The 112,905-nt window shown below is 69.4% G+C and carries 108 protein-coding genes (2 of these 108 running past the window's edge); 54 read left to right on the top strand and 54 right to left on the bottom strand.

From position 1 onward, the window contains the following. From ACQW02_RS16900 to ACQW02_RS16880, 5 genes are all read right to left on the bottom strand, one after another. Positions 1–274: the start of a hemolysin family protein gene (locus tag ACQW02_RS16900; RefSeq protein WP_431281087.1), read on the bottom strand. The gene continues 614 nt to the left of window position 1, outside the view; 274 of the gene's 888 nt are visible here — the first part of the coding sequence; its start codon is at positions 272–274; its stop codon lies beyond the left edge, outside the window. Next, entirely contained in the window at positions 271–705 is a 435-nt protein-coding gene (ybeY, locus tag ACQW02_RS16895; protein WP_431281086.1) for an rRNA maturation RNase YbeY, read from the bottom strand. Before ybeY ends, ACQW02_RS16900 begins: the two co-directional genes overlap by 4 nt. Positions 706–751: 46 nt before the next feature. After that, a complete protein-coding gene (locus ACQW02_RS16890) occupies positions 752–1,792 on the bottom strand; it encodes a PhoH family protein (protein ID WP_431285915.1) in 1,041 nt (346 codons plus the stop codon). A 38-nt stretch (positions 1,793–1,830) separates the two neighbouring features. Next, positions 1,831–3,216: a tRNA (N6-isopentenyl adenosine(37)-C2)-methylthiotransferase MiaB gene (miaB, locus tag ACQW02_RS16885; protein WP_431281085.1), complete on the bottom strand. Its 1,386-nt coding sequence runs from the start codon at positions 3,214–3,216 to the stop codon at positions 1,831–1,833. 211 nt (positions 3,217–3,427) lie between these two features. After that, a complete protein-coding gene (locus tag ACQW02_RS16880) occupies positions 3,428–4,381 on the bottom strand; it encodes a lysophospholipid acyltransferase family protein (protein ID WP_431281084.1) in 954 nt (317 codons plus the stop codon). A gap of 169 nt (positions 4,382–4,550) precedes the next feature. Between ACQW02_RS16880 and ACQW02_RS16875 the strand changes: the two genes are divergently transcribed. The 4 genes from ACQW02_RS16875 to ACQW02_RS16860 all read left to right on the top strand — a co-directional run bounded on the left by ACQW02_RS16875 (position 4,551) and on the right by ACQW02_RS16860 (position 8,915). Then, a complete protein-coding gene (locus tag ACQW02_RS16875) occupies positions 4,551–5,534 on the top strand; it encodes a Bug family tripartite tricarboxylate transporter substrate binding protein (RefSeq protein WP_431281083.1) in 984 nt (327 codons plus the stop codon). A 98-nt stretch (positions 5,535–5,632) separates the two neighbouring features. Continuing rightward, the gene (locus tag ACQW02_RS16870) at positions 5,633–6,526 is read left to right on the top strand and encodes an FkbM family methyltransferase (protein ID WP_431281082.1); all 894 of its coding nucleotides are present in this window, start codon (positions 5,633–5,635) and stop codon (positions 6,524–6,526) included. A gap of 117 nt (positions 6,527–6,643) precedes the next feature. Next, entirely contained in the window at positions 6,644–7,852 is a 1,209-nt protein-coding gene (locus ACQW02_RS16865; RefSeq protein ID WP_431281081.1) for an MFS transporter, read from the top strand. A gap of 67 nt (positions 7,853–7,919) precedes the next feature. Then, the gene (locus ACQW02_RS16860; protein ID WP_431281080.1) at positions 7,920–8,915 is read left to right on the top strand and encodes a Bug family tripartite tricarboxylate transporter substrate binding protein; all 996 of its coding nucleotides are present in this window, start codon (positions 7,920–7,922) and stop codon (positions 8,913–8,915) included. Here ACQW02_RS16860 and ACQW02_RS16855 read toward each other — a convergent pair whose 3' ends face one another. The 4 genes from ACQW02_RS16855 to ACQW02_RS16840 are packed head-to-tail and all read right to left on the bottom strand — an operon-like array spanning position 8,916 to position 14,344. After that, positions 8,916–9,590 carry a TSUP family transporter gene (locus tag ACQW02_RS16855; RefSeq protein ID WP_431281079.1) on the bottom strand — a complete coding sequence of 225 codons (675 nt, stop codon included), beginning with the start codon at positions 9,588–9,590 and terminating at the stop codon, positions 8,916–8,918. A 22-nt stretch (positions 9,591–9,612) separates the two neighbouring features. Beyond that, positions 9,613–11,043, bottom strand: coding sequence for a metalloprotease TldD (tldD, locus tag ACQW02_RS16850; RefSeq protein WP_431281078.1), 1,431 nt, complete (start codon positions 11,041–11,043; stop codon positions 9,613–9,615). Then, entirely contained in the window at positions 11,040–13,340 is a 2,301-nt protein-coding gene (locus ACQW02_RS16845) for a PAS-domain containing protein (protein WP_431281077.1), read from the bottom strand. The genes tldD and ACQW02_RS16845 overlap by 4 nt, the downstream gene beginning before the upstream one ends. After that, positions 13,337–14,344: a COX15/CtaA family protein gene (locus ACQW02_RS16840; protein WP_431281076.1), complete on the bottom strand. Its 1,008-nt coding sequence runs from the start codon at positions 14,342–14,344 to the stop codon at positions 13,337–13,339. The genes ACQW02_RS16845 and ACQW02_RS16840 overlap by 4 nt, the downstream gene beginning before the upstream one ends. Before the next feature lie 255 nt (positions 14,345–14,599). Between ACQW02_RS16840 and ACQW02_RS16835 the strand changes: the two genes are divergently transcribed. Beyond that, on the top strand, positions 14,600–15,379 hold the full coding sequence (locus ACQW02_RS16835) for a glycosyltransferase family 2 protein (protein ID WP_431281075.1): 780 nt from the start codon (positions 14,600–14,602) through the stop codon (positions 15,377–15,379). Next, positions 15,376–16,065: a TVP38/TMEM64 family protein gene (locus ACQW02_RS16830; protein WP_431281074.1), complete on the top strand. Its 690-nt coding sequence runs from the start codon at positions 15,376–15,378 to the stop codon at positions 16,063–16,065. Before ACQW02_RS16835 ends, ACQW02_RS16830 begins: the two co-directional genes overlap by 4 nt. Positions 16,066–16,067: 2 nt before the next feature. Here ACQW02_RS16830 and ACQW02_RS16825 read toward each other — a convergent pair whose 3' ends face one another. Together ACQW02_RS16825 and ACQW02_RS16820 are read right to left on the bottom strand one after the other, a co-directional pair. Continuing rightward, on the bottom strand, positions 16,068–16,841 hold the full coding sequence (locus tag ACQW02_RS16825) for an SDR family NAD(P)-dependent oxidoreductase (RefSeq protein WP_431281073.1): 774 nt from the start codon (positions 16,839–16,841) through the stop codon (positions 16,068–16,070). Continuing rightward, positions 16,838–18,586 carry a capsule biosynthesis protein gene (locus ACQW02_RS16820; protein ID WP_431281072.1) on the bottom strand — a complete coding sequence of 583 codons (1,749 nt, stop codon included), beginning with the start codon at positions 18,584–18,586 and terminating at the stop codon, positions 16,838–16,840. The genes ACQW02_RS16825 and ACQW02_RS16820 overlap by 4 nt, the downstream gene beginning before the upstream one ends. A 144-nt stretch (positions 18,587–18,730) precedes the next feature. On the opposite strand from ACQW02_RS16820, the gene ACQW02_RS16815 reads away from it, so the two are divergent. The 6 genes from ACQW02_RS16815 (at position 18,731) to ACQW02_RS16790 (ending at position 24,433) form a co-directional block, all read left to right on the top strand. Beyond that, entirely contained in the window at positions 18,731–19,159 is a 429-nt protein-coding gene (locus ACQW02_RS16815; protein ID WP_431281071.1) for a hypothetical protein, read from the top strand. Further along, complete coding sequence (locus ACQW02_RS16810) at positions 19,087–19,983, top strand: ABC transporter permease (protein WP_431281070.1); 897 nt, start codon at positions 19,087–19,089, stop codon at positions 19,981–19,983. Before ACQW02_RS16815 ends, ACQW02_RS16810 begins: the two co-directional genes overlap by 73 nt. Positions 19,984–19,995: 12 nt before the next feature. After that, the gene (locus ACQW02_RS16805; protein WP_431281069.1) at positions 19,996–20,643 is read left to right on the top strand and encodes an ABC transporter ATP-binding protein; all 648 of its coding nucleotides are present in this window, start codon (positions 19,996–19,998) and stop codon (positions 20,641–20,643) included. A gap of 43 nt (positions 20,644–20,686) precedes the next feature. Beyond that, a complete protein-coding gene (locus tag ACQW02_RS16800) occupies positions 20,687–21,970 on the top strand; it encodes a capsule biosynthesis protein (RefSeq protein WP_431281068.1) in 1,284 nt (427 codons plus the stop codon). 55 nt (positions 21,971–22,025) lie between these two features. After that, the gene (locus tag ACQW02_RS16795) at positions 22,026–23,861 is read left to right on the top strand and encodes a polysaccharide biosynthesis/export family protein (RefSeq protein WP_431281067.1); all 1,836 of its coding nucleotides are present in this window, start codon (positions 22,026–22,028) and stop codon (positions 23,859–23,861) included. 86 nt (positions 23,862–23,947) lie between these two features. Beyond that, the gene (locus ACQW02_RS16790; protein WP_431281066.1) at positions 23,948–24,433 is read left to right on the top strand and encodes a hypothetical protein; all 486 of its coding nucleotides are present in this window, start codon (positions 23,948–23,950) and stop codon (positions 24,431–24,433) included. Here the strand turns inward: ACQW02_RS16790 and ptsP are convergent. From ptsP to ACQW02_RS16765, 5 genes are all read right to left on the bottom strand, one after another. Beyond that, on the bottom strand, positions 24,430–26,247 hold the full coding sequence (gene ptsP, locus ACQW02_RS16785; RefSeq protein ID WP_431281065.1) for a phosphoenolpyruvate--protein phosphotransferase: 1,818 nt from the start codon (positions 26,245–26,247) through the stop codon (positions 24,430–24,432). The genes ACQW02_RS16790 and ptsP overlap by 4 nt on opposite strands. Beyond that, on the bottom strand, positions 26,237–26,530 hold the full coding sequence (locus ACQW02_RS16780) for an HPr family phosphocarrier protein (protein ID WP_431281064.1): 294 nt from the start codon (positions 26,528–26,530) through the stop codon (positions 26,237–26,239). Before ACQW02_RS16780 ends, ptsP begins: the two co-directional genes overlap by 11 nt. Before the next feature lie 103 nt (positions 26,531–26,633). Further along, complete coding sequence (locus ACQW02_RS16775) at positions 26,634–27,092, bottom strand: PTS sugar transporter subunit IIA (RefSeq protein WP_431281063.1); 459 nt, start codon at positions 27,090–27,092, stop codon at positions 26,634–26,636. Between the two features lie 5 nt (positions 27,093–27,097). Continuing rightward, positions 27,098–28,063: an RNase adapter RapZ gene (rapZ, locus tag ACQW02_RS16770; RefSeq protein WP_431281062.1), complete on the bottom strand. Its 966-nt coding sequence runs from the start codon at positions 28,061–28,063 to the stop codon at positions 27,098–27,100. Continuing rightward, positions 28,060–28,554, bottom strand: coding sequence for an HPr kinase/phosphorylase (locus ACQW02_RS16765; RefSeq protein WP_431281061.1), 495 nt, complete (start codon positions 28,552–28,554; stop codon positions 28,060–28,062). The genes rapZ and ACQW02_RS16765 overlap by 4 nt, the downstream gene beginning before the upstream one ends. A 109-nt stretch (positions 28,555–28,663) precedes the next feature. On the opposite strand from ACQW02_RS16765, the gene ACQW02_RS16760 reads away from it, so the two are divergent. Further along, entirely contained in the window at positions 28,664–29,620 is a 957-nt protein-coding gene (locus tag ACQW02_RS16760) for a serine/threonine dehydratase (protein ID WP_431281060.1), read from the top strand. 9 nt (positions 29,621–29,629) lie between these two features. Here the strand turns inward: ACQW02_RS16760 and ACQW02_RS16755 are convergent, their stop codons facing one another. Genes ACQW02_RS16755 through phnC form a run of 5 tightly spaced genes read right to left on the bottom strand, consistent with a single transcriptional unit; the run spans position 29,630 to position 33,547 of the window. Continuing rightward, complete coding sequence (locus tag ACQW02_RS16755; protein WP_431281059.1) at positions 29,630–29,869, bottom strand: hypothetical protein; 240 nt, start codon at positions 29,867–29,869, stop codon at positions 29,630–29,632. A 60-nt stretch (positions 29,870–29,929) separates the two neighbouring features. Then, complete coding sequence (phnE, locus tag ACQW02_RS16750) at positions 29,930–30,775, bottom strand: phosphonate ABC transporter, permease protein PhnE (protein ID WP_431281058.1); 846 nt, start codon at positions 30,773–30,775, stop codon at positions 29,930–29,932. Then, complete coding sequence (gene phnE, locus ACQW02_RS16745) at positions 30,772–31,713, bottom strand: phosphonate ABC transporter, permease protein PhnE (RefSeq protein ID WP_431281057.1); 942 nt, start codon at positions 31,711–31,713, stop codon at positions 30,772–30,774. The genes phnE (ACQW02_RS16750) and phnE (ACQW02_RS16745) overlap by 4 nt, the downstream gene beginning before the upstream one ends. Further along, positions 31,682–32,680: a phosphate/phosphite/phosphonate ABC transporter substrate-binding protein gene (gene phnD / locus ACQW02_RS16740; RefSeq protein WP_431281056.1), complete on the bottom strand. Its 999-nt coding sequence runs from the start codon at positions 32,678–32,680 to the stop codon at positions 31,682–31,684. Before phnD ends, phnE (ACQW02_RS16745) begins: the two co-directional genes overlap by 32 nt. A 54-nt stretch (positions 32,681–32,734) precedes the next feature. Next, positions 32,735–33,547 (bottom strand): phosphonate ABC transporter ATP-binding protein, encoded by an 813-nt coding sequence (gene phnC / locus ACQW02_RS16735; protein WP_431281055.1) that lies wholly within the window; start codon positions 33,545–33,547, stop codon positions 32,735–32,737. 139 nt (positions 33,548–33,686) lie between these two features. Between phnC and ACQW02_RS16730 the strand changes: the two genes are divergently transcribed. Further along, positions 33,687–34,661, top strand: a complete 975-nt coding sequence (locus ACQW02_RS16730) for a Bug family tripartite tricarboxylate transporter substrate binding protein (RefSeq protein ID WP_431281054.1) — start codon at positions 33,687–33,689, stop codon at positions 34,659–34,661. Position 34,662: 1 nt separating this feature from the next. On the opposite strand, the gene ACQW02_RS16725 is transcribed toward ACQW02_RS16730, so the two are convergent. Then, on the bottom strand, positions 34,663–35,580 hold the full coding sequence (locus ACQW02_RS16725) for a GNAT family N-acetyltransferase (protein ID WP_431281053.1): 918 nt from the start codon (positions 35,578–35,580) through the stop codon (positions 34,663–34,665). 129 nt (positions 35,581–35,709) lie between these two features. On the opposite strand from ACQW02_RS16725, the gene ACQW02_RS16720 reads away from it, so the two are divergent. Continuing rightward, a complete protein-coding gene (locus ACQW02_RS16720) occupies positions 35,710–36,282 on the top strand; it encodes a DUF2889 domain-containing protein (protein ID WP_431281052.1) in 573 nt (190 codons plus the stop codon). A gap of 1 nt (position 36,283) precedes the next feature. Here ACQW02_RS16720 and ACQW02_RS16715 read toward each other — a convergent pair whose 3' ends face one another. Beyond that, on the bottom strand, positions 36,284–36,586 hold the full coding sequence (locus ACQW02_RS16715; protein ID WP_431281051.1) for a BolA family protein: 303 nt from the start codon (positions 36,584–36,586) through the stop codon (positions 36,284–36,286). A gap of 311 nt (positions 36,587–36,897) precedes the next feature. Between ACQW02_RS16715 and ACQW02_RS16710 the strand changes: the two genes are divergently transcribed. From ACQW02_RS16710 to ACQW02_RS16690, 5 genes are all read left to right on the top strand, one after another. Beyond that, positions 36,898–37,443 (top strand): J domain-containing protein, encoded by a 546-nt coding sequence (locus ACQW02_RS16710; protein ID WP_431281050.1) that lies wholly within the window; start codon positions 36,898–36,900, stop codon positions 37,441–37,443. Positions 37,444–37,516: 73 nt separating this feature from the next. Further along, positions 37,517–38,521, top strand: a complete 1,005-nt coding sequence (gene cobS, locus ACQW02_RS16705) for a cobaltochelatase subunit CobS (protein ID WP_431281049.1) — start codon at positions 37,517–37,519, stop codon at positions 38,519–38,521. 28 nt (positions 38,522–38,549) lie between these two features. Beyond that, positions 38,550–39,188: a glutathione S-transferase family protein gene (locus ACQW02_RS16700; protein ID WP_431281048.1), complete on the top strand. Its 639-nt coding sequence runs from the start codon at positions 38,550–38,552 to the stop codon at positions 39,186–39,188. Next, positions 39,185–41,056, top strand: a complete 1,872-nt coding sequence (gene cobT / locus ACQW02_RS16695; RefSeq protein WP_431281047.1) for a cobaltochelatase subunit CobT — start codon at positions 39,185–39,187, stop codon at positions 41,054–41,056. Before ACQW02_RS16700 ends, cobT begins: the two co-directional genes overlap by 4 nt. 1 nt (position 41,057) lies before the next feature. Further along, the gene (locus ACQW02_RS16690; protein WP_431281046.1) at positions 41,058–42,017 is read left to right on the top strand and encodes an esterase-like activity of phytase family protein; all 960 of its coding nucleotides are present in this window, start codon (positions 41,058–41,060) and stop codon (positions 42,015–42,017) included. Here ACQW02_RS16690 and ACQW02_RS16685 read toward each other — a convergent pair. The 4 genes from ACQW02_RS16685 to ACQW02_RS16670 form a co-directional block, all read right to left on the bottom strand. Further along, the gene (locus tag ACQW02_RS16685) at positions 42,014–42,736 is read right to left on the bottom strand and encodes a sensor histidine kinase (protein WP_431281045.1); all 723 of its coding nucleotides are present in this window, start codon (positions 42,734–42,736) and stop codon (positions 42,014–42,016) included. The two genes, ACQW02_RS16690 and ACQW02_RS16685, sit on opposite strands and share 4 nt — an antisense overlap. Positions 42,737–42,788: 52 nt before the next feature. Continuing rightward, positions 42,789–43,091, bottom strand: coding sequence for a 50S ribosomal protein L28 (rpmB, locus tag ACQW02_RS16680; RefSeq protein WP_431281044.1), 303 nt, complete (start codon positions 43,089–43,091; stop codon positions 42,789–42,791). 115 nt (positions 43,092–43,206) lie between these two features. Beyond that, positions 43,207–43,470 carry a hypothetical protein gene (locus ACQW02_RS16675; RefSeq protein WP_431281043.1) on the bottom strand — a complete coding sequence of 88 codons (264 nt, stop codon included), beginning with the start codon at positions 43,468–43,470 and terminating at the stop codon, positions 43,207–43,209. 80 nt (positions 43,471–43,550) lie between these two features. After that, positions 43,551–45,440, bottom strand: coding sequence for an ABCB family ABC transporter ATP-binding protein/permease (locus ACQW02_RS16670; RefSeq protein WP_431281042.1), 1,890 nt, complete (start codon positions 45,438–45,440; stop codon positions 43,551–43,553). A gap of 182 nt (positions 45,441–45,622) precedes the next feature. Here ACQW02_RS16670 and ACQW02_RS16665 point away from each other — a divergent pair, with 182 nt between their 5' ends. Next, positions 45,623–45,970, top strand: coding sequence for an Hpt domain-containing protein (locus ACQW02_RS16665; protein WP_431281041.1), 348 nt, complete (start codon positions 45,623–45,625; stop codon positions 45,968–45,970). Between the two features lie 307 nt (positions 45,971–46,277). After that, positions 46,278–47,930, top strand: a complete 1,653-nt coding sequence (locus tag ACQW02_RS16660; protein ID WP_431281040.1) for a sensor histidine kinase — start codon at positions 46,278–46,280, stop codon at positions 47,928–47,930. Between the two features lie 7 nt (positions 47,931–47,937). Here the strand turns inward: ACQW02_RS16660 and tyrS are convergent, their stop codons facing one another. After that, entirely contained in the window at positions 47,938–49,152 is a 1,215-nt protein-coding gene (gene tyrS, locus ACQW02_RS16655; RefSeq protein ID WP_431281039.1) for a tyrosine--tRNA ligase, read from the bottom strand. Between the two features lie 183 nt (positions 49,153–49,335). On the opposite strand from tyrS, the gene ACQW02_RS16650 reads away from it, so the two are divergent. The 8 genes from ACQW02_RS16650 to ACQW02_RS16615 all read left to right on the top strand — a co-directional run bounded on the left by ACQW02_RS16650 (position 49,336) and on the right by ACQW02_RS16615 (position 56,249). Next, complete coding sequence (locus ACQW02_RS16650) at positions 49,336–49,632, top strand: acyl carrier protein (RefSeq protein ID WP_431281038.1); 297 nt, start codon at positions 49,336–49,338, stop codon at positions 49,630–49,632. A gap of 15 nt (positions 49,633–49,647) precedes the next feature. Continuing rightward, positions 49,648–50,109, top strand: a complete 462-nt coding sequence (locus tag ACQW02_RS16645) for a 3-hydroxyacyl-ACP dehydratase FabZ family protein (protein WP_431281037.1) — start codon at positions 49,648–49,650, stop codon at positions 50,107–50,109. Next, positions 50,106–51,293: a beta-ketoacyl-ACP synthase gene (locus tag ACQW02_RS16640; RefSeq protein ID WP_431281036.1), complete on the top strand. Its 1,188-nt coding sequence runs from the start codon at positions 50,106–50,108 to the stop codon at positions 51,291–51,293. Before ACQW02_RS16645 ends, ACQW02_RS16640 begins: the two co-directional genes overlap by 4 nt. Continuing rightward, on the top strand, positions 51,290–52,549 hold the full coding sequence (locus ACQW02_RS16635; RefSeq protein WP_431281035.1) for a beta-ketoacyl-ACP synthase: 1,260 nt from the start codon (positions 51,290–51,292) through the stop codon (positions 52,547–52,549). The genes ACQW02_RS16640 and ACQW02_RS16635 overlap by 4 nt, the downstream gene beginning before the upstream one ends. Then, a complete protein-coding gene (locus ACQW02_RS16630) occupies positions 52,549–53,571 on the top strand; it encodes a zinc-binding dehydrogenase (protein ID WP_431281034.1) in 1,023 nt (340 codons plus the stop codon). The genes ACQW02_RS16635 and ACQW02_RS16630 overlap by 1 nt, the downstream gene beginning before the upstream one ends. Positions 53,572–53,575: 4 nt before the next feature. Then, positions 53,576–54,457, top strand: a complete 882-nt coding sequence (locus tag ACQW02_RS16625) for a lipid A biosynthesis lauroyl acyltransferase (protein ID WP_431281033.1) — start codon at positions 53,576–53,578, stop codon at positions 54,455–54,457. Positions 54,458–54,523: 66 nt separating this feature from the next. Beyond that, a complete protein-coding gene (locus tag ACQW02_RS16620) occupies positions 54,524–54,961 on the top strand; it encodes a MarR family winged helix-turn-helix transcriptional regulator (RefSeq protein WP_431281032.1) in 438 nt (145 codons plus the stop codon). A gap of 13 nt (positions 54,962–54,974) precedes the next feature. Further along, the gene (locus tag ACQW02_RS16615; protein WP_431281031.1) at positions 54,975–56,249 is read left to right on the top strand and encodes an MFS transporter; all 1,275 of its coding nucleotides are present in this window, start codon (positions 54,975–54,977) and stop codon (positions 56,247–56,249) included. A 7-nt stretch (positions 56,250–56,256) separates the two neighbouring features. On the opposite strand, the gene ACQW02_RS16610 is transcribed toward ACQW02_RS16615, so the two are convergent. From ACQW02_RS16610 to ACQW02_RS16590, 5 genes are read right to left on the bottom strand one after another with little or no spacing between them, the layout of a single operon-like run. After that, the gene (locus tag ACQW02_RS16610) at positions 56,257–56,817 is read right to left on the bottom strand and encodes a cob(I)yrinic acid a,c-diamide adenosyltransferase (RefSeq protein ID WP_431281030.1); all 561 of its coding nucleotides are present in this window, start codon (positions 56,815–56,817) and stop codon (positions 56,257–56,259) included. Positions 56,818–56,843: 26 nt separating this feature from the next. After that, entirely contained in the window at positions 56,844–57,962 is a 1,119-nt protein-coding gene (locus ACQW02_RS16605) for an energy transducer TonB (protein ID WP_431281029.1), read from the bottom strand. Next, entirely contained in the window at positions 57,959–58,873 is a 915-nt protein-coding gene (locus tag ACQW02_RS16600) for a cation diffusion facilitator family transporter (protein WP_431281028.1), read from the bottom strand. Before ACQW02_RS16600 ends, ACQW02_RS16605 begins: the two co-directional genes overlap by 4 nt. 25 nt (positions 58,874–58,898) lie before the next feature. Further along, positions 58,899–62,387, bottom strand: coding sequence for a methionine synthase (gene metH / locus ACQW02_RS16595; protein ID WP_431281027.1), 3,489 nt, complete (start codon positions 62,385–62,387; stop codon positions 58,899–58,901). Positions 62,388–62,396: 9 nt separating this feature from the next. Continuing rightward, positions 62,397–63,335 (bottom strand): ArsR/SmtB family transcription factor, encoded by a 939-nt coding sequence (locus ACQW02_RS16590; protein WP_431281026.1) that lies wholly within the window; start codon positions 63,333–63,335, stop codon positions 62,397–62,399. A 38-nt stretch (positions 63,336–63,373) separates the two neighbouring features. Here ACQW02_RS16590 and ACQW02_RS16585 point away from each other — a divergent pair, with 38 nt between their 5' ends. Further along, on the top strand, positions 63,374–63,712 hold the full coding sequence (locus ACQW02_RS16585) for a hypothetical protein (protein ID WP_431281025.1): 339 nt from the start codon (positions 63,374–63,376) through the stop codon (positions 63,710–63,712). Here ACQW02_RS16585 and phaR read toward each other — a convergent pair. Next, the gene (phaR, locus tag ACQW02_RS16580; protein WP_431285914.1) at positions 63,709–64,260 is read right to left on the bottom strand and encodes a polyhydroxyalkanoate synthesis repressor PhaR; all 552 of its coding nucleotides are present in this window, start codon (positions 64,258–64,260) and stop codon (positions 63,709–63,711) included. The two genes, ACQW02_RS16585 and phaR, sit on opposite strands and share 4 nt — an antisense overlap. A gap of 557 nt (positions 64,261–64,817) precedes the next feature. Between phaR and ACQW02_RS16575 the strand changes: the two genes are divergently transcribed. The 3 genes from ACQW02_RS16575 to ACQW02_RS16565 all read left to right on the top strand — a co-directional run bounded on the left by ACQW02_RS16575 (position 64,818) and on the right by ACQW02_RS16565 (position 68,550). Next, a complete protein-coding gene (locus ACQW02_RS16575; RefSeq protein WP_431281024.1) occupies positions 64,818–66,095 on the top strand; it encodes an alpha/beta fold hydrolase in 1,278 nt (425 codons plus the stop codon). Positions 66,096–66,241: 146 nt separating this feature from the next. Next, positions 66,242–67,417: an acetyl-CoA C-acetyltransferase gene (locus ACQW02_RS16570; protein WP_431281023.1), complete on the top strand. Its 1,176-nt coding sequence runs from the start codon at positions 66,242–66,244 to the stop codon at positions 67,415–67,417. A gap of 101 nt (positions 67,418–67,518) precedes the next feature. Further along, the gene (locus tag ACQW02_RS16565; protein WP_431281022.1) at positions 67,519–68,550 is read left to right on the top strand and encodes an amidohydrolase family protein; all 1,032 of its coding nucleotides are present in this window, start codon (positions 67,519–67,521) and stop codon (positions 68,548–68,550) included. Here the strand turns inward: ACQW02_RS16565 and ACQW02_RS16560 are convergent, their stop codons facing one another. Beyond that, entirely contained in the window at positions 68,551–69,645 is a 1,095-nt protein-coding gene (locus ACQW02_RS16560) for a TRAP transporter substrate-binding protein (protein WP_431281021.1), read from the bottom strand. Positions 69,646–69,800: 155 nt separating this feature from the next. On the opposite strand from ACQW02_RS16560, the gene ACQW02_RS16555 reads away from it, so the two are divergent. From ACQW02_RS16555 to ACQW02_RS16525, 7 genes are all read left to right on the top strand, one after another. Next, positions 69,801–70,286 (top strand): MOSC domain-containing protein, encoded by a 486-nt coding sequence (locus ACQW02_RS16555; RefSeq protein WP_431281020.1) that lies wholly within the window; start codon positions 69,801–69,803, stop codon positions 70,284–70,286. Between the two features lie 252 nt (positions 70,287–70,538). Next, positions 70,539–71,480 carry a PDR/VanB family oxidoreductase gene (locus ACQW02_RS16550; RefSeq protein WP_431281019.1) on the top strand — a complete coding sequence of 314 codons (942 nt, stop codon included), beginning with the start codon at positions 70,539–70,541 and terminating at the stop codon, positions 71,478–71,480. Between the two features lie 21 nt (positions 71,481–71,501). Beyond that, a complete protein-coding gene (locus tag ACQW02_RS16545) occupies positions 71,502–72,077 on the top strand; it encodes a helix-turn-helix domain-containing protein (protein ID WP_431281018.1) in 576 nt (191 codons plus the stop codon). Further along, entirely contained in the window at positions 72,074–72,922 is an 849-nt protein-coding gene (locus ACQW02_RS16540; RefSeq protein WP_431281017.1) for an alpha/beta fold hydrolase, read from the top strand. The genes ACQW02_RS16545 and ACQW02_RS16540 overlap by 4 nt, the downstream gene beginning before the upstream one ends. Continuing rightward, positions 72,922–75,321 carry a hypothetical protein gene (locus tag ACQW02_RS16535; RefSeq protein ID WP_431281016.1) on the top strand — a complete coding sequence of 800 codons (2,400 nt, stop codon included), beginning with the start codon at positions 72,922–72,924 and terminating at the stop codon, positions 75,319–75,321. The genes ACQW02_RS16540 and ACQW02_RS16535 overlap by 1 nt, the downstream gene beginning before the upstream one ends. Beyond that, positions 75,318–76,232 (top strand): protein-L-isoaspartate O-methyltransferase family protein, encoded by a 915-nt coding sequence (locus ACQW02_RS16530; RefSeq protein WP_431281015.1) that lies wholly within the window; start codon positions 75,318–75,320, stop codon positions 76,230–76,232. Before ACQW02_RS16535 ends, ACQW02_RS16530 begins: the two co-directional genes overlap by 4 nt. Before the next feature lie 264 nt (positions 76,233–76,496). Further along, on the top strand, positions 76,497–78,110 hold the full coding sequence (locus ACQW02_RS16525; protein WP_431281014.1) for a peptide chain release factor 3: 1,614 nt from the start codon (positions 76,497–76,499) through the stop codon (positions 78,108–78,110). A 3-nt stretch (positions 78,111–78,113) separates the two neighbouring features. Here ACQW02_RS16525 and ACQW02_RS16520 read toward each other — a convergent pair whose 3' ends face one another. Further along, complete coding sequence (locus tag ACQW02_RS16520; RefSeq protein ID WP_431281013.1) at positions 78,114–79,430, bottom strand: NtaA/DmoA family FMN-dependent monooxygenase; 1,317 nt, start codon at positions 79,428–79,430, stop codon at positions 78,114–78,116. Between the two features lie 149 nt (positions 79,431–79,579). Here ACQW02_RS16520 and ACQW02_RS16515 point away from each other — a divergent pair, with 149 nt between their 5' ends. Further along, the gene (locus ACQW02_RS16515) at positions 79,580–80,548 is read left to right on the top strand and encodes a TRAP transporter substrate-binding protein (protein ID WP_431281012.1); all 969 of its coding nucleotides are present in this window, start codon (positions 79,580–79,582) and stop codon (positions 80,546–80,548) included. A 2-nt stretch (positions 80,549–80,550) separates the two neighbouring features. Here the strand turns inward: ACQW02_RS16515 and ACQW02_RS16510 are convergent, their stop codons facing one another. The 6 genes from ACQW02_RS16510 to ACQW02_RS16485 form a co-directional block, all read right to left on the bottom strand. After that, the gene (locus ACQW02_RS16510; RefSeq protein WP_431281011.1) at positions 80,551–80,871 is read right to left on the bottom strand and encodes a YkvA family protein; all 321 of its coding nucleotides are present in this window, start codon (positions 80,869–80,871) and stop codon (positions 80,551–80,553) included. A gap of 62 nt (positions 80,872–80,933) precedes the next feature. After that, the gene (locus tag ACQW02_RS16505) at positions 80,934–82,727 is read right to left on the bottom strand and encodes an ABC-F family ATP-binding cassette domain-containing protein (RefSeq protein ID WP_431281010.1); all 1,794 of its coding nucleotides are present in this window, start codon (positions 82,725–82,727) and stop codon (positions 80,934–80,936) included. Between the two features lie 52 nt (positions 82,728–82,779). Beyond that, positions 82,780–83,220, bottom strand: coding sequence for a hypothetical protein (locus ACQW02_RS16500; protein WP_431281009.1), 441 nt, complete (start codon positions 83,218–83,220; stop codon positions 82,780–82,782). Positions 83,221–83,254: 34 nt separating this feature from the next. After that, positions 83,255–83,602 carry a Rieske (2Fe-2S) protein gene (locus tag ACQW02_RS16495; protein WP_431281008.1) on the bottom strand — a complete coding sequence of 116 codons (348 nt, stop codon included), beginning with the start codon at positions 83,600–83,602 and terminating at the stop codon, positions 83,255–83,257. Beyond that, entirely contained in the window at positions 83,599–84,012 is a 414-nt protein-coding gene (locus ACQW02_RS16490; protein WP_431281007.1) for an EVE domain-containing protein, read from the bottom strand. Before ACQW02_RS16490 ends, ACQW02_RS16495 begins: the two co-directional genes overlap by 4 nt. 49 nt (positions 84,013–84,061) lie before the next feature. Next, the gene (locus ACQW02_RS16485; protein ID WP_431281006.1) at positions 84,062–84,352 is read right to left on the bottom strand and encodes a YciI family protein; all 291 of its coding nucleotides are present in this window, start codon (positions 84,350–84,352) and stop codon (positions 84,062–84,064) included. 71 nt (positions 84,353–84,423) lie between these two features. Here ACQW02_RS16485 and ACQW02_RS16480 point away from each other — a divergent pair, with 71 nt between their 5' ends. Genes ACQW02_RS16480 through ACQW02_RS16445 form a run of 8 tightly spaced genes read left to right on the top strand, consistent with a single transcriptional unit; the run spans position 84,424 to position 90,888 of the window. Continuing rightward, positions 84,424–85,224 (top strand): heme ABC transporter permease, encoded by an 801-nt coding sequence (locus ACQW02_RS16480; RefSeq protein WP_431281005.1) that lies wholly within the window; start codon positions 84,424–84,426, stop codon positions 85,222–85,224. Next, positions 85,221–85,361, top strand: coding sequence for a heme exporter protein CcmD (ccmD, locus tag ACQW02_RS16475; protein ID WP_431281004.1), 141 nt, complete (start codon positions 85,221–85,223; stop codon positions 85,359–85,361). Before ACQW02_RS16480 ends, ccmD begins: the two co-directional genes overlap by 4 nt. Continuing rightward, a complete protein-coding gene (gene ccmE / locus ACQW02_RS16470; protein WP_431281003.1) occupies positions 85,361–85,903 on the top strand; it encodes a cytochrome c maturation protein CcmE in 543 nt (180 codons plus the stop codon). The genes ccmD and ccmE overlap by 1 nt, the downstream gene beginning before the upstream one ends. After that, positions 85,900–87,867, top strand: a complete 1,968-nt coding sequence (locus ACQW02_RS16465) for a heme lyase CcmF/NrfE family subunit (RefSeq protein WP_431281002.1) — start codon at positions 85,900–85,902, stop codon at positions 87,865–87,867. Before ccmE ends, ACQW02_RS16465 begins: the two co-directional genes overlap by 4 nt. After that, the gene (locus ACQW02_RS16460; RefSeq protein WP_431281001.1) at positions 87,864–88,430 is read left to right on the top strand and encodes a DsbE family thiol:disulfide interchange protein; all 567 of its coding nucleotides are present in this window, start codon (positions 87,864–87,866) and stop codon (positions 88,428–88,430) included. Before ACQW02_RS16465 ends, ACQW02_RS16460 begins: the two co-directional genes overlap by 4 nt. Continuing rightward, the gene (locus ACQW02_RS16455) at positions 88,423–88,881 is read left to right on the top strand and encodes a cytochrome c-type biogenesis protein (protein WP_431281000.1); all 459 of its coding nucleotides are present in this window, start codon (positions 88,423–88,425) and stop codon (positions 88,879–88,881) included. Before ACQW02_RS16460 ends, ACQW02_RS16455 begins: the two co-directional genes overlap by 8 nt. Then, positions 88,881–89,678, top strand: coding sequence for a c-type cytochrome biogenesis protein CcmI (gene ccmI / locus ACQW02_RS16450; protein ID WP_431280999.1), 798 nt, complete (start codon positions 88,881–88,883; stop codon positions 89,676–89,678). Before ACQW02_RS16455 ends, ccmI begins: the two co-directional genes overlap by 1 nt. A gap of 10 nt (positions 89,679–89,688) precedes the next feature. Then, positions 89,689–90,888, top strand: a complete 1,200-nt coding sequence (locus ACQW02_RS16445; RefSeq protein WP_431280998.1) for a cation:proton antiporter — start codon at positions 89,689–89,691, stop codon at positions 90,886–90,888. On the opposite strand, the gene ACQW02_RS16440 is transcribed toward ACQW02_RS16445, so the two are convergent. The 11 genes from ACQW02_RS16440 to ACQW02_RS16390 all read right to left on the bottom strand — a co-directional run bounded on the left by ACQW02_RS16440 (position 90,889) and on the right by ACQW02_RS16390 (position 107,141). After that, positions 90,889–93,321 carry an AsmA family protein gene (locus tag ACQW02_RS16440; protein ID WP_431280997.1) on the bottom strand — a complete coding sequence of 811 codons (2,433 nt, stop codon included), beginning with the start codon at positions 93,319–93,321 and terminating at the stop codon, positions 90,889–90,891. It lies immediately after the preceding gene. Positions 93,322–93,368: 47 nt separating this feature from the next. Continuing rightward, a complete protein-coding gene (locus ACQW02_RS16435; RefSeq protein ID WP_431280996.1) occupies positions 93,369–95,474 on the bottom strand; it encodes an alkyl/aryl-sulfatase in 2,106 nt (701 codons plus the stop codon). An 85-nt stretch (positions 95,475–95,559) separates the two neighbouring features. Beyond that, entirely contained in the window at positions 95,560–97,227 is a 1,668-nt protein-coding gene (locus ACQW02_RS16430; RefSeq protein WP_431280995.1) for a M3 family oligoendopeptidase, read from the bottom strand. Then, the gene (locus tag ACQW02_RS16425; RefSeq protein ID WP_431280994.1) at positions 97,224–97,679 is read right to left on the bottom strand and encodes a M23 family metallopeptidase; all 456 of its coding nucleotides are present in this window, start codon (positions 97,677–97,679) and stop codon (positions 97,224–97,226) included. The genes ACQW02_RS16430 and ACQW02_RS16425 overlap by 4 nt, the downstream gene beginning before the upstream one ends. Continuing rightward, positions 97,676–98,887, bottom strand: a complete 1,212-nt coding sequence (locus ACQW02_RS16420) for an Hsp70 family protein (protein WP_431280993.1) — start codon at positions 98,885–98,887, stop codon at positions 97,676–97,678. The genes ACQW02_RS16425 and ACQW02_RS16420 overlap by 4 nt, the downstream gene beginning before the upstream one ends. Continuing rightward, the gene (locus tag ACQW02_RS16415; RefSeq protein WP_431280992.1) at positions 98,884–99,852 is read right to left on the bottom strand and encodes a Bug family tripartite tricarboxylate transporter substrate binding protein; all 969 of its coding nucleotides are present in this window, start codon (positions 99,850–99,852) and stop codon (positions 98,884–98,886) included. The genes ACQW02_RS16420 and ACQW02_RS16415 overlap by 4 nt, the downstream gene beginning before the upstream one ends. Next, positions 99,849–103,007 (bottom strand): efflux RND transporter permease subunit, encoded by a 3,159-nt coding sequence (locus ACQW02_RS16410; protein WP_431280991.1) that lies wholly within the window; start codon positions 103,005–103,007, stop codon positions 99,849–99,851. The genes ACQW02_RS16415 and ACQW02_RS16410 overlap by 4 nt, the downstream gene beginning before the upstream one ends. A 22-nt stretch (positions 103,008–103,029) precedes the next feature. After that, the gene (locus ACQW02_RS16405; protein ID WP_431280990.1) at positions 103,030–104,313 is read right to left on the bottom strand and encodes an efflux RND transporter periplasmic adaptor subunit; all 1,284 of its coding nucleotides are present in this window, start codon (positions 104,311–104,313) and stop codon (positions 103,030–103,032) included. Positions 104,314–104,399: 86 nt separating this feature from the next. Continuing rightward, on the bottom strand, positions 104,400–105,179 hold the full coding sequence (locus ACQW02_RS16400) for a 3-hydroxybutyrate dehydrogenase (protein WP_431280989.1): 780 nt from the start codon (positions 105,177–105,179) through the stop codon (positions 104,400–104,402). 28 nt (positions 105,180–105,207) lie between these two features. Then, positions 105,208–105,909, bottom strand: a complete 702-nt coding sequence (locus ACQW02_RS16395) for an acetoacetate decarboxylase (RefSeq protein ID WP_431285913.1) — start codon at positions 105,907–105,909, stop codon at positions 105,208–105,210. Between the two features lie 59 nt (positions 105,910–105,968). After that, positions 105,969–107,141 (bottom strand): DUF3734 domain-containing protein, encoded by a 1,173-nt coding sequence (locus tag ACQW02_RS16390; RefSeq protein ID WP_431280988.1) that lies wholly within the window; start codon positions 107,139–107,141, stop codon positions 105,969–105,971. Positions 107,142–107,264: 123 nt separating this feature from the next. Here ACQW02_RS16390 and ACQW02_RS16385 point away from each other — a divergent pair, with 123 nt between their 5' ends. The 4 genes from ACQW02_RS16385 (at position 107,265) to ACQW02_RS16370 (ending at position 112,142) form a co-directional block, all read left to right on the top strand. Next, positions 107,265–108,662 carry an amidohydrolase family protein gene (locus ACQW02_RS16385; RefSeq protein WP_431280987.1) on the top strand — a complete coding sequence of 466 codons (1,398 nt, stop codon included), beginning with the start codon at positions 107,265–107,267 and terminating at the stop codon, positions 108,660–108,662. Between the two features lie 11 nt (positions 108,663–108,673). Next, the gene (locus ACQW02_RS16380; RefSeq protein WP_431280986.1) at positions 108,674–109,657 is read left to right on the top strand and encodes a Bug family tripartite tricarboxylate transporter substrate binding protein; all 984 of its coding nucleotides are present in this window, start codon (positions 108,674–108,676) and stop codon (positions 109,655–109,657) included. Positions 109,658–109,708: 51 nt separating this feature from the next. Beyond that, positions 109,709–111,031 (top strand): NAD(P)/FAD-dependent oxidoreductase, encoded by a 1,323-nt coding sequence (locus ACQW02_RS16375; protein WP_431280985.1) that lies wholly within the window; start codon positions 109,709–109,711, stop codon positions 111,029–111,031. Between the two features lie 127 nt (positions 111,032–111,158). Next, entirely contained in the window at positions 111,159–112,142 is a 984-nt protein-coding gene (locus ACQW02_RS16370) for a Bug family tripartite tricarboxylate transporter substrate binding protein (protein WP_431280984.1), read from the top strand. A 96-nt stretch (positions 112,143–112,238) separates the two neighbouring features. Here the strand turns inward: ACQW02_RS16370 and ACQW02_RS16365 are convergent, their stop codons facing one another. Beyond that, positions 112,239–112,905, bottom strand: partial view of an ABC transporter substrate-binding protein gene (locus ACQW02_RS16365; RefSeq protein WP_431280983.1) — the end only. The gene runs 734 nt beyond the window's last position; only the last 667 of its 1,401 coding nucleotides appear in the window; its start codon lies beyond the right edge, outside the window; it ends in the stop codon at positions 112,239–112,241.

The raw sequence follows: 112,905 nt of genomic DNA, 5'->3' as shown, positions 1-112,905 counted from the left end.
CCTGTTCCAGGGTCACGTCTTCCTGGATGGCGATGATGTCCGCGCGCGGGACCATGACGTCATAGGCCGTGGTGCCGCGCAGTTTCAGCACATTGGTCAGCAGGGCGCGTTCGGCCGCGTCCAGCGCGGGGCCTTCGCCTTCCTGGCCGGGGACTTCCTGCGATTCGACCAGGGCTTCCACCCGGTCGCGCACGCTTTCCTTGGGCCGCCGTGCCATCAGCCCGGTCAGCCGGCGCAGGAAGACGTGGCGGGGGTCATTCTCCATCCCGCTCATGACACGCCCCGCCACGGGTTCGGCCGGCCGAGGCGGCGCATCACGCGGGCCTCCGCCTGCTCCATCCGTCGCGCCTCGCCGGCGTGGATGTGGTCGTGGCCCGCCAGATGCAGCACACCATGGGCGACCAGATGCGCCAGATGATCGGCGACGCGGCGTTTTGCCGCACGCGCTTCGCGCCGCACGGTGCCGAGCCCGACCGCCACATCGCCCAGCATCCCCGGCACACCGGCCGGGAATGACAGCACGTTGGTCGGTTTGACCTTCCCGCGGTGATCGCTGTTCAGCCGTTTCAGCGCGTGGTCGTCGGCCAGCAGCACGGACACGAGGCCGGTCATCCCGGCCTCTGCCATGGCCGCTGTCGCTGCGTCCCGCACGATGCGCTCGGGGTGCTGCACGGCGCCACGCCAACCGGCGGTCTCCAGCAGCACCTCGATTTCCAATGGCCCGGCGAGGTGGTTTCCCTCGCCGGGCAGTCTACTTCCCGGTTCCATCACGTTCCTTTGTGCGGCGGCGCCCATCGCCGCCGGCGGCTTCATCCGCGCGTGCATAGGCCGCGACGATGCGCGCGACCAGCGGATGCCTTACCACATCGCCCTCGGCAAAGCGGCAGACTCCGATACCCGCGACGCCTTCGAGGATCGAAAGCCCCTCGACCAGCCCACTGCGGGTGCCGGCGGGCAGGTCGACCTGGGTCGGATCGCCCGTGACCACCATGCGGCTGCCTTCGCCCATGCGGGTCAAGAACATCTTCATCTGGGCGGCGGTGGTGTTCTGGGCTTCGTCCAGGATGCAGTAGGAATGGTGCAGGGTCCGGCCGCGCATAAAAGCCAGCGGCGCGATCTCGATTTCCCCGCTGGCGATACGGCGGGCCACCTGGTCGGCGGGCAGCATGTCATGCAGTGCGTCGTAAAGAGGGCGGAGGTAGGGGTCCACCTTCTCCTTCATGTCGCCGGGCAGGAAGCCGAGGCGTTCCCCGGCCTCGACCGCAGGCCGCGACAGCACGATCCGGTCCACTTTCTGGGCCAGCAGCAGTGCCACGCCCTGTGCCACGGCCAGATAGGTCTTGCCGGTGCCGGCCGGGCCGACGCCAAACACCATCTCATGCCGGGCGAGCAGGTCGATGTAGCCTGCCTGGGCCGGGGTGCGCGGTTCGATCGCGCCCTTGCGGGTGCGGATCGCCGGCAGGTCGCCCATCGGCAAGCGGGGCAGGGTGGTGTCCGCCACCTCGGCCAGCGCCAGCGCCGCGTCCACTTCGCCCATGCCGAGCGGTTGCCCACGTTCCAGCCGCTGCCACATCCGCTTGAGCGCCGACTCCGCCTGGTCCACGCCCGCCGCCGGGCCGTTCATCGCGATGCGATTGCCGCGCGCCGCGATTCGGACCCCGCATCGCTGCTCGATCCGCGCCAAGTGGCGGTCGTGTTCACCGACCAGCAGCGGAAGCAGCGCGTTATCCGCGAACTCCAGGGTCGCATGGCGTTCCGAGGACAGCCTTGCGTTGGGCGGGGCGGCACCGATGGCTGAACGGCCAGTCGTGCGGATGAGGGCGGTGTTGCTCAAGCGGCGCTTAGCTCCTCTTGCTCCAGTGTTGCACAAAGCGTGGCGGTCAGGCTGTTCGTGAGGGCGGTGACCAGCCTGACACGCACGACCTGACCGATCAGGGACGGCGATCCCTGGAAATGCACCGCCTGCAGCCAGGGGGAGCGAGCGGAAAGCTGGCCTGGATCGCGGCCGGTGCCAATGACCAGCACCTCCGCCTCACGCCCCACGCAATCGGCGTTGAACGCATCCTGCTGGCGCCGCAGCAAGGCTTGCAGCGCCTGCAACCGCGCGTCGCGATCTGCCTGCGGCACCTGGCCGGGCAGGGCGGCGGCGGGGGTGCCGGGGCGCTGGGAATAGGTGAAGGAATAGGCCATGGCGAAGCCGGTTTCCTCGACCAGCCGCATCGTTGCCTGGAAATCGGCATCGGATTCACCGGGATGGCCGACGATGAAATCCGACGTCAGGGCGATATCCGGCCGCGCCACCCGCAACTTGTCCACGACCCGGCGGAAGTCATCGGCCGTGTGACCGCGGTTCATCGCCCGCAGCACGCGGTCGGACCCGGCCTGCACCGGAAGGTGCAGGTAGGGCATCAGCGCCGGCAGGTCGCCGTGGGCCGCGATCAGCGCCTCACCCGACGGACCCTGGAAATCGCGGGGGTGGCTGGTCGCGTAGCGCAGCCGGGCGAGGCCGGGGATCTCGGCCAGCGCGCGCAGCAGACGCGCCAGATCCCAGCCATCGCCGTGATAGGCGTTCACATTCTGCCCCAGCAGCGCGATTTCCCGCGCCCCCGCCGCGACCAGGCGACGCGCCTCGGCGAGCACGGCGGCCGGTGGGCGAGAGGCTTCGGCGCCGCGCGTATAGGGAACGACGCAGAAGGAACAGAACTTGTCGCAGCCTTCCTGCACCGTCAGGAAGGCGATCGCGCCCTGCTTGCCGCGGGCTTCGGGCAGGGTGTCGAACTTGGTTTCGGCCGGGAAATCGGTGTCGATCTGCACCCCGGCGGCGCGATGCGCACGGGCCACCATTTCCGGCAGGCGATGGTAGGATTGCGGCCCCACGACCAAGTCGACCCAGGGCGCGCGGGCGGCGATTTCGGCACCCTCGGCCTGGGCGACGCAGCCCGCCACGGCGATCAGCATCTTCTGGCCATCGGCGGCGCGGGCATTCTTGATGTCGCGCAGCCGCCCGAGGTCGGAAAACACCTTCTCCGTCGCCCGTTCACGGATGTGACAGGTATTGAGCAGCACCATGTCGGCGGCATCGGGCGTATCGACCGGCGCGTAGCCGAGCGGGGCCAGAAGCTCCGTCATCCGTTCGCTGTCATACACGTTCATCTGGCAGCCCCAGGTCCGCACATGCAAACGCCGCGGGGGCGCCACGGTTGTGGGGGCGGTCATCGCCCTGTGGCGCCATGAAAAGCAAACGGGCCGCGAAAAGCACACATGAAGATTTTGACCCCGATCTGCCGCCGGTCCGGGCGGTCCTTGGGGCAGATGCGGTTGGTGGGCCGCTGGGTCAAGCGACTCGGCTGGTTGGGGTCGTTGCCATGAACGGTATGGGAGCGGATCGGATGGCCCGAGGTCAAGAAAAGAGACGCATCCAGGGGTCTCAATCCGCGACCGCGACCTGGGCAACCGGGGCCAGCACCCCATCCGGCCCGACCGCGAGGGGGCGCGGCGGCCGGTTCTGCCGCAGCGACGACGCGCCCTCGGCCACCACATCGGCCACCGCGGCGGTCAGTGCCTTGCGGTTGCGATAGTCGGCGGGGTCGATCGGCGCATGCAGCAGGATGGTCGCCCGCGCGCCCGGCCGGCGCATCAGGCGCCAGAAATGGCTCGCCAGGTCCATGTCGCCATACCAGGCGAACAGCGGGCGGTCGCGCCGGCAGGCCGGCAACCCGCCCAGGCGGTCATAGACCAGCGACACGGGCTGGACCGCATGCGCCGCATCGGCAACCGACAGGAAGGACGACCGGAAGGCCAGCACCCGCGTGCCGTCGTTGCTGGTGCCCTCGGGGAAGAGCACGAGGCTCTCGCCGCCCTCCAGTCGGGCGCGCATGGCCCGTGCCTCATCCCCGGTGCGGCCACGGGTGCGGCTGACGAAGACGCTGCCGCCCAGGCGCGAACACCAGCCGACAATCGGCCAATTGGCGATTTCGCCCTTGGACACGAAGCGCGCATCCAGCACCGCCCCCAGCACCAGGATATCGAGCCAGGAGGTATGGTTGGCGGCATAGAGCACCGCACCGCCTTCAGGCGGCACGCCCACGACCTGGACCCGCAGCCCGATCAGGTAGCACAGCACCCGCAGGTAGGTGCGGGCGAAGCGATGGTTGGCGCGGCCGGGCAGGGCGACCAGCACCGCCTGGACCGGGACCGAAACCAGCGTCCACAGCGCCACGAAGATGATCCGCCGGACCGCGCGGAACCGGCCACCCAGGGGCCGCGGCTCCATCACGTCGCGGAACAGCGAACCGGGCAGCACCGGCTTGAAGCGCAACGGGCCCTTGCGCTTTCGGCGGGGGCGAAGGGCGTCGATGGTGGGGGCTGCGGCTGCGTCCATGAACCACGCAGGTAGCGGTCCGACAGCGACGCCGCAATGAAGACTCTGTGGCAAAGCCGTGATGCCTCGGGCGGGACGCCATGTTGCGGCGCGGCGCGGCTCGGCCCAGGGTAATGCCAGGGCGGCCGCCGCGATCGGGCGGGGCCGGCCTGGCCGGAGACCGACCCCCATGCTGCTGCCGACCCGCCGTGCCGCCCTGGCCGCGCTCGCGGCCCCCGTCCTGTTGCCACGCGCGGCCGTGGCCCAGACCGGTGCCTGGTCGCCGGACCATCCGGTGCGGCTGATCGTGCCCTTCGCCCCGGGCGGCAGCCAGGATGTGCTGGGGCGGCTCTTCGCCCAGGCCCTGGGGCCCATTGTCGGGCAGCAGGTGGTGATCGAGAATCGCGCCGGCGCCGGCGGCATCCTGGGGGCCGAAACCGTCGCCCGCACCGCGCCCGACGGCCATACGCTGCTGCTGGCGACGGCCGGGCAATTGACCATCGCCAAGGCCATCGGCCGCCGCCTGTCCTACGACCCCATCGCCGATTTCACCCCGGTCGCGCATCTGACCGACAGCCCGGTCGCACTTCTGGCCGCGACCCAACTGGGCGTGGACACGCTGCCGGACCTGCTGGCTCGGGCGAAGGCGGCCAATCCGCCGCTGCCCTATGCCTCCACCGGCATCGGCACCAATACCCACCTGATCATGGAAGACCTGAAGGCACGCGAGGGCTTGCAGGTCGAACACATCCCCTATCGCGGCGCCGCGGCGGCGTTCAACGACCTGCTCGCGGGGCGGATCGCGCTGATGTTCGTCTCGGTGCCATCGGTGCTGGGCTTTGGCGGCGGCACGCTGAAGGTGCTGGGCGTCACCTCCTCCACGCGATTCCCCGCGCTGCCCGACGTGCCGACCATGACCGAATCGGCGGTGCCGGGGTTCGAGGCCAGCATCTGGACCGGCGTCAGCCTGCCCGCCGGCGCCCCCGCGCCGATCGTCGCGCGTTGGCACGCCGCCTTCCAGGCCGCGCTGGCGACCGATCTGGTGAAGACCCGGCTGGACGGGCTGGGCTCCATCCCCGCCAGCGGCGGCCCGGCCGAATTCGGCGCGCTGCTGCGGGAGGATTTGGCACGCTGGCAGCGCGTGGCGGCGCCGCTGCGGATCGAAGTGGACTGACGGGGGAGGGCAGGCGGCAGGATTCGCTTCGCCTGGTGCTATCGACACCCCGCCCGTCCATGTGGCAGTTGTCATTCCGGTAGGAGAATATGGCGCAGATGTCAGAAAAACAGGGCCTTTTCGTCTGGCTCCGGCAGAAATTTGGCCGGAGCACCCCAGCGACATCCTCGGCGGCGCGTCAATTGCTCACTCAATTAGAGGCGGCGCATAAGAATACGGATATAGATTGGGAGGCCGTACTTGAATCGGATTACCTGGTGCTTCTTGCCGATCGGAATGATCTGGGAATAATTGATATTGGTGGCCATGCTGGGCGTCACTCTCGCGTTTTTTTGGAAAAACTGAAGCCTTCAAATCTTATGATTTTCGAGCCTTTGCCGGAGAAAAGAAATTTACTCATAGAAATGTTTTCTTCGAATAAAAATGTTGATATTCGAGAATTCGCCCTGGGTAATCGTCGTGGAGAATCCACGTTCATCATAAAGACGACAGCACCTGAAGAATCTGGATTGAAGCAGCGATCGTTTTATAACGATGGCACAAATGAAAATCTCGAAAAAATTACTGTAAAAGTCGAAACTTTGGACGCCATGGATGTCCCTTTTACCGTGAATTTTATTAAAATCGACACCGAAGGCGGTGAGATGGATATCTTGGAAGGTGGGCTGAATTTATTGCGTCGGGACTCCCCGATCATATCAGTTGAATACGGCCCGGGCGGCTACGATGCCTATGGCTATACGTCGGATGCGCTTTTTAATTTTGCATCAAAAGTGGGGTATTCCGTCTTTGATCTTTTTGGAAATAAATTCACATCTATCGAAGATTGGAAATCGTGCGTCAGTCGATTTTACTGGGATTATTTGCTTATACCAAATAGTTTGATTGATAAAATGAGCGGCCGGATTGATGTGATGCGTGTGGCCGCACTGAAATTGCTTCCTCCCCCGCGAGGTGAGTCTCGATCTTCCGAGGGTGAGCACTCCGCGTGACGGCGCTCTCCATCAAATGGATGGCGTGCCCTGCGACATTTCGGTCCAGTGCCGGGCCACTCTGACCCGCGCTGACCGCCATTGCGCCGGGCGAGACCGAACGCCAGCAGTGCCGGCGTGACCGAAACCACCCGGCCCCCCAATACCTTCCGCCATTACGTCGCCGCCAATACCCTGATGATCGCGGGGCAGGAGGTGATTGTCGTCGCGGTCGGCTGGATGGTCTACGCGCGCACCGGCAGCGCCTTCGCACTCGGGATGATCGGGCTGGCCGGCTTCCTGCCGGTGCTGTCCTTGTCGCTGGTCACGGGGCTGGTCGCCGACCGCTCCGACCGGCGCGGCATCATGGTCGGCTGCGGTGCCGCGCTGACGGCGGGGGCGGTCGCCTTGTGCGTGATCGCCCAGGCCAGCGCCGTCTGGCCCATCTTCCTGGCCGTGGTGCTGATCGCCTCGGCCAAGGCCTTCCGCAACCCGGCCGCCAAGGCGCTGTTGCCGAGCCTGGTCCCGCCGGGCGGGCTGTCGCGGGCGCTGGCGATGACCACCTCGGCCAGCCAGGTCGCCCGGCTGTCGGCGCCGGTGGCGGGTGGGTTGCTCTATGCGGTCGATCCGCTGCTGCCCTTCGTGACGGCGGCCCTGCTGTTCTGCGCCGCGACCGGCTTTTCCATCGCCATCGGCGCGCGCCCGGCGGCAGCCCGGCAGCCCCGCGCATCCCTGGCGAACCTGGTCGAGGGCTACCGCTTCATCTGGTCGCAACCCGTGCTGCTGGGCGCGCTGAGCCTGGACCTGGTCGCGGTGCTGCTGGGCGGTGCCACGGCGCTGTTGCCGATCTTTGTCGATGAGGTGTTTCGCGCCGGCCCCTGGGCCCTGGGGCTGCTGCGCGCGGCCCCGGCCGTGGGGGCGCTTGGCATGGCGACGGTGCTGTCATGGCGCCCGCTGGGCGCGCGGGTCGGGCGCAGCCTGTTCGTCTCGGTCGGTGTGTTTGGCGTCGCGATGACGGGCTTTGGCCTGGCTTCCAACCTGTGGCTGGCGCTGGGCCTGCTGATGGTGGCGGGGGCGGCGGATACGGTCAGCCAGATCATCCGCAACGCGCTGATGCAGTTGCGCACGCCCGACCACATGCGCGGGCGGGTCAGTGCCGCGCAATCGGTGATGGTGGGCGCGTCCAACGAATTGGGCGAATTCGAATCCGGCCTGATGGCAGCGGCGTTCGGCGCGGTGCCGGCCGTCGTGATCGGCGGCGTGGGCGCGGTGGCGGCGGCCTTTGCCTGGGCGCGGATGTTCCCGGCCTTGCGTGACGCGGACCGGCTGGAGGCGCCGCGTCGATAGAACCTTTCGCCGCACGGCGGGCGCGGTCATGCTGGCAACAACAAGACCAAAAACGGAGGTTCCGCCCATGCCCCTTTCGCCGCGCCGCGCCGTGCTGCTGTCCAGCCTTGGCTTGCCTGCCCTGATCCGCAGCGCCGCGGCGCAAGCCCCCGCCTGGCGCCCGGCCGGGCCGGTCCGGATCGTGACGCCGGCCGCCCCGGGCGGCACCACCGACATCATGTCGCGCATGCTGGCGGCCCATCTGTCGCCCCGCTGGGGGGTGAATGTGGTGGCGGAAAACCGCTCCGGCGCCGGCGGGGTGATCGGCACGATGGACGTCGTGCGCGCCGCGCCGGATGGGCTGACCATCCTGTCGGGCAATATCGGGCCGCAGGCGATCGCCTATTCGCTGTTCCGCAACCTGCCGTATCGGCCGGATCAACTGGCCCCCGTGTCCTGCATGATCCGCGGGCCGAATGTGCTGGTGGTGCATCCGTCGGTGCCGGCGAATACGGTGCCGGAATTCGTCGCCTGGTTGAAGGCGAACCCGGGGACCAAATCCTATGGCTCGCCCGGCGTCGGCCAGTCGCCGCATCTGTCGGCCGTGTGGTTCACCCAGTTGACGGGGACCGAGGCGATCCACGTGCCCTTCCGTGGCGCGGGGCCGGCGGCGATCGAACTCGTCGCGGGCAATATCCAGTTCATGTTCGACAACCTGACCACCGCGATCGAACAGATCCGCGCGGGGCGCGTGCGGGCGCTGGCGGTGACCAGTGCGGAGCGCAACAGCCAGTTGCCGGACGTGCCGGCGGCGCGGGAGACGATGCCGGACCTCGCACCCTATGACGTCTCGACCTGGTTCGGGATGTTCCTGCCGGGTGCCACGCCGGCGCCGGTCATCCGGGCGCTGAACAGCGAGATCCAGGCCCTGGTCAACGACCCCGCCACCCAGGCGCGCTTCGTGACCATGGGCGGCGTGGCGGCGGCGACCGACCCGGACACCTTCGCGACCTTTGTGCGGGCGGAAATCGACAAATGGGCGACGGTGATCCGGCGCGAGGGTCTGCAGATGGACGTCGGCTGATCAGCCGAGGCCCACCAGCAGCAGCCCCGACACGGCGCTGATCGCCAGGATGACCGGGCGCAGCCGCGGCCCGGTCAGCCAGGCCCGCGCCGGTCGTGCCAGCAGCACGCCCAGCGCCAGCCCCGGCAGCAGGGCCAGGGTCATCCAGGCCTCGGCCGCGCCGAACCGGCCGGCGATAGCGCCGACCGGCACGATCATCGCGTAGGCGATCAGCCAGAACAGCCCAAGAATCCCACGCACCGCCTGCGCCGGCAGATGCACCAGGGTCAGCGCGATCAGCGGCCCATGCACGCCGGAAAACCCGCCCATGGCGCCGGAGATGAACCCCGCCGCCAGCAGGATCGGCGGCGTCGGACGCAGCCGTGGCACGGTGACGGCCAGCGCCACGGCCAGCAGGATCACGACCCCAAAACCCCGCCGGCTGGCCAGATGCGGGGCCACGGTCGCCAAGCCCATGCCGAGCGCGGTGCCAACCGCCAGCCCCGCCACGGCCCAGCCCAGGATGCCCTTGGGCACGGACCGCGCATCGGCGCGCCATTGCCCGAACATCAGCAACGCGCCCGCCGCCAGCAGCGGCCCTGGCACGAAGCGCGGATCCAGCGCCACCAGCGGCGGCACGGCCACCATCGACAGCCCCAGCCCCGCCGCCAATTGCACCACCGTCGCCGCCGCCATGGCGACGGTGGCGATCAGGAACTCAACGAACAGCGGTGCCGCCGACCGTCAGCCCATCCATCCGCATCGTCGGCTGGCCCACACCCACCGGCACGCCCTGGCCGTTCTTGCCGCAGGTGCCGACACCCGCATCCAGCGCCATGTCGTGACCCACCATCGACACCTTGGTCAGCGCCGAGGGACCATCGCCGATCAGCGTCGCGCCCTTGACCGGGGCGGTCACCTTCCCATCCTCGATCAGATAGGCTTCCGACGCGCTGAACACGAATTTTCCGCTGGTGATATCCACCGAGCCGCCACCGAAGTTCACCGCGTACAGGCCGTTCTTGACCGAGGCGATGATCTCCGCCGGGTCGTGCTGGCCGTTCATCATCACCGTGTTGGTCATGCGCGGCATGGGGATATGCGCATGGCTCTGGCGCCGGCCGTTGCCGGTGGGGGCCACGCCCATCAGCCGCGCGTTCTGCCGGTCCTGGATGAAGCCGACCAGGATGCCGTCCTCGATCATCACGGTGCGGCCGGATGGCGTGCCTTCGTCATCCACGGTCAGGCTGCCGCGCCGGTCGGGGATGGTGCCGTCATCGACCACGGTCACGCCGGGGGCGGCGATGCGCTGGCCCAGCAGCCCGGCGAAGGCGGAGGTCTTCTTGCGGTTGAAGTCGCCCTCCAACCCATGGCCGATGGCTTCGTGCAGCAGGATGCCGGGCCAGCCGGAGCCGAGCACGACGGTCATCTCGCCCGCCGGCGCCGGCACGGCATCCAGGTTCAGCACCGCCTGGCGCAGCGCCTCGTCCACCGCCGCGCGCCACACGTCGGGCGTGGTCACCCGCGCATAGGTGAAGCGTCCGCCGGTGCCGTAGGAACCAGTTTCGCGCCGGCCGTTCTGTTCCACCACGACCGAAACGTTCAGCCGCACCAGCGGCCGCAGGTCCGCGACATCGGCCTCGGTGCGGATGATCCGCACCGCCTGCCATTCGCCGGTCAGGTTGGCCATCACCTGCGTCACGCGGGAATCGCGGGCGCGGGCATAGGCGTCCATCTCGGCCAGCAGCGCGGCCTTGGCCGGGAAATCCATCGCCGACAGCGGATTGGCGGGGTCGTAGAGCTGGGCATTGGTGGCCCGCGGCCCGACCGCGACGGCCCCGGCCTGGCCCGGCCGCGCCGCGCGCACCGTTTCGGCGGCGCGCGCCAGGGCGGCCTCGCTGATCTCCCCGGCATGGGCATAGGCCGCCGTTTCGCCCGACACGCCGCGCAGGCCAAACCCGCGCGAGGTATCGAAGGACGCACTGCGGATGCGGCCATCTTCCAGCGAGGTGCTCTCGCTCTGCCGGTATTCCAGGAAGAGTTCGCCATCCTCCTGCCCCTCCAGCGCGTGGCGCGTCAGGCGGCGCGCGGCGTCGGGGTCCATGTCGGCGAAGAACAGGCGGTCGGTCGCGGCGATCGCATCGGTCATGACGTCGTCTCCTGGACCACCAGATGGGTGGCCGGAATGGTGAGCGCGACGGTGGTGCCGCGCCCGATTTCGCTGTCCAGCGTAAGGTCGAAGCCCATCGCGCGCGCCAGGGTGCGCGACAGGTGCAGCCCGAGGCCCGAACCGCTGAAGCGCCGCGACAAAGCGGTTTCCAACTGCACGAAGGGTTCGAAGGCGCGCGGGATGTCGTCGGCCGCGATGCCGATGCCGGTGTCACGCACGGCCATGATCAGGTCCTGCGCGCCGGGCGCATCGGGCCGCTGCACCAGGATGCGCACCTGGCCGCCGCGTTCGGTGAACTTCACCGCATTGCTCACCAGGTTCAGCAGCACCTGGCGCAACCGCTTCTCATCGGCCAGCACCCGCGGCAGGTCCGGCGGCAGTTCGACCGATAGAGCGAGGCCGGCCGCGACCGCCTGGGCCCGCATGACCCGTGCGACCCCCTGCACGAGCGATGGCAGGTCGAGCGGCACGGCATTGGCCGCCATGCCGCTGCCCTCGGCCCGCGCGACATCCAGGATGTCGTCGATCAGCGACAGCAGGTGCCGCCCCGCGTCGTTGATCGCGCGGGAAAACTCCAGCGCGTCGGCGCGATCGACCGTGCCGGCGCTGGCCTGGGACAGCAGCGCGTCGGAAAAGCCGATCACCGCGTTCAGCGGCGTGCGCAATTCATGCGTCATCGTCGTCAGGAAACGGGATTTCGCGCGATTGGCTTCCTCGGCCGCTTCCTTGGCGCTTTCCAACTCGGCCCGCACCCGGCGTTCCTCGGTGACGTCGGTGAAGGTGCGGACGAAGCCGCCATCCGGCGTCGGGTCCGTGGTGATTTCCAGGATCGTGCCGTTCGGCCGGACGCGGCTGTAGCGGTCCGCGCCGAAGGCCTTGGTGCGCGTGCGGACGAAGGCCTCGGTCTCGGCGACCTCGCCGAATTCACCGAGGGCCGCCTGCTTGGCCCGAACATCCTCGATCCGGATGCCGGGCGGCAGATCGGCCAGGGTCAGGCCACAGAGCTGCGCTGCCAGGGCATTGGCCGAGATCAGCCGGCCCCTGGCGTCGAACAGCGTCACGCCATGGCGGATATTCGCCAGCATGATGTCGTTGCGCACCGCCTGCACGCGGGCTTCTTCCTGCGCCCTCGTCAGCGCGGTGATGTCGGTGGCGACGGACAGATGCCCGCCATCCGGCAGCCTGGCCATGCGAATGACCAGCACGGTGCCATTCGGTCGCTGGCGCACCCATTCGGCCTGGCCCGAACTCTGCCAGGCGTAGCGATGGCGCAGCACCTCTTCGAGCGGCGTGTCGCCGTACTCGCCCTGGGCGTGGCGGGCCGCCAGCAGGTCCTCCATATGCTTGCCGACGGCCGACGCATCCTCGCCCTGCAACCTTGCATGGGCGTCGTTCATCATCGTCATGCGGTGATCGGCGCCGAAGACGCAGACCCCATGCGGCAGCGTCGCCAGCACGCCATGCAGCAGGGCGGCGCGATGGCGCGCCTGATCCTCGGCCCGCTTCAGGTCGGTCAGGTCATCGATCTCGATGACAAAGCCGCCATCGGGCGTGGGTGTGGAGGATGAGCGCAGGACCCGGCCATTCGGCCGCTCCCGCACCATCGTCAGCGGTAAGCTCCGGTCGAGCGCAAGCCGGTGCTGCACGAAATCGGGGTTGTCGGTGTTGCTGTATTCCCCGCGCGCGGAAAGGATCTCGTAGATGCGCCGCAAGGTCATGCCGGTGTGCAGCGACCCCGGCGGCGCGCCCAGCAACGCCTCATAGGCGTGGTTGTGCAGGCTGAGTTCCCGGTTCGGCCCGAACATCGCGACGCCGGCGCGCAACCCCTCAAGCACGCCCTGCACCTGGCGGGCGATGAGCATCGCCTCGGCCTCGGCGGTCGCGAAGGCCGTGACATTGGTGGCGAGGCTGATGAAACCGCCATCGGCCAGCGGTTCGCTGACGAGTTCGAAGACGCGGCCGTCCGTGGTGCGCGTGATGCGGCGCATCGGCTTGCGGCGGTCCAGCCGCATCGCCGCATCCGCGCGCTCCTGCGGGTCGCCGGGACCGAACATGCCGCGGAAGGCGAACAAGCGGCTGACATCGGCCAGCGGCATGCCGGCCGGCAGGCTCTGCGGGGCGAGGCCGGCGGACACCAGGATCGAGTCGGAGGCAAAGACCAGGCGATGCGCCGCATCGAACAGCAGGATGCCGGCCGGCAACCTGTGCAGCGCTTCGCCCAGCCCGATCGGGCGCGCGGCGGCTGGCGTGTCTGCTGTCCCGGGCTGGTCGTTCACGTCGCCACCCGTCCCCGCCGCAATCCGTGCATCGCGGCAAGGACCGCCGCCAGCACCGCCACCGCGACGGCCTGGTGCAAGGTGCCCAGGCCGACCGGCACCGCATGCAGCAAGGTCGCGATGCCAAGCGCGTATTGCACCGTGACCGCGACACCCAGCGCCAGCAAGGCCGTGCGGGCGAAACCAGGGGCCAGGGTGCGAAGGCCGGTCCAGGTCGCGGCCAATGCGGCGAAGCCCGCCAGCGTCGCCAGCAGGCGGTGGTGGAACTGCACCGTCGCGATGTCGTGCGTCATGCTGTGCCAGCCATCGGCCAGATAGCCCGGCGGCACCAGCCGCCCCTCCATCAACGGCCAGGTGTTGAAGTCGAGCCCGGCCCGAAGCCCCGCGACGAACCCGCCGGCCAGCATGGTCAGCACCACGAGCCCGGCCGTGGCATGCACCAGCCGGCGCAACGGCGCGGCAGTCGCGGGCGCGGTGCGTTCGGGCCGCAACAAATCCAGGGCGGTCCAGAAGACAAAGGCGAACAGCACCAGCGCCAGCCCCAGGTGCAGCACGAGGCGATAGGGCGACACGCTGGTGCGATCGGCCTGGAATCCGCTGGCCACCATGAACCAGCCGACACCCCCCTGCAGCCCGCCCAGCACCAGCAGCAGCAGCAATCGCGGCAAAAGCCCCCGCGGCAGGTGCCCCCGCACCCAGAAGACCAGCATCGGCACGGCGAAGGCGAAGCCCAGCATCCGCCCCCAGAAGCGATGAATCCATTCCAGCCAGAAAATCCGCTGGAACCCCTCCATCCCGAACCCGGCATTGACCAGCGCGTATTGAGGTACCGTACGATACAGGTCGTAGAGCCGTTGCCATTCGGCGTCGGACATCGGCGGCAGGATGCCCGACAGTGGCGCCCATTCCATGATCGACAGGCCGGAGCCGGTGAGCCGCGTCGCCCCGCCGATCGCGACCATGGCCCAGATCAGGCCGCAGACGGTCAAAAGCCAGATGGCCACGGCCCTGGGACGGCCGTTCGTGGCACGTTGCGGCTGGGCGGCGGTCGGGGGTTGGGCGTCGAAGGGCATTTCAACAAGCAATATAGGGCGCCTTTCCCTAACCGCACATGCCGGGTTTGGCACGACGCCGCGGGACGACGCCTCCTGGAGGGGCGCCCATGCTTGCCGCGATGGGCCGCCCCCTGCTACCGGCAGGCGCGGGCCGGGGCGGGCCCGGACCTTCCCTGCCCGATGCGCGCGAAAAGCCAGATCCCCGTGACCGACGTCCCTGCCGACCGCCGCCCCGAACCGGGGGACCCCGCGCCGCTGGTGTCGGTGGTCATCCCGATGAAGAACGAGGCCACCAACGCGGGCCCCCTGCTGGCCGAGATCGCGGCGGCCCTGGGCGACACGCCGCATGAGGTGATCTGCGTCGATGACGGTGGCAGCGACGGCACCGATGCGGTCCTGGCCGCCGCCGCCGCCGCCGACCCGCGGGTCCGGGCCTGGCGCCATGCGACATCCTGCGGCCAGTCGGCGGCGATCGTTTCGGGCGTGCGGGCGGCCCGCGGCACCTGGATCGCGACCCTGGACGGCGACGGGCAGAACGATCCTGCCGACATCCCCAGCCTACTGGCACGCGCCCAGGCCGAAGCCGGCACGACCGGCGGCGACGTGCTGGTCGCGGGCCATCGGGTCAACCGCCGCGACACGCAGGTCAAGCGCATCACCAGCCGCCTCGCCAACCGTTTCCGCGCCTGGCTGCTGGGCGATGCGACCCCGGATACCGGCTGCGGGCTGAAGGTGTTTCCGCGCCGGCTGTTCCTGGAATTGCCGGCCTTCGACCACATGCACCGCTATCTGCCGGCGCTGGCGCTGCGCGCCGGGGCACGGGTCGTCAGCGAACCGGTCAACCACCGGCCCCGGCTGCGCGGCACCAGCAACTACGGCACGCTGGATCGGCTGCTGGTCGCCTTCATGGATCTGGTCGGCGTGATCTGGCTGCAACGGCGCTGGCGCCGGCCGGTCGCGACGGCTCTGCCGCCCGCGCCGTGACCAGGCCTGCCGCCGCGTCCCGGCGGCGCGATTCCCTGCTCAAATTGTTGGTGCTGGCGCTGGGGCTGGCGGCGGCGGGATGGCTGTTGCGGACCCTGGGGGTCGCACCCGGCACCGCCTGGGCCGACCAATACCTGGCCGGCGGCGGCGTGCTGGCGGAAATCCTGTTCGTCGCGGTGGGCACCCTGGCCTCGGCCGTCGGCGTGCCGCGCCAGGCGGTGGCCTTTGTCGGCGGCTATGCCTTTGGGGCGGTGGCCGGGTCGGCGCTGGCGCTGGCGGCCCAGGTGGTTGGCGCGGCCCTGGCCTTTGGCTGGGCCCGGCTGATCGGAAAGGCCTGGGCCGAACGCCGGCTGGCCGGGCGGTTCGGGCCGCGCATCCGGCCGTTGCGGGACACGCTGGTGAACAACCCGTTTGGCGCGACCCTGGCACTGCGGCTGTTGCCGATCGGGAACAACCTGGCGCTGAACCTGCTGGCCGGGATGGCGGGGATCGCGGCGGGGCCGTTCCTGGTCGCCTCGGCCATCGGCTACCTGCCGCAGACGGTGATCTTTGCCTTGTTGGGCAAGGGGGTCCGGGTGGACGGCGTCTGGCAGATGGCGCTGGCCGCGGCGCTCTTCGTCATCGCGGCCGTGATCGGGTTCTGGCTGCTGCAACGCCATCGCGCCGGGCGCGTGATGGAGGACTGACCCTATTCCGGCGCGATCCGGAACCGCACCCGCCGCGCCACCAGGTCCGACACCCCGGCCGGCAACAGGTCCAGCAGCCGCAGCCCCACCGCCAGATGCCAGGGAAAGGTCAGCCGCCCCCGGCCGCGCAGGATCGCGGCGTGGCAGCGCGCCGCTGCCTCCTCCAGCGCCACCGTCCCGGGCTTGCCCCCCAAAAACCGCCGGCTCATGTCGCTTTCGAAAAACCCCGGGCACAGCACCGTCACCGTCACCCCACGCGGCCGCAACCGCGCGCGCAGCGCCTCGCCATAGGCGCGCAACCCGGCCTTGCTGGCGCAATAGGCGGGGATGTCCGGCAGGCCGCGCAGGGCGGAGATGGAAGACACCACCGCGATTCGCCCGACCCGCGCCGCCGCCATGGCCGGCCAGAGCGGTTCGATCAGGTTCAGTGCCCCTTGCAGGTTCACGCCGATCTGGCGGGTGGCGCTGTCCAGGCCCTCCGGCGCGCCATCGGGGCGGGTGCCGCCCGACACGCCGGCATTGGCGATGGCGCAATCGATCGGGGCCAGCGCCTGCCACGCCGCCAGCACCGCCCCCAGCCCCGCCGCATCCCGCACATCCAGCGCGGCGGTGGCGACCAAGGCCCCGCGCGCGGTGCATGCGGCGGCGGTTGCCGCCAGGCCCTCGGCCGACCGCGCGACCAGCCCCAGCCGCACGCCCGGTGCGGCGAAACGCAGCGCCAGGGCGGCACCCAGCCCGCGCGAGGCACCCGTGATGACGACATGGGCGATGGTCATGACAGTCGCCGAAGTCGGGCAAAGAATCGCGTGACAAAACCCTGCACTTCGCGATGGACCGCCCAGGGCGAGCCGCGCCACAGCGACGCATCGCCCAGCCGGTCCAGCAGGATTTCCGGCCCGCAGGGCAGCCGCGTCACCGGATCCAGGTAGCGCGGGTAGAGGATCAGCATCCCCGCGACCAACTCATCCAGGGTCAGCCGGCGGGTGCGACGCGGGATGGGGTCGCGATCCTCCGTCAGGCCCCAGCCGGCATAGGCGGGCTGGCCCCAGCAAATGACGGGTACGCCGCGCAACAGCGCCTCGAACCCCGACAGCGAGGTGATGGTGTGCAGCGCATGCACATGCGGCAGCAGGCCGGGCAGGGGGGTTGCGGTCTCCACGGCATCGGCCAGGCCCACCAGATCGGCTTGGGCGATGCGGCCGTGGCGATAGCCCGCGACCAGGTCGGGATGCGGCTTGTAAAGGATATAGCCGTCCGGTTCGGCCGCCCGCACCGCGCGCAGCAGGGCCAGGTTGCTGCGCACGGCGCCGGTCACCGCGCGCATCGAGGCATCATCCTCCACCTGGCCCGTGACCAGCACGATGCGGCGGCCGGCGGGCAGGGCGGGGGCGGGGTGCGGCGCGAGATTATACTTGCTGACCCCGCGCCGGACGATGGTGTCGCGCAGGGCCGCCGCCCGGGCCAGGACCGCCGCCGGGACGCCGCCCGCCTGCAACAGCGCCTCCAGGTCCGATGGCGCGGCGGGGTCGTAATGCACGCCCTGGCTGTCCAGGCACCATGACGCCCCGGGCAGGAAACGCGCGCCGAGGCCGGCGCCACGGACAAACCCATCCTCCAGCCGCAGCAGGGGCACGCCGGCGGCGGCGGCGGCCGCGGGCAGGGCGGGCGGCATGGCGCTGGCCCAGGCAACCAGCGCGCCATGGCGCTTTTCCGCGCGCTTCAACGCCGCCCCCGGCGCCGCGCGGAACGCCGGCGTGCCACGGGCATGGGCGAACAACGGCGCCAGCGAGGCCCGCTTCCACACCGGAATGCCAGTGATGGCGGCGACCCGACGATTCTGCGCCGCGACCATGCGCCATTGGGCCAGCAGGGCCAGGCCGTCGGCGGGGGCGATCGGCGTGCCGTGGAACGGGCAGGTCCAGACCGTCGCCGCCAGGGCCGCAATCCAGGCGGCGGTGGCGTCGCGCGCCTGGCCGTCCATGAACAGCGGGATGGCGGCCGCACCCGCCAGGGCGGCGATGGGGTCGTGTTCGCCAGGGGCGGGCGCCACCAGATGGATTTCCGCCGCCGCATCCAACAGGGTCCAGGAAGCGAGCCGATGCGGCAATACGCGCGCGCCAGGCCAGGCGACCAGGGCCGGGCGGGCGCGATGGGGCGCGGAGGGATGCGGCAATACCAGCACGGGGCGGCCAGCGGCACGGGCGACCGCCTGGGTCAGCACGATGCCAAGCCTGGCCGCGACCGCCGCGCGCGCCGCGGCATCGGGGCGCGGGGTGCAGGGGTCAAGGACCAGGATCGCACCATGGCGCGCGACAGCCAGGGCGGCATGCCCCGGGTCGGGCAGGTCGGGCGGACCGCCAAGGCGATGAGCGTGGACCATGGCCGCAAATGTCGCGGCGTCGGTGCCGGCGGGGGTATCGCCCGTGCCGGTCGTCGCGACCACGCCCCACCGGCGCGCGAACCGCTGCGGCGGGAACAGAGTCCAGGTCGGGCCGCCGCCGCTGGCGGCCGCGCGCGTCATGCCGGCATCGCGGTTTGGCGGGTGGAGTCCAGCATGTCCGGGCGGTAGCACGTCCCGTCGCGCGGCGTCACGGCGGCCGGGCCGCCGTTTGCATGGTCACGGAGGTTTTTTGCGGTGCGAAGAAATTTATCGTATTAGACGACGATGATGGTGTTCCACTCCAGCTTCGCCGTGCCCGCCGGCCTCGCCGCGCCCCTTCGTGCGATTGCCCTGCTCGGGGTGATGCTCACGGCAGGCTGCAGCGGCGGGGTGTCAAATCTTTTCGGCAGCAGTACGGATGTCGAGGCTTCGGCCGTCGCCCCCGCACCGATGGGGCCTGTCGCGGCCTTCGTCTCGCGCGCGGTGCCCGGCGACCAGGAACGCATGGTGCTGCCTGACAGCGGCATTTCCGGCGGCGGCGCGGTGACGGTCCGCCTCGCGCGCGCCTGGAACGCGGCCAGCGGCCGTGAATGCCGTGAAGTGCAGATCGGCGGATCGCGTGACCGCAGCACCCAGGTCTATTGCCAGCAGGGGGCAAGCTGGGTGCAGGCGCGGCCGCTTCTGCTCGGTGGTGTGGCGGCAGGGCGCCCGTGAGCGAAAGGGCTGCCACGCAGTTTTCACGCGAAGGCACCCTTGCCGCGGTCATGGCGACGCGGGAGCGGGTCGTTCACGCGCTGTTGATGCGCGAATTGCAGACCCGTTTTGGCCGCAGCAACTTCGGGTTTCTGTGGCTGTTCTTTGAACCGATGATGCTGGGCGGGCTGGTCGGCGGCCTGCATGCCATCCAGGCTGGCGGCGACCATGACATGGCCGGCATGCCCGGCGTTTCGATTATCTTCTTCTTCATGGTCGGTTACGTGCCGTACTTCATGTTCCGGTCGATGATCGGGCGGGCGGCCTCGGCGATCCATTCCAACCTTTCGTTGTTGTACCATCGCGACGTGTTGCTGGTGGACATCATGATCGCGCGCAACCTGATCGAATACTTCGCGATCTGCGGCGTGATGGTGACGATGGTGACATTCGGTGCCTGGGCCACCGGCAGGCTCCCGGACGGCCCATTGAAACTGGCGGTGGCGCTCATGCTGATGGCGCTGCTGTCGCACGGCATTTCGATGATCATCGCGGCCGGCGCCGCGGTGAGCGATTTCGTCGAACGCATCGTGCATCCCATGACCTACATCATGATGCCGCTGTCGGGCGCCTTCTTCATGGTCCATACGCTGCCGCCGCAGGTGCAGGACTTCATGTTGTGGATCCCGCTGGTCAATATCCACGAGTTGGCGCGTGAGGGGCAGTTCGGCGCCGTGGTCCGGGCGCAATATGACTTGGTTTACGTCGGCCAATGGATACTTGGCAGCAATTTCCTGGGCCTGATGGCGCTGCGGGTCGCGCGCCCGCGGCTCCATATGTATTGATGGCGGCTGATCATGCTTCTGCTGGAGAATGTCTGGAAGGCGCATCCGATCCGCGGCGGCAAGCGGGACGTTCTGAAGGGCATCAACATCAAGATCGAGCGCGGCGACGCGCTCGGCATCCTCGGGCGGAACGGCGCCGGCAAATCGACCCTGTTGCGTTTGCTGGGCGGCGTGGACATGCCGAGCAGCGGCCGCATCACCCGCACCATGACCGTCTCCTGGCCCATGGGCTTCGGCATCGGGGTGCAGGCCAGCATGACGGGGGCGGACAATGCCCGCTTCATCGCCCGGCTCTACGGCCTCGGCATCCCCGAAACCCTGACCAAGGTCGAGGAATTCGCCGAACTCGGCCCGTATTTCTACGAACCGGCCCGCAACTATTCGTCCGGCATGATGGGGCGGCTGCTGCTTGGCCTTTCTTTTGCAATGGAATTCGAATGCTACCTGGTGGACGAGATCGTGGGGGCCGGCGATGCCCGCTTCACCGAGAAATGCACCCGCGCCTTCGAGGAGCGTCGCGATCGCGCGGCACTCATCATGGTCACCCACAGCATGGACCTGGTGAAGCAATATTGCCGCCGCGCCGCCGTGCTCCACGACGGAAAGCTGAGGTTTTACGATGACCTCGATGAAGCTATCGCCACCTATAACGGACTCTGAGAAGACGACCTCCGGGCCGTCGCGCACGCAGGCGGCGCCTGCGGTGGCGGCGCCCCTTGTCTTCGAGGATGCCTCCGCCGATGCGCCGCAGGCGCGGGCGCCGCTTGCGGTCCCGCCGGCCCCGGCCCCACCTGTCCTCGAGCCGCAGGTGATCGTGGCCGCGCCGCCGCGCCCCGCAGCGGCCCCAGCGCCGGCCCCGGTGCGGCGCCGGCCGTCCTGGATCCGGCGCTTCGTCGCGCGCCGCAAGGGGCTGGTCATCTTCGTGATCCTGCCCTTGCTGGTGGTGTCGGCCTACCTCTATGGCATCGCCACGCCGCAATACCTGTCCGAGAGCAAGTTCCAGGTCCGCGGACGGACCCCCATGCCATCGCTGGGCGGTGGCGGCGGTGCCATGGGGGCGCTGATGGGCGGCAGCAGTTTCTCCTCGATGCCGACCGAAGCCCTCGCGGTGCGCGATTTCCTGATGTCGCATGACGCGGTGACCAGCCTGGCCGATGCGCCGGGCATCGTCAGCATCTGGCGCAGGCCGGAGGCCGATGTGATCGCCCGCCTCTGGAGCGACGCCCCCACCACCGAAATGCTTGTCTGGTATTTCGGCAGCATGGTCACCGTCGCCTCCGACCAGTTGACCGGCATCACGACGATCCGGACCCGCAGCTTCCGCCCCGAGGATTCGCGTGCCTTGAACGCGGCCATGCTGACCCTGGCCGAGGGCATGGTGAACCGCCTGTCCGAACGCGTGCGCGAGGACAGCGTGCAGGTCGCCCGGAACGAAGTGGCCGTCGCCGAACGCCGGGTTTCGGCGGCACGGGAGCAACTGCTTTCCTTCCGTGAGCGCGAACGCTCGCTCGACCCGAGCGCCACGGCCTCCGCGGCACTGGTGTCCGTGGCGACCCTGGAACAGGCGCTGCTGCAGACACGCGCGGAGTTGCAGGAAAAATCCGCCTATATGCGCCGGGACAATCCGTTGCTGGGCGTACTCCGCAATCGCATCCAGGCGCTGGAAACCGAAATCGCCCAGGAACGCCGCCGCACGACCGCCGGCGACCTGGCCCTGCCGCAGCAGATCGCCGGTTATGAACGGCTGCTGATGGAACGCGAATTCGCCGATCGGCAACTGGCTTCGGCCACCGCCTCGCTGGAACAGGCGCGGGTGGAAGCCGATCGCCAGCAGTTGTTCCTGGCGCGCGTGGTCCAGCCCAATCTGGCGGAATTTCCGCTTTACCCCCGGGCCGCCTATATCCTGATCTCGATGGGCGCAGTTCTACTTGTTCTCTATGGTATTGGTTGGCTTATTTACGCTGGGATTCGTGAACATGCGTCTTGAAGACTTGCGTCGTCTGGCCCCGAGTCGTTTGGCATCGACGGGGCACGGCCCCAGCGTGAATCGTTTTACCCGAGGGGTTGTCACGGCACTGGTCGGCGGATCGCTGCTGACAGGTCCCGCGTATGCACAGGCGCCGCAGCAGAACCCCAATACGGCGTCGCAGCCGGCGGGCCAGGGCTATACCCCCATGCAGGGCGGCGCTTCGGCCGGCGCGCCCGGTGGGATGGGGCAAAGCTTCGGAACCACGCCCGGTTTCGGCGGTGCGGGCAGTGCCGCCCAGGCGCCGATCATGCCGAACCTGCTGTCCGGCAGCGATCGCCAGACGGTGCGCCAGGGCTCCACGACCGAGGCCGAGGGCGGCCCCTCCGCCGTCGCCCCCTTGGGTGAGGTCGACCGCCGCATGGGCCCCCCGACCGCGGTCTTCGGCGCATCGCTGTTTACCCGCCCGGTCGGCGTGTCCTCCGACGCGCCGAACCCGTCCTATGTGATCACCCCCGGCGACCGCATCAGCGTCCGCATCTGGGGCGCGACCGAGGCCGAGGTCGCGGGTTTCGTCGACCCCGAAGGCAATGTCTTCATCCCGACCATCGGCCCGGTCATGGTCGCCGGCACCCGCGCGGGCGACCTGCAGCGCGTGATCGAACAGCAGGTGCAGCGCATCTACACCCAGCAGGTGCAGGTCTATGCCGTGCTGGTCAGCGTGAACCGCATCGGCGTCTTCGTGACCGGCATGGTCCGCGCGCCGGGCCGGCACATCGGCCAGGCCTCCGACTCGGTGCTGGACTTCCTGTCCCGCGCCGGCGGCGTCGATCCGTCGCGCGGCTCGTTCCGGGATATCGAGGTCAAGCGCAACAACGGCCAGACCATTCGCATCGACCTCTACGCCTTCCTCACGCGGGGCACGCTGCCGGCGCTCCGCTTGCAGGAAGGCGACACCATCGTGGTGTCGCGCCAGCGCGCGATGGTCAGCGTCGATGGCGCGATCCGCAACAACTACCTGTTCGAGATGGCCGGCCGCACTATGCCGGGGCGCGAGTTGATCGAACTCGCCGGTCCGCTGCCCTCGGCCACCAACGTCGTCGTGCGCGGCACCCGCAATGCGCAGCCCTGGTCGCGCTATGCGACCATGACGGAACTCGCGGCCCTGCAGTTGCAGGACCAGGACGCGGTGACCTTCATCGCCGACGTGCCGGCGCCGACCATCCGCGTCTCGATCGAAGGCAGCCGCATCGGCCCCTCCGTGCTGATCGCCGACCGCGACATCACGCTGTGCCAGATGCTGGACCATGTCGCGGTGAACCCGACCCTGGCCAATACCGCGGCCGTCTTCCTGCTGCGGCCCCGCCTGGCCGCCGCACAGCAGCGGTCGATCAACGAGGCGCTGGACCGGCTGGAACGCCAGTTGTTCACCGCGACCTCCACCACCACCGGTGTGTCCACGATCCGCGCGTCGGAAGCCCAGTTGGTCTACCAATGGATCAGCCGCGGTCGCCGCATCCAGCCCGAAGGCCGGCTTGTCGCCGCACGCGGCGGTCGCTGTTCCGACATCCGGCTGGAGGATGGCGACACCGTCGTGATCCCCGACCGCGTCGATACGGTCATGGTCGCCGGTGAGGTGGGCGCCCCGCAGGCGGTGGTCTGGCGCCGCGACCGCCGCATCCAGGACTATATCCAGGCGGCGGGCGGCTACAGCCTGCGTGGCGACGACTCCCGCGTGATCATCCGCCGCGCGAGCGGCGAGGTGGACCTGGAGCCGACGGTCGGCCCGGCCCCGGGCGATGAACTCATCGTCCTGCCGCGCCTGGACCCGAAGAACTTCCAGATCGCGAGCGATTTCCTGAACGCGATCTTCCAGTCGGCGGTCATCGTTCGGACCTTCTCGAACAACTGACCGACCTGACCGCCGGGCGTCAAACGCCTTGCCCTGTGCCGCTGCGATGGCCATCCTTGACCGGATGCCCACGCGCGGAGGGGGCTATGTCTGAAGCGAACGAAAGCTGGTTCCCGTTATTCGAATTCAAGACGTTCTTGTATCGAAGCTTTCTTGTCGCCCCGTCGGAAACCTTTCCGGCCGGTCCCGTGATCCTGACCGACTGGATGAAGGCCGAGTTCATCTGCGAACAGGCGACCCGGGAGGGGGACCTCTACCAGGTGAACGCAAGGCTGGTCCTGCGGCCTGGCAGCGAAGTCCTGGTGGATGTCCGGAGCAGGAATGGAATTGGTGACCGTCCCGCCACCTTTGAGGCAACCGGCCATGGGATGACCGGGGATACGGCCGGCGCAGTCTACCGCTTTTCCGGTCTCGTCCATCCGGCGCTGCCGACTGCGTTCGACTCCGCGGTGATCGACTGTATTCGCGGCGCCGTCACCTCGGTTCAGGGCCCCGCCAGCACCCCCTTGGTGGAACTCGGTGGATGCCCCGTCGGCACGGCCGGGGCTTTTGTTATCGTTCCGAGCGGCTAATTCCGCGCCCCAGGCACAAAACCCTCGACCAATTCGGCGATCCGTCGCGGCTCCACCTGTTCCATCACGCGCCGTGCCAGGCGCGCGCAATCGCCGATGTCCAGCCCACGCACGACCTGCTTCACACGCGGGATGGCGGAGGCGTTCATCGACAGCGTCCGCAGCCCGAGCCCCAGCAGCAGCGGCGTCAGCCGCGCATTGCCGGCCATCTCACCGCACAGGCTGACCGGCAGCCGCAGCCGCAGGGCGGCCTCGGTCGCGAATTGCACCAGGCGCAGCACGGCGGGGTGCAGCGGGTCGTACAGATGCGCGACCTCGACCTCCGCCCGGTCCACCGCCAGCGTGTACATGGCCAGGTCATTGGTGCCGATGGCGAAGAAATCGGCCTCCAGCGCGATGGCATCGGCGGCCAGGGCGGCGCCCGGTGTTTCGATCATCGCGCCCAGCGGCGGCAGTTTTTCAGGCAGGGTCACGCCGCGCCGGCGCAGGCGGCGGGCGACGCGCTCCATGATCTCGCGCGCCTGGGCGACTTCATCCGGCACGGTCACCATGGGCAGCAGGATGCGGACCGGGCCGACCTCGGCGCCGACGCGCAGGATGGCGGCGAATTGCACCTCCAGCAGTTCCGGGCGCTTCAGCAGCATGCGGATGCCGCGCAGGCCAAGCGCGGGGTTCGGTCCGGTGTGCAGGGGGGCGACGCCGTCGGCCAGGGCCTGGATGTCCTTCTCCCCACCCCAGTCCAGCACGCGGATGGTGACCGAATCCCCGGCCATGGCGGCGACGACCTGGGCGTAGGACACGTATTGCGCGTCCTCGTCCGGCAAATCCTCGCGGTTCATGAACAGGAACTCGGTGCGCAGCAGCCCGATCCCCTGGGCGCCGGCCTGGGCGATCAGCGGCAGTTCGGCCGGGATCTCCAGGTTGGCCTGCAATTCCACCAACTCGCCATCGGTGGTTTCGGACGGCAGGCGGCGCAGCTTGCCAAGCTTGACCCTTTCCCGTGCGAAGGCCGCCAAGGCCGCCTTGCCGACGACCAGCGCTTCCGGGCCAGGACGCAGCACGACGGTCCCGGCGGTGCCATCCAGCACCACATGGTCGCCAGGCTGTGCCGCCTCGGTCAGCCCGTGGCAGCCAAGCACCGACGGGATGCCAAGCGCCCGCAGCATGATGGCGGTATGGCCGTCGGCGCCACCTTCCTCGGTCGCGACCCCGGCGATGCGGGACGGGTCGAGAAGCGCGGCATCGGCGGGGGTCAGTTCATCGGCCAGCAGGATCGCGCCTTCCGGCACGTCCTTGAACGACCGGAAGGGATTCTGGGTCAGGTTGCGGGTCAGGCGGCGGCCGATCTCGCGCACTTCCGATGCGCGGCGGCGCAGCCCGGCCTTGTCGTCGTCCTTGGCCGTCAGGATGATGGCGGCGATCGCCTCCGCCTCATCATGCACGGCGGTCTCGGCGGCGAGCAGTTCGGTTTCGATCCGTTTGCGCGCCCCGCGCAGCAACCGGCTGTCGGCCAGCATCATCAGGTAGGCGTCGAGCAGCGGCGCCAATTCCTCCTGCGCTTCCTCCGGCAGGATCGACAGGCGGTTGCGCAGCTTGCCGACCTGCTTGCGGCTGATCGCGACGGCGCGGGCCAGGGACTGGCGTTCGGCCTCGACCTCGGGGGGCGAAATGTTGCGGCGGGGGGCTTCGGCCGGCGCTTCGGTGGTGTCGAAGACGGTGCCGATGGCGACGCCGGCCCCGATCGGGATGCCACGGAAGACGGCTTCCTGGGCGCGCTTGGCGGCGCTGGTGCGGCGGGTTGGCTCAGTCTTCATGGAAGCCTGCCTCGATCAGCCCGGCGATGGCGTCCATCGCCTCGCGTGCGTCGAATCCCTCGACCTCCAACTCGATCTCGCTGCCCTTGCCGGCGCCCAGCATCATCAGCCCCATGATCGACCCCGCCAGCACCGACTGCCCGTGGCGCGAAACGGTGATGACGGCGGAAAAGCGTTCGGCCAGGGCCACCAGTTTGGCAGCGGCCCGGGCATGCAGGCCGCGCGTATTGCGGATCATCAGCGTGCGATGCAGCGCCGTGCCCCCGCCATTTGCGTCCTTCATACTTGCACCCCCAGCCCGGCATATGAACAGATCGGCGGCGTATGCGGAACCAGGGTCGCGGCGGGAATATGCGCGGCGCATGCCTGAATGGGCCGGACCCGCGTCAGGCGGCGCCCCGGTGCAGCAGCGCCGTGGCGGTGGCGGGCAGGGCGGCGGCCTCCGGCTTCGGCGCGCCTTCGGCCTTGGAGATGCGGGCGCTGGTCATGTACTTGCGCCCGGCGGCCACCGCCTGGTCCACCAGGTCGGCCAGCGGCACGCTGCCGCGCAGCTTGGCGACCTTGACCAGCAGCGGCAGGTTCACGCCGGCGATCACCTCCACATCCCGCCGGTCCAGCACCGAACAGGCGAGGTTGGAGGGTGTGCCCCCCAGCATATCGGTCAGCACCACGACGCCATCGCCGGAATCGACATCCGCGACCGCTTCGCGCATGTCGCCGCAACGCACGTCGATCCCGTCCTCCGGGCCGATGCACAGGGTCATCAACTGCGCCTGCGGTCCCACCACATGCTCCAACGCCGCCCGCAGTTCGAGCGCGAGGCGCCCGTGCGTCACCAGGATCATGCCAATCATGCGGCGCGGACCGACGTATCGGCGGGGGGTGGTTCGTCCACGTTTCGGGACATGTCGGTGGCCTCCTTCGGGGCCGGGGCGGCGGATGGAGGCGGCAGCGCGGACCAGGCCGCGCTTTCCCGGTGGACACATTCCACCCTCCAACCTTGCAATGCGAGATGGGTCGTCAGTCGTTCCGCGGTCAGCACGCTACGGTGCTTACCGCCGGTGCAGCCGAAAGCGACCGTAAGGTATGATTTCCCCTCTGCGGCGTATCGGGGCAAGAGCGAGTCCAGCAGCGCCGTCATGCCCTGCCAGAATGACGGCCAGGCTTGATCCGCCGTAACGAATGCAGCGACCGCCGGATCGCGCCCCGTCAGTGGCCGCAGGGCGGGATCGTAATGCGGGTTACGCAAAAACCGTGTGTCCAGCACAAGATCGGCGTCCCGCGGCAGGCCGTGCGGATAGCCGAAGGACATGACGGTGATGCCCATGCCATGTCCGGCCGTGGGGCCGAAGCGGGCGGCGATCTGCCGGCGCAGTTCCGGCAGCGGCAGGTCGGAGGTGTCGATCACGAGGTCCGCGGCCTCCCGCAAGGGCGCCAGCAGGATGGCCTCGGCCGCGATCCCCTCGGCCACCCGGCCGCCGAGCGCCATCGGGTGGCGCCGGCGGGTTTCGGAATAGCGCCGTTGCAGCACGGCCTCGTCGGCGGTGGCGAAGACCAGCGTGACATCCAGTTCCGGCCGCGCCTTCAGCCCGGCCGCGAGCACCAGCAGCGCCGTGGGGGTGAAGCCCCGGGTGCGCGTATCCATCCCGGCGGCGAGCGGGACGTGGCGGTGTTCCAGCGCCGTGGCCTCCACCGCCGGCAGGGGTGGGTTGTCCACCGCCTCGAACCCCTGGTCCTCCAGCACCCGCAGGATACTGGCCTTGCCGGCGCCCGACAGGCCGGTGACCAACACGACCCGGCGCCGGTCACCGCTCATGCGGCAAAGGCCCCGACGACCATGCTACGCCGGCCGGCCAGGCAATCCATCGCGGCCATGACTTTTTGCGGGGCGGAGGAATCGATTGCATGCAACGCCACGCGCGGGACGCGGGCGCTGCCATGGGTCCAGTCCCTGGGTTCCGGCAGCCGTGGTTCCTCGGCGCGTTCGACGCAATCCACCACCAGGCGGATCGCGGCGGGGCCATGCGCCAGGCCGGTCAGCAGCCCCAGGCCGCGCACTTCCAGCATGCCGGCCAGGGCGTCCGGCGCATCGGCCGTGGCGATGCCATCCCGGTCGGACAGCACGACCTGGTCATCGGCGACGAGGCGAAAGCCATGGTCCAGCAGGCGCAACACAAGGTCGCTCTTGCCCGCACCCGGGCGCCCGAGCAGCAGAACGCCCTCGGCGTTCCACGCTGCCGCGGAGCCGTGGAGACGTGTCGCGCCAGAGCATGCAGCGGGGCACGCAGCAGAGCCGTGCAGGGACATGAAGAACGGGGACTCCCAGTAACAGGTGGAAATATGGCAGGACTCGGGCAGGACGCAAAGCGCGACGGCAGGGTTGCGTCGGCGGGGGCGGGCGGGGCATCTGCCGGATATGCCCGGACCCCTGCCTGACCCCGACCTGAACCGTGACCTGATCCGGGCGGCCGCCAGCCGCATAGCACCGCATGTCCGCCGCACGCCGGTGCTGCGGGTGGCTGGGGCGGCGCTGGGGTTGGCGGGCGACATCGTGCTGAAACTGGAATTGGTGCAGGCCACCGGATCGTTCAAGCCGCGCGGGGCCTTCAACCGGATGCTGTCGGTGCCGGTGCCGGCGTCGGGGGTGATCGCGGCATCCGGCGGCAACCACGGGGCGGCGGTCGCCTATGCGGCGCGGGTCCTGGGCCATCGGGCGGAGATTTTTGTCCCCGCCATCTCGGCCGCCGCCAAGCGGGCGCGGATCGCGGCCGAGGGCGCGGTGCTGACCGTCGGCGGCGAGACCTATGACGCGGCCCGCCTGGCCAGCATGGCAAGGGCGGACGAAACCGGCGCGCTGGTGGTGCATGCCTACGACCAGCCGGAGGTCCTGGCCGGGCAGGGCACCGTCGCCCTGGAATGGGCCGAACAATCCCCCGACCTGACCCATGCGCTGGTCGCGGTCGGCGGCGGCGGGCTCTTGGGCGGCATGGCCGCCTGGTGGGGGCGGGGTGTCGGACTGGTCGCGGTGGAACCGGAAGCCTGCCCGAAATTCAGCGCCGCGCTGGCCGCAGGCCGCCCGGTGCCCGCCCCGGTCAGCGGATTGGCGGCCGATAGCCTGGGCGCCAGTCAGGTCGGCCAGTTGATGTTCGGCATCGCCGCCCCGGTCATCGCCGCCAACGTGCTGGTGCCCGATGCGGCGATCCGGGAGGCGCAGCGGCGGCTGTGGGATGCGGTGCGGATCGTCGCCGAACCGGGCGGCGCCGCGGCGCTGGCGGCACTGATCTGCGGCGCCTGGGTGCCGCCCCCCGGGGCGGTGGTGGGGGTGCTGGTCTGCGGCGGGAACTGCGATCCGGGAAGCGTGGTCAGCGGGTAAGGCGGCGCCTCACTCCACCTCGCCGGCCGTGGGCGGCAAAAGCTCGGTCATCGGCCGTTTCGGCGGCGGGAAGGGCGGGGCCGGAAGCGCGTCGCCCATGAATGTCATCGGCTGCCAGGCAAGGCCCGCGGCGTGCCAACTGCGCCCCGTCACGGTATCCAGAAGCACCGCGACCAGCGCGTTTCCGGTTCCCGCGACCGTCACCTGAAACCGGCCGTTTTCCGGGACCGGCGGCGTGCTGCCTGACATGGATCGCTCCCGCTTTCTTGGTGGCGGCGATACGGTATCAGGGCACTGTCCGGCGGCAATTCAATTCTGCCGCCTGTCCCGCCCGCCGATCAGCCGCCCGCGCACCTTCGACGACAACCAGTCGATCGCCGACACCAGCAGCACCATCAGGATGATGATGAAGGCGACCTCATCCCAATGGCGCACGCGGATGCGTTCGGCGATCTGCAACCCGATGCCCCCCGCGCCGACGACGCCCAGGATGGAGGCGGAGCGCACGTTGCTCTCGAAGAAATACAGCGCCTGCGACAGCATGATCGGCAGGACCTGCGGCAGCAGCCCGAAGCGGATGGCGAGCAGACGTGATCCCCCGGCGGCGGTGATGCCCTCGGCCTGTTTTTTCTCCGCGTTCTCGATCGCCTCCGCATAAAGCTTTGCCAGCACCGCGATATCGGCGGTCGCGATGGCCATGACCCCGGCCAGCGGCCCAAGGCCGACGGCGCGGACGAAGGCCAGCGCCCAGATCAACTGATCCACGCCGCGGAACCCATCGAAGACCCGCCGCACCGAAAACCGCAGCAGGGTCGCGGTGACCACGTTGTTGGCCCCCAAAAACCCCAGCGGCACCGCGATCAGCGCCGCCACGAAGGTGCCCAGGAAGGCCATCGCCAGGCTTTCCGCCAGGCCCTTGAGGATTTCGACCCATTGTTCACCCGGCGAGGGCGGGATCATCAGCCGCACGATGACGCCCAGGCCCGACAAGCCGTTCCAGATGCGCTGGGGCGTCACGTCGAACCAGATCAGCGTGCCGAGCAGCCAGATAACAAAGGCGGTCCAGCCCAGCGCCCGCTTCATCTGCGCCGCCGGGCCGCCGCCAAAGGCGGCCGGGTTGCGCTGCCGCCAGCGGGCGATCTCCGTCTCGCTCATGCGGCACCTTCGATCACGCGCCGCCGCAGCCGTTCGGAGACCAGGTCGATGCTGCACACCGCCAGGATCACGAGCACGATGATGGCGCTGATCTCGTCATAATAGTTGAAGGAGATGACGTGGTAGAGTTCCTCGCCGATGCCGCCCGCGCCGACGAAGCCGATCACGCTGGCTGAACGCACGTTCACCTCGAACCGCAGCAGCGCGTAGGAGATGAAGTTCGGCAAGACCTGCGGCAGGATCGCGAAGCGGCAGGCCTGGGCCCAGGTGCCGCCGGCGCTGCGCACGCCCTCCCACGGCCCCATCTCCGCATTCTCGACCACTTCGTAGAATTGCTTGCCGAGCGCGCCGCTGCTGTGCAGCGCGATGGCCAGGATTCCCGCCAGCGCGCCGATCCCAAAGGCCCAGACGAAGATCAGCGCATAGACGATTTCCGGCACCGTCCGCGTCGCTTCCAGCAGGCGCCGGGTGAATTGGAACGACAGCACGCCGCGTTGCAGGTTGCGCGACGCCGGGAAGCACAGCAGCAGCGCCACCACCAGCCCCATCAGCGTGGCCAGCGCCGCCATCTGCGCGGTTTCGAACAGCAGCAGCAGCCATTTGTCGGCGCGGTAGAACCAGGCGGCCAGGCTGCCCTCGGTCTCCCAGTTGGAAAAAAGATGCTGCCATTCGAGGTGCGGCGCGATGCGCACAAAATATTCGCCGGCGCGCGGGATGCCGGCCAGGAGGGCGCCGGGCGACACCTCCGACACCCAGCCCGACAGGACCAGGCAGAATGCCAGCACCACGACGGCGCCGATGGTCGCGGCGCGCCGTTGCCGGCGCGCCTGCTGGAATGACGCCTCGCCATTGGCGACAACGGCGTCGAGGGCGGTCGCGATCAGGAAACGGCCCTCCTGTGGTGTGTTACGAACGGCGGCGGCGCTGGGCCGCTTCATCGACCCGCAGATCGACGATCAATTGGTAGTCCGCGTGCGTCACTTCACGATAGCCCGTGCCGCCGCCGCGCTCGATGTCGCGATAGATGGACGGATGCGCCTTCGGCAGCGCCAGGTGGAACACCTTCAGGTCTTCCTTGAACGACGCCGGCAGCGCGCTGCGCACGGTCAGCGGGCCGTTCGGGATGGGGGCCGAGCGCCAGATCACGCGCAGGTCGCGCATGTTCAGCATGCCCTTCTGCACCATCGCCTGCAGGTTGCCGCGCGAAAAACCCTGCGCCTCGTCGCCCTGGCCCGAGGCCCAGGTCACCGCCGCGTCATACTGGCGCTGCAACACGGCCACGACCGCCTGCTCATGCCCGCCACCGAAGCCGGTGCGGGAGAAATACTGGCCGCTCTCGACGCCGATGCCACCCTGGCGCAGCGCGAAACGCGGGATCAGGTAGCCGGAGGTGGAATTGGGATCGGCCCAGGCGAGGCTCTTGCCGCGCATCTGTTCCATCGTGGTGATGCCGCTATCGGCGCGGACCACCATGACGGCGATATAGGCGATCGTGCCGTCCAACTCCTCGGCCGTCACGATGGGTTCGACGCCGTGGTTGGTGTCCAGCCAGGCGCCGGCATAGCCGGAGGCGCCCATGCTCGACGCCTCGATCTGGCCGGCCGAGAAGGCCTGGAGCACGCCGGCGTAGTCCGACGCCGGGAACAGGCGCACCGGCACCTTGAACGTGTCTTCCAGCAACTGGCGATAGGCGCCGTAGCGGCCCATGCGGTCGGCTTCATTCTCGCCACCCAGCAGGCCGATGCGGATCTGCGGCACCTGGGCGGCCCAGGCGCGCGGCCCGGCGGCCGGCATGGTCACGGCGGCATCCAATGTGCGGCGCATCGGCGCGGCGGGGGCGGTTTGGGCAAAGGCGGTCGCGGGCAGCGCCGCGCCAGCGGCGAGCAGAAGACGACGGGTCAGCATATTGGATGGGCTCCGTGTGGTCGTGGTGGCCGCCAGGCGCGAAGCCCGGCGGGGTCAGGCGGGAAGGGCGGCCGCGGCGCGGGAGGCGCGCGACGGGGTGATGGAGGCCAGGGCCTCTTCCTCGAACTCGGCTTCGCTGACGCCGTAGATGTCGCGCACGGCATCGGCGGTCAGGGCGGCGGGCACGCCGTCGAAGACCACGCGCCCGGCCTGCATCGCGACGATGCGGTCGCAATAGGCGCGTGCGGTGTCCAGGTGATGCAGGTTGCACAGCACCGTCAGCCCATCGCGGCGGTTCACGTCGCGCAACGCATCCATCACCACCTGGGCGTTGCGCGGGTCCAGGCTGGCGATGGGTTCGTCGGCCAGGATGATGCGCGGTTCCTGCAACAGCGCGCGGGCGATCGCGACCCGCTGCTGCTGGCCGCCCGACAGGGTGTCGGCGCGCTGCAACGCCTGTTCGGCCAGGTCGAAACGGTCCAGCGCGGTCAGCGCCATCGCCCGTTCGGCGGCGGTGAAGCGCCCGAGCAGGGAGGAGATCACCGGGCGGTGGTTCAGCCGCCCGACCAGCACATTGGTCAGCACCGGCAGGCGCTGCACCAGGTTGAACTGCTGGAAGATCATCGCGCAGCGGGTGCGCCAGTCGCGCAGCGCCTGGCCCTTCAGCGCCGTCACATCGACGCCGTCATGCAGGATGCGGCCCGATGTCGGCTCGGTCAGGCGGTTGATCATGCGCAGCAAGGTGGACTTGCCGGCCCCCGAACGGCCGATCACGCCCACCATCTGCCCGGCCGGGAAGGCGAGGGAGACATTGTCCACGGCAGTTCTTTCGCCAAAGCGGCGGGTGAGCGACTGGAGTTCCAGCATGGGGGCGTCCTTGTGCGGCGCGGTGGATACTGGCCCAACACGACAGGCGAATGATGGAAATGTGACAAACCTATTGCGCCTTGCCGGCGTGTCACCCTGCCGTCAGGTTGGGGACGGGGCTCAATAGGGAAACGCCGCAATGAAACATGATCTGCCGCGCCGCGCGGTTTTGGCGGCTGTCCTGGCCGCGCCGGCGCTGACCGCACAGGCGCAGGACGCCTGGCCCAGCCGCCCGATCACCCTGATCAACGGCTATGCCCCCGGCGGGCTGACCGACATCAGCACCCGCGCCATCGCCGAACGCCTGTCGCGCGAATTGGGCCAGACCATCGTGGTGGACAGTCGCCCGGGCGGCGGCACCAGCGTCAGCGCCACGGCCGTCGCCGCGGCCCGCCCCGATGGCTACACCCTGCTGATGGGGGCGACGTCGCTGGCGATCAATCCGGCGCTGCAGCCCAGCCTGACGCCGCGCGACCCGATGACGGCGCTGGTGCCCGTGGGCCTGGGCTACCGCAGCGCCTTCGTGCTGCATGTTCACCCGTCGCTGCCGGCGCGCAACGCGGCCGAATTCATCGCCTATGCCAAGGCCAACCCCGGCAAGATCGACTTCGGCAGCAGCGGTGTCGGCGCGGTGAACCACCTGGCGCTGGAACTGCTGCGCGTGGCGGGTGGGATCGAGGTGAACCACATCCCCTATCGCGGCGGCGCTCCCGCGCTGATCGACCTGCGCACCGGGCGCATCCAGGCGATGTGGCAAGCGGCGCTGGAAGCGATCCCGGCGATTCGCGACGGCGCGACCCGCCCCATCGCGGTCAGCGGCTTGGACCGCCTGGCGCTGCTGCCCGATGTACCGCCGATGGCCGACACGCTGCCCGGCTTCGACGCGACCTTCTGGCAGGGTGTGTTTGCCCCGGTCGGCACGCCGCCGGCGGTGCTGGCGCGGCTGGAGTCGGGGCTGCGCGTCACCACCACCGACCCCGTCCTGGCCGCCAGGCTGGGGGAACAGGGCGTGGCGCTGGCGCCAGGCTCGGCGGAAGACTTGCGCGCGCTGCTGGCGCGGGAGACGGCGAGCTGGGGCCGGCTGATCCGCGAACAGGGGATCCGGGCGGAATAGGCTACAGCGCCGCGGCCCATTCCTCGGCCACCAGCGCCTGGCCCCAGTCGTGCGTGGGCGTCGCGCGGACCAGCGCGAAACCCTGGGCCGCATACAGCGCCCGCGCCGCGACCAGGCTGGCATAGGTGGACAGGGTCATCTGGCGATAGCCGGCGGCGCGGGCGAACCCCATCGCCTCGGCCAGCAGCGCGCGGCCGAGGCCCCGGCCCCGCGCGGCGGGGTCCAGGATCAGCAGCCGCAGCCGGGCCGTGCCGCCGCCGTCATCCATCACGGCGACGGATCCGACCGGGGCATCGTCGATCGTGGCGATCCACATCCCCCGTCCGGCCGGGTCGGCGGCGGCAAACGCCGCGATGATGCCGCCGACGTAGCCCTCGAACGCCATCGCATCCCATCCGTGCTCGGCGGCGTAGAGCGCGCCGTGCCGGGCGACGATCCAGCCCAGATCCCCCGGCCGGGGCGGGCGCAGCACGGCGGGGGCCTGGCTCGGGCACAGCAGGCCGCGCGCGCGGCCGAGGGCCACGACCAGCTCAGCCCCGGCCGCGGGGGGCAGTTCGTCGAGCAGACCCGCCGCGCCCTGGCGGGAGGCGTCTTCCAGCGCCGCCAGGGCGGCCTCACCCGCGGGGGTCAGCCGCAGCGCCACCCGGCGCCCGGCGGCGGGGCCGCGCGCCACCAGTCCGCGCGCCGCCAGGCCCTGCAACAGCCGCGACACCTGGCCACGGTCCATCGCCAGTGCCCGGGCCAGGTCGGCGGCGGCGGGCGGCGCGCCGGCGTCCGGATGGCCGATGTCGAACAGCAGCCGCGCTTCGGCCAGGCCCAGCCCGGCGCCATAGGGGTGGCGGGCGAAAAGCCCGGTGCGGCGGGTCCAGGCGCGGGTAAAGCCACGCAGAGTTTCGATGGCGTTGTCCATGCGGCGCATGGCGGCATGCCTATGATGATAAAGTCAACATAGAATGCACACGACGGGCTGCCCCGCGTGGCAGGCACGCTGTTCCTCGGGCGGCCGCCTGCCTATGTTGCAATGCCGCAGTTGCCCGGACCCTGACCCATGCCGCTAAGCCCACCCGTCCCCCGCCAACCGATGCATCGCCGCGCATTGGTCATGCATGGCTACAAGCGCGAGGACGGGTTGTTCGACATCGAGGGGCACCTGGAGGACACCAAGGCCTACGCCTTTGAAAACGATGACCGCGGCCGGATCGAGCCAGGCGAAGCACTGCACGGCATGTGGATCCGGCTGACGGTCACCGCGGAGATGGAGATCGTCACCGCCGAGGCGGTCTCGGATTTCACCCCCTATGCTATCTGCCCCGTGGCGGCGCCCAATTTCGCCGTGCTGGCGGGGCTGACGATCGGGCCGGGTTTCAATCGCGCGGTGAATGAACGGGTCGGCGGCATCAAGGGCTGCACGCATCTGCGGGAGATGCTCGGCCAGATGGCCACCGTCGCCTACCAGACCCTGGTCGGGCAGCGCCGGGCCAAGACAGCGGCCCTGGTCGCCCAGAACAAGCGCCCGCCGCAGATCGGCACCTGCCTGGCCTATGCCGCGACCAGCCCCGTGGTGCGGAGCCGCTGGCCGGACTGGGCGGAAGCCCCGGCCTCCGAACCAGCCGCCGAATAGGTCAGGCGGAGGCTTCCTCCGGCGTCTTCAGCACCAGGGCCAGGGCATGCAGCCCCCCGGCCAGTTCGGTGGCCAGCGCCTCGTGCACCGCGCGCGACCGCGCCAGGCGCGACAGGCCGCCAAAGGCGGGGCTGACGATCCGCACCGTATAATGTGTCTCCCCACCCGGGGCGGCGCCGGCGTGGCCGGCGTGCTGCTGGCTGTCGTCCTGCACCTCGATCAGTGCGGGCACGAAGCGCGCGGCCAGGGTTTCGCGGATACGCTCGGCGCGGCGCGACGATGTGGGGGGCGGGGAATTGGCCATGGCAAAGCCGCTACGCCCTGCCGCCCCGGATGCCAAGGGTCCTGTCTTGGTGCGGCTCGGCCGGAGCGCAACCCATGCGCCGAGAATGGGGCATGCAGGCCAGCCATGTTATTTGCGCAGCCTCGATCAGCAACTTCATTGCGTTTCTTCGCCTTGCGGTAGCATGAAACGCCGCTCATAAGGCGCCCATGGCTCGTCGCGCGAGTACCCTGAGGGCCTCGAGCCCGTCCCCCTCCCTCAACGCCAAGCGCTGTGATGCGCCCGGTTGCGAGAATCCTGGCGAATTCCGTGCACCACGGGACCGGTCGCGCTTGCGCGATTATTACTGGTTCTGCCTGGAGCATGTCCGCGCCTACAATCAGGCATGGGACTTCTACAAAGGCCTGTCGCCCGAGGAGATCGAATCGCAACTGCGGGACGATACCGGCTGGCAGCGCCCGACCTGGCCGCTGGGCCGGCTCGGCGCCAATGGCCGCATCGCCCCGGAGATGCTGAAGGATCCCTTGTCCCTGTTCGGCGAGGCGCCCCCCCAGCGCCAGAAGTCGGCGCGCGAGGCGCCGCCCGAACTGCGCGCCGCGCTGGACATCATGGGCCTCGGCTGGCCCCTGACCTCCGAGGAATTGCGCGGAAAATACAAGGAACTGGCCAAGCGCCTGCACCCGGATCATACCGGCGGCGACAAGGTGGCCGAGGAAAAGCTCAAGGACATCAACCGCGCCTATTCCCTATTGCGGGCACGGCTTGCACAAATGCCCAACCCCGGCACATCGTCTGGGGCAGCGCCACGGGGAACCGCGGAACGGCCGGCCACGACGGCCGAACGTCCCGTCCGCCCCGCCCGCGCCGCCGCCGGCTGAACGACCGGATCGCAACACACCGGACCGAAACACACCGGAACGAAACCCTGGGCGCAGGACACAAGACAGGAACATGACCAAGGTGGCCACCCTCTCCGACGTCCGACCGACCAGTGCGATCGACCTGCCCGACACCACGTACAATGTGCGTGACGTCTTCGGCATCGACAGCGACATGGTGGTGCCGGGCTATTCCATCCGCACCGAGCACGTGCCGGACATCGACCTGAGCTATCAGTTCGACAAGGACACCACGCTGGCGATCCTGGCCGGCTTCGCCTTCAACCGGCGGGTGATGGTCCAGGGCTACCACGGCACAGGGAAGTCGACCCATATCGAACAGGCCGCGGCCCGGCTGAACTGGCCCTGCCTGCGGGTGAATCTCGACAGCCACATCAGCCGCATCGACCTGATCGGCAAGGACGCCATCGTCCTGAAGGATGGCAAGCAGATCACCGAATTCCGCGAAGGCATTTTGCCCTGGGCGCTGCAGCACCCCTGCGCGATGGTGTTTGACGAATACGACGCGGGTCGTCCGGACGTGATGTTCGTGATCCAGCGCGTGCTGGAGGTCGAGGGCAAGCTGACCCTGCTCGACCAGAACCGCGTCATCCGGCCGCACCCGTCCTTCCGCCTGTTCGCGACCGCGAACACCGTGGGCCTGGGCGACACCACCGGCCTCTACCACGGCACCCAGCAGATCAATCAGGGCCAGATGGACCGCTGGAACATCGTCGCCACCCTGAACTACCTGCCGCATGGGCAGGAGACGGCGATCGTCATGGCCAAGATGGGCATGGACCCGTCCGACACGAAGATGAAGAAGCGGACCGAGGCCATGGTCGCCCTGGCCGACCTGACCCGCGCCGGCTTCATCGCCGGTGACATCAGCACCGTCATGTCGCCGCGCACCGTCATCACCTGGGCCGAGAACACCAAGATTTTCGGCGATGTCGGTTTCGCGTTCCGCCTGACCTTCCTGAACAAGTGCGATGAGGCCGAGCGCAGCACGGTCGCCGAGTACTACCAGCGCTGCTTCAACGAGGAAGTGGCCACGGGGCTGTTCGGCAAGAAGTGACGCGCCGCAGCCGGTAGGGATCTCGCCCATGGCCGAACCGCGTTTCCTGCTGCACCACGCGCCGAAGTCGCGCTCCCTCGGCAGCCTTTGGCTGCTGGAGGAAGCCGGCGCCGACTACGCGCTGCAGTGGCACGCGCTCGACCAGGGCACCCACAAGCAGCCCGACTTCCTGGCCATCAACCCCGCCGGCAAGCTGCCCGCGCTGATCGATCGCGGCCCCGCGGGCGATTGGCGGGGCGTGGTGGTGACCGAGGCCGCCGCCGTCGCGGCCTATGTCGCCGATGTGCTGCCGGATGGCGGCCTGGCGCCGGCCATCGGCACGCCGGATCGCGCGGCCTATGCCACCTGGCTGGCCTTCGGCCCCGGTGCGCTGGAACCGGCTTTGGCCGACAAGGCCTTCCCCCGCGCCAACCCGGTGCCGGCCTCCTCCATCGGCTGGGCCGATTTTGAAACCGGGGTCGCGCGCGTCGAAGCCGCCTTGCAGGATCGGGATTGGCTGGTCGCCAACCGCTTCTCGGCGGCGGATATACAGGTCGGCGGCTTGCTGGCCTGGGTCGCGCAATGGGGCATGCTGACGCCGGGGCCGAATGTCGCGCGCTATATCGCGGCGATCGAGGCGCGGCCGGCGCGTCAAAAATCCTTGCAGAAAGGTGCTGCACCAGCATGAGCGGCTCCAAGGACCAGACACGCCAGGAAGACTTCAAGAAGGCGACGGCCGGCGCCCTGCGCGCCATGGCGCATGCCGGGGCCGAGGTGACGGTCGCGTTCCAGCCGGGCGCCTCGGGCCTGGCCGGCAAGCGCGCCCGCCTGCCGCTGCCGACCCGCGCCCTGCCGGCAGCCGAAATGGCCCGGCTGCGCGGGGCCGCCGATTCCATCGCCCTGCGCCTGCGCCACCACGACGAGGCACTGCACGCCAGCCGCACCCCCCAGCGGCGCGAGGCCAAGGAGGTCTTCGACGCGCTGGAACAGGCCCGCGTGGAAGTGGTCGGCGCCGAGCACATGTCCGGCGTCGCCGCCAACCTGACCGCCCGCCTCAATGAGCAATGCGAGGCCGAGGGCTACGACCGCATGACGCGGAAGGACCAGTTGCCGCTGCCCGCCGCGCTGTCGCTCCTGGCCCGCGAACGCCTGACCGGCGAACCGCCCCCGGCCGCCGCCCGCCGCGTGCTGGACCTGTGGCGCGACAGCCTGGTCGAGGGCGCGGCCGAAGCGATGAATGACATGGCCGCCGCACGCGACAGCCAGGAAGGCTACGCCCGCGCCGCCCGCCGCCTGCTGGTGGCACTCGACCTGGCGGAAGCCGAGGCCGAGGCCGAATCCCAGGCCGATGACGAAGGCGAGGAGGGGGCCGAAAGCAGCGGCTCCCAGGACAATTCCGGCGAGGGCGAAAGCAAGTCGCAGGAATCCGACACCATGCTCGGCGCCCAGCCCGAGGCGCAGCAGGGCGAGGCATCGGAAGAAGCCGGCGACGAACAGGATGACGAGGGGGCAGCCGCCGAAGGCGATGACAAGCCCGGTGGTCCCCAGGCCCGGCGCGAAGTGCCCCAGGTCGACGACAGCAGCCGCTACCACGCCTTCACCACGGCGCATGACGAGGTCGTCGAAGCCGAGGATCTCTGCGACGCCGATGAATTGGCCCGGCTGCGCCAACAGCTCGACCAGCAATTGTCGCATTTGCAGGGCGTGGTTTCCAAACTCGCCAACCGCTTGCAGCGCCGGCTTTTGGCACAGCAGCAGCGCGCCTGGGAATTCGACTTGGAGGAAGGGATGCTCGACGTCGCGCGGCTGGCGCGCATCGTGGCGAACCCGACCCATTCGCTGACCTACAAGCGCGAACGCGAAGCCGATTTCCGCGACACGGTCGTGACCTTGCTGATCGACAATTCCGGCTCGATGCGCGGCCGGCCGATCACCGTCGCCGCCATGTGCTGCGACATCCTGGCGCGCACCCTGGAACGCTGCTCCGTAAAAGTCGAAATCCTCGGCTTCACGACGCGCGCCTGGAAGGGCGGGCAAAGCCGCGATGCCTGGGTCAAGGCCAACAAGCCGCGCAACCCGGGGCGCCTGAACGACCTGCGCCACGTCCTGTATAAATCTGCCGACACGCCCTGGCGCCGCGCCCGCAAGAACCTGGGCCTGATGCTGCGAGAGGGGCTGCTGAAGGAAAACATCGACGGCGAGGCCCTGGAATGGGCCTACAAGCGCCTGCTCGGCCGCCAGGAACGCCGCCGTATCCTGATGGTCATCAGCGATGGCGCGCCGGTCGATGACAGCACCTTGTCGGTGAACCCGGGCAATTACCTGGAACGCCATTTGCGCAAGGTGATCGGCGATATCGAAGGCCGCGACATCGTCGAACTCATCGCCATCGGCATCGGTCACGACGTCACCCGCTACTACCGCCGCGCCGTGACCATCGTGGATGCCGAGGAGCTGGGCGGCACCATGATGAAGAAACTCGCGGAATTGTTCGACGAGGACGCGGCCGCCGCCTGGCAACGCGCCGCCGCCGAACGCGCCCCGCTGCTGGCCTGACATGGCCGCCGGCGGGGCATGGCCCCGCCGCGGGGTTTTGGGCGCGGCGCTTGCCGGGCTGGCGGGCTGTCGCACCACGGCCCGGGGCGGGCCGATTGCCACCCCGCTGCCCCCCTTCGCGACGCCACCCGACAGCCCCTTGGAGGCGCTGGGCGGGCTTGAGATCGACGACACCCCCCTGGGTTTCGGCGGGCTGTCCGGGCTGCATATCGGCGACGATCTGGCGCTGACGGCGATCAGCGACACCGGCCACTGGTTGCAGGCCCGCTTGGCCCTGGCCGCGGGCGGGGCGCCGCTGGGGTTGGAGGAGGTCCGCCACGGCCCGCTGCTGGATGGCGCGGGCCTGCCGATGTCCAGCAACTATCAGCGCGATGCCGAATCGCTCGCGCGCTTGCCGGATGGGCGTTGGCTCGTGGGTTTCGAACGCTGGCACCGTATCCGGATTTATGACGGATTCGACCTGCCCGGCGCTTTCGTCGACCCGCCACCGGGGCTGGAGCTGGCGCCGCGCAATGGTGGCTTGGAAAGCCTGACGGTGCTGGCCGATGGCCGTTGGTTCGCGATCGCCGAGGCGCTGCGGGATGCCGGGGCCCCGGACCGCCGCGCCGCCTGGCTGCGCGGTGTCGGCGGGGGGTGGCAACGAACCTCCTATCGCCCCGGGCCGGGACTGGACGCGACCGATGCCTGTGGCCTGCCCGATGGTGGGGCGCTGGTGCTGGAACGCTCCTTTGCCTGGCTCGGGGGGTTCACCTCCCGCATGGTGCGGGTGTCGCCCGCGGCCATGGCCGCCCCGGTGATCGAGGGGCAGGAGGTGCTGCGCTTCACCGACCCCGTGCCGCGCGACAATTTCGAGGGCGTTGCCACCTTTCGCCACGGTGGGCGGGATTGCGTGGCGGTGGTGTCGGACGACAACCAGAACGTCCTCCAGCGCAGCCTGCTGCTGGTGCTCGCCTGGCGCTAGGCCGCGGCCGCCACCAGGCGCCAGTTCGGCAGGGTCAGCCAGGCGCGGGCGCCGATGCCGCTCGCGGCCTCCAGCATCAGGTCGCCGCCATGGGCGCGCAGCAGGTCGCGCGCGGTTGCAAGGCCAAGGACGAGGCCGCGGGTCCCGGTGGCCTCGCCACCCGGGTCCAGGTCGGCGGCGGCCTGGCCGGCGCCCTCATCCTCCACCACCAGGGCGACCACGTCGGGCGCGGGCATCAGCCGCAGGGCGATGCGGTCATCCGCCGCGGTTTCCCGCAGCGCCCGTTGCAGCACGGCGCGCAGGGCCGCCCGCAGCGCCCGGTTGTCGCCGCGCAGGGTGACCGCCTCCAGCCCCGGATCGAAGCGCCAGCGACGCCCGGGGGCGTCCAGTGCCGCCACGACCTCCTGCACCAGCGCGCCGAGGGCGAGGTCTTCCTCCCGCAGGATGCGGGGGCCGGCATGGGCCGCCAGCAGGTCCGTCGCCTGGTCGGCGAGGTCGAGCAAACGCCTGGCGTGTTCGGAGTCGGGCGTCGCCATCAGCCCCCGCGCCGGGGCCTGCATCGCATCGGACAGCAGGGCGAGGCAGCGGGCCAAGGCCGCGGCCCGCGCGGCTTCGCGTGATGCGCGGCGATTCGCGCCACGCAAACGCAAAGCGCCGGCGCACAGGGCGCCGGCGGCAGCGAGAACAGAAAAGACGGAGATCAGGGCGACGGAACTCATCCGCCAACACTGCACCCGAAAGGTTAACGAGGCGCTAAGACGCGCCCGTCATTCAGGCGGCAGCGGCGTCCCGCTTGACCTTGGCGCGCAGGATGCGGCGCTTCAGGACCTGTGCCTCGATCGGCAGGTTCCGGTTCGGCGTGGTGATCAGGAAGGCATCAAGCCCGCCATTGTGCTCCACCGTGCGGATGCCGTTCGTCGACAGGCGCATCTTCACCGGCGTGCCGAGCACGTCGGAGAAGAAGGAGGCTTCCTGCAGGTTCGGCAGGAAGCGCCGGCGGGTCTTGTTGTTCGCGTGGCTGACATTGTTGCCAGACATAACGCCCTTGCCGGTGATGCCGCAGCGGCGAGCCATGGTGATGTCCTGTTGGTTCAAGGCGCGGACAAGCCACGCGGAATGGTCATTAAGCGAGGGCGGCGTATGGCGGCAGGGCGGCCCGGAGTCAACCCTCGGGCCCCCGGCCGGGGGCTCAGCCGGTCGGCTGGTCCTGCGGCGGCTGCCCCACGCGGAACTCGCCGCTTTCCACCGAATGCAGCGCCTGGCGCAGCACCTGCGCCACGGCCCGGTCGTCCAGCGACCGCTGCAGCAGCCCCAGGGCCCCGCCGAGCAGCGCAGACGCCACGATGATGGCCGGCAGGTCCTGCTCCAGCATGTACTCGATCGCCTTGTCCACGACCGAGCCTGCGTGGCTCAAATCCTGCGGCAGGGCTTCGCCTGGGTCTTCATGGGTCAAGATTGCGGACTTTCGTTGATATGGTGGCCGAGATGGGGAATCGGTGGCGGCACCGAAACCCCTTGAATGTTACAAGACTGTCAGGCGGGCTGCGGCAATTCGCCGGGGCGGGCGGCCCGGGACAGGTCCAGGTCGGCCGCGGCCTGTGCCGCCGCCGCTGCCTCGGCCGCCGCCACGGCTTCGGACTGCCGGGCCCACATCTGCGCGTAGAGCCCGCCGGCGGCGATCAGCGCGCCATGCTTGCCGCGTTCGGCGATGCGTCCTTCGGACAGCACGATGATCTCATCGGCCTCCACCACCGTCGACAGGCGGTGGGCGATGACCAGCGTGGTGCGCCCCGTGGCGACGCTGCGCAGCGCGGCCTGGATGTCCTGTTCGGTGCGGGTGTCCAGCGCGCTGGTCGCCTCGTCCAGGATCAGGACGCGGGGGTTCTTCAGGATGGTGCGGGCGATGGCGACCCGTTGCTTCTCGCCGCCGGACAGTTTCAGCCCGCGCTCGCCGACCCTGGTCTTGTAGCCATCGGGCATCCGGCTCACGAAGTCATGCACCTGGGCCAGGCGGGCGGCTTCCTCGACCTCCTCATCGCTCGCATCCGGGCGGCCATAGGCGATGTTGTAGCGGATGGTGTCGTTGAACAGCACGGTGTCCTGCGGCACCACGCCGATCGCCGATCGCACGCTGTCCTGCGTCACCGCCTTCACATCCTGCCCATCGATCAGCACCGCGCCCGAACCGACGTCGTAGAAGCGGAACAACAGGCGGCTGATGGTGGACTTGCCCGCCCCGGTCGGCCCGACGATGGCCAGGGTGCGGCCCGCGGGCACGGTGAAGGACACGCCCTTGAGGATCGGATGGTCCGGGCGGTAGCCGAAGTGGACGTCGTCGAACACGACCTCGCCCGGCCCCACGGCCAGGGGGGCGGCACCCGGCCGGTCCGCGACCTCCCGCTCGGTGCGCAGCAGGGTGAACATCTCCTCCATGTCCACGAGCCCCTGCTTCATTTCGCGGTAGACGAAGCCCAGGAAGTTCAGCGGCAGGTAGAGCTGGATGAGATAGGTATTCACCAGCACGAAGTCGCCGACCGTCAGCTCGCCGGTCGCGACCCCTTGCCCCGCCAGCAGCATCACGGCGGTCAGCCCGACCGCGATGATCGCCGCCTGGCCCATGTTCAGCACGTTCAGCGTCTGCTCGGAATGCGAATAGGCGGTCTCGTAGCGCGCGAGCGAGGAGTCGTAGCGCCGCGCCTCATGCGCCTCGTTGTTGAAATACTTCACCGTCTCGAAGTTGAGCAGGCTGTCCACCGCCTTGGTATTGGCCTCCTGGTCGGTGTCATTCATCCGGCGGCGGAACTGCAGCCGCCAGTCGGTGAACATCAGGGTGAAGGCGATGTAGACGCCGATGGTGCCGAGGGTGAGCAGGGCGAAGCGCCAGTCGAACATCTTCCACAGGATCGCCGCGACCAGCAGGATCTCCAGCAGGGTCGGCACGATCGAGAAGATCAGGAAGTTCAGCACGAAGTTGATGCCGCGCGTGCCGCGTTCGATCACCCGCGACAGCCCGCCGGTCTGCCGATCCAGGTGGTAGCGCAGTGACAGAGCATGCAGGTGGCGGAAGACCTCCAGCGCGATCACCCGTGTCGCGCGCGCCTGCACGCGGACGAAGACGACGTTCCGCAACTCCTGGAACGCCGAGGACAGCAGCCGCAACAGCCCGTAGCCGATAATCAGCGCGACCGGCACGACGGCGACGGCGGCGACCCCGGCGCTGGCCCCGACATGCGGGGTCAGCGCATCGACCGCGCGCGCGTAGGCGATAGGCACCAGCACATTGGCACCCTTGGCCGCGACCAGCAGTCCGACCGCGATGACCACGCGGGCGCGCAGCCCCGGCTCGTTGGCGGGCCAAAGATAGGGGGCAAGCGACAGGAGGGTGGCAAGTTGCCCGCGCGGGGCCTGGGGTGCTGGCGGCAAAAGGACGGTCCGGATCGGTGTTACGTTCAAATAAGGGCGAAGACCGCCCGGCGGTAACCCCACCCCGCATGACAGCCGCGAGATACCTGCGGCCGAACCGGCAACCAGGCCGGCAAGCAGGATGGCAACCGCAGGTTGGGTCGCCTTGATTGCCGGGGCCGGACAGGCGAGTGTGGCGGCACATGACCGCACTTGACCCGGACACCATCGGACCCCTTGCCCGCGACCTGCCGCCGGCGGATTTCGTGCGGATCGTCCATACCTTCGAAATCGACCTCGCGCGGTTGGTGGCGCAGATGGTCGACTACGCGACGGCTGGGGATCTTGAGGAATACCGGCGCAGCGCCCACGCCCTGGCGGGCGCCGCCGGCGCCATCGGCGCCATGCGCCTGGCCGCCGATGCGCGCCTGGCGATGGACCCGCGGGAGCAGACACCGCCCCGCGACATCCTGGGCCGAATCGGGGGGGAGGCCCGTCAGGTGCTGGCGGAACTCGCCGGCTGGGCGGCCGGCGTGCCGCCCGCGGCCTGACCCGCCCGTCCGGGCATTTGGTCCCGGGTCGGCACGCCGCCCGTCCGCCACCTCGGGCACATCCGCTGGCCGCATCGCGTCATGAGGGACCGGTCACGACATTCCAGGCGGGCCTTGCGGCCACGCGCTGCAATGTTTTCCAGCGTTGCAAAAAGTAATCGGGTCGTTCCGGATGGGTGGGGAAATATAGCAACCATCGCTTGTATGCTGCGTCGTCGTCCGGATACCCAGGGTTGAAGGATGCCCCTGGGCGGAGTCTCATTCGTTTATGCCGCGCGATTCCGCACAGAAGACGCCCGCCACATCCATGTTCACGGTACCGGGCCGCAGCGGCCGGACCAGCCTGGCGCTTGTCGCCTTTGCCGGCGCGGCGATCCTGGTCGCGGCGCTGGTCGGTGTGCCGGCCGCACGCGAACGGGACAGCGCCGTCCAGCGGCTGCACGCGCTGCGCGGCACGGCCGACGATGCCGACATGGTGGTGCGCCTGCTGCGCCAGGCGACGCTTGAGCAGGCGATCCCCGACCCGGATGCCGCGACGCATGCGGCCGAGGTCAAGACGACGCAGGCCCTGCTGGCCGATGCGCTGGACCGGTTGGCCGCGCGCGCGGCCGCCGAACCGATGCTGCGGCCGCAGGTCGGCGCGATGGTGGCCCTGGCGCAATCGCGCCGCGACGACCTGGCCCGTCCCGGCGGCGGTGATCCGGCGGCGCGGGGTCGTCTTGTCGTCGCGCAAGGCCGGGCGAATATCCATGCGGCAAGGCTCGCCGCCGACGAACTGGCCGGGTTGGCGGCGCAGTGCGAGGCTGCCGAACGGGCGACGATCGAACACCAGGGGGACCGGATCGACCTGGCCCTGATGGCGCTGGCCATGGCACTGGCCGCGCTGTTTGGGGCGGCCGCGATCCGGCAGCGGGCCTGGCGGGCCGGCAGCGGCCCGTTGCAGCAGGCGGCGACGGCGCTGGACCTGGCGCGGAACGACGCGCCGATCGGCATGGGCTTGCTCGACCGCAACCTGGTCTTCATCGCGGCCAATCCGGCGCTGGCCGCGATGCTGGGCGATCCCGGCGGGTTGACCGGCCGCAGCATCGCCGAAGCGACGCCCCCCGCGGCGCGTGGCCTGCTGCCGGTCCTGCGCCGCGCGCTCGGCGGGCAGGGGGGCGACCTGGTCTCGGGGTCGCGGCCGGAGCCTGTGGCCGGCCGAACGCTGGAAATCCCGGGCCTGCTGCCAGGCGCCCCGTCGCGCCATTGGTTTGTCGGGATACGCCCGATCGGCCTGATGTCGCCCTACCCGGCGGGGCTGTCCATCACCGTGGTCGACATGACCGACCGGCTGCGGGCCGAGGCGGAAAGTGCGGCGTTGATGCGCGAATTGAACCACCGCGTGAAGAACACCTTCGCCACCGTGCAGTCCCTGGCGGCGCAGAGCCTGCGCGGCGCCGAAGGCGATCTTGGCCGCTTTTCCGACGTGTTCTCGGGGCGCCTGATGGCGCTGGCGCGCAGCCACGACCTGCAGATCGCCGAGGGCTTCCAGGGCGCCGACCTGGCCGATGTGGCGGCGGCGGCGCTGCAACCCTTCCGCGCCCGCGGGCAGATCGCCATCGACGGGGTTCCGGCCGTCACCGTGCGGCCAGGCCAGGCGCAGGCCCTGGTCATGGCGCTGCATGAACTCGGCACCAACGCGCGCCGCCACGGCGCGCTGTCGGTGCCGGAGGGGCGGGTCACGCTGTGCTGGGACCACCTCCCGGAGGCGGACGGCATCCGCCTGTCCTGGCTGGAACGCGGCGGGCCCATATTGGATGGCCCACCCAGGCGGCCCGGATTCGGGCTGCGCCTGCTGGAGCGCGCGCTGGAGCACGACCTCGGCGCCGGGGCGGAGGTGACGCTGCGGTTCTGCCGCGCCGGGCTGTCCTGCGAGATGCGGTTCCAGCCGATCGGAGCCGCGGCACTGGTGCCGGCGTAGTGCTGCCTCAGCCGGCGCGCACCAGCACATGGCGCTTGCGCCCGGCCGACAGCTTGGCCGCCCCGTCGCGCAGGTCCGCGGGCGTCACCTGCGTCGTCTCATCCGTCACGGCGGCGTCGTTCAGGCGGATACCGGCCTGGCGGATCATGCGGCGTGCCTCGGCCTTGCTGGCGACCAGACCGGCCTGGGTCAGCAGGTCCAGCACCGGGGCGGGCAGGGCGGCGGTGATGGTCGGCAGGGTGTCCGCCGCCTCACCGGCTTCGAAGACCTGGGCCGCGGTGGCGGCGGCGGCCTCGGCGGCGGCGCGGCCGTGCAGCAGCGCGGTCGCCTCGGTCGCCAGGATCTTCTTGGCCTCGTTGATCTCCGCCCCGGCCAGGGCGCCGAGTCGGCGGACCTCGTCCATCGGCAGGTCGGTGAACAGGGCCAGGAAACGGGCGACGTCCGCGTCCTCGGTATTCCGCCAGAACTGCCAGTAGCCGTAGGGCGGCAGCCGGTCGGGGTTGAGCCAGACGGCCCCCGCCGCGGTCTTGCCCATCTTGGTGCCGGAGGCGGTGGTCAGCAGCGGCGTGGTCAGCCCGAAGCTCTCGGCCGCATCGACGCGGCGGCAGAGCTCCACCCCCATCACGATATTGCCCCACTGGTCGCTGCCGCCCATCTGCAGCACGACGCCATGGCGCCGCCGCAGTTCCAGGAAGTCGTAGGACTGCAGCAGCATGTAGTTGAATTCGAGGAAGCTGAGCGGCTGGTCGCGGTCCAGCCGCAGCTTCACGCTATCCATGGTCAACATGCGGTTGACCGAGAAATGCCGCCCAAAATCCCGCAGGAAGGGGATGTAAGCCAGTTGGTCGAGCCAGACGGCGTTGTCGAGCATGAGCGCGCCGCCCTGGAAATCCAGGAAGGCATCGAAGGTGCGGCGGATGCCGATCTTATTGGTCTCGATGTCGGCATCGGTCAGCAGTTGCCGGGACTCGTCGCGCCCGGACGGGTCGCCGATCTTGGTCGTGCCGCCGCCCAGCAGCGCCACCGGCCGGTGGCCGCAGCGCTGGAACAGCCGCAGCAGCATGATCGACAGCAGGTGCCCGACATGCAGGCTGTCCGCCGTGCAGTCGAACCCCACGTAGGCCGCGGCCCCCGGCGCGCCGAGCCGGGCGGAAAGCCCCGCCTCGTCGGTGATCTGGTGCAGGAAACCGCGTTCGCGGGCGATGCTGATGAAGTCTGACATGGTGTCCGGATTGGCCTGGCGGAGCGACGCGCTACCACGCCGCCCCAATTGGGCCAAGGATTGGGCCAAGGACGCGTGGCCAGCCCACCGGCTTGCCTTCCCAGCCGGAACGGGGCAGACACCGCCGCTATCCCTTCCCATAATTGCCCGAATATTTCCGGGACGTCCTGTCAGGAGCCGCCCATGTCCGCCTCGTCATCCGCGGGCGCGTTCGACCGCATCGCCGATATCATCGCCGAGAACAGCGAGGTCCAGCGCGACAAGATCACGCCGGACAGCCATGTCATCAACGATCTCGGTATCGACAGCCTCGACTTCCTCGACATCGTCTTCGCGATCGACAAAGCCTTCGGCATCAAGGTTCCGGTCGAGAAGTGGACGCAGGAAGTGAATGCCGGCGAGGCCCCGCCCGACCGCTACTTCGTGATGAAGAACCTGGCCACGCGCGTCGAGGAACTCGTCGCCGCGAAGCAGGGCTGATCCGGCCACACGCCGGTGCGCCTTGAATACTTCCAGATGGTCGACCGGGTGGTGTCGCTGATTGGCGATACCATCATGGTCGAGGCCCGTGTCCCCGACGCATCGCCGGTGTTCGAGGGTCATTTCCCCGGCTACCCGCTGGTCCCCGGTGTGCTGCTGATCGAAACCATGGCCCAGGCCAGCGGTTGGCTGATCATCGGGATGCAGGGCTTTGAGCGCATGCCCTTCCTGATGACGGTGAAGGAAGCCAAGTTCCGCTCCTTCGTCGGCCCCGGGGCGCCGTTGGAGGTGACCGCGCGCCTGTCGCATGACGGCTCGGGCTTTGCCGTGACCGAGGCGCGCATCTCCAGCGACGGCAAGCGCATCGCCGATGCCGAACTGGTGCTGCGGACCATGCCCTTTCCGAACGACACAATCGCCGCCTCGATGCGCGCCCGCGCCGCCGAGATCGGCCTGCCCGGATCTGTTGCCCCATGACCCGCCAGCCCGTCCTGATCACCGGCATCGGCCTGGTCACCTCGCTGGGTGAGGGGCCGGAGGCCAACTGGGCCGCGCTATCCGATCCCGCCGGGACCCCGGTGCTGGACGAGACTGGCTTCGCCCCGTTCCCTGTGCATCCGCTGCCGGCGCTGAACCTGGACCGCCAGATCCCGAAGAAGGGCGACCAACGCCAGATGGAGCCCTGGCAGCGCCTGGGAACCTATGCCGCCGGCCTGGCGCTGGACCATGCCAATGCGCGCGACCTGGTCGCCGACATGCACCTGATCGTCGCGGCCGGCGGTGGGGAGCGTGACATCGCCCTGGACGAGGCGGTGGCCGGCGAACTGGCCAGCGCCGCCAATCCAGGCCCCTTGCTGAACGAACGCCTCGCCAATGGGCTGCGGCCGACGCTGTTCCTGGCGCAGCTTTCGAACCTGCTGGCGGGCAATATCTCCATCGTCCATGGCGTCACCGGGTCGTCCCGCACCTTCATGGGTGAGGAACTGGCGGCGGCCGATTCGGTCCGCATCGCGGCGGAACGGCTGGCCGAGGGCAGGGGCGGCATCGCCCTGGCCGGCGGCGCCTTCGTCGCGGCGCGCTGGGACATGCTGATGCTCTACAAGCCCGGCGGCGTGCTGCTGGAAGACAATTGGAAGCCCATCTCCGAACGCAATGGCGGCGGGTTGGTGCTGGGCGGCATGGCGGCCTTCCTGGTTTTGGAGACGGAGGCCCATGCGGCCGCCCGCGGCGCTCGCGCCCTGGCGCGGCTGGATGGGGTGATGACCGACGCCAGCCGGCGCCGTGCGCCCGGCGATGTGCGCGCCAGCCTGGATGGCTTGTGGTCCCGCCTGGCGCCGCGCCGCGCGGCGGGGACGCTTGGGGTGATCTCCGGCGCGACCGGGGCGGATCCCGCGACGACCGAGGAACAGGGTTTTGTCGCGGCGCTTGGCGCGGATGCCGTGCGCACCCCCGCGTCCCGCATCGGGCATGGGGTCGAAGCGGCCTTTCCGGCGCATGTCGCGCTGGCGGCGCTGGCCTTGTCGCAGGGCGCGATGCCGGCCCCGCTGGACCCCGCCGATACCGGCGACGCCGCGCCGGAGGTGATGCTGGTCACCGGCGTCGGGCAATGGCGGGGTGAGGCGCTGGCGCTGCTTTCGCCTGTTTCGGGGGCCACGCCATGAAGGATAGTTTCGGCCGCCCGCTGGTCGCGGTGACCGGCATCGGTACCGTGACCTCGCTGGGCTTCGGCACGGCCGAAAACTGGGCCGCCATCCGTGGCGGCAAGTCCGGCATCCGCCGCATCACCCGCTTCCCGACCGACCATCTGCGCACCACCATCGCCGGCACGGTCGATGTGCCTGGTGAGATCGCGGGCGACCCTTTTTCCAGCCCGGAACGCGTCGAACGCATGGCCGCCTTCGCCATCGACGAGGCGGTGAACGAGGCCGGGCTGGGCGCTCCCGGCGCCTTCCCCGGCCCCCTCTTCGTCGGCATGCCGCCGGTCGAGGTGGAATGGCCGACCCGCTTCGACCTGACCCGCCGGGCGAACAGCCCGGGCTATCCCGCGATGGTCAATGCCTCGGCCGGGCGCAAGGACATCTACGAAACCTTCCTGTTCGGCGGCGTCGCCGAACGGCTGGCCGACCGTTTTGGCACGCGCGGCGCGCCCATCACCCTGACCACCGCCTGCGCCACCGGGGCCAGCGCGATCCAACTGGGCGTGGAAGCCATCCAGCGCGGCGATTGCACCGCCTGCATCGCGACCGGCGCCGATGGTTCCGTGCATGCGGAGGCGTTGATCCGCTTCTCGCTGCTCTCCGCCCTGTCCACCCGCAACGACGATCCGACCAAGGCGTCGCGGCCGTTCGAAAAGTCGCGCGACGGGTTCATCATGTCCGAAGGCGCCGCCGCGCTGGTGCTTGAGGATTACGACGCCGCCCGCGCCCGGGGCGCAAAAATCCTCGGCATCGTCCTGGGCTGTGGTGAGCGGGCGGACAGCTTCCACCGCACCCGCAGCAACCCCGATGGCACCGCCATCCTGGGCGCGATGCGCAATGCCCTGGCCGATGCCGGGCTGCGGCCGGACCAGATCGACTACGTCAACGGCCACGGCACCGGTACGCCGGAAAACGACAAGATGGAAACCTTTGGCATGCGCGCCGTCTTCGGCGACACGCCGCCGCCCATCTCCTCGAACAAGTCGATGATCGGGCACACGCTCTCGGCCGCCGGCGCGCTGGAGGCGGTGTTCAGCCTGCTGACCATCCGCGACCAGGTGCTGCCGCCGACGATCAACTACGATGAGCCCGATCCGAACATCACGCTGGACGTCGTGCCGAACGTGCAGCGCCCGGCCAAGGTGAAGGCCGTGCTGTCCAACTCCTTCGGCTTTGGCGGGCAGAACGTCTGCCTCGTGCTGGCGGCGGAGCCCGCCTGATGCGCGCCCTGCGCCTGCACGGCGACCGCGACCTGCGGATCGATGAGATCCCGGCCCCCCCACCGCCCGGCGCGGGTGAGGTGCAGTTGCGCATCCATGCCATCGCGCTGAACCACATCGACGTCTGGGGTTGGCGCGGCATGGCCTTCGCCAAGCGCGAATTGCCGATCTGCGTCGGTGTCGAAGCGGCGGGCGAGATCACCGCCATCGGCGCCGGCGTCACCGGCTGGGCCGTTGGCGACCATGTCGCGCCCTATGGCGCGCTGACCTGCGGCAAGTGCGCGGCCTGCACCAGTGGCCGCGACAATCTGTGCGAAGACGTCTCCGGCATCATGGGTTTCCATGTGGACGGCTTTGCCCGCGAATTCTGCAACGTGCAGGCGCGGCTGATGGTGCGGGTGCCGAAGTCGATCACCTGGGAAGACGCGGCCTGCGCCGCCGTCACTTTTTCGACCGTCGAACACATGCTGTTCGACAATGCGAGGCTGCAACCCGGCGAGACGATCCTGGTCCACGCCGCGGGCAGCGGCATCGGCACCGTGGCGATCCGTGTCGCCAAGGCGATGGGCTGCATCGTGATCGCGACCGCCGGGTCGGATGAGAAATGCGCCCAGGCGCTGGCGCTCGGCGCCGATCACGCGGTGAATTATTCGACCAAGAACTTCTCCTCCGTCGCCCGCCGCGTCACCGGCAAACGCGGCGTCGACGTGGTCTTCGAGCATGTCGGCGCCGATACCTGGGGCGGGTCGCTGTTGTCGCTGCGCATGGGCGGGCGGCTGGTCACCTGCGGCAGCACATCGGGCGTGTCGGCCGAAACCAACTTGATGATGCTGTTCCAGCGGCAACTCCACATCTTTGGCTCCTTCGGCGCCGCGATGCGGAACATCGCCGATGGTCTCGCGAAGATGGAGGCCGGGTTGCTGCCGGTGCTCGATACCGTGGTGCCCATGGACCGCTTCTCCGAAGGGCTGGACCGGCTGGAAACCCGCCGGGTCTTTGGCAAGATCATCGTGACCATCTGATCGGATGGAATGGCTTGTCGCCGGGCTGGTCCGGTTCGTCTTTTGGTTGCTGCGCCTGTTGGGGCCGAACACGGCGCCCCGCATCGGTGCCGCTGTCGCTCGCGCGCTAGGGCCGCTGACGCCGGCGCATCGCATCGCGATGGACAATATCCGCGCCTCCTTCCCCGAGGCCGATACCACCTGGCATCGTGACGTCGCCCGCCAGGCCTGGGACAATCTGGGCCGCACCGCCTGCGAATACGTGCACCTGCAAACCCTGTGGGACCTGGACCCGGAAAACCCGCAGCGGCCGGATCGGCGGGTTTTTTGCACGCCGGAAACCGAACAGCGTTTCAAGGACCTGGCCGATGACGGGCGCGGCGCGCTGATTTTTGCTGCCCACCTGGCGAACTGGGAATTGCCGGCCGTCGCGGCGCATGCGCTTGGCCTGCCGGCCGCCGTGCTCTACCGCACGCCGAACAACAAGGCCGTCGCCGCCGATATCCTGGCGCTGCGTGAGCCGATGATGGGCACGCTGATCCCCGCCGGGTTGATGGCGCCGACGCGGATGGCCAAGGCGGTCGGCGCGGGCATGCATGTCGGCATGCTGGTCGATCAGCGCTTTGGCCGCGGTCCCCGCATCACCTTCCTCGGGCGGGAGTGTGCGGCCAATCCACTGCTGGCCAATCTGGCCGGGCGCTTCGATGTGCCGGTGCATGGCACCCGTGCCGTGCGCCTGCCCGGCGGCCGCATCCGGCTGGACCTGACCGAGGAAATCATCATGCCGCGCACGGAAGAGGGCACGGTCGATGTGCCCGCCGCGACCGCCGTGATGAACGCGGTGATCGAAGGCTGGGTGCGCGAACACCCCGGCCAATGGCTCTGGATGCACCGCCGCTGGCGCTAGCCGAATAAGGCCCGATCGGCGACGGCCCTTGCATTAGGTGCATATGCACTTATTATCCGCCTCGCCATGCCAGAGACCATTTCCGACGTCTGCACCTGCCTCGCGATCCGCCGGGCCGCGCGCCACATCAGCAGTTACTACGACCGCCATCTGGCGCCGAGCGGGCTGCTGACCTCGCAATTCTCGATCCTCGGCCGGCTGCGGCAGCGCGGCGGCTGCACGATCCAGGACCTCGCGGCCGATCTGGTGATGGATCGCACCACCCTCGGCCGGAACCTCGGCCCGCTGGAACGCGACGGGCTGGTGGCGATCGCCGCCGACCCCGCCGACCGCCGCCGCCGCCTGCTGCACGTGACGGATGCCGGGCTGGAACGCCTGGCCGTCGCCCGGCCGCTTTGGCAGGCCGCGCAGCAAGGCTTTGCCGATGCTTTTGGCGAGGCACCTGCGCGTGACCTCCGCGACCGGCTCGCCAGCCTCGTCGCGACCGAATTGCCTCACCCCTAAAAGGACATCTGCCGTGCTTGCATCGGGCTTGGCGTCATTCCTCGCGCGCCGCGGAATCCACTACGGCTGGGTGATGGTGGGGCTGACCTTCCTGGTCGCCCTGTCCTCGGCCGGGGCCATGGGCATCCTGGGGGCGCTGTTGCTGCCGGTGCAGCGGGAGTTTGGCTGGGACACGGCCAGCATCTCCGGCGCGCTGGCATTGCGGCTGCTGCTGTTCGGGCTGATGGCGCCCTTCGCCGCGGCGTTGCTGCAACGCTATGGGCTGCGGCGGACCGTCGTCGCGGCGCTGGCCTTGGTGATCGCCGGCTGCCTGGTGTCGATGACCATGACGGCGCCCTGGCAGCTTTGGCTGTCCTGGGGGGTGATGACCGGGCTCGGCAGCGGCATGACCGCGCTGGTGCTGGGTGCGACCGTCGCCAACCGCTGGTTCGCGTCGCGGCGCGGGTTGGTGCTGGGCATGCTGACCGCCGCCAATGCCACGGGGCAACTGGTTTTCCTGCCGCTGGCCGCTTGGCTCGCGCAGCATGAAGGCTGGCGGGTGGCGCTGCTGCCGGGTCTGGGCGCCTGCGTACTCGCCGGCGTGTTGTTCTGGCTGCTCGCCCGCGACCACCCAGCCGACCTCGGCCTGCCGGCTTATGGCGAGACCGCCGTCACCCCGCCGCGCGCTGCCGTCGGCAATCCCGTCGCCAATGCCTTCGCAGCGCTGGCTGAGGCCTCGCGCAGCCGGGTGTTCTGGATCCTCTTCGTCACCTTCGCGATCTGCGGCCTGTCCACCGTTGGCCTGATGCAGACGCATTTCATCCCGCTGTGCAGCGATTTCGGCATGGCGGAGGTCGAGGCGGCCTCGGTGCTCGCCATGATCGGCGTCTTCGACTTCGTCGGCACCATCGCCTCCGGCTGGCTGTCCGACCGCTACGACAACCGCAAGCTGCTGTTCTGGTATTACGGGCTGCGCGGGTTGTCGCTGATGCTGCTGCCGATGAGCAGTTTTACCCTCTACGGCCTGTCGCTCTTCGCGGTCTTCTACGGGTTGGATTGGATCGCGACGGTGCCGCCGACGGTGCGGCTGGCCGGCGCCGCGTTCGGGCGGGACAAGGCGCCGCTGGTCTTTGGCTGGATCTTTACTGCGCACCAGTTGGGCGGGGCCCTGGCCGCAATCGGCGGCGGCGTCAGCCGCGACGCGCTGGCCAGCTACCTGCCGGCCTTCTACCTGGCCGGCGCCGCCTGCCTGCTGGCCGCGGTCCTGATCTTCTGGGCGCGGCCCAGCCGGCGCCCGGCGCTGGCCTGACCGGGGTCTAGCCCCCGCGCGTCGCCCCCGGGGTCCAAGTGACATCCCCCCCGGCCTCGGCATTCCGCGCCCGGGCAAAGACAAAAAGGTGGTCCGACAGGCGGTTCAAGTAGCGGATCGCCGCCGGATTCACCGGCTCCTTTGCCGCCAGCGACACCGTCACCCGTTCGGCCCGCCGCACGATGGTCCGCGCCATATGGGCGTGGGCGGCGGCCGCCGTGCCGGCCGGCAGCACGAAGGACCGCAGCGGCGCCACCCCTTGGTTCATCGCCTGGACCTCACCCTCCAACCGCAGTGCCTGCGCATCGGCGATCCGCAGCCGGTCGGTGCCGACCCCCGGCACGCAGAGATCGGCCCCCAGGTCGAACAAATCGTTCTGGATGCGCGCCAGCATCGCATCGGCCGCCCCCGAGGTATGCTGGCGGATCAGCCCGATCGCGGCATTCGCCTCATCCACCGTGCCAAAGGCCTCCACCCGCAGGTCATCCTTGCCCACGCGCGTACCGTCGCCGAGGCTGGTTTGCCCGCCATCGCCGCCGCGCGTCGTGATCACATCCAGTCGCACCATGGTCGGGTCCTTTCGGTCGCGGTCGGTCAGAAACGTCGCTGACCACCGGGAATCTGGAAGGTAACGGAGGTCAGCGCCTCCGCCGAGACAGGCTGGCCATTGCGCCTGGCCGGGCGGAACCGCCAATGCCGCGCCGCATCGATCGCCGCGGCATCGAGCGAGGGGACGCCCGATCCGCGTTCCAGGGTCACGGTCCCGACGCGACCATCCTCGTCGACACGCAGCCGCAGCCGCACCGTGCCCTCCAGCCCAAGCGCGAGGGCATTGGGCGGGTAGACCGGCTGCACATTGCGGTGCCCGTCCAGCGGGCCCGGCGGGGTCGTCGCGCCCTCGGCCGCCCAGGGCGGCAGGCCGGGCTGCGGCGTGGCGGGGGCGGCATTGCCCGGTCCGGGCTGGGCCGGCGGTTGGGCCGCGGGCGCGGGGGGGCGCGGGTTCGGGCGCGGTGGCGTGGGCCGGCGCGGTTCGGGGCGCGGCTCGGCCGGGGGCGCTTCAGCCACGGGTGGGGGGGGCGGTGGCGGCGGCGGAAGCGGCGCGACCGGCGGCGGTGCGGGCGCGGGCGATGTCGGGATGTCGGGCGGCGGCGGGGCCTCCTCCGGCAATTTTGTGGGCGGCGGCAGGGGTGGCCCCTCCGGCGCCGTCTGCATCGGGGGTGCTGCTTCCGGCGGCGGCGGGGCTTCCGCGGGCGCTGATGGCGGGGGGGGCGGCGGCGCAGCCTCGGGCGGATCCGGCGTGGGCGGCGGGTCCACCGGCTCCGAAGGCGCCTCATTCGGCTTGGGCGGGCCGTCGATGACGGGGGGGGCGCCCGGTGCGCCGCCCGCCTGGTCGGGCTCTGCCCAGATCAGCATCGCGCCTTCCTGCGGCTCAGGTTCGCGCAGCCGGTGCGCCGGCAGCCACAGGATCACGGCCAGCAGCACGCCATGCAGCAGCAGCGCGCCGAGCACCGCGATCCACGACATAACAACGCGCCGCCGGCGCCGGGACGATCGTGGCGGTGCCGCCAGCGGCGGCAGCGGCGCGGGCTGCGGCGGCGGTTTCGAGCGATGGGGTGGCGGGCGCAGCAGCGGCGCCCGCGGGGCGGCATCGACGCCGCGGCCGCGCCGGACGGTGCCGCCCCGCGCCGCAGGCCGGCCGTCCCGTTCCCTCACAGCACCAGCACGCCCGTGTGCTTGGCCTTCACATGCGGCTCCACATGGATGGTGATGACGGCATTGCCCAGTTCCTCACGCAACCCAGCCTCCACCCGGTCGCAGATCGCATGGGCGTCGCTGACGTTCATCTCGCCCGGAACCACCAGGTGGAATTCGACAAAGGTCCAGCGGCCGGATTGGCGGGTGCGCAGGTCATGCGCCTCGATCGCCCCGGTCGCGTCGGTGGTGATGATCGCCCGGATGCGGGCCAGCGCCTTGTGCGACAGGCCCTCGTCCATCAAGCCGCCGACGCTTTCGCGCAGCAGCCGGTAGCCCGACCACAGGATGTTCAGCGCGGTCGCCGCCGCCAGCGCCGGGTCCAGCCACAGGATCCCCGTCATCGCCACCAGCGCGACACCCAGGATCACACCGACCGAGGTCACCACATCGGCCCAGAGATGCCGCGCATCCGCCTGCAAGGCCGGCGATTTCAGCGCCCGCCCGCGCCGCATCAGGATCCAGGCCCAGCCGCCATTGATCGCCGAGGCACCGGCCGAAATCATCAGGCCGAGCACGGGGGCGTCGGGCACGCGCAGATGTCCCATCGCGGCCCAGGCCTGGTGCAGGATCGCCAGGGCGGCGACGATGATCAGCGCGCCTTCCAGCACGGCGGAAAAATACTCCGCCTTGTCGTGGCCATAGGGGTGGTTGGCGTCGGGCGGCAGGGCGGCGACGCGGATCGCCGCCAGCGCGGCCCCCGCGGCGGCCACGTTGACGATGCTTTCCAACGCATCCGCGAACAACGCGACCGACCCCGTCAGCCAGGCCGCGACGGATTTCAGGCCGAGCACGCCGATGGCGATGACAAGGCTCGCCAGGGCCAGGGTCTCGGCCCGGGCGAGCAGTTTTCTAAGGGGGGTGGTCATCATGCGGGGGCTTCTACACCCGCGGCACTCAGACCGAAAAATACTTCGCGCGGGGGTGGTGCAACACGATGGCGCTGGTGGATTGCTCCGGGTGCAGTTGCCATTCGTCGCTGATGTTCACGCCGATTCGCTCGGCGCCCAGCAACTTGAGCAGCGGCACCTGGTCCTCCAGCCGCGGGCAGGCCGGGTAGCCGAAGGAATAGCGGCCGCCACGGTATTCCTGCTGCAGCATCTTCTCGATGTCGCGCGCGTCCTCGCTGGAAAAGCCCAGTTCGGCGCGGATGCGCTTATGGACGTATTCCGCCATCGCTTCGGCCATCTCCACCGACAGGCCGTGCAGGTAGAGATAGTCTTGGTAGCGGTTCTCCTCGAACCAGTCGCGCGCGATGTCCGACGCCTTCTGGCCGACGGTCACGACCTGCAACCCGATCACGTCCCGCTGCGCGTCATCCACGTCGCGCACCCAGTCGGCGATGCATTCGCCATCGGTCTTGGGCTGGCGCGGCAGGTTGAAGCGCGCGGCTTCGGTGGTCCCGTCCTCATCGAACAGGATGAGTTCGTTGCCCTGGCCGGCGCATTTCCAGTAGCCGTAGATCGCCTGCGGCGTGAGGATTTTGTCGGCCTCGGCGATGGCGAGCATGCGCTTCAGGACCGGACGCAATTCCTGCTTCGCCCAGCCCAAAAAGTCCTCAAGCGTGCGGCCCTGCTTCCGGAAGCCCCACTGGAATTGATACAGGCTGCGCTCGTTGATGAAGGGCACCAGCGCCTTCGGATCGGCCTGCATGACGCGGGCGCCCCAGAAGGGCGGGGTCGGCGTCGCATAGGGCTCGACCTCGCGCCGCCGGCGGGTCTGGGCATAGGCCAGGTCCACCGGGGCAAAGGCGCGCGGATCGGCCTGGCCGAGCACGCGCTTCTCGTTCTTCGCCTTGCCGACGCGCTTGGTCTGCAAGGCCGTCAGGTAGTCGTCGAACCCATTGCCCATCACCCGGTCCATCAGGTGCAGGCCATCGAAAGCGTCGCGTGCATAGGCGACGCGGCCGCAGGCGTAGGATTTGACGCAGTCATCCTCGACATAGTTGCGGGTCAGCGCGGCGCCGCCGAGCATCACCGGGATATCGATGCCCTGACGGGACATCTCCTCCAGGTTCTCGCGCATCACCACGGTCGACTTCACCAGCAGGCCGGACATGCCGATGGCATGCGCCTTGTGCTCCTTCGCCGCGGCAACGATGTCGATCAACGGCACCTTGATGCCGAGGTTGATGACCTTGTAGCCGTTGTTGGTCAGGATGATGTCGACCAGGTTCTTACCGATGTCATGCACATCGCCACGCACCGTGCCGAGCACGATGGTGCCTTTCTCCTGGCCCTCGATCTTCTCCATGAAGGGTTCCAGCCAGGCGACGGCGGATTTCATCGTCTCGGCCGACTGCAGCACAAACGGCAACTGCATCTTGCCCGCGCCGAACAACTCGCCGACGACCTTCATGCCGTCCAGCAGGATATTGTTGATGATGTCGAGCGGGGGCATCCCGCCGTCCATCGCATCCTTCAGGTCGGTTTCCAGCCCCTTGCGGTTGCCGTCGACGATGCGGTCCTTCAACCGGCCTTCCGGCGTGGCGGCGACCACCTTGGCGACATTGTCGGCGGCCTTGCGGCCGGAGAAGATCTCCAGGACCTTTTGCAGCGGATCGTAGCCTTCGCTACGGCGATCGAAGATCAGGTCTTCGACGACCTTCACTTCCTCGGGCGGGATCTGGTGCAGCGGCTTGATCTTGCTGACGTGCACGATCGCGCCCGTCATGCCGGCCTTCACCGCCAGGTCCAGGAACACGCTGTTCAACACATGCCGCGCCGCCGGGTTCAACCCGAAGGAGATGTTGGACAGGCCCAGCATGATCTGCACATCCGGGAACTTTTCCCGGATCATGCGGATGCCATCGAGCGTCCATAGCCCGAGCTTGCGGTCGTCCTCGTTGCCCGTCGCGATGGTGAAGGTCAGCGGGTCGATCATCAGGTCGGATTGCGGCAGGCCGTGCTTGTTGCAGGCAAAATCCACCAGCCGTTCGGCGATGCGCAGCTTGTCCTCGGCCGTCTTGGCCATGCCGACTTCGTCGATGGTCAGCGCGATGACGGCCGCGCCGAACTTCTTGGCCAGCACCATGCGGTCATGCGCCGCCTTCTCACCTTCCTCGAAGTTGATCGAGTTGATGATCGGCTTGCCGCCATGCAGCTTCAGCGCGGCCTCGATGATCGGCGTCTCGGTGCTGTCGATCACCAGCGGCGAATTCACGCTGCTGGTGAAGCGGGTGATGACCTCGGTCATCTCCGCATTCTCGTCACGGCCGACGAAGGCGACGCAGACGTCCAGGCTGTTGGAGCCCTCGGCCACCTGGTCACGCCCGATGGCGACGCAGCCGTCCCAATCCTGCTGTTCCTGCCGCTGGCGCCAGGCCTTGCTGCCATTCGCGTTACAGCGTTCGCCGATGGAGAAATACGAATTCTCCTGCCGCAGCGCGGTCGCGGCATAGAGGCTGGCGACCGACGGTACCCAATGGAAGCTGCGCTTCGCCGGCGCAGGGCGGAAATCGCCGCGCTTGCGCAGCATCGCATCCAGCGCCGCGATATGCGGGGTGGAGGTGCCGCAGCAGCCGCCGATGATGTTGATGCCGTCCTCGGCAACAAAGCGCTCCATCCACACGGCCAACTCATCCGGCCCGAGCGGGTAATGCGTCTTGCCATCGACTAGTTCCGGCAGGCCGGCATTCGGCTGGATCGAGATCTTGCCCGGCCAGTTCTGCGCCAGCCAGCGGACGTGTTCCGACATCTCCTGCGGACCCGTCGCGCAGTTCAGCCCGATCAGCGGCACGTCCAGCGCATGCACCACGGTCGCGGCGGCGGCGATGTCGGGGCCGACCAGCAAGGTGCCGGTGGTTTCCACCGTGACCTGCACGAAGATCGGGATGTTGACGCCAGTCTGCTTGATCGCGGCCTTGGAGGCGTTGACCGCGGCTTTGATGAACAGCGTGTCCTGGTTCGTCTCGGTCAGCAGCGCGTCACAGCCGCCGGCGATCAGGCCGAGGCATTGTTCCGTCAGCGCCGCTTCCAGAGCGTCATAGGAGATGTGCCCCAGCGACGGCAGCTTCGTGCCCGGCCCGATGTCACCGATCACCCAGCGGTGGCGGCCGTCCGAAAAACTCTCGGCCGCTTCGCGCGCGAGTTCGACACCACGCTTGTTGATCTCATGCGTGCGGCTGCCGAGTTCGAATTCTTCCAAGGTGATCGGGCTGCCACCGAAGGTATTGGTGAGCACCATGTCGGCGCCGGCTTCGAAATAGCCGCGGTGGATGTCGCGGATCAGTTCCGGGCGCGACAGGGTCAGCACTTCCGTGCAGTTCTCCTTGTCCCAAAAGTCCTTGATGATATCGAGCGTCAGCGCCTGCACGCGGCTGCCCATGCCGCCGTCGCAGAGCAGTACGCGGTCGGACAGGGCTTCGAGCAGATGCGGACGGGTCATGTCGGGCTTTCAGGCGGCAAGGGAAGCGCTGGCACCCGCGGCACGCGCGGACCAGAGTCGGACAGGCAATGGGGCGGGGATGGCCACGGGCTCCCCCAAGGTGCAACCGGCCGCACCCAGCCAGCCGGCAATCGCCGTATCGGCAAAACCCGGCCAGCGATGCGCGTGGCGCAGGGCCAGGTCGGCCCGGTCATGCGCGGCCAGATCCAGCAGCAGCAGCGTCCCGCCGGGCCGCAGAACGCGCGCGGCCTCGGCCAGCGCGGCGGCGGGGTCCTCGGCGTAATGCAGCACCATCTGCATCGCGACGACATCGAAGCCGCCATCCGGCAGCGGCAGCCGGTACATATCCGCCTGGCGCAAGGAGGCATGGCCGATGCCGAGCCCGGCGAGGCGGGCGCGGGCGAGGGCCAGCATCTCCCGGCTCGCATCCACACCCAGCAGCGATGCGGCGCGGGGGCCGAGCAGTTCCAGCAGGTGGCCGGTGCCCGTGCCGATATCCAGCACGCGGCCCAGCGGACCCGGGGGCAGGGCGGCGATCAGGGCTTGCTCGATCGCGGCGGCGGGCAGGTCCAGGGCGCTGGCCTCATCCCATTCTACGCCGGCGCGGCGGAAGGCGTCGGATGCGGCGCGTGCCCGTTCGGCCAGCACGCGGGCGGCGGCGCGGGCATCGGCAGCCAAGGCGGGGTCGTCCGGCGGCAGGCGGCCGATCAGGTCGCGCGCCAGGGAACCGCGATCGGCCAGGTGGAACCAGGCATTGGCGCCCTCGGGCACGCGTTCCAGCAGCCCGGCCTCGACCAACAGACGCAGATGGCGGGACAGGCGGGGCTGGGATTGGCCGAGGATGGCGACCAGATCGGTCACGCAGAAGCCGCCGCGCGCGCAAAGCGCCAGCAGCCGCAACCGGGTCGGTTCAGCAGCGGCACGTAATGCGGTGAGGAGGCTCTCCATGCCTTGCATATCGCATAAAGATATCCTTATGTCCAGTCATGGCCTGGTCCCTCGACGCGCGAATCCCTGTCTTCCTCTGTGCCGATACGGCGGCGATGGCCGCCCATGCGGGTGCGGCGATGCTGTTGCCAGAGGGCGTGGCACCCCCCGCCGGCGCCAGCGCCGTGGCCGAGTTCAGCGCGGACTCCCACGTCGTCGGGTGCAACTGCTGCGCCGGCCGCCTGCCGGCCGCGGTGGCGCTCGACCGGCTGTTCCTTGACCGGGTGAGGGGGAATGTGCCCTTTTTCCGCGCGGTGGCGGCGCTCGCCAGCGACGACCAGGTGCAACGCGCCCTGGCCCAGGATGCCGTGGTGGGCGCGCGCTTCCGCCCGGGTTAGGCCTTGCCGGGCGCCTTTTGCAGTTCGGCCAGGCGGGCGCGCAGGATTTCCAACTCCGCACGCAGCATGTCGATATCCGGGGGCGCTTCCGGCGCCGCATCCTTGCCCCCGGCGGGGGGAATGGCGAAGGGGCTGAACAGCGACATCGCGCGTTCCATCATCGCCATGTTCTGCTTGGTCACTTCTTCGAGCGCATTGAACGGGCGCAGGCCGCCGATGGTCTGTTGCACCGTCGCGCGCATCTGTTCCTGCTGCCGCGCAAAGGCGCCCATGGTGTATTCAAGGTAACGTGGCACCGCACCTTGCAGGCTGTCGCCATAGAAACCGATCAAATGGCGCAGGAAGGATTCGGGCAGCAAATGTTTGCCCTTGGCTTCTTCCTCGACGATGATCTGGGTCAATACACCGCGGGTAATATCGTCACCCGACTTCGCGTCATAGACGACGAAATCGCGGCCGGCGCGGACCATGACGGCCAGGTCCTCCAATGTGACGTAGGAAGACGATTCTGTATTATACAGCCGGCGGTTCGCGTATTTCTTGACCACAACTGTCGGCAGCGCTGCGTCCGGGGCGGCGCCCGTTTCTGTCGGCGTCGTGGGGACCGGCCTCGGTCCCGGCACAGATTTCACCAGGGACGGGGATTTCGTCGGCTGATTGTTGTTTTCGGCCATGTCGGCCTTCCCCTTTCGGACACCATGTCGCAGCACCCTAACACGGCTATGTTGCGGTGCGAACGTATCGCGAGCACACGAAACGCAACCCCCGCGCCAGGGGGGCATTGGTCATGTAGGGTAGCGGCGTATTGGGGGATGCTGGCGGCGTTGCATGGCGGTGAACAAGGCAGCGGATGGAGCGGCGGACGGCGCCGCCGGGGGGGCTTCGGCACCCGCCGGCCCGCATCCGCGCGACCATGGCGATACCCCCACCCCCGATCGCCTGGCCGCCGACTGGATCGCGCTGTGGCAGTCCGAACTGGACGCCATGACCCAGGATGCCGAACTGCGCCAGGCAACGGCCGCCCTGACGGGCCTGGGCGCCGGGCTGATGCAGGCCTGGTTGCGCGCCTTCCAGGCCTGGCCCATCCCAGCGGCACCAGCGCCCCATGAACCCGCGCCGCGGCCCAAGGCCGCTCCCGCTACACCTGACCCTGTCCGCGATGCGGCGCATGCTGGCGCTGGGGGCGATCCCGCCCTCCTTGCCCGGCTTGCCGCCCTGGAGCGACGCCTGGCCGATCTCGAAGGCGGGCCGGGCCGAGCGGGACCGGATCCTGGCCGCGGCGGCGGCGCTGCAAAGCGGCCCCGGCGACCCAAGCCCACCCGCTGACCCCACGGCGCTGTTGCGCGCCGCGGTGATCGACCGGCTGGGCGCGGAGGATGCGGCCTTCCAGGCCGGCGTGCTCGCCTATCGCCGCCACCCCGCCCAGCGCGACCTGCCCGACCCCCCGGTGTTGTGGCGGGAGGGTTCGGCCCGGCTGCTGGATTACGGTGGCAGCGGCCCCGCGATGCTGTTCGTCCCGTCGCTGGTCAACCGCGCGCATGTGCTGGACCTGGCACCCGGGCATTCGCTGCTGCGCTGGATGGCGGGGCAGGGGGCGCGGCCGCTGCTGCTGGACTGGGGTTTTCCGGGTGCGGCCGAATGCGGGTTTTCCCTGACCGATCATATCGCCGGGCGGCTGGAACGGGCGCTGCTGGCCTGCGGTGGGCCGGTCATCATGGTCGGCTATTGCATGGGGGGGCTGCTGGCATTGGCCTCGGCGCTGCGGCGGCCGGACCGGGTCGTGGCGCTTGCCCTGCTGGCCACGCCCTGGGATTTCCACGCCGGCCCGGGTGCGGCGGCGCAGGCCCCGGCGCTGGCGGCGATGTTGCCGGGGCTGGAGCCGGTGATGGAACTGACCGGGGGCCTGCCGACCGACATGGTGCAGGCGCTCTTCGCCGGGCTCGACCCCTGGGGCATCGCGCGCAAATTCCGCCGCTTCGCCACGATGGACCAGGACAGCGCCCGGGCGCGGCAATTCGTGGCGCTGGAGGACTGGCTGAACGATGGCGTGCCGCTGCCGGCCCCCGTCGCGCGCGAATGCTTCACCGCCTGGTATGGCCGCAACGATACGGCACGCCTGGCCTGGCGTGTCGCGGGCCAGGTCGTGGACCCCGCCGATTGGGCCGGGCCGCTGTTCATCGCGGTGCCGCGCGCGGACCGGATCGTGCCGCCCGCCTCCGCCATGGGGCTGGCCGACCGGGCGGCAAAGGGTGCTGCGCGGATCACGCTGCATGATGCCGCGGCCGGGCATATCGGCATGGCCACCGGCCCGCTGGCCGAATCAGCCCTATGGCGCCCGCTGCGCGACTGGGCGCTGGTATCGTCCGCGGCTGACGCGGGATAAAACCGTTGCGCTTGCCCGGCGGCACGCCCGGCACCACACTGCGACGCAGCACCGCATGCCGGGCCGCCAGCCAGCGGCGCCCCGGCCATGCGCCAAAGCAGGGCGAAAAGCCCAGGGTAACTCTCCGCCAGGAAGGACCAGTCACAATGCAGGACATCGTCATCGCCGCCGCGGCCCGCACGCCGGTCGGTTCCTTCAACGGGGCGTTCGCCAGCCTCTCCGCCCATGCGCTGGGCACGGTCGCGATCCAGGCGGCCCTGGGCCGCGCCAATGTCGATGCGGCCTCGGTCGATGAGGTCATTCTCGGCCAGGTGTTGCCGGCCGGCGCGGGGCAGAACCCGGCGCGCCAGGCGGCCGTCGCGGCGGGCATCCCGGTCGAACGCACCGCCTTCGGCATCAACCAGCTCTGCGGCTCCGGCCTGCGCACGGTGGCGCTGGCCGCGCAGCAGATCGCGCTGGGCGATGCCAATATCGTCGTCGCCGGCGGCATGGAGAGCATGACCCAGGCGCCGCACTGCCAGCAGCTGCGCGCCGGCCAGAAGATGGGCGACCTGGCGCTGGTGGACACCATGCTGCGCGACGGCTTGCTGGACGCCTTCCAGGGCTACCACATGGGCACGACGGCGGAGAACGTGGCCTCCAAGTATCAGATCACCCGCGACGAACAGGACGAGTTCGCCTTCAATTCCCAGCGCAAGGCGGGCGAAGCCATCGCCGCCGGCCGTTTTGCGGATGAGATCACCCCGGTCACCATCAAGGGCCGCAAGGGCGATACCGTCGTCTCCGCCGACGAATACCCCAAGCCGGAAACCACGCGCGAAATCCTGGCGAAACTCCGCCCGGCCTTCTCCAAGGAAGGCGGCGTGACCGCGGGCAATGCTTCCGGCATCAACGACGGGGCCGCGGCCATCGTCGTCATGTCGGGCGCCGAGGCCGCCAAGCGCGGCATCAAGCCGCTGGCGCGCATCGTGTCCTGGGCCACGGCCGGCGTCGATCCGTCGATCATGGGCACCGGGCCGATCCCGGCCAGCCGCAAGGCGCTGCAGAAGGCCGGCTGGAAGCACGACGACCTGGACCTGGTCGAGGCGAATGAGGCTTTTGCCGCCCAGGCCTGCGCCGTGAACAAGGACCTGGGCTGGGATACGTCCAAGGTGAACGTGAACGGCGGCGCGATCGCCCTCGGCCACCCGATCGGTGCCAGCGGCGCGCGGGTGCTGACGACCCTGCTGTATGAAATGAACCGTCGCGGCGCGAAGAAGGGCCTTGTCACCCTGTGCATCGGCGGCGGCATGGGCGTCGCCATGTGCGTCGAGGCCGCCTGATCCCACGGGCGGGGGCGCCTTCGGGCGCGCCCGCCACGGGAGACTGTGCAAACCTTTTCCGGCCGCGCTAGCCTGCCCCAAAACAAGGGGAGGCCGCGGCCATGACATTCATCTGCGACACATCATCGACCTGCGGCTGCGTCTCCCGCCGTGGCCTGTTTGCGGGGCTGGGCGCCCTGGCCCTGGCTGGCAGGGCTGTCGCCCAACCGGCCCCGCATCGCATCGACGTCCATCACCACCTGTCCCCACCCGCCTATATCCAGCGCCTGTCGCCCCGGATGCCGCTGGCGCCGGTGCAGGCGAACTGGACGGTCGCCAAGACGCTGGACGACATGGACAAGGCAGGCACCGCCACCGCCATCCTGACCGTCGCGACCCCGGGCTTCTGGTTCGGCGATGTGCAGGAAGCCCGCGACCTGGTGCGTGCCTCCAACGACTATGCCGCCAGCCTGGTGCGCGACAACGGCCGCCGCTTCGGCATGTTCGCGGCCCTGCCCCTGCCCGATGCGGAAGGATCGCTGGTCGAGATCGCCTATGGCCTGGACACGCTGAAGGCCGATGGCATCGGGCTCTACACCTCCTACGAGAACAAGTGGCTCGGCGACCCGGCCTTTACGCCCGTGCTGGAGGAATTGAACCGGCGAAAATCCGTGGTCTACGTCCACCCCGTCACCAATGCCTGCTGCGGCAACCTGCTGCCGGGCGTGCCCGACAATGCGATCGAATTTGGCACCGACACCACGCGGACGATCGCCTCGCTCGTCTTCAGCGGCGCGGCGCAGCGCTTCCCCGACATCCAATGGATTTTCAGCCACGCCGGCGGGACGATGCCGTTCCTGATCGAACGCTTCGACTTCCTGGCGGCCTCCGGCCCCAACCGGCAGCGCTTTCCGCAAGGCGTGCGGCAATACCTGCGCGGGTTCCACTACGATCTGGCGCAGTCGTCCAACCCCTCCGCGGTCGGGGCGCTGCGGTTGGCGGCGCCGGTGTCGCAGATGCTCTACGGGACCGACTACCCGTATCGCACCAGCGAGGAACACGTCCGCAACCTGGCGACGGCGGGGTTTTCGGCTGAGGAACTGGCGATGGTCGAACGCGACAATGCGCGGCGCCTGTTGCCGCGCATCGCGTGACTACCGCTGATTTTGGCGCCGCAACCGCAGCATCATCGCATCGAAGGCGAAATCCGACACGGACAGGTAGCCATAGGACCGGTCCCGGAACGCCACCTGGCTGTCCAGCAATTCCTTGAACTTCGGGTTCGCCGCCGATTGCTCGGCGAACACCTCCTGCGTCGCGCGATAGGCGGCGTCGATGATGTCGTTCGGAAAGGCGCGCAGGGCGACGCCATTGGCGACCAGGCGATACAGCGCCTCGACATTCTTGTAGTCATACTCGGCCAGCATGCGCGTGGTGGCGGCACCGCAGGCCGCCTCCAGCGCCGCCTGATAGGCGCGCGGCAGGCTGTTCCATTTCTCCAGGTTGATGAAGGCGTGGAACACCGCCCCACCCTCGCCCCAGCCCGGGTAGTAGTAATTCTTGGCGACCTTGTCGAAGCCGAGCTTCGCGTCGTCATACGGCCCGATGTATTCCACCGCGTCGATCGCGCCGCGTTCCAGCGCCGGATAGATGTCGCCCGGCGCCAATTGCTGCGGCACGACGCCCAGCTTCGCCATGACATTGCCGGCCAGCCCCGCGACGCGGAATTTCAGCCCGCGCAGGTCGTCGACATTGCGCAATTCGCGGCGGAACCAGCCGCCCATCTGGTTGCCCGTGTTGCCGCAGGGGATGCCGTAGCAATTGTACTGCGCCAGCACGGTGTTCAGCATCTCATTCCCGCCGCCATGGTAGAACCACGCGTGCTGCTGCCGCACGTTCAGCATGAAGGGCACGGTGGTGGCGAAGGCCATGGCGGAATCGCGCCCGGTGAAGAACAACCCGCCCGTGTGCGCCATCTCCACCGCGGCATTCTGCACGGCATCCAGCGCCTGCAACCCCGGCACCAATTCGCCGGCCGAAAACGGCGTGATGCGGAAGCGGCCATCGGTCATCTCGCTGACCAGGCGGCACATGTATTCGCTGGTGCCCCAGGTGATATCGAGCGGCCGTGTGAAGGACGATGTCAGCCGCCAGCGGATCTCCGGCATGCTTTGCGCCAGGGCCGGCGCCGCCAATGTGGCAGCCGCGGGCGCGGCCAGGGAGGTTGCGACGAGCAGGCGACGGCGCATGGGCGGGGGCCTCCGGCACGGGATGTGCCTAGCCCACTAGGCAACCCATGTGCCACGACGGAAAACCTGGACCCAGGCTACCCGGCCGTGACAAATGGACAGAGACTAGGCAACATGTTGCCCAATATGCCGCCACCTAGCAGGAGACCCGACGCGTGACCGTGACCCCGACCTGGATCGGCCTTGCCACCCACCTGCACATCACCCCCCGCGCCTTCCTGCCGATGCAGGCGATGGAGGAAATCACCCTCGTCCCCGGCAAGGGCATCGCCGGCGACCGCTACATGATCGGCATCGAGCAAGGCTTCTACTCCGACAAGCCGGAAGACGGCCGCCAGATCACGCTGTTCGAGGAAGAGGCCCTCGCCTGCATCCTGCGCGACTTCAAGATCGACATGCCGCCCGAAGAACACCGCCGCAACGTCACCACCCGCGGCGTGCCGCTGAACCACCTGGTCGGCCGCCGCCTCTACCTGGGCGACTGCCTGCTGGAAGCCACCCGCCTGTCCTTCCCCTGCCGCCATATCGAGGAAATCCTGGACAAGGCGGTGTTCGACCCGATGGTCCACCGCTCCGGCCTGAACTGCCGCATCCTGGAAGGCGGCACCGTGCGCGTCGGCGACAGCATCCGGCCGGCGTAGCCAGGTGGTGGGGGTGCGCCTTGAGAGGGGCTTTGCCCCTCTCAAACTCTCCCCACCAGGGGCCGCCGCCCCTGGACCGGCGCGATGTATTGGCAAAATAAAGAGAGGGGCACCGGGCACCCTTGATCAATGGCGCCCCCGTGGCGCCCCTCTCTTTATTTTGCCAAACGCCGTGGGTTCCAAGGGGCCACGGCCCCTTGGTGGGGGAGGTGTGGAGGGGGCAAAGCCCTCTCCACGGACCACCCAACCCTGATGGCCCGTCGCATCGCCCTACGCGTCCTGCGCGCCGTCCCGGACGGGCCGGGCATTCGTCGGCTGGTCTTGGCCGATCCGGATGGTTGGCCGCTGCCGCGTTGGCGGCCGGGGGCGCATATCGATTTGCATCTGCCGAACGGGTTGGTGCGGGCTTATTCCTTGTGTGGCGACCCGGCGGAACCGCGCGCCTGGACGGTGGCGGTGAAGCGGGAGGCGGATAGCCGGGGCGGCAGCGCCTGGCTGCATGAGGCGCTGGCCGAGGGCGATGCGCTGGAGGCCTCGGCCCCGCGCTGCACCTTTCCGCTGGCGGCGGAGGCGGTGCGGCATGTGTTCATCGCCGGCGGCATCGGGGTCACGCCGTTCTTGCCGATGGCGCTGACCCTGCTGCGCGCGGGCGGGGATTTTCGGCTGCATCTGCTGCATCGCGGCCCGCCGCCGCTGGCCGATGCGCTGGCGCCGCTGGTCGCGGCCGGGCGTGCGGTGCTGCACGACACCGAGGCGGCGCCACGCCCGGCCCTGGCGGAGCTGATCGGCCCGCCGGGGCAGGGCGTCCAGGCCTATGCCTGCGGCCCCGAAAACCTGCTGGACGGGTTTGCCGAAGCCACCGCCGACTGGCTCGAGGGCACGGCTCAGGTCGAACACTTCCACCCGCCGATCCTGCCCCCTGACCCCGATGCCCGCCCCTTCACCCTGGTCCTGGCCCGGACGGGGGACGAGGTCGCGCTACCCGCCGGCGCCGACCTGGTCGCCGCCATCCGCGCCCTGGGCGGTGCGGTCGATACGTCGTGCGAGGGCGGCATCTGCGGCGCCTGCCGCGTCCGTTGGCTGGAGGGTGCGCCGATCCACCGCGACCGCGTGCTGCGCCCGGCCGAACGCGCGACCGACCTGATCGCCTGCGTCGCCGCCTGCGCCGGCGGGCGCCTGGTGCTGGACCTGTAGGGACAGGCTACAAGCCATTTCATGCGCGCCTTGCGACTCCGGCCTGCCCCCAATGAGATGGCGCCCGACCTGCTGCCGCCGACCCTGCGCGGGCTGCGCGCCGCGCGTGGGCTGACCCTGGACGGGTTGGCGGCGGCGACCGGTCTGGACAAAGGCTACCTGTCCCGCGTCGAGCGCGGCCAGAAGGCGCCGTCGATCGCGACGGTGCTGAAGCTGTCCACGGCGCTCGGCGTGCCGGTCGGCGAGTTGTTCGGCCAGAGCCTGGCGCCGGACGCCGTGCGCGTGACCCGCGCCGCGGCGGTCGAACCCGGCCAGGGCTTCACCCCCCTGACCCCCGGCGGCGGCGCGATCGAGGCGTTTTTGCTGCACCCCGGCCCCGACTTCCCCGATGGCAGCGCCGAGGACCCGGTGCCGCAACACGATGGCCACGAGGTCTTTCACGTCCTGGCCGGACGTGTGGAGCTGCGCTTCGCCGACCGCGACCTGGTGCTGGATGCCGGGGACACCGCCCAGTTTGCCGGGCACCTGCCGCACCTGGTGCGCCGGGTCGGGACCGCCCCGGCCATCGTGCTGGTCGCGGTGGCGCGGGAAAAATGACCAGGCGCCGCGCGCTGTTGGCGGGGGCGCTGGGCGCGGCCCTGCCGGGGACAGCCCGGGCCGAAAGCCGCTTCTTCGCGACATCGGATGGCGTGCGGCTGCATTACCTGGAGGCCGGGCAGGGGCCGACCATCGTCTTCATCCCCGGCTGGTGCATGCCCGCCTGGATTTTTACGCCACAGGTGGAGGCGCTGTCGCGGCGCCATCGCGTTGTGGTGCTGGACCCGCGCGGCCAGGGCCAGTCGGCCGTGCCGGCCGGTGGCTACGAACCCGGCCGCCGGGGCCGCGACATCGGCGACCTGATCGGCCGGCTCGGCCCGGGGCGGGTGGTGCTGGCGGGCTGGTCGCTTGGGGTGCTCGATGCGCTGTCCTGGCTGAACCAGTCGGGTGATGCCAAGCTGGCGGGCCTGGTGTTGATCGACAATTCGGTGGGCGAGGGCGTGCCGCCGCCGCCGCGCCAATCGAACTTCTTCGCCAACCTGCGCCGGGCGCGCAACACCACCGTCCAGGGGTTCTGCGCCAGCATGTTCAAGACGCCGCAAACCCCCGCCTACCTGGCCGCCTTGTCGCGCGACGCGCAAAAGATGCCGGTGGATGCCAGCATCGCCCTGCTGTCCTATCCGCGCCCGCGCGAGTTCTGGCGCGACAGCCTCTACAGCACGCGCCGCCCGGTGCTCTATGCCGTGACGCCGCGCTTTCGCGGCCAGGCGGAACTGGTCGCCTCCCGTCACGCGGCCGCGACGGCCGATATCTACGACGACGCGGGCCATGCGCTCTTCGTCGATGCGGCGGGGCGGTTCAACGCCAGCCTGGATGCTTTCCTGCCCCGCGCGGCCTGGCGCTGATGGGCGGCCTGCTGCCGCTGTTCCTGATCTCGGCCGCCGCGGTCGGGGTCGAGATCGCCTTGACCCGTTTCTTCGCCGTCGCCTCCTGGTCCGAGTATGGCTACTGGGTCATTTCCATCGCCATGACCGGCTTTGCCGTCGCAGGCGTGGTGATGGTCCTGGCACGCGAATGGTTCTTGCGTGGCGCGCCCTGGATGCTGCCCGCGCTGCCGCTGGCGATGCTGGCCGTGGGGGCGGGCGGCTGGATCGCGGTGGCGGACAATCCGTTCAACCCGCTGGCGCTGCAAAACCCCGCGACGGCTGGGGCGCAGCTTTGGCACATCGCGGGCTATTACGCCGCGCTCTTCCCGTTCTTCTTCCTCGCCGGGCTGGCGGTGTCGTTGAATTTCGTCGTGCGGGCCAAGGAAGTCGGGCGGGTCTATGGCTACGACCTGATCGGCGCCGGGGCGGGGGCGTGCCTGGCCTTGCTGTTGATGTTCGTGCTGCATCCCTTCTGGCTGATCCCCGCACTTCTGCCGCTGCTGGCGCTGGCCGCGGCCTTGTCGGGCGGCACGCGCTGGCGCATCGCGGCGGTGGGCGTGCTGGCGGGCGGGATGTCGGCGGCATTGTTCATCGCGTCGCCCAGGGTCAGCGAATACAAGCCGATCTACGCCCCCCTGCATGTCCAGGACGGGCGCGTGGTGGCGGAGGTTCTGACCCCGCGCGGCGTCTACCTGCTGCTCGACAATTTCACGGAACGCCTGGACACCGACGTATCGAACAACGCCGGCATGATGGGCCTGCCGGCACCGCCGCGCGGCTTTGGCCTGTATCGCGACGGCGCCCGCATCGCGACCTTGCCGATGGAAGCCCCCACCGCCGGGCATGCCCCGGCGGCACTGGATGCAGCCCCTTATGCCTTGCTGGCGGCACCCCGCGTCCTGGCGCTGGGCGCCGCGGGCGGGTTTCGCGGCGCCGAGGCCCTGGCGCTCGGCGCGTCTTCGGTCACGCTGATCGAACCCGAACCCTTCCTGCGCCGCGCCTTCCGTGCCGGGATCGGCCCATCGCCGGCGCCGCTGCCCGATCCACGCATCACCCTGTCGCCGGCGCATCCGCTGACCGCCGCCGGCAGCTTCGACCTGGTGGATATCGCCGGCGACTTTTTGGGTGCCGACGACCTGAACCGCCACGCCTATACGCGTGAGGCGATGGCCGCGTGGATCCAGCGCCTGGCGCCGGGCGGAATGCTGTCGCTGCCGATCACCATCCGCGAATGGCCCGTCCATGCCGTGCGGGTCGTGGCGACCGCCGCCGCCGCCCTGCGCGCTGCTGGCATCGCCGATCCGGCCGCACACCTGGTGGTCATCCGATCGGCCTGGAACCTGCGGGTGCTGGTCGGGCGCGATCCCTTCTCGCCAGAGGCCGTGGCGCTGCTCGTCGCCTTCGCCGAGGCGCGATCCTTCGACATTTCCTACGCCCCCGGCCTGGACCTGACGGATCGCAACATCTGGAACGACCTGCCCGCCGTGTCGCTGGCCAGCGAAGGCGTGGAAACCGGCGGCGCCGCCACCGACGCGGTGGCACAGGAAGTCGCCTGGCTTCTGGCCGGCACCACGCCCGCCGATGGTTCCGACGCGCCTTCGCGCGATGGCTTCGACCGCACGCCACTGACCGCCGACCGCCCCTGGCTCAGCCCCCTGGTGCGCCTGGCCGCCCTGCCGGCGGCGCTGGCGCTGATCGAGGTTTTGCCGCAGTCGGAAATCGGCCTGCTGGTGAATGTCGCGGTGCTGGCCCAGGCGGCCTTGCTGGCGCTGCTGGTGATGGCGCTGCCGCTGCTGGCGCGCGGTGCGCTGCGCGTGCCGCCCGCCATCATGGGCCGTGCGCTGGTGTATTTCCCGGCGCTCGGCCTTGGCTTCCTGATGATCGAGATCGCCGCGATCGAACATGCGGCCCTGTTGTTGGGCGACCGCACGGCCGCCTTTGCCCTGGTGCTGACGACCATGCTGGTCGCCTCCGGCCTTGGCGCGCTTTGGGCCGGGCGGGTGCGGCTGCCGGCCCGCGCCCTGGCCGTGGCGGTCGCCATCGCGGTCGCTTGGTGCGCCCTGGCCATCGGCTTCGCGCATCCCGCCATCCTGGCGGTGCTGGACCTACCCTGGGTCGCACGGGCGGGGCTGCTGGTGCTGGCGCTGGCGCCGCTGTCGGTCGCACTCGGTCTGCCCTTCCCGCTGGGGCTGGACCGCTTCCAAGCCGAGGGTCCGGCCATGCTGCCCTGGGCCTGGGCGCTGAACGGGGCATTTTCGGTGGTGGCGACGCCATTGGCCAATCTGATGGGGCATGGGCTTGGCCTCGCGGCCGTAGGGGCCGTAGGCTTGGTCTGTTACACCGCGTCGCTGATCGCCTGGCCCCGGAGCCCAAGATGACATTCAACCGTCGCGCCCTGCTCGCCAGCCTGGCCATTCCGACCTTGGCCATCCCGGCCTTGGCCCGGGCCCAAACCCCGGTGCCCCCCTGGACGCGTGATGCCTATATCGCGGCCATGCGCGAAAGCGGCCGCCCGACGGACATCTCCGAGGCCTCCTTCCAGGCCATCCAGGCGCGCAAGCCCGCCGCCATGCGCCGCATCCAGGACTACCTGGCCCGCCGCTTCCCCGAGGCCGACCCCGCCGTGCTGCGCGCCTTCGCCGAGGTGCCGCGCGAATACTTCCACTACATGTACGAAGGCCCCCGCGCCGCCGCCGGCGATGCCTATGAGGCGGAGGCAAAGCCCTGGGCCGTCGGCTTCGGTTCGGCGCTGTCGGATTACCTGGGCCAGGCCTACATGACCCAGGTCTGCGCGCCGCAGCCCGACCATGTGGTGCTGGAAATCGGCACCGGATCGGGCTTCCAGTCGGCGCTGCTGTCGCGGATCGTGGCCAAGCAATATTCGATCGAGATCATCGAACCGCTCGGCCGCGGCGTCGCGCCGATCTTCCGCCCCCTGGGCTACACCAATGTCGAAACCCGCGTCGGCGACGGCTTTTTCGGCTGGCCGGAAGTGGCCGGCGGCTTCGACACGATCATCGTGACCTGTGCGGCGCAATACGTGCCGCCGGCGCTGGTGGCGCAGTTGAAGCCGGGCGGGCGGCTGGTGATCCCGATCGGGCAGCCCTTCCGGCGCGGGCAATTCCTCTATGTCTATACCAAGGACGCCGACGGGCGCCTGCGCAGTCGGAAGGATGTCGGCGTCTACTTCATCCCGATGACCGGAACGATGATGCGGACCCCGCGGCCGGCAGGGGTGGAAGGGCCGCCACCGGCACCGGTCCCCGCACCAGCCGCGCCGGCTGGCTGACAGCGGACCGCCACCAGGGGCCGTGGCCCCTTGGAAACCCACGGGATTTGGCGAAATAAAGGAAGGGGCTTCGCTGGCGCGCCAGTGGCCAAGGGCGATCCATGCCCCTCCCTTTATTTTGCCAACACGTCACGCCGGTCCAGGGGCGGCGGCCCCTGGTGGGGAGGTTGGGAGGGGGCAACGCCCTCTCCATGGCGCGCCCTCCCCATATCCCGCCGCCCCGCCCGTGTTGCCTTGGCGCCCCGGCTTCGTCAGAAACCCCCCATGGACCAGATTGCCGCCCCCGGCCACAACGCGCCCCCATCCTCCGACGTCGCTCATGAGGCCGGTCGCCGGCGCACCTTTGCCATCATCGCCCATCCGGACGCCGGCAAGACGACCCTGACGGAGAAACTGCTGCTGCGCGGCGGGGCGATCCAATTGGCCGGCGCGGTGCGCGCCAAGGGCGATCGGCGGCGGACCCGGTCGGACTGGATGAAGATCGAACAGGACCGCGGCATTTCCGTCGCGACCTCGGTCATGACCTTCGAACGCGACAATGTCGTCTTCAACCTGCTCGACACGCCGGGCCACGAAGACTTTTCCGAGGATACCTACCGCACCCTGACCGCCGTGGACGCCGCGGTGATGGTGCTGGACGCGGCCAAGGGGATCGAGGCGCAGACCCGCAAGCTGTTCGAGGTCTGCCGCCTGCGCGACATCCCGATCATCACCTTCATCAACAAGATGGACCGCGACGGGCGCGACCCCTTCGAACTGATCGACGAGATCGAAAAGACCCTGGCGCTCGACGCCGCCCCGGTCGCCTGGCCGGTCGGGCTGGGCCGCGAGTTCGTTGGCACCTACGACATGCTGCGGCCGTCGCTGCACCTGATGGCCGATGGTGCCGGCCCGCAGACATTGACCGGGCTGGACGACCCAAGGCTTGAAGCGGCGGTGCCGAAAAACCTGGTCGAGGGATTGCGGGAAGGCGCCGAACTGGCCTCCGCCCTGTCCACCTTTGATGAGGCCGCCTTCCTGCAAGGCACCATGACCCCGGTCTATTTCGGTTCGGCCCTGCGCGATTTCGGCGTCGGCCACTTGCTGGACGGCCTGGCCCGCCACGCCCCGCCGCCGCGCCCGCGCGCCGCCGATACGCGCGAAGTGCAACCCGACGAACCCGCGCTGACCGGCTTCGTCTTCAAGATCCAGGCGAACATGGACCCGAACCACCGGGACCGCGTCGCCTTCCTGCGCATCTGTTCAGGCCGCTTGCTGAAGGGCATGCGGCTGAAGCAGGTCCGCACCGGAAAGACCGTGCCGGTCAATGCCCCGCTGTTTTTCTTCGCCCGCGACCGCCAGGTGGCGGAGGAAGCCTTCCCCGGCGACGTCGTCGGCATCGCCAACCACGGCATCCTGCGCATCGGCGATACGCTGACGGAAAGCGAGATGCTGAATTTTCGGGGCGTGCCAAGTTTCGCCCCGGAGATCCTGCGCCGCGTGCTGATCGAAGACGCGATGGCGGCCAAGAAACTCAACAAGGCCCTGGAACAACTGACCGAGGAAGGCGTCGTGCAGATCTTCAAGCCGCTGGATGGCGCCGGCGTCGTCGTCGGCGTGGTCGGCGCGCTGCAACTGGACGTGCTGGGCGCGCGCCTGCTCGCCGAATACGGCGTGCCCGTGCGCTTCGAAAACACCGGCTTCGACATGATGCGCTGGGTCGCCACCGACGACCGCGCGGCCGAGGAGAAATTCCGCCGCGCCAATAGCCACGACATCGCCGAAGACCACGACGGCGCCCTGGTCGCCTTCTTCACCAGCGACTGGCGCCGCCGCCGGGCGATGGAAGAACACCCCGCGCTGCGCTTCGTCGAATTGCGCGAACAGCACGGGGTGTAACGCTCAAAACGCGAGCAGGTTCTGCCGGAACATCGCGTGCTCATAGGCAGTGCGCGTCAGCCCCCGCGCCTGTAGCGCCGGCACCAGCCCGTCCGCGACCTCCGCCAGCGTGCGGCGGCTGACATCGTTCATTGAGAACAGGAATCCGTCGCCGCCAACTTCCTCCATCACCTCGGCCATGCGGCCGGCGATGGTATCGGGGGTGCCGATCAAGTCGACCGATCCCGGATTGCCGCGATAGGACAGCATCGCCTCGCGCAGCGATTTCTTCCCCGCGACGCGCTTGAAGTCGTCGAGTGATTGTTGGTGCCCGTTGGTGTGCAGATCCAACGTGTCGACCGGTGCATCGAGGTCGAAGGCGGAAAAGTCGATGTTGGTAATCTTGCCGAAGAAGGCGAGCAGTTGCGGCACCTGCGCCTCGGCCCGGGCGATGCGCTGGCGGCGGCGCAATTCGGCCTCCTCGGCATCGCCGCCCAGGATCGGATTGACCAGGAACAGCACCTTGATCGTGTCCGGGTTGCGGCCCTGCGCGACGGCGCGGGCGCGCACGTCGTCGCGATAAGCGCGCATCCCCGCCGTGCCCTTCACCGACGCGACGATCGTATCTGAATGCAGGCTGGCGAATTGCTTTCCGCGCGGGCTGCCGCCGGCCTGGGCGATGACCGGGCGTCCCTGCGGGCAGGGGCCGGAATTCAGCGGGCCATGCGTGCGATAGAAGGGGCCCTCGTGGTCTACCGCATGGACCTTGGTGTGATCGACCAGAAGCCCCGATGCGCGATCATTGACGATGGCGCCAGGCTCCCAGGAATCCCACAGGCCGTTCACCGCGGCCATGTAGTCATCGGCCATATCGTAGCGCAGGTCGTGTTCCGGCAGCTTGTCCAAGCCATAGTTCCGCGCTGCCACGTCGCTGCTGCCGGTGACCATGTTCCAGCCGATACGCCCCTGCGACACCTGGTCCAAGGTCGCGATCAGCCGCGCCAGCAGATAGGGCGGATAGGCGAAGGTCGACAGCGTCGGCACGATCCCGATGCGCGACGTTGCCGCCGCCATCAGCGTCGCCATCACCGATGGGTCCTGCCGCGGCACCGACAAGCCGTGCTTGAGGTAGATCTCTCGCGAGCCACCGTAGCTTTCGCCGACGTAACTGCTGTCCTCGATCAGGATGTAGTCGAAGCGGGCGCGTTCCAGGGTGCGTGCCATGTCGCAGAACAGGTCGGGCACCCGCCAGTCGCGTCCGATATCGCCGGTCCAGGGCTCACCCCAGGCCTGCACCGAACTGCCTTGCAGGAACCAACCGAGGTGGAAGGGTTTGGACATGAATGCCGGTTCTCCGATCAGAATGCCGGAAATGATGCAGGCTTCGTGCCGCTCGGCCAGGGGGGAGGGCCGCATGGCTGTTGCAACGGCTGGTCCAGCCCTTTGCCGCCCGGATAACCTGCGGCCGTAGCGCCCCCAGGAGAGCCCCGATGCGTCGTCGTGACTTCGCCCTTCTCGCCCTGGCCACACCAGCCGTCGCACGGGCCCAAGCCGCCGAACGCTGGGACCTGCCGACCGGCTTCATCGACAGCAACTTCCACACCCAGACCCTGCGCGGCTTCTGCGAGGATGTGGCACAGCGCAGCGGCGGCAAGCTGGACATCCGGCTCCATCCGAACAATTCGCTGCTGGCCTTCGCCGGTATTCGCCGCGCGGTGCAGCAGGGGCAGGTGCAGGCGGGCGAAAGCCTGCTGTCGCTGCATGGCAACGAGGATCCGATCCTTGAGGCCGATGCCATCCCCTACCTCGCGGTCGGCTACGACCAGGCGATGACGCTTTACCGGGCGCAACGACCCTTCGTGGATGCGCGCTTCGCGCAGATCGGCTTGCGGTTGCTCTACGCCGTGCCCTGGCCGGGGCAGGGGCTGTACACCAAGGCGCCGGTGACGACCCTGGCCGATCTGCGCGGCATGCGGATGCGCACCCCGACCCCGGCCTCGACCCGCCTCGCCGAACTGATCGGCGCGGTGCCGACGATGGTGCAGTCGGGTGAGGTCGCGCAGGCTTTTGCAACCAATGTGGTGACGGGGATGATGACCTCGGCGCCCACAGGGATCGACACCCAGGCCTGGGAATTCGCGCGGTATTTCTACACGGCGGATTCCTGGCACCCGAAGAATGGCGTGATGGTCAATGCGCGGGCCTTCGACCGGCTGGACCCCGCGGTGAAGACGGCGGTGCTGGAAGCCGCGGCCGCCGCGGAACTGCGCGGCTGGGCGGCGTCCCAGGCATCGGATGTGGCGGCCAAGCAGCGCTTGGTGGCGCAGGGGATGCAGGTGCTGCCCGTGCCACCGGCGCTGGACGCGGAATTCAAGGCGGCGTCGCGCCAGATCGCCGCCACCTGGGCGGCGCGGGCGGGGGAGCCTGGGGCGACGGTGATCCGGGCGATGGGGGGGTAGGGCTACCCGAACAGTTTCTGCACCGACGCCCGCGCCCGTTCCATCACCGCCTCCGTCATCGCCGCATTGGTCGCGACCAGCGCCGCCGTCAGCGCAGCAGCATCATCGGTGAACCCGACGCCCGGCAGGAAATCCGGCACCGCGTCGATCGGCAGCACGAAATAGGCCAGCGCTCCATAGAGGATCATTTTCGTCTGGCGCGGCGTCGCGGGGTCCTGCGCCAGGTGCCAGGCCTTCATGGCTTCCATGGCGACAGCCTCGCCAGCGCGGCGAAAGGCGGCACGGGCGGTGCCCAAGAAACGTTTGGGATCGATCTTGTCCATGCCGGGCAATGTGGCCACCGCACCGGCCCGGCGAAAGATACAGCCCCGGGGTTTTTTCGCGCCTAGCCCTCGACTTCCTCGCGCAGCAATTCCACCCGCAGCCATTCCTCCTCGGCCTCCTCAAGCGCCGTCTGGGCGACGGCCAGGGCGGCGGCGGCCTTGGTGATGGCTTCGGCATCCGCCGCATCCTGCATGGCCATTTCCCGCCGCTTCACGATGGAGGTCAGCCCTGCGATCCGGCTGGGCAGGTTCGCCAGCGCGTGCTGGTCCTTGGGCGACAGGCGCCGACGCGACGGCGGGGGCGCCGCCGCCGCCGCCGGTGCCGCGCGTTCCTTCACGGCGCGCTCCAACGCACGCGCCTGGACGCCCTGGCCCCGCTGGGCCACCATGTCGGAATACCCGCCGGCATAGGCCTGCCAGCGGCCCTCACCCTCCCAGGCGATGATCGCCGTCGCCACGCGATCCAGCACGTCGCGGTCGTGGCTGACCAGCAGGATGGTCGCTGGGTGGTCGGCCAAGACCTCCTGCAACAGATCCAGGGTTTCGAGGTCGAGGTCGTTGGTCGGTTCGTCCAGCACCAGCAGGTTCGCGGGTTTTGCGAGCGCCGCGGCCAACAGCAAGCGCCCACGCTCGCCACCGGACAGCGCACTGACCGGCGTCCGCGCCTGGTCCGGGGTGAACAAGAAGTCCTTCATGTAGCCGATGACGTGGCGGCGCTGGTCGCCGACCTCCACCATGTCGCCCCGCCCGCCGGTCAGGGTTTCCGCGACGCCCTTGTCGGGGTTCAGCGCCGCCCGGGTCTGGTCCAAGGTCACCATGGTCAGGGCCGAGCCCAGCCGCACACTTCCCGAATCCGGCGCCATCCGCCCGGTCAGCAGGTTCAGCAGCGTGGTCTTGCCCGCGCCATTCGGCCCGACGATGCCGATCCGGTCGCCGCGCAGGATGCGGACGGAAAGATCGGTGATGATCGGCCGATCGCCGAACGACTTGGCCAGATCGTCGGCCGCGATCACCAGGCTGCCGCTACCGGCGCCCTCGGCCGCGGCGATGCGCGCGACACCGACCGCGCCGCGGCGTTCCTTCTGCACCTTTCGCAATTCGTGCAGGTCGGCCAGGCGCTTGACGTTGCGCTTGCGCCGGGCCGTGACGCCATAGCGCAGCCAGTGTTCCTCGCGCACGATCTTGCGGGCATGCTTGTGGGCTTGCGCCTCCTCCTCCTCCAGCACCTGGTCGCGCCAGGGCTCGAAGGCCGAAAACCCCTGTTCCAGCCGGCGGGTGGTGCCGCGGTCCAGCCAGACCATGCTGCGCGACAGGCGTTGCAAAAAGCGCCGGTCGTGGCTGACCAGCACCAGCGCGCCCTGATAGGCCAGCAAGGTGTCTTCCAGCCATTCGATGGCCGGAAGGTCCAAATGGTTGGTCGGTTCGTCCAGCAGCAGGATATCGGGGTTGGGGGCGATGACGCGGACCAGGGCGGCGCGCTTGGCCTCACCGCCCGACAGGCGCTTCGGGTCTTCGGTGCCATCCAGCCCCAGCCCATGCATCATCGCGGTCATGCGATGGCCGGGGGCGCCCGGATCCAGCCCGGCATCGAGGTAATCTGCGACCGTCGCGAAACCGGCCATGTCCGGCTCCTGCGCCAGCACGCGCAGGGTGGCGCCTGGTTGCAAAAAGCGCGTGCCCTTGTCGGCCTGGGCCAGCCCCGCCGCGATCTTCAGCAGGGTCGATTTGCCCGATCCGTTGCGGCCGACCAGCGCGACTTTTTCGCCCGTGGACACGGACAGCGTGGCCCCATTCAGCAAGGGCGTGTCGCCAAAGTGCAATGAGATATCGGAGAGGAGAAGCAGAGGTGGTGCCATGCGGGGGGCGGTGCGGCCCCTGGCGCCCCGCGTCAAGGGTCTTTTTGGCGCGTCAGGGGCGCAGCGGACGTGGCGTCAAGGGCGCGGGGCCTGGAAGCGGGGGGCGGTTCAGGGGGCGCGTATCCGGCCAGCCGTCATCCCTTCGGCGGTCGTCCAGCGGCCAGCCATCGCCGCCGACCGGCCCCTGGTCGCCGCGCGGCGGATTGGGCCAGCGCGGCACGATCGGCGGCAGATACACATCCGGCATCGGCTGGCTGGCCTGGGGCGCCGGCACCGGCGCGCAATTCGGCCGCAGCACCCCACAATCCCAGGCCCAGCCCGACGGCACCCCGGTCAGGCTGCCGCCCTGGACATAGCCGCAGGAACACAGGCGCTGCGCCATGCACGTGACCTGACCGCGCGTCGCGGGGCCGCAGGCGGGCGGGGTGTCGGATTGGGCTAGGGCCGGCCCCGCCAATCCGGCCAGCAGCAAGGTGCGTAAGATCGGGGCCATGCCCCAGCATCGGCCAGCCCAGGTAAAGCCGGGGTTACCGCCCGGCGCTTTCCGGCACCCAGATCACGCCATCCGCATCCAGCTGATGCGCAACGGCCTCCAACTCATCGCCCAGGCACGGTCCCGCGATGCAGACGCCATCCTCGATCCGGAACCGCGCGCCATGGGCGGTGCAGACGATCTTCTCCTTCCGCCCGTCCAGGAAGCGGTTCGGCTGCATTTCCAGCGGCAGCCCGACATGCGGGCAGGCATTCACGTAGACCCAGACATCCAATCCACGCCTGACCGCGAACAGCCCGGTGAAGCCGCCCGGAGCGGCCGGATAGCCCCGGGCGCCGCCGTCCTCGATCTCCTCCAGCGGCCCCAAGGCGCGTTCGCTCAAGGTTTGACCCCGCCCATCTCGCACAGCATCGCCCAGTGTTCGTCGGACACCGGCCCGACCGACAGCCGCGACAGTCGCACCAGCGCCAGATCGGCAAAACGCGGATCGGCCTTGATCGCGGCCAGGGTCACCGGCGTCTTCAGCGGCTTGCCGGCCTTCACATCCACGCAGACCCAGCGCCCGGTCTCATCGGTCGGATCGGGATAGGCGGTGCGAACGACCGATACGATCCCGACGATCTCCTTGCCGATGTTGGAGTGGTAGAAGAAGCAGGTATCGCCCTTGGCCATCGCGCGCAGGTTGATCGCGGCCGACGCGTTGCGCACGCCGGTCCAGGGTTCGACCTTGTTTTCCACCTGCTGCGGCCAGCCGAAGACATCCGGCTCTGACTTGATCAGCCAATGCGCCATCAGGCGCGGCCCGTTTCGGCCGTCGCCGGCGCGTTTTTACCTTGCGCCATCAAACCTTGGCCCCGTCGCGGAACACCGAGCGGAAGCCGCGCACCACCGTGCTCTCGAACAGCCCCGCCGCTGCATAGGGATCGCCGGCGGCGAAATTCCGCGCGGCCTCCAGGCTCTCGGCCTCGATGATCAGGATGCTGCCGCAGGGGTTGCCATCGGGGCCGAGCACCGGGCCAACGAAGACGAGCTGCGCGGCGGCGGCCTCCAGCCAGGCGACATGGGCCGGCCGGGCGGCCATCCGCACATCCAGCGCTGCGGGACGGTCGGTGCATTGGATCGCGAACAACATGATGGCTTTCTTCCCTTGGCCGATGCGACAGGACGTAACCGGGCGGGCGCACGGCTTCAATCCCGGCGAATATGCGCTACCTTGGGGCGGTGGACACCCTGCCCTCCGCCGCCATCCCCGCCCGCACGGCCGGGTCCTGGCACCGCTTCGCCAATCCGGGCCGGTTCCTCCGGCTGACCGGGCGGCTGCTGCCGTGGCTATGGGGGGCGGCACTGGCCGTGCTGGCCGTCGGGGTCCTATGGGCGCTGGCCTGGTCGCCGCCGGACTGGCAGCAGGGCGAAACGGTCCGCATCCTCTATGTCCATGTGCCGATGGCCTGGCTGGCGATGGGCGGCTACGTCGGGTTGGCGGTTCTGTCGGTCATCGCCCTGGTCTGGCGCCATCCGCTGGCCGATATCGCCGCCCGCGAACTCTCCCCCGTGGGGGCCGCCGCCTGCGCATTGTGTTTGGCGACCGGCAGCCTCTGGGGCCGGCCGATGTGGGGCACCTGGTGGGTCTGGGACGCGCGGCTGACCTCGGTGCTGGTGCTGTTCTTCCTCTGGGCCGGCCACGCTGCCCTGTCGCGCGCCTTCGAGGACCCGGAGCGTGGCGGCCGCGCGGCCGCCATCCTGGCGCTGGTGGGCGTGGTCAATATCCCCATCGTCAAGTTCTCGGTCGATTGGTGGAACACGCTGCACCAACCGGCCAGCGTCACCCGCCTCGCCGCCCCGGGGCTGCATGTGGAGATCCTCTATCCCCTGCTGGTGAACGCCCTCGGGTTCTCGCTGCTCTTCGCCGCCGTCGTGCTGTCGCGCACCCGCGCCGCTGTCATGGAGCGCCGGCTGCGCAGCCTGGAACTCGCCGCCGCGCGCCGCCTGGATGCCGGCGCATGACCCTGCATTGGCTGCATGTGACCGCCGCCTGGGGCCTGGTCGGGGTGGTTTTCGCCGGTTTTGCCTTGCACGCCGCCTGGCGTCATCGGACCGCCCGTGCCCAATTGGCGCTGCTCGACCCGCGGGAAGCGAACTGATGGGCTCCGTTCCCCGCAGCCTCGGCCGCAGCCGCACCCGGCGCCGGTTGCAGGTGCTGTTGCTCTGCGGCCTTGGCCTGGGGGCCGCCGCGGCGCTGTCGCTCGCGGCCTTCCAGGACAATCTGGTCTTCTTCAAAAGCCCCTCCGACATCGCCGCCACCCGGCCCACCGATGGCCGCGCCTTTCGCCTGGGCGGGCTGGTCGAAGCCGGCAGCGTCGAACGCGGCATAGGGCCGACCGGCCAGCCCGATATCCGGTTCCGCGTGACCGATGGCGCGGCGGCGGTGCCCGTCACCTTCGGCGGCGTGCTGCCCGACCTGTTCCGCGAGGGGCAGGGCGTCGTCACCCTCGGCCGCCTGCGCCCGGACGGCGTTTTTGCCGCGCAGGAAGTCCTGGCGCGCCACGATGAATCCTACATGCCGCCGGAGGTCGCGGATGCGCTGAAACGCTCCGGCCATTGGCAGCCCGGGCAGGGCGCGCCGCCCCCGGCCGCGACCTGGAACACACTTCAGCCGACGCCGCCAGCAAGGACCGGTTCATGATCGCCGAACTCGGCCATTTCGCCCTCGCCCTGGCCTGCGCCCTGGCGTTGTTGCAGGCGGTCATTCCGCTCTGGGGCGCGCATCGGCAGGATGCGGCGATGATGGCCACGGCGCCGGCCCTGGCGATCGGCGGGCTGGTCGCGATTCTTTCCGCGTTTGGCGCGCTGATCTGGTGCTTCGTGACCAACGACACCAGCGTGCTGAACGTCGTGCAGAACAGCCATTCGGCGAAGCCGCTGCTCTACAAGATCTCCGGCGCCTGGGGGAACCATGAGGGCTCGATGGTCCTCTGGGTCAGCATTTTGGCGCTCTGCGCAGCGGCGGTCGCGGGCTTCGGGCGCAACCTGCCATCGGCCTTGCAGGCGCGGGTCATTGCCGTGCTGGGCTGGATCTCGCTGGGCTTCCTGCTCTTCATCCTGGCGACGTCGAACCCGTTCGAACGTGTCTGGCCCCCGCCGATGGAAGGGCAGGGCCTGAACCCGCTGTTGCAGGACCCGGGCCTCGCCTTCCATCCACCGCTTCTCTACCTCGGCTACGTCGGCACTGCGGTGACCTTCGCCTTCGCCGTGGCCGCGTTGATCGAGGGCCGGGTCGATGCCGCCTGGGGCCGCTGGGTGCGCCCCTGGGCGCTGGCCTCCTGGGCCTTCCTGACGCTTGGCATCGCGCTGGGGTCCTGGTGGGCCTATTACGAACTCGGCTGGGGCGGGTTCTGGTTCTGGGACCCGGTGGAGAACGCCTCCCTGTTGCCCTGGCTGGCCGGTGCGGCGCTGCTGCATTCCGCCATCGTGGTGGAGAAGCGCGAGGCGCTGAAACTCTGGTCCGTCCTGCTCGCACTCCTGGCCTTCGCCATGAGCCTGCTTGGCACTTTTTTGGTCCGCTCCGGCGTCCTGAACAGCGTGCATGCCTTTGCGAATGACCCGGAGCGTGGGGTCTTCATCCTCGGCCTGCTGTTCTTCTACGCGGGCGGGGCCTTCATCCTCTTCGCCGTACGGGCGCCGACCATGGCGCCGACCGGTGTGTTCGCGCCGATTTCCCGCGAAGGCGGGCTGGTGCTCAACAACCTGCTGCTGTGCTCGATCGCGGCAGTGGTCTTCGTCGGCACGCTCTACCCGATGTTCCTGGATTTGCTGACGGGCGAAAAAATTTCGGTCGGCCCGCCCTTCTTCAACCTGGCCATCGCGCCGCTGGCCGCCGTGCTCTTCGTCGCCATGGCGGCGGGGCCGCTGATGGCCTGGAAACGCGCGAAACTCTGGCCGGTCGTGCAGCGCCTGTGGTGGGCGGCGCTGGCCGCGCTGGGCGCCTTCGTGCTGACCCTTGTCATCGCCGGCTGGAACCCCCTGCCGGCGCTGGGCTTTGCCTTTGGCGCCTGGCTGATCGCCGCCGCCGCCACCGATGTGGCCGACCGCCTGGCGTTCTTCCGCGTGGGGCCGCGCACCGCCTTGCATCGCGCGGCTGGCCTGCCGCGCGCGGTCTGGGGCGGGGCCGTGGCCCATGCGGGGATGGGCGTCACCCTGCTCGGCATCGCCGGGATGGGGCTGGCGACCGACCGCACCGCGGCGATGCGCCCGGGTGAGATCGTGTCGCTCGCCGGCTACGACTTCCGGCTGGACTCGGTCGCGGACGCCACCGGCCCCAACTGGACCAGCCGCCGCGCCACCCTGACCGTCACCCATGGCGGCCACCCCGTCGTGACCCTGCAACCCGAACGGCGCTTCTTCCCGACCGGACGCCAGAACACCACCGAGGCCGCGATCCACACCAATTTCTTCCGCGACATCTACACGGTGATGGGTGAGGAACAGGACGGCCGCGCCGTCATCCGCCTGCACCACAACCCGCTGGCCCCCTGGATCTGGATCGGCGCGGGCATCATGGCGCTTGGCGCCGGGCTGTCCTTGTCGGACCGGCGGGCGCGTGTCTCCGCCCCCGCCCGCCGCGCCGCCCAATCGGCGCTGCGCGCATGAGCGGCACGACTCCCCGCCGGCGCTGGCTGCTTTGGGCGCCGGTCGGCGTGCTGGCGGCCGGCGGTGCGGGCTTCTACGCCATGCTGCGCGGGATGACCGATGGCACCTACCAGCCGCGCGGGGTGCCCTCCGTGCTGGTCGGCCAGCGCCCGCAGGATTTTTCCCTGCCGCCGTTGGTGGATGGCCAGCCCGACCTGACCCAGGCCGATCTGCGCGACCTGCCGCGCCCCGTGCTGGTGAATTTCTGGGCCAGCTGGTGCGTGCCCTGCATCATCGAACACCCGCAACTGATGCGCCTGGCGCGCGACGGGGTGCCGATCTTTGGCGTGAACTATAAGGATCGCGTACCGGCGGCCCGCGCCTTCCTGGCCGAACGCGGCGATCCCTTCGTGAAACTGGGCCGCGACGAACCCGGCCGCCTGGCCATCGACTGGGGCGTCTATGGCGTGCCGGAGACCTATCTGATCGATCGCGGCGGCATCGTGCGCTGGCGCTTCCCGGGCGCGGTGACCCCCGAAGTGCTGCGCGACGACATCCAGCCGCTGCTGCGCCGCTATGCGTAGCCTCCTGGCGCTGGCCCTTGTCGTGCTGCTCTCCGCCCAGGCCAATGCCGTCGGCCGCCCGGAGGACATGCTGCGCGACCCCGTCGCCGAGGCCCGCGCCCGTGCCATCGGCCGCGAACTGCGCTGCATGGTCTGCCAGAACCAATCCATCGAGGACAGCGAGGCCGACATGGCCCGCGACCTGCGCCTGATCGTGCGCGAACAGGTCGCGCGCGGCGCGACCGATGCGCAGGTCACGGAATTCATCCATGCCCGCTACGGCGATTTCGTCCTGCTGCGACCCCCGTTCCAGGTCGGGACCCTGCTGCTTTGGGGCACGCCGCTGATCGTGCTCTTGGGCGGCGGCATCGTCATCGCCCTGCGTAGCCGGCGCCGCGCCGCGGCCGCGCCCCCGCTGTCCGACGCGGAAGCCGCGCGTCTTGCCGAACTGACCGGAGACGGGCGCCGCTGATGGACTGGCTGTTGAAGTTCGGGCTGGCGCTGCTGGCGCTGGTGCCGCTGGTGATCGTGCTGTGGCGCCCGGGCAGCGCACGCGGCCGGGGGGCTGCCGATCTCGCCCTCTATCGCGCCCAACTGGCCGAACTCGACCGCGAACGCGCGGCCGGGCGATTGGACGAGGCCGCCCACGCTGCGGCGGTGCTGGAAGTGCAGCGCCGCCTGCTGGCCGCCCCCGCGACCGGATCGATGCCCGCCAGGCCCAGCCGGTCAGCCGTGTTCCTGCCGGTGCTGCTGCCGCTGGTGCCGGCGGCCGCTCTCGGCCTGTATCTCTGGCACGGCAAGCCCGGCCTGCCGGCCGCGACCTTCGCCGAACGCGCCGTGGTGGCGGCCGAGGATGCGCAGATCGTCAACGACCTCCGCGCCCGGCTGGAACTGCTGCAACCCAATTCGGCGGCGGCGCGGGAAGGGCTGATGCTGCTCGGCACCGCCGAACGCGCGCGCGGCGACGGGGCGGCGGCGGCCGAGGCCTGGACGCGCGCGCTGACCATGCGCTTCGACCCCACCCTGGCCGCCGAACTGATCGAATTGCAGATCGAGCGCCAGGATTTCGCCGCCGCCGATACGCTGCTGCGGCGGTCGCTGGCCCAGGCGCCGCGCGACCCGCGGCTGCGTTTCCTGTCCGGCGCCGTCGCCGCGCGGGCCGGCCGCGCCGCTGATGCACGCGCCGCCTGGACCGCGCTCCTGGCCGATACCCCGCCGGATGCGCCCTGGAAGCCCATCGTGGAACGCGCGATCGCCGCCCTACCGTGAGGACTGCCCCGTGGATGTGATCGTCGCCTGGGGCCTGGACCTGCCCATCCTCGCGCGGTTCGGAATCATCATGGCCCTGGGGGCGCTGGTGCCCAGCCTGTCGCGCGCGACCAACCTGCCCACCTGCGTCGGCTACATCGCGATCGGTGTGCTGATCGGCCCGCATCTGCTGGGGCTGGTGCCGGCGCATGACAGCACGGCCGATTTCTTCGCCGAACTGGGCAAGCTGCTGCTGATGTTCTTCGTCGGGCTGGAGGTCGATCTCAAGCAGTTCAACGAACATCGCCGGCGCGCCGTCGCCTTTGGGCTGCTGACCTTCGCCCTGCCGATGGCGGCCGGCACCGCCGCCGGGCTGTTCTTCGGCTACGGCGAGATTTCCGCGATCCTGATCGGCTCGCTGCTCGCCTCTCACACGCTCATCGCCTTTCCGCTGGTGATCGCGGCGCGGATGTCCGGGCGGCCGGCGGTGACCGTGACGGTGGGTGCCACGGTGCTGACCGACATGCTGTCGCTGCTGGTGCTCGCCGCCTGCCTCAGCGCGCACCAGTCGGGTTTTGACGCGGGGTCACTGGCGGTCGAAATCGTCCAGCTCATCATCTTTTCCGTGCTGATCGTATGGGGTCTCGGCGCCCTCGGCACCTGGCTGACCGAACGCCTGGCGCATTCCGAAGAAGCGCGCTTCGCCCTGCTGCTGGTCATCGTCTGCGTCGCCGCCACCGCCGCCGAGGCGATCCAATTGGAAGGCATCATCGGCGCCTTCCTTGCCGGTCTGGCGGTCAATTCCGCCGTGCGCGACACCGAGGCAAAGGAGCGGCTGGAATTCATGGGCCGGGCCTTCTTCATCCCCGCCTTCTTCATCGTCACCGGCTTCCTGGTGGACATGAGTGTGCTGGGCGGCACGCTGTGGCACGAACCCTGGCTGGTCGTCGCCATTGTCGGTGGGCTGATCGCCAGCAAATGGCTGGCCGCCGAGATCGCCGGCCGCGCCTGGGGTTTTTCCGCGCTCGACCGGTCGCTGATGGCGACGCTGACCATGCCGCAGGTCGCGGCCACCCTGGCGGCGGCCCTGGTCGGCTACCAGGCGGTGAATGCCGCGGGGGTGCGGCTGCTGGATGACAAGATGCTCAACACCGTGCTGGTGCTGGTCGTCGTCACCTCCGTGCTGGGGCCGATCCTGACGGCGCGGACGCTGCGGCGCCATGGCGACTGATCATCGCCGGCGCCCGCCAAGCAACCCCGCACCACCCCCCAAAACCCCGCCGATCCCGCGCAGCACGTCTTCCGTCGCCCCCATGGCACCCCGCGCGACATCCTGCGCCGCGCCCTGCAATTCGCGCGGCACCAGCGGGACCACATAGGCGGCGGGCAGGATCGGCGCCCGCCCATCGCGGCCCAGCCGGGCCAGCCGAAGCTGCGCCGCGCAATCGCCCGAAGCCCCCCGCAGCAATTCGGCGGTGGAACTGCGCCACAAGCGGTTCGCCACCGTATCCGCCATGACCTGCGCCAGCGCCGCCCCCGGCTCCATCCCGAAACTTGGCGCCGCCAGGGTGCCGCCGATGCTGATCGGCGTGCGCACCGTCACCCCGCCCAGCACGCGGATATCCGGCAGCAGCCGCGCGGCCAGGGTTTCATTGTGCAGGTTGATCGCGATGCGGCCCTCGATTCGGCCAAAGGGGCCTTCGACCAGCATCGCCTGGCTTTGCACCAGCCCGGCATCGGCCGACAGGCGCAGGGCGACGCAGCGGATCGCCGCCTCCTCGGCCGGCGCGCCGCGCGGCAGCAGGATCTGCGCCAGGTTCGGTCCGACCTGGAGCAAGCGTGCCCAGGACAGCCGGCCCTCGACCATCGCCAGCCCCGCCTCGCCATGCAGGCTCGCGGCCAGGTCGCGCAATGTCGCCCCGCGCCCTTGCAGGTCCAGCGCGATCTCGGCCGGGCCGGTCAGCGGCGTGCGAAGGCCCAGGCTGCGCTCCAGCACCGTCAGGTCGATGCCATTCCCCGAACTGCGCAACGACAGCGCGACCGAGGGCACCCGCCCGGAGGCATCCAGCGCCAGGCGCCCGGTGATCGTCCCGCCCGGCAGCCCGGCGCTGAAGGGCTGCAACACCAAATGCCCGCCGGCCAGCGCCACCCGTGTCGTCACCGCGCGCAAGGCCAGGCCCCCCGCCGAAAACCTGTCCGCCGACAGCGCCACCGTCGCGTCGAACCCGCGCAGCGTTTCGGCCGGCAGCGCCGCATTCGGGATGACCCGCGCCGTATCCCGCGCGGCCCCCGGCGCGGTGCCGAGCGCGTCGAGGTCCAGCCGCCGCGCCGCGATGCGCCCCGACACCGACAGCCGCCCGCCTAGCGCCAGTTCCAGGTCGCCCTGCCCATCCAGCACCCGGCTTGCGATGCTGAAGCCGTCCAGGCGCAGAATGGCCGGCCGCGCCCAGCCCATCCGGGCCGAGGCCGTGACCGGCCCGATCGCCGGCAGCGCCACCCCGGCCAGCGGGCTGAGGCGCGCCAGGTCCGGCGTGGCCAGGCTCGCGTCGAAGACCAGGCTGTGCGGCAATTCCGCCTTCGTCACCGCGCCACGCAGCGACAGGCTTGCCTCGCCCGAGGTGATGGTCGCCTCGACCGGCAGCGCCTCATCCGGCTCCGCCGCGACCACGCGGCCAAAGGGGGGAAGGGTCCCCGCCAGCGCCACGCGCGCCCCCGCCCGACTGCCCCGTGCTGCCAGCGCCATCGCCGCATCCGGCGTCGCGGCGCGCAATTCCACCGTATCGATCCTGAGCCCCGGCACCACGGAGGCGAGATCGATGCCCGCGCCGCGCAGCACAATCTCCGTCACCGCGATGCCATCCGGCCCCGGTCCCAGCCGTGCCGTCGCCTCCACCGCGCCGAGCAGGCCGATCGCCGGCGCATTCACCCCGGCCCAGGCCGCAAGCCGCGCCGGCGCATCGGCCTGCGCCGCCAGGGTGATGTCCCAATCGGCCTCCGTCGCACTGCGCGGCAGGCTGCCCTGCAAGGCGAGGCGCCAGCCATCGCCGGTCAGCGCGGCGCGCAGCGGCGGCGGCGGTGTCGCCGCCCAGGGGCCGATTTCTGCCGCGATGGCGATGGCTTCCCCCATCAGCACGACCCGGCCCTCGATCGCCGTCGCGCCATCATCCCGGCGCAGCACCAGCCGTGTGATATCAAGCCGCCGCTCGTCGAGCGTGATCCGCGACTCCTCGATCCGCAGCTCCGCGACGACCAGCCGGGACTCGCCGGATTCGGTGGCGGCCTCGCCCAGCACCCAATTCGGCCGCCCCTGCGCATCGCGTTCCAGCAGTATCTCGGCACCGGCGATGGTGACCTGCCCGACCTCGACCCGCCCCGACAGCAAGGGCAGCACCGCCAGGGTCAGGTCCAGCCGGCCGATCCGCGCCATCGCGGGCTGCGACCCATCCGGCAGATTGGCGATGGCGGCACCCGCGACACTGACCCGCAGCCGCCAGGACGGGCGGATCGAAATCGGCCCCAGGGTCACCGCCCGGCCCAGCGCGCGCTCCAGCGCCGCGTCGATCCGCGTGGTCAGGGCGCCACGCTCGATCGCCATCTGCAGGACGATCAGCCCCACGGCGACAACCGCGACGATGGCCCCGGCCCCGCCCAAGAGCCAAAGCAATGGGCGCCGCATCGCACCGACCAAGACCACGTACTCCCACCGCCAGACTACTCAGGGATGGGCTTGCCCGGCACGGCCTGCAAGGCCTCCGCATGCGGCACGGCGTCGCCGCGCCCCTTGGTGCCGGGCAGAATCTCGAAGCGCGGGTCGAAATCGACCATGGTGGAGGCAAGCTTCGCCAGGACGCTGGCATCGCCCTGCACCCGCGCCTTGCCCTCGGCGATCTGCGCATCGAGTGTCTTCGCGCCGGCCATCACCTGTTCCAGGTCCGTGCGGTCGATGGTCAGGGTCAGCGTCGGGTTCGGCGCCTGGAAGCCCTGGATATTGGTCAGCGTGGCATTCTCCATCTCGACGATGAATTTTTCCCCGTTGTCGGGTGTGACCAGGTTGATGGTGAAGCGCATCCCCTCGGCCTTGCGCGTGTCCATGCGGATCGCGAGGAAGTTCAGGAACAGTTCCGTCGACATGGCGCGGATGACATCGGGGCTGGAGGAGCTGACCGCTTCGCCCTGCGGGATGCCCGTGCGCAATTCATAGGCGCCGGCCAGGAAGCTGTTGCGCAACCCGGGATTTTCCTGCTGGTAGCCAAGCTGTTCGAACACATCGGCCAGCAGATCCTTGGCCGGCTGGTTCTGCGGCTCGGCCTGCACCAGCTTGTTCAGGATCTCCGAGGCCAGCAGGTAGCGCCCCTCGTCATGCAGTGCCCGGCCACGCGCCAGGATGGGTGCTGCGCCGCCCATCATCTCGACATAGAGCGGCGCGCTATCGGCGGGCGACAGCGGGATCAGGGTCGCGGGGTTGCAATCCCAGAACCCCAGGAAGCGCTGCACCACGCCGCGGGAATTGTGCTCCGGCGATCCGTGGTAGCCGCGGCAATACCACTTCTCCCGCAGCGTCTTCGGCACTTCGTAGACGTTGTGGATCTGGTTGATGGTGACACCCTGGTTGGCGTGGTGCAGCACCTGGTTGTTCATATTCGCATAGAGGTCGCGTTGCGCGCGCAGCACCTCCTGGATGCGGTCATTGCCCCAGCGCGGCCAGTGGTGGGAGGCGAACATCACCTCCGCCTCCAGCCCGAAGCGATGCAGCGCCTCGGCGATGTACTTCGACCAGCGCAGCGGGTCGCGCACCGGGGCGCCGCGCAGCGTGTAGATATTGTGCAGCGTGGCGGTGACATTCTCCGCCATCCACAGCGCCTTCATGCCCGGGATCCAGGTGTTCATCTCGGCCGGTGCCTCGGTGCCCGGGGTGTTCTGGAACACCATGGGGATGCCATCGACCTCGAAGGCCTCGATGGCCTCCTCCACGATGCGCGTCGGCGCGATCAGCCCCATCGCGCCGGCGGAGACACCCTGGCCCAGCCCCTGGCCGACATAGCCATGCGGGGCCGCCGGCAGCAGCAGCCCGTATTGAAAGAACAGCCGGCGGTTCATCGCATTGCCGGCGTAGACATTCTCCTCGACCGTGTGGCGCAGGAAGTCGCGCGGGGCGATGACCGCGACCTTGCCGGCGCGCACGTCGGCTTCGTCCACGATGCCGCGGATGCCGCCCCAATGGTCACCGTGATTGTGCGAATAGATCACGGCGGTGATCGGCAGGCCCTCGCCGCGATGCTGCTGGAACAGGCGCCAGGCGGCGCGCGCGACCTCCGCCGTGACCAGCACGTCGAAGACGATCCAACCGCTGCGCCCGCGCACGAAGCTGATCTGCGCCAGGTCGAAGCCGCGCACCTGGTAGATGCCGGGGACCACCTCATACAGGCCGTAGTTGTTGTTGAGGCGGGAGATGCGGTGCAGCGACGGATGGATGCTGTCGAATGCATCCTGCTGGTCGAGGAACTGGAAGCGTTCCATGTCCCAGGCGACATGGCCGGCATCGGCCATGATCTTCAACTCCGGCATCCGCGCGATCAGGCCGCGCTGGTTCTCGTCGAGATCCCGCGTGTCGGCGAAGGGTAGGGCGCCGCGCGCCTGGCGCAGGATATCCTGCGTGAAGCGGGATGGCGCCTTGCCCTTGGGATGGAAATGCCCAGCCAAGGGCGTTGCGACCGGTTGCGCCAGGGCCGGGCTGTCGTCCAGCACCAAGCGTCCGGCCACGGCGAAGGCGGCGCCGGTGGCGGGAATGGATTGAATAAGATCGCGCCGCGTGGCCATGGCATTCCCCCGTTCGCTGCTTTTTGAAGGCAGGCTACGTCCGGCACGGGGAAACGTGATTGCGGCGGATCAAGTCGGCACGGCGTCAGCCCAGTTCGGCCCGCGCCTCGCGCACCACCTCGGCCAGCGCGCCATCGGCGAAGGGCGACACCAGCCCCGCCGAGGCCACCAGCCCCTGGAACGGCATCGCCCCGCCGCGCCCGCAGAGCGCCACATAGGCATCCAGCGCCGCCGCCGGGTCATGCCGCGCCTTCACCCAGAACTGCATCGCGCAGCACAGCGCCAGTGTGTAGTCGATGTAGTAGAAGGGCGAGGCATAGATGTGCTGCTTCGCCTGCCACCGCCCGCCCTTGGCCGGGTAGGCGAGGTCGCCGTAGTCGGTCCAGGGCATGTAGCGGCGTTCCAGCCTTCGCCAGATCGCGTGGCGTTCGGCCGGGGTCGCCTCGGGGTTGGCGTAGACCTCGTGCTGGAAGTGATCGACGCAGACGCCATAGGGCAGGAAGGCGAGGCTGCCGATCAGGTGCATGCGGCGAAACCGGTCCGCGGCATCGTCGCCGACGAGCAAGCCCATCTGCGGATGGGTCAGGAATTCCAGCCCCATCGAATGGATCTCGGCCGCTTCCATCGTCGGCCACAGCAGGTCGATGCCGGGCTGGTTGCGGCTTTCCCAGCATTGGAAAGCGTGCCCCATCTCATGCGTGAAAACGCCGATATCATTGTGGGTGCCGTTGAAGTTCGCGAAGATGAAGGGCTGCCCGACCGAGGGGAATGACGTGCAGAACCCACCCCCCGCCTTGCCCGGCCGGTTCTTCAGGTCCAGGAACCCGCCCGCCTCCATCATGCGGTAGAATTCGGCGAGGCGCGGGTCCATGCGGTCGAACATGGTCTGCGCGGCGGCGACCAGCGTGTCGTGGTCGCCGATCGGCTTTGGGTTGCCGGCGGGGTCGATCAACGCCTCATCCCAATATTTCAGGCTGTCCCAGCCGAACACTGAGCGACGCTGTTCCAGCAGGGCTGCGACCAGCGGCACGACATGTTCCGCGACCTGGTCGCGATACCGCGCGACATCGGCCGCGTCGTAATCCACCCGCCGCATGCGGCGATAGGCGAGGGCAGTGAAATCCTTGTCGCCCAGTTTCACCGCCATGCCGTGGCGCAGCTTCACCAGCTTGTCGTAGATCTCGTCCAGTTCTGCGCCATTGGCCGCGAAGAAATCCCAGCGCGCGCGTTCGGCGGCGTGGCGCACCTCGCGGTCGGCATCCTCGGCATAGGGCGTCAGGCCCGACAGGTTCACCGTCTTGCCGTCGATCTCGATTTTCGCCGAGGCCAGCAGCGCAGTGTAGCGCGCGGTCAGGGAGGATTCCTCCTCCAGATCGGCGGCGATGGCGGGGGAGAAGGTGGTGATATCCGTCTCCCACAGCCGCAGCGCGTGGTCGCCGACCAGGGCGGCGACGGCGGCGCGATCCGGGTCGTCCAGCAGGCGCTGCTTGATGCCGTTCTCCAGCTCCTGCGCATAGGGCGCCAGACTGTCGGCATAGGCACGCTCGGCCTTGGCTTTCTCGCTCGTCGTGTCCTGCGAAAACCGCAGGTGCACCAGCGCGCTCCAGGTGTCGTAGAGCCGGCGCAGCCCATCCCAATCGGCGACAGCGCCGGTGCGGTCGTGGTCCAGCCTGGCCCCGATGGCAGCGTAGCCCGCGGCCAGGCTTTCGCGATCGGGGGTCGGGGCGGCGATGTCGATGAAGGGTATGGTCATGGGCACAGGCTTATCCCAAAGGCGGGGGCCGGGTCGATTCGTTGCCCGTCCACCAGCAGTTCCAGATGCAGATGCGTGCCATAGGTGATGCCGGTCCGGCCGACACGGCCCAGCGCCTCACCCTGCGCCACGCGTCGCCTGCCGGAGGCGATCGGCGGTGCGACCGTGCCCAGATGGGCGTAGCGGGTCACCCGGCCATCGGCATGGCGCAAATCGACCTCCAGCCCCGCGGCCCCGCGCCGGCGCACGGCGATCACATCCCCGGCGGCCGCCGCCCGGACCCAGGCGCCGGCCGGGGCGGGGATGTCGATGCCGGTGTGCATGCGTGTTGCCCGCGGCCCACCGGCCGGGCGTTCGCCAAAGGGCGAGGACATGCAGGCCGGTGTCAGCGGAAGCGCCAGCCCCTGGGCGGCGGCGGGGGCGGCCAGGACGAGTCCCAGCAGCCACCTCACGGCGGGGGCATCATCGCCAGGCCCTCGGCGACCGAGACGAATTCGCCGCCGCCGGTGATGCGGTCGGCACCAAAGCGCCGGGCAAAGATGTTGCGGACCGCCGGCACCAACGACGTGCCACCGGTCAGGAAGACCCGGTCCACCGCCGAAGCCTCCAGCCCCGCATCGCCCAGCGCCGCGCCCACGGCGGCGTCCATCGCCGTGATCTCCGGCGCGATCCAGGCTTCGAAATCGGCGCGCGCGACGGGCGTGTCGATCACCAGGTCGGCGTGGCGAAAGGCCAGCGTCGCGGTCTCGGCGGATGACAGGGCCGCCTTCACCCCCGACACGGTGCGATACAGCGCATACCCCGCCTCATCCTCGATGAACCGCACCAACCGGTCCAGCTTTTCCGGGTGCTGCGCCGTGCGCGTCACATCGGCGATGTCGCGCATGATGCGCGGGCTGCGCATCAGCGCCAGCCGATGCCAGCGCGCGAAGGCGACATACCAGTTGGGCGGCACGGGCAGGGAGGTGCCCATGACCTTGTAGGTATCGCCCTTGCCCAGATGCGGCGACACGACATGGTCGATGATGCGGTAATCCAGCGCATCCCCCGCCAGCCCGACCCCGGCATGGCCGAGCGGCGTCACCCGCGCCGGCGGCCCGGGGTCGAAGCGCAACAGGGAAAAGTCGCTGGTGCCACCGCCGAAGTCGCCGACCATCACGGTCGCCGGCCGGTCCAGCCCGGCGGCGAAACGCTGCCCGGCGGCGGCGGGTTCCAGCGCGATCTGGATATCCGGCATGCCCGCTTCGGCGAAACTGTCGCGCAACCGCGCCTCGCCGAAATCATCGTCCACCATTTCCCCGGCAAAGCGCACCGGGCGGCCGACGACGATCCGCGCATCGCCGATATCGTGTTCGGCCAGCAGGTCGCGCAGGAAGGTCGCGATCAGCGCCGGCAGCGTCCAGGGCTTGCCGTGGATGCGGGTTTCCGAAAACGACCGCTGTGCCAGGTAGCTCTTCATCGACATGATCAGCCGCGCGTCATGCGCGTCGTCGAGATACGCATCGATCGCGGCGGGGCCGGAAAAATGCTCCGTCCGGCGGGTTGCGGGATCGTGGCGGAAGCACAGGACGGAGCGAAACACGCGCCGCTCCGCATCCAGCATCGCGACGACACTGTTGGTCGTGCCGAAGTCGATGCCGATCGTGGCCGTGTTGCTCAATCCGCGCGAATCCCCGCGCGGCCGATCAACGCGCGCATACGCTCATTCTCCGCGGCGATGATGGTGGCGAATTCGGCCGGGGTGCGGGGGGCGGGGTCGGCGCCTTCCATCTTGAAGCGGTCGGTCAGTTCGGGGCCGGCCAGGATGCCGTTCACCACGGCATTGATCCGCGCCACCAACTCGGGCGGGGTCGCGGCCGGCGCCACCAGCCCATGCCATTGCACGAGTTCGAAGCCCGGCAGCGCGGTCTGCGCGATCGACGGAATGCCCGGCAGCGCCGCCGAGGGCGCCGCACTGCTGACCCCAAGGGCCACCAGCAAGCCATCCCGCGTCGCGGGCACCACGACCGGGGCGCCGGCAAAGGTCGCTTTCAGCCGCCCGGCCAAAAGATCGGTCAGCATCGGCCCATTGCCGCGATAGGGCACGTGGACCAGGTCGATCCCCGCCGCATCGGCAAAGGCCGCCATGGTGATGTGCGACGCCGCGCCATTGCCGGCGCTGCCGTATTCCAGGGTGCCGGGCCGCGCCTTGGCCAGCGCGATGAACTCGGCCGCCGTGCGCGCCGGGATCGAGGGATGGACGGTCAGCACGCTGGGCAGCAGCGCCACCAACGCGACCGGAGCGAAATCCTTGATCGGGTCATAGGGGATCGTCGGATAGACCCAGGGGTTCACCGCCAGGGTGCCGATATGCCCCCACATCAGCGTATGCCCATCGGGCGCCGCGCGCGCGACCATGGCCGCACCGACCGACCCGCCGGCGCCGCCGCGGTTTTCGATCACCACCGGGTTACCGTTCAACACCTGCTGCAGCCGCTGCGCGATGGGCCGCGCCAGCAGGTCGTTCGACCCGCCCGGCGGAAACGGCACCACGATCGTGATGGGCCGGTTCGGCCACGGCGCGGCTTGCGCATGCGCCAGGGCGGGTGCTGCCAGCATGGCAGTCAGGAGTGGGCGGCGCTTCATTCGGCGGCTTCCATCGGTTGTGTGGCGGCAGGCTTCTTCCCACGCGCCAGCCATTCCTCAAATCGCTGCACCACGACGAAGAAGGACGGCACGAACAACACGGCCAGGCAGGTGGAAGCGATCATGCCGCTGCACACCGTGATCCCGATCGACTGCCGCGCCGAGGCCCCGGCGCCCGAGGCGATCACCAGCGGCACCACGCCCAGGATAAAGGCGAAGGAGGTCATCAGGATCGGCCGCAACCGCGCGCGCGCGGCATGGACCGCGGCGTCGATGATCTCCCGCCCATGCTTGATGCGTTCTTCCCGCGCGACCTCGACGATCAGGATGGCGTTCTTCGCCGCCAGCGCGATCAGCAGGATCAACCCGACCTGCGTATAGAGGTTGTTGTCCGCCCCCAGCGCCCCCAGCGCCACCACCGGCCCCATCAGTGCCAGCGGCACCGCCAACAGCACCGAAATCGGCGCCAGCCAGGATTCATAGGTCGCCGCCAGCACCAGGTAGACCAGCACGATCGCCAGCGCGAAGACGTAGTAGAGCTGGTTGCCGACCGCCTGTTCCTGGAACGACATGGCCGACCAGTCATACCCCATGCCGCGCGGGATGGTGGATTGCGCGACCTGCGCCATGACGGCCGATGCCTGGCCGCTGCTGAAGCCAGGGGCGGGCGCCCCCACGATCGTCGCCGCCGGATACAGGTTGTACAGCGTGACCAGCGGCGGGCCGACATTCTGCGTCGTCGAGATCAAGGTCCCGATCGGCACCATCTGCCCCGACGGCGTGCGCACCGCCAGGCGTTCGATGTCGCCGATATCCAGCCGCGTCTCCGGCCGCCCCTGCACATAGACCTGGAACACCCGGCCGAAGCGCGTGATCTGGCCGACGTAGTTGGACCCGAGGAAGGTCGCGATCGTGTCGAAGACCTGGCCGGTGGTGACCTGCAATTCCTCGGCCTTGGTGCGGTTCACCTCGATGGTCAATTGCGGGGTCGATGACCGGAACGACGTCTGCATCCGCCCGATGGCCGATTGGGTCGATGCGTTGTCGATGATCGTCTCGGTGGTGTTCTGCAGGCGCGGGAAGTCGAAATTCCCGTCGCGGATCTCCACCATCATGGTGAAGCCGGCGGCCTGGCCGATGCCCTGGATGGGCGGCGGGATCAGCACTAGCGATTGCATGTCCTGGATCTGCGACAGCTCGCGGGTCAGGTGCATGTAGATCGTGCGCAGGTTCTCCTCCTTGCCGCGCACCGACCAGTCCTTGAGGATCACGTAAGCCACGCCCGCATTCGACAGCGTGGCGCTGTTGTCGAGCACCGACACGCCGGTGATGGCGATGACCGTCTCCACGCCCGGCGTCGCCTTGGCGACCTCGGAGATGCGGTTCAGCACGGCCTGCGTGCGCTCGACCGAGGCGCCATCCGGCAGCAGGGCGGAGACGAGGACATAGCCCTGGTCCTCGGTCGGCAGGAAGCCGCCGGGGATGCGGGAAATGCCGTAGCCGGCAACCCCGATCAGCCCGAGCGCGATCACCAGCATCACCATGCTGCGCTTCGCCATCCAGCCGATCAGCGCGCCATAGACATTGGCGAAGCGGTCATAGACGGCGTTGAAGCCGCGGTAGAAGGCGTTCTTCTTCTCCCCCGGCACCGGCCGGCGCAGCCACATGGCGCATTGCGTCGGCTTCAGGGTGGCGGCGTTGATCGCGCTGATCAGCGCGGTCGCGGCGATGACCAGCGCGAATTGCGCGAACATCTGGCCGGTCAGCCCCGGCAGGAAGGCCGCCGGGATGAACACCGCCATCAGCACCAGGGTGATGCCGATGATCGGGCCGAACAATTCGTCCATCGCCTTGATCGCGGCCTGGGGTCCGTCCAGCCCCTTTTCCAACTGGCTTGCCGCGCCCTCGACCACCACGATCGCGTCATCCACCACGATGCCGATGGCCAGCACGATGGCGAACAGGGTGGACAGGTTGATGGTGAAGCCCAGGGCCGCCATCGCGGCGAAGGCGCCGATGATGGTGACCGGCACGGTCGTCGCGGGCACCAGGGTGGCACGCCAATCCTGCAGGAAGACCAGGATCACGATCAGCACCAGCACGCCGGCCTCATACAGCGTGGTATAGACCTCGCCGATCGAGGCCTTGACGAAGCCCGTCGTGTCGAAGGGCACCGCATGCACCAACCCGGGCGGGAAGGCGCGCGACAATTCGGCCATCTTGCTGCGGACGGCATCGCCCACCGCGATCGCATTGGCACCCGGCGTCTGGTAGATCGCGATCCCCGCGGCGGGGCGCCCATCCAGGGTGAAGACCTGGCTGTAGGTCTGCGCCCCCAGTTCCACCGTGGCGATGTCGCGGATACGCACCACCGCGTTTTCCGACGTGCCGGCCTTGACGATGATATCCTCGAACTCGCTGGCCTGGCTCAGCCGGCCGTTGAGGTTCAGCGTCAACTGGAACGCCTGTCCCGTCGGCACCGGCGGTGCCGCCAACTGGCCGGCGGTGACTTGCTGGCTCTGCGTCTGGACCGCGTTGATCACGTCCTGCTGCGTCAGGCCCAATTGCCGCATGCGGTCCGGATCCATCCAGATCCGCATCGCATACTGGCCGGCGCCGAAGACCACGGTATTGCCGACACCCGGCAACCGCGCGAGTTCGTTGATCAGGTTGATGGTGGCGTAATTCGCCATGTACAGGCTGTCGAAGCGGTCGTTGGGCGAGGACAGCGTGACGATCTGCAGGATGGCGGTGGATTTCTTCTGCACCACCACGCCCTGCGCCTGCACCGACGACGGCAGTTGCGCCAGGGCGGCGGTCACCCGGTTCTGCACCAGCACCTGGGCATTGTTCGGGTCGGTGCCGATGGCGAAGGTGACGATCAGGCTGTAGCTGCCGTCGCTGGCGCTGGTCGACTGCATGTAGATCATGCCGTCCACGCCATTCACCTGCTGTTCGATCGGCAGGGCCACGGTATCGATCAGCGTCTGCGCGCTGGCGCCAGGGTAGCTGGTCGTGACCTGGATCGTCGGCGGCACGATGTTCGGATATTGCGCGACCGGCAGGCCGAGCAACGCCACCGCGCCGATCAACACGAACAGGATCGCCAGCACGTTCGACAGAACGGGCCGCAGGATGAAGAATTTCGAGATCATCGGTCTGCCTCCCCCCGCCCGCTCAGCGGGCCGGGGCCGGCGCCGGGGCGGGCGCCGTCGTGGGCGCCGCCCCCACGCCGGTATTCGGCAGGATCGGCGTCGGTATGGGCGCCATGACACCCGGCGCCGCGGGCACCGCCTGCACCGCCGGGGCGGTGATACGGCCCTGCTCCGGTTCGACCGCGTGGCCCGGGATCGCCCGCTGGATGCCGGCGATCACGACCTTGTCGTCCGGCTGCAAGCCGCTTTCGATGACCCGCAGCGTGCCGACGCGCGGCCCGATTTCCACCGTGCGCTGTTCGACCGTGTTCTGCGCGTTCACCACCAGCAGGTAGCGCCCGGCCTGGTCGGCGCCGAGGGCGCTGTCGGGCACCAGAAGCGACATCGCGCCGGGCGCGCTTGGCAGCGGCACCCGCACCCGCAGGAAGAACCCCGGCAGCAGCACCCGGTTCGGATTGGGGAAGACCCCCCGCACCGCCATCGTGCCGGTCGCGGCATCGACGACGGGGGAGAAGTAGTCGAGCGTGCCGACATGCGGGAAGCCGTTGTCGCCCTGGATCGCGACCTCGATCACCACCTTGTCCAGGTCGATGCTGCGCAACCCGCTATGCACCAGCGCCTGTCGCACGCGCAGCAGGTCGGTCTCGCTGATCGTGAAATTCACCCAGATCGGGTCGTGCTGCACGATAGTGGCAAGGCGCGTCTGGGTGGTGCCGCCCACGACCTCACCGATCGAGGCCAGGTGTCGCGTCATGATCCCGTCGAAGGGCGCCAGGACGGTTGTGTAGCTCAGGTTGATCTGCGCGGTGATCGTATTGGCCTCGGCCTGCTGCAAGGCGCCGCGCGCCTCGTCCCGCTTGGCCTGTGCCTGGTCGAAGGTCGCCTGCGCGGTCACGTTCTGCCGCAGCAAGGTGCTCTGGCGGTCGAACTCGACCTGGGCATTGGCAAGCTGCGCCCGCGCCGCCGCCTCCGCACCCTGGGCGGAGGAAAGGGCGGCCTGGTAGGGCTGCGGTTCGATCACGAACAGGGGCGTGCCTCGCCGCACCGGATCGCCATCGCGAAAGCCGATCTGCTGCAGGAAGCCGCCGACCCGCGCGACCAAGTCGACCGTGTTGACCGATGCCGCCGTGCCCACCGTTTCGACGAAGCGCGTCACCGGCTGCCGCAGTGGGGTCGAGACCGTCACCTTGGGCGGTGGCGGCGGCACATAGGCGTTCTGCTCCTTGCACCCCAGCAATGGCAGGGCGCCAAGAAGCAGGAGTGCTGCGATCCGGCGACCCGGGCGAAACAAGGAAGCATGCTGCATGGGGCGGTCTCGTCCGGGCGATAGAGTAGGAAACCAGCCTACCGGCGCCGGCGTACCGGCGCCAGACAGGCCGCGACGGCTCAGGCCTACTGCATGAACCAGCCGTGGCTGACCACGACCGATTGGCCCGTCAGCGCGTTGGTGGGGAAGGAGGCGAGGAACAGCGCAGTCTGCGCCACGTCATTCACCGTGGTGAATTCGCCATCGACCGTGTCCTTCAGCATCACGGTCTTGATCACCTGCTCATTCGTGAGTCCCAGTGCCGCGGCCTGCTCCGGGATCTGCTTTTCGACCAGCGGCGTCCGCACGAAGCCCGGGCAGATCACATTCGCCCGCACGCCGAAGGCGGCACCTTCCTTGGCGACGACCTTGGCCAGGCCGATCAGCCCGTGCTTGGCGGTCACATAGGGGGCCTTCAGCACCGAGGCCTCATGGCTATGCACCGAGCCCATGTAGATCACGCAGCCGCTCTTCTGCTTGTACATCTGGCGCAGCGCCGCGCGGGTGGTCAGGAAGGCGCCGTCCAGGTGGATCGCCAGCAGCTTCTTCCACTTGCCGAAGTCGAAATCGACGAGCGGGGCGACGATCTGGATGCCGGCATTGCTGATCAGGATGTCGAGCTGGCCGAATTTCGCGATGACCTTGGCGGTGCCGGCATCGACCTGGTCTTCGTCCGACACATCCATCGAAATACCGATGGCGCGGGTGCCGGTCGGGTCCAGTTCCAGCGCGGTCGCATCGGCCGCGGCCTGGTTCAGGTCGGCGATGGCGACGCGTGCGCCCTCGGCGAAGAAGACCTGGGCGATGTCCTTGCCGATGCCGCTGGCGGCACCCGTGATGATGGCGACCTTGTCTTGCAGACGCATGGGATCCTCCGTTCGATGAATGATGAAATCAGGCCAGGTAGTCGTGCACGACGGACCCGAGGCCCAGGGTCAGGTCGGCCAGGATATGCGTGGCCGACAGGATTTCCAGCACCGGCAATTCGGCGATCGGCGCCAGCGCGTGCGGCGTCAACGACAGGGCGGCGGGGCCGGTCCAGGCGCCCTTCAGCACCACATCCTGCAGATGGTATTCCACCAGCTCGCAGATGCGCGCGGTGCCATCGACATGCGGGATGATCTTCAGCAGCCAGTTCGGCGTCGCCATCGACGCCGCGACCGCGGCCAGGTCGGCCGACTTGTGCTTGTAGCCCATGGTGCCCGTCGCGATCCGCACCGGACCGTAGTCCAGCGTGCCGACGAAGGTGTCCGTATCGGCCTGGAGCGTCGGCTTGGCGAGCTTCTTGGGAAAGCCCCACAATTCGCGGCCGCCCGCGATCGGCGGGTGATCGTCCAGGAACATGCAATGCGTGTAGCCGCCGCGCTTGCCCTTGAACGACACCGGGATCACCTGGCCGCATTCGGTGTAGTCGCCGAAGCCGGTCGAGTCCGGCATGCGGATGAATTCGAACTTCACGACCGGGTCGATGATCTCCAGCGGCTCCGGCACCAGCGCGCGCAGCACCGCGGGGTCGGTGCGGTAGGTGATGATCAGGAACTCGCGATTGACAAATCGATACGGCCCCATCGGGAAGGCCGGGCTGGTCAGGGGCATGGCAAAGGCGTTGCGGCGCACGTCGTCTTCGTTCACGGGAATCTTCCTTGTCAGTGTGGCTATTCGCGCCCGTTCCGGGCCAGGTCGAAGGTGAAGACCCCGTCCTCCTCGATCGGCCGCATCAGCACCTCGGGGTGGCGCAGCGTCCGGCATGCGTCGTTGTAGCCGTCGCGCCAGTGCTCCTCCATCGTGCGGCGGGAGAATTCATAATCCTTGTTGTTCGCCTCATAGCTCTTCGAGCGATAGATCATGTGGATGATGTTGTAGACCTTCTCATCCGCCTCGGCCGCCAGCAGCTCCGCATCGGCGGACTGCCGCAAGGCCGGCGGGATCTGCTGCAGCAGCTTGTTCGTGGCCCGGCGCAGGCGCTGCATGCGCTTGAACCCGTCGGTCGCCGCGCGGGTGCGGCTGGAAAAGCGGATTTCCTTCTGCCGCGTATCGGCCTCGGCCATGGTCTTCGGATATTCGCCCCGGGCATTCCACAGATCGACCTGGAAGGCGAGCGTGTCGGCCCGCGGCCGGCTTTGCATCACCCATTCCAGCGGCGTGTTGGAGACGATGCCGCCATCCCAGTAATGCTCGCCGTCGATCTCCATCGCGGGAAACCCCGGGGGCAGCGATCCGCTGGCGATGATGTGCTTGGCGTTGATCTGGTGCGTCGTATTGTCGAAATATACGAAGTTGCCGGTGCGTACGTTCACCGCGCCCACGCTGAACCGCATCGGCCCCGCATTCAGCCGGTCGAAATCGATCAGCCGTTCCAGCGTGGTGCGCAGGTGCCCCACATCGTAATAGCTCAGCGCTTCGTCGCTGCCCGACGGTTGCAGGAACGGCGGCACCAGCCGGGGCGTGAAGAAGCCGGGCGCCCCGCCCAGCATGACGCTCGCCGCGCGCCACTGGTTCAGCATGCCACGGATCATGTCGCCCTTGACCTCATGGTCCGGCAGGGTCGGTGCGCCGAAGGGCGATTCGGTGACCCTTTCCCAAAAACTCCGCAGGGCGGCGACGCGGTGCTCCGGGGCATTGCCCGCGATCAGCGCGCTGTTGATCGCACCGATGGAAATGCCGGCCGCCCAATCCGGTTCGATATTGGCTTCCCACAGCGCCTGGTACACCCCGCCCTGGTAGGACCCCAGCGCGCCACCCCCCTGCAGCAGCAGGGCGATCCGCTCGAACGGCGGCCTGGCGACGGCCCGGTGGGACTTGGTCTTCGGTGGGCGGATGGTGGTCATGGGGGGGCGACCTCTCGGAGTCTGCAACCGGCGGGTGCGTCCTCTATCTCGCCGATAGTGTCGCGCCTTGGCAACGCCACTTTGTTGCGCTTGCATGAATTGGCGGTCAGGAGACGCTTGGAAATGGGTATAAAGGTCATCACGCCGCGCTGGGTCTGGAGCGCCGATCACGGGCTGCGCCCGCACCACGCCATCGTCATCGGTACCGATGGCCGCATCCTGGACGTGACGGCCGAGGTCCCGACCCTGGACGCCCAGCGCATCGACATCCCCGACGGGCTGGCCATCCCCGGGCTGATCAACCTGCACAACCACGCGCTGTCGGCGCCGCTGTTCCGGGGCCTTGCCGATGACATCGCGCCGGGCGACCTGCCTGGCCACATCGTCTATGCCCTGCTGATGCCGCTCGGCGACCTGGTCGCCGAGCTGATGACGCCCGAGGACATCGGCGACGCCGCCGAAATGGCCCTGGTCGAGGGCCTCAAGTCCGGCACCACGACGGTGCTCGATGTCTTCCGCGTCCAGCAGGCGCCCTTCATCACGCGCGCGCGGGGCCTGGGGCTGCGCAGCTATGCCTGCCCCTACCTCTTCTCGACCCCGGGCCTGGCCATGACCGCCGATGGCAAGCCCGTCTATGGCGCCGGCGGCGACACCGGCTTCGACGCCATCCTGCGGTTGTTCGCCGAATACGACGAAGGCAGGCATGGCCGCACCCGCGTCGGCTTCGGCCCGCACGGCCCGGATTCGTGCACCCCCGACCTGCTGCGCGCGATCGACGCCAAGGCGCGCGAGTTGGACACGATCGTCTCCATCCACGCCGCCCAGAACCAGCACGAGATCACCCTGGTGCGCGACCGGCACGGCGCCAGCCCGGTCGAACACCTGCGCGATGTCGGGCTGCTGCGTCCGGGCGTGATCCTGGCGCACGGCATGTTCGCGACGGATGACGAACTGGACCTGATCCGCGCCCATGACGCGGCGCTGGCATCCTGCCCGCTGGCCTTCGCCCGCAGCGGGCGCTTCGTGCCGCTGGCGCGATTCGAATCCTCCGGCATTCGCTTCGGCATCGGGACCGATGGCGTGACCCTGGACATGCTGCAGGAGATCCGCACGGCCTCGATCTTCGCCAAGGTGCAGTCGGGCGCCCCCGGCGCGCTATCGGCGCCACGGGTGCTGACGGCGGCGACGCGGGATGCGGCGCGCGCCCTGGGGCGGGATGACCTCGGGCGCATCGCCCCCGGCGCCCGGGCGGATATCGCGGTCTTCGACCTCGGCTCCTCACGCTACCAGCCGGTGTGGGATCCGTTGTCGGCCCTGATCACCAATGGCGCCGCGTCCGATCTGTCGCTGGCCATGGTCGATGGCCGGGTGCTCGTCCAGGATGGCCGCGTGACCATCGCCGATGAAGCCGCCGTGACCCGCCGCGGTCGCAACGCGATCGCCCGCGTCTGGGACGCGGCCATCGCCCGCGGCGCCATCCCCCCCACCATCCTGGCCCGCGCCGGACGCGGCCCGCAGTGAAGGACGCCCCCATGACCACGATCCGCCGCCGCCCCCTGATCCTCGCGGCCCTGGCCGCCCCCGCAATCGCCCACGCACAAGGCACCCGCCGGCCTTTGCGCATCATCATCCCCTTCCCGCCGGGCGGCGCGGTGGACAGCCTGGGCCGCGTGCTGGCCGACCGCCTGGCGCCGGTGCTGGACCAGTCGGTGGTGGTGGACAACCGCAGTGGCGCCGGCGGGCTGATCGGCGCCGATGCCGTCGCCAAGGGGCCGCCCGATGGCACCATGCTCGGCATCATTGGTGCGGCGACCCTCTGCGCCGCTCCGTTTCTCCAGCAATCCATGCCTTTCGACGTCCAGCGCGACCTGCGCGCCGTGACCCAGATCACCGATTCCGCCGTGCTGCTGGTGGTGAACGCCGCGCGCGCGCAGGAACTGGGCTGGACTGACCTCGCCTCGGTCCTCGCCTGGGCAAAGGCCAATCCGGGCCGGTTGCGGGTCGCCCATTCCGGCGTCGCCACCGTTTCCCACCTCACGCTCTCCGCCGTCGCGGCGGCCGCAGGGGTCGAAATCACCGGCGTGCCCTATCGCGGCGGCGCCCAAGCGACGTCGGATGTCGTCTCCGGCGTCATCGAGGGCTCGGCCGACCTGCCCACCGCGCTGATGCCGCATGTGGAGGCCGGGCGTCTGCGCGCCCTCGGCGTCAGCAGCGGCCGCAGCCTGTCCCTGCTGCCGGACGTGCCGCCGATGGCCGCGGCCCCCGGCCTGGCCGCCATCGATATCCGGTCCTGGAACGCCATCATGCTGCCGGCGGCCACCCCGCCGGCCGAGGTGCGGCGCCTGTTCGACGCCATCCGCCGCGTCGCCGCCGAACCGTCCTTCGCCGCCGCCCTGCGCCCCCTGGGCTATGACGCCGTGACCAGCGCCAGCCCGGACGCCATGACCGCCATGATCGCGGCCGAAACCCCGCGCTGGCGCAGCCTGGTCGAGATGTCGGGCGCGAAGGTGGATTGAGCCACACGGATTTTCCGTGACGCGCGCCCCTGCATGGGGGGAGCATGCGGCATGAGCGATACCTCAGGCGCGCATCGGATCGTGGTCGTAGGCGGCGGTGCCGCGGGGCTGGAACTCGTCACCCGCCTGGGCAATACCCTCGGCCGCAGCGGGCGCGCCCATGTCACCCTGGTCGAACGCGCCCGCACCCACCTATGGAAGCCGCTGCTGCACGCCGTCGCCGCCGGCAGCATGGACCGCGGCCAGCACGAGTTGAACTACCTGGCCCAAGCCCATTGGCACCACTTCACCTACCGCTTCGGTGCCATGGACGGGCTGGACCGCGAAGCCCGCGTCATCCACCTGGCCGCCACCCTGGATGACGAGGGGCGGGAAATCACCCCGCCCATGGCCGTGCCCTATGACACGCTGGTCATCGCCGTCGGCAGTGTCACCAACGACTTCGGCACCCCGGGTGCCGCCGAATTCGCCATCCCGCTGGAAACCCCGGACCAGGCCGTGCGGTTCAACCGCCGCCTGGTCAATGCCTGCCTACGCGCCAACAGCCAGCCCGAACCCGTGCGCCCCGGCCAATTGCACATCGCGATCATCGGCGCCGGCGCCACCGGCACCGAACTGGCGGCCGAACTGCATCGCACGGTGCGCGCGGTGGTGGCCTACGGCCTCGACCGCATCGACCCGGCCCGCGACATCCGCATCGTGCTGGTCGAAGCAGCGCCCCGCATCCTGCCGGCCCTGCCCGAACGCATCTCCGACGCGACCCGCACCCTCCTGGACGACATGGGCGTCGAAGTCCGCGCCGGCACGCGGGTCGAGGAAGTGCGCGAAGACGGCGTCCGCTTCGCCGGGGGCGAATTCCTGTCCGCCCAACTGGTGGTCTGGTCAGCAGGGGTCAAAGGCCCGGATTTCCTCAAGGATCTGGGCGGGCTGGAAACCAATCGCATCAACCAACTCGTCGTCGAGGAAACACTCCAAACGACTCGCGACGCCAACATCTTCGCCATGGGCGACTGCGCCTCCTGCCCACGCCCCGGCCATCCCGCGCCAGTTCCCCCGCGCGCCCAGGCCGCGCACCAGCAGGCCTCGCACATGTACAACCAGATCGTCGCGCGCCTGGACGGCAAGCCGCTGACGCCCTTCGTCTACCGCGACTTCGGCTCGCTGGTGTCCTTGGGCAAATACAGCACCGTCGGCAGCCTGATGGGCTTCGTCGTCGGCAAAAGCATGTTCATCGAAGGCATGTTCGCCCGCATGATGTACCGCTCCCTCTACAAGATGCACCAATCCGCCCTGCACGGGCACGTGCCGACCGTCTGGCGCACGATCGCCGGGCTGCTGTCGCAACGAGCCGAGCCTGGGGTGAAGCTGCACTGAGGATGCTGGGAGAGGGCCCGGTCGGGCGGGTTGCGATGGGCCTGCCTGGATGGGGTCGGCGCCTGAGCCGGGTCGATGTGTCCGCCAAGCCCTGCTAAACAGGCTTTGCCTTTGGGAGTGACATACGATGAACCGTCGCCACCTGCTCGCCAGCGGGGCTGCCGGACTTGCCCTGCCGGCTTTCCTCGGCCGCGCGGCCAAGGCCCAGGCGGCCTGGCCCGACCGCCCGATCCGACTGATCGTGCCCTTCCCCCCCGGTGGCGGCACCGACACGGTGGCGCGCGAGGTGTCGACGCGCATCGCCATGGCCACGGGCTGGACGATCGTGGCAGACAATCGCCCCGGCGCGGGCGGTACCATCGGCCTTGATGTTGTCGCCAAGGCGGCGCCCGACGGCTACACGATCGGGCTCGGCCAGACCGCCAACCTCGCCATCGCGCCGGCCCTCTACCCCAATCTTCCCTTCGATCCGCTGCGGGACCTGACGCCCATCGGCCTTGTCGCGCAGCAGCCGAACATCATCGTGGTCGCACGCAATTCGCCGATCCGCGACCTGGCCGGATTGCTGGCGGCGGCAAAGGCCCGGCCGGGCGTGCTGACTGCCGGCCATCCGGGCAATGGCACGGTCGGCCATCTGGGCGGCGAGGTGATGAACGCCAGCGCCGGGATCGACATCGTGCAGGTGCCCTATCGCGGCGCCGGCAACGTGATCGCCGACTTGCTGGCCGGGCGTATCGACGTCTATTCCGCCAATCCGCTCTCGGTGAAGGGTGTGATGGAATCGGGGGATGTTCGGGCCCTGGCCGTCACCTCCCCCTCGCGAAGCTCCGCCTTCCCCGATGTGCCGACCGTGGCCGAACTCGGCTACCCAGCCTTCGAGGCGATGAACTGGACCGGGCTTGTCGCCCCCGCGCGCCTGCCCGCGCCGATCCTGGCCCGCATGAGCGAGGAGATGCGCAAGATGCTGACCAGCGCCGATCTGCGCGCACGCTTCACCAGCGAGGGCAGCGACGTGGTGAGTTCCACCCCCGAGGAGTTCCGCCGCCATCTGGACTCCGAGATCAACAAGTGGGGCACGCTGATCCGCGGCGCGAACCTGCGCGCCACTTGACGGCGGAAGCCGGGGGGCGCGGCGAAAGCCACGCCCCCCGCAGGCGAACCCGGCGGCGTCGGACCGGCGCCGACGGGGCCTCGCCCGCGCCGTGCCTCAGAGCGTCACGTCAGCCAGCTCGATGTACCCCAGCGGATGGGGACGGAACCCACGCACGCCCGGCCTCACCCCGGCCAGCACGTCGGAGGCATACATCGGCAGCACGGCGATATCCCGGTGCACGATGCGCTGTGCTTCGGCGTAGAGCGGGCCCGCCTCCGCGTCCGGGGTTTCGCGCGCCTTGGTCAGCACAGCATCCAGTTCCGCGCTGGAATACTTGCCGGGATTGAACGCGCCGCCGGTCACCAGGTCGCGCTGGAACAGGATATGCGGATGCGGCCGGGCCGATGCGCCCTGGAACGCCATCTGCCAATCGCCCTGCAAGTAGACCGAGGGCCACCACGGCGGATCGGAATAGGACCGCAAGTCCAGGTGGATACCGATCGCCGTCAGCGCCTCGGCGACACGCGCGGCGACGCCGGGGACGGGGGGCATGGCCGTCGTCGCGACCTTCACCCTGACGCCCTCGCCATACCCGGCCTCGACCACCAGGGCGCGGGCGCGTTCGGGGTCGTAGGGCAGGGGGGTCAGCGGCACGGACCAGGGGTCGTCATCCGGTAGAACGCCATCCACCCGACGCCCGCGGTCGCCCAAAAATTCACGGCGCAGCGCGTCGCGGTCCAGCGCATGGGCCACCGCCGCGCGCATCCGGGGATCGTCGAAG

It is taken from the genome of Humitalea sp. 24SJ18S-53 (assembly GCF_050632385.1).
Classification (GTDB): Bacteria; Pseudomonadota; Alphaproteobacteria; order Acetobacterales; family Acetobacteraceae; genus Humitalea.
This window is presented reverse-complemented; position numbering and strand designations above follow the sequence as displayed.

Coding starts and splice junctions, on each gene's coding strand:
- ACQW02_RS16435 (WP_431280996.1), bottom strand. CDS start 95,474: ATGGCCACGCGGCGCGATCTTATTCAATCCATTCCCGCCACCGGCGCC.
- ACQW02_RS16540 (WP_431281017.1), top strand. CDS start 72,074: ATGACCAGGCGCCGCGCGCTGTTGGCGGGGGCGCTGGGCGCGGCCCTG.
- ACQW02_RS16610 (WP_431281030.1), bottom strand. CDS start 56,817: ATGGTGCGACTGGATGTGATCACGACGCGCGGCGGCGATGGCGGGCAA.
- phnE (WP_431281058.1), bottom strand. CDS start 30,775: ATGAGCGAGACGGAGATCGCCCGCTGGCGGCAGCGCAACCCGGCCGCC.
- ACQW02_RS16755 (WP_431281059.1), bottom strand. CDS start 29,869: ATGTCAGGCAGCACGCCGCCGGTCCCGGAAAACGGCCGGTTTCAGGTG.
- ACQW02_RS16790 (WP_431281066.1), top strand. CDS start 23,948: ATGTCTGAAGCGAACGAAAGCTGGTTCCCGTTATTCGAATTCAAGACG.
- ACQW02_RS16515 (WP_431281012.1), top strand. CDS start 79,580: ATGCGTCGTCGTGACTTCGCCCTTCTCGCCCTGGCCACACCAGCCGTC.
- ACQW02_RS16635 (WP_431281035.1), top strand. CDS start 51,290: ATGAAGGATAGTTTCGGCCGCCCGCTGGTCGCGGTGACCGGCATCGGT.
- ACQW02_RS16650 (WP_431281038.1), top strand. CDS start 49,336: ATGTCCGCCTCGTCATCCGCGGGCGCGTTCGACCGCATCGCCGATATC.
- ACQW02_RS16505 (WP_431281010.1), bottom strand. CDS start 82,727: ATGGCACCACCTCTGCTTCTCCTCTCCGATATCTCATTGCACTTTGGC.
- ACQW02_RS16620 (WP_431281032.1), top strand. CDS start 54,524: ATGCCAGAGACCATTTCCGACGTCTGCACCTGCCTCGCGATCCGCCGG.
- ACQW02_RS16520 (WP_431281013.1), bottom strand. CDS start 79,430: ATGTCCAAACCCTTCCACCTCGGTTGGTTCCTGCAAGGCAGTTCGGTG.
- ACQW02_RS16375 (WP_431280985.1), top strand. CDS start 109,709: ATGAGCGATACCTCAGGCGCGCATCGGATCGTGGTCGTAGGCGGCGGT.
- ACQW02_RS16725 (WP_431281053.1), bottom strand. CDS start 35,580: ATGCGCCGCATGGACAACGCCATCGAAACTCTGCGTGGCTTTACCCGC.
- ACQW02_RS16825 (WP_431281073.1), bottom strand. CDS start 16,841: ATGACCATCGCCCATGTCGTCATCACGGGTGCCTCGCGCGGGCTGGGT.
- cobS (WP_431281049.1), top strand. CDS start 37,517: ATGACCAAGGTGGCCACCCTCTCCGACGTCCGACCGACCAGTGCGATC.
- ACQW02_RS16585 (WP_431281025.1), top strand. CDS start 63,374: ATGGCCTGGTCCCTCGACGCGCGAATCCCTGTCTTCCTCTGTGCCGAT.
- ACQW02_RS16820 (WP_431281072.1), bottom strand. CDS start 18,586: ATGACGCGCGCGGCCGCCAGCGGCGGCGGCCCGACCTGGACTCTGTTC.
- ACQW02_RS16490 (WP_431281007.1), bottom strand. CDS start 84,012: ATGGCGCATTGGCTGATCAAGTCAGAGCCGGATGTCTTCGGCTGGCCG.
- ACQW02_RS16380 (WP_431280986.1), top strand. CDS start 108,674: ATGACCACGATCCGCCGCCGCCCCCTGATCCTCGCGGCCCTGGCCGCC.
- ACQW02_RS16625 (WP_431281033.1), top strand. CDS start 53,576: ATGGAATGGCTTGTCGCCGGGCTGGTCCGGTTCGTCTTTTGGTTGCTG.
- ACQW02_RS16500 (WP_431281009.1), bottom strand. CDS start 83,220: ATGGCCCCGATCTTACGCACCTTGCTGCTGGCCGGATTGGCGGGGCCG.
- ACQW02_RS16570 (WP_431281023.1), top strand. CDS start 66,242: ATGCAGGACATCGTCATCGCCGCCGCGGCCCGCACGCCGGTCGGTTCC.
- ACQW02_RS16560 (WP_431281021.1), bottom strand. CDS start 69,645: ATGCGCCGTCGCCTGCTCGTCGCAACCTCCCTGGCCGCGCCCGCGGCT.
- ACQW02_RS16370 (WP_431280984.1), top strand. CDS start 111,159: ATGAACCGTCGCCACCTGCTCGCCAGCGGGGCTGCCGGACTTGCCCTG.
- phnE (WP_431281057.1), bottom strand. CDS start 31,713: ATGAAGCGGCCCAGCGCCGCCGCCGTTCGTAACACACCACAGGAGGGC.
- ACQW02_RS16415 (WP_431280992.1), bottom strand. CDS start 99,852: ATGAAGCGCCGCCCACTCCTGACTGCCATGCTGGCAGCACCCGCCCTG.
- ACQW02_RS16815 (WP_431281071.1), top strand. CDS start 18,731: ATGATGGTGTTCCACTCCAGCTTCGCCGTGCCCGCCGGCCTCGCCGCG.
- metH (WP_431281027.1), bottom strand. CDS start 62,387: ATGACCCGTCCGCATCTGCTCGAAGCCCTGTCCGACCGCGTACTGCTC.
- ACQW02_RS16630 (WP_431281034.1), top strand. CDS start 52,549: ATGCGCGCCCTGCGCCTGCACGGCGACCGCGACCTGCGGATCGATGAG.
- ACQW02_RS16530 (WP_431281015.1), top strand. CDS start 75,318: ATGACATTCAACCGTCGCGCCCTGCTCGCCAGCCTGGCCATTCCGACC.
- ACQW02_RS16565 (WP_431281022.1), top strand. CDS start 67,519: ATGACATTCATCTGCGACACATCATCGACCTGCGGCTGCGTCTCCCGC.
- ACQW02_RS16780 (WP_431281064.1), bottom strand. CDS start 26,530: ATGAAGGACGCAAATGGCGGGGGCACGGCGCTGCATCGCACGCTGATG.
- ACQW02_RS16870 (WP_431281082.1), top strand. CDS start 5,633: ATGTCAGAAAAACAGGGCCTTTTCGTCTGGCTCCGGCAGAAATTTGGC.
- ACQW02_RS16455 (WP_431281000.1), top strand. CDS start 88,423: ATGCGTAGCCTCCTGGCGCTGGCCCTTGTCGTGCTGCTCTCCGCCCAG.
- ACQW02_RS16690 (WP_431281046.1), top strand. CDS start 41,058: ATGGCCGCCGGCGGGGCATGGCCCCGCCGCGGGGTTTTGGGCGCGGCG.
- ptsP (WP_431281065.1), bottom strand. CDS start 26,247: ATGAAGACTGAGCCAACCCGCCGCACCAGCGCCGCCAAGCGCGCCCAG.
- ACQW02_RS16805 (WP_431281069.1), top strand. CDS start 19,996: ATGCTTCTGCTGGAGAATGTCTGGAAGGCGCATCCGATCCGCGGCGGC.
- ACQW02_RS16550 (WP_431281019.1), top strand. CDS start 70,539: ATGGCCCGTCGCATCGCCCTACGCGTCCTGCGCGCCGTCCCGGACGGG.
- ACQW02_RS16400 (WP_431280989.1), bottom strand. CDS start 105,179: ATGCGTCTGCAAGACAAGGTCGCCATCATCACGGGTGCCGCCAGCGGC.
- ACQW02_RS16390 (WP_431280988.1), bottom strand. CDS start 107,141: ATGACCACCATCCGCCCACCGAAGACCAAGTCCCACCGGGCCGTCGCC.
- rapZ (WP_431281062.1), bottom strand. CDS start 28,063: ATGAGCGGTGACCGGCGCCGGGTCGTGTTGGTCACCGGCCTGTCGGGC.
- ACQW02_RS16385 (WP_431280987.1), top strand. CDS start 107,265: ATGGGTATAAAGGTCATCACGCCGCGCTGGGTCTGGAGCGCCGATCAC.
- ACQW02_RS16775 (WP_431281063.1), bottom strand. CDS start 27,092: ATGATCCTGGTGACGCACGGGCGCCTCGCGCTCGAACTGCGGGCGGCG.
- ACQW02_RS16760 (WP_431281060.1), top strand. CDS start 28,664: ATGCCCGGACCCCTGCCTGACCCCGACCTGAACCGTGACCTGATCCGG.
- ACQW02_RS16480 (WP_431281005.1), top strand. CDS start 84,424: ATGCGCTACCTTGGGGCGGTGGACACCCTGCCCTCCGCCGCCATCCCC.
- ACQW02_RS16525 (WP_431281014.1), top strand. CDS start 76,497: ATGGACCAGATTGCCGCCCCCGGCCACAACGCGCCCCCATCCTCCGAC.
- ACQW02_RS16395 (WP_431285913.1), bottom strand. CDS start 105,909: ATGCCCCTGACCAGCCCGGCCTTCCCGATGGGGCCGTATCGATTTGTC.
- ACQW02_RS16575 (WP_431281024.1), top strand. CDS start 64,818: ATGAACCCGCGCCGCGGCCCAAGGCCGCTCCCGCTACACCTGACCCTG.
- ACQW02_RS16855 (WP_431281079.1), bottom strand. CDS start 9,590: ATGGCGGCGGCGACGGTGGTGCAATTGGCGGCGGGGCTGGGGCTGTCG.
- ACQW02_RS16590 (WP_431281026.1), bottom strand. CDS start 63,335: ATGGAGAGCCTCCTCACCGCATTACGTGCCGCTGCTGAACCGACCCGG.
- tldD (WP_431281078.1), bottom strand. CDS start 11,043: ATGACCGATGCGATCGCCGCGACCGACCGCCTGTTCTTCGCCGACATG.
- ccmD (WP_431281004.1), top strand. CDS start 85,221: ATGACCCTGCATTGGCTGCATGTGACCGCCGCCTGGGGCCTGGTCGGG.
- ACQW02_RS16460 (WP_431281001.1), top strand. CDS start 87,864: ATGAGCGGCACGACTCCCCGCCGGCGCTGGCTGCTTTGGGCGCCGGTC.
- tyrS (WP_431281039.1), bottom strand. CDS start 49,152: ATGTCAGACTTCATCAGCATCGCCCGCGAACGCGGTTTCCTGCACCAG.
- ACQW02_RS16875 (WP_431281083.1), top strand. CDS start 4,551: ATGCTGCTGCCGACCCGCCGTGCCGCCCTGGCCGCGCTCGCGGCCCCC.
- miaB (WP_431281085.1), bottom strand. CDS start 3,216: ATGACCGCCCCCACAACCGTGGCGCCCCCGCGGCGTTTGCATGTGCGG.
- ACQW02_RS16535 (WP_431281016.1), top strand. CDS start 72,922: ATGGGCGGCCTGCTGCCGCTGTTCCTGATCTCGGCCGCCGCGGTCGGG.
- ACQW02_RS16465 (WP_431281002.1), top strand. CDS start 85,900: ATGATCGCCGAACTCGGCCATTTCGCCCTCGCCCTGGCCTGCGCCCTG.
- ACQW02_RS16510 (WP_431281011.1), bottom strand. CDS start 80,871: ATGGACAAGATCGATCCCAAACGTTTCTTGGGCACCGCCCGTGCCGCC.
- ACQW02_RS16685 (WP_431281045.1), bottom strand. CDS start 42,736: ATGAGTTCCGTCGCCCTGATCTCCGTCTTTTCTGTTCTCGCTGCCGCC.
- ACQW02_RS16730 (WP_431281054.1), top strand. CDS start 33,687: ATGAAACATGATCTGCCGCGCCGCGCGGTTTTGGCGGCTGTCCTGGCC.
- ACQW02_RS16485 (WP_431281006.1), bottom strand. CDS start 84,352: ATGTTGTTCGCGATCCAATGCACCGACCGTCCCGCAGCGCTGGATGTG.
- ACQW02_RS16545 (WP_431281018.1), top strand. CDS start 71,502: ATGCGCGCCTTGCGACTCCGGCCTGCCCCCAATGAGATGGCGCCCGAC.
- ACQW02_RS16600 (WP_431281028.1), bottom strand. CDS start 58,873: ATGATGACCACCCCCCTTAGAAAACTGCTCGCCCGGGCCGAGACCCTG.
- phnD (WP_431281056.1), bottom strand. CDS start 32,680: ATGCTGACCCGTCGTCTTCTGCTCGCCGCTGGCGCGGCGCTGCCCGCG.
- ACQW02_RS16660 (WP_431281040.1), top strand. CDS start 46,278: ATGTTCACGGTACCGGGCCGCAGCGGCCGGACCAGCCTGGCGCTTGTC.
- ACQW02_RS16410 (WP_431280991.1), bottom strand. CDS start 103,007: ATGATCTCGAAATTCTTCATCCTGCGGCCCGTTCTGTCGAACGTGCTG.
- ACQW02_RS16720 (WP_431281052.1), top strand. CDS start 35,710: ATGCCGCTAAGCCCACCCGTCCCCCGCCAACCGATGCATCGCCGCGCA.
- cobT (WP_431281047.1), top strand. CDS start 39,185: ATGAGCGGCTCCAAGGACCAGACACGCCAGGAAGACTTCAAGAAGGCG.
- ccmE (WP_431281003.1), top strand. CDS start 85,361: ATGGGCTCCGTTCCCCGCAGCCTCGGCCGCAGCCGCACCCGGCGCCGG.
- phnC (WP_431281055.1), bottom strand. CDS start 33,547: ATGCTGGAACTCCAGTCGCTCACCCGCCGCTTTGGCGAAAGAACTGCC.
- ACQW02_RS16430 (WP_431280995.1), bottom strand. CDS start 97,227: ATGACCATACCCTTCATCGACATCGCCGCCCCGACCCCCGATCGCGAA.
- ACQW02_RS16715 (WP_431281051.1), bottom strand. CDS start 36,586: ATGGCCAATTCCCCGCCCCCCACATCGTCGCGCCGCGCCGAGCGTATC.
- ACQW02_RS16700 (WP_431281048.1), top strand. CDS start 38,550: ATGGCCGAACCGCGTTTCCTGCTGCACCACGCGCCGAAGTCGCGCTCC.
- ccmI (WP_431280999.1), top strand. CDS start 88,881: ATGGACTGGCTGTTGAAGTTCGGGCTGGCGCTGCTGGCGCTGGTGCCG.
- ACQW02_RS16765 (WP_431281061.1), bottom strand. CDS start 28,554: ATGTCCCTGCACGGCTCTGCTGCGTGCCCCGCTGCATGCTCTGGCGCG.
- ACQW02_RS16880 (WP_431281084.1), bottom strand. CDS start 4,381: ATGGACGCAGCCGCAGCCCCCACCATCGACGCCCTTCGCCCCCGCCGA.
- ACQW02_RS16665 (WP_431281041.1), top strand. CDS start 45,623: ATGACCGCACTTGACCCGGACACCATCGGACCCCTTGCCCGCGACCTG.
- ACQW02_RS16860 (WP_431281080.1), top strand. CDS start 7,920: ATGCCCCTTTCGCCGCGCCGCGCCGTGCTGCTGTCCAGCCTTGGCTTG.
- ACQW02_RS16640 (WP_431281036.1), top strand. CDS start 50,106: ATGACCCGCCAGCCCGTCCTGATCACCGGCATCGGCCTGGTCACCTCG.
- rpmB (WP_431281044.1), bottom strand. CDS start 43,091: ATGGCTCGCCGCTGCGGCATCACCGGCAAGGGCGTTATGTCTGGCAAC.
- ACQW02_RS16405 (WP_431280990.1), bottom strand. CDS start 104,313: ATGCAGCATGCTTCCTTGTTTCGCCCGGGTCGCCGGATCGCAGCACTC.